This is a genomic window from Brevundimonas sp. GW821-FHT02A10 (assembly GCF_059422025.1).
In genome coordinates, this window is the sequence record NZ_JBWKWC010000009.1 from 1 (window position 1) to 87,173 (window position 87,173).

Genomic DNA, 87,173 nt, shown 5'->3' on the forward strand with positions numbered 1-87,173 from the left:
CCGGCCCCGGCCGCTCCGGTCGCCGCGGCTCCGGCGCCGACGCCCGCTCCGACCCCGGCCCCCGCGCCGCGTCCGGCCCCCCCGGCCCGTCCGGTGGTCAATTTCGGCCAGCGCGTGCCCAAGGCCCAGCCTGCCCGCGCCCCGATCGACCGTCCGGCCTTCGGCGCCCGCTCGGCGCGTGAAGAAGCCATGGGCGGCGGTGAGAAGTCTTATACGGACCGTCCGACCACGGCGCCCCGTCCCGGCGGCGCCCCGGCCAAGCCGGCCGAGCCCGTTCGCTATTCGGCCCTGAACCCGCGTCCGGCTCCCGGCGCCGCCCGTCCCGGCGGCCCGCGCACCGGCCCCGGCGGTCGTCCGGCCCCGAACCAGCCCCCGGCCCAGGCCGAGGTCGCCCGTCCCAGCCGCGCCCCGGGCGTCGGCTTCGGCCGTCCGGCCAAGCCCGAGGACGATCGCGACAAGCGTTTCTCGGACGCCGGCAAGGCCGTCAGCCGCACGCGCGGCGAGCCCAAGCGCCGCGAAGGCCGCCTGACCATCCAGTCGGTCGCCGGCGACGGAGACACCGCCGAGCGGATGCGTTCGCTGGCCTCCGTGCGCCGTGCTCGCGAACGCGAGAAGGAAAAGCGCAAGGGCGGCTCCACCGATGCGCCGAAGACCGCGCGTGAAGTGGTCATCCCTGACGTCATCACCGTGCAGGAACTGTCCAACCGGATGGCCGTGCGCGGCGTCGACATCATCAAATTCCTGATGCGTCAGGGCATGATGATGAAGATCAACGACGTCATCGACACCGACACGGCCGAACTGGTGGCCGACGAGTTCGGCATGACCGTCAAGCGGGTGTCGGAATCCGACGTCGAAACGGGCTTCCTGTCCGACGCCATCGACGACGAGGCGACCACGCCGCGCGCGCCGGTCGTGGCCATCATGGGCCACGTCGACCACGGCAAGACCTCGCTGCTCGACGCCCTCCGCACCACCGACGTGGCCGCGGGCGAGGCCGGCGGCATCACCCAGCACATCGGCGCCTATCAGGTGCGGACAGCGAGCGGCCAGGCGGTCACCTTCCTCGACACCCCGGGCCACGCGGCGTTCAGCGCCATGCGGACCCGCGGCGCCAATGTCACCGACATCGTGGTGCTGGTCGTGGCGGCCGACGACGGCGTCATGCCGCAAACGATCGAAAGCATCCAGCACGCCAAGGCGGCCGGCGCTCCGATCATCGTGGCGGTCAACAAGATCGACAAACCGGACGCCAATTCGCAGAAAGTCGTCAACGAGCTGCTGCAGTACGAAGTCATCTCGGAAGCCCTGGGCGGCGACACCCAGATCGTAGAGGTCTCGGCCAAGGCCAGGACCAACCTCGACGGCCTGATCGACGCCATCCTGCTGCAGGCCGAGGTCATGGACCTCAAGGCCGATCCGGAACGCTCGGCCGAAGGCGTGGTCATCGAGGCCAAGCTGGACAAGGGTCGCGGCCCGGTCGCGACCGTTCTGGTCAAGCGCGGCACCCTGAAGCGTGGCGACATCGTCGTCGCCGGCTCCGCCTGGGGCAAGGTTCGCGCCCTGCTCGACGAGCGCAACGCCCAGCTGACCGAGGCCGGCCCGTCCGTTCCGGTCGAGATCCTGGGTCTGGACGAGGCCCCGTCGCCCGGCGAACCGCTCGCCGTCGTGGACTCCGAAGCCCGCGCCCGCGAGCTGACCGAGTACCGCGCCCGCGTGAAGCGCGAGAAGGCGACCGGCGGCATCAACCAGGTCTCGCTGGCCGACATGATGTCCAAGCTGGGCTCCAAGAAGATCTCGGAGCTGCCGGTCCTCATCAAGTCTGACGTCCAGGGTTCGGGCGAAGCCATTCAGGGCTCGCTCGAGAAGATGGGCAACGACGAGGTTCGCGCCCGCGTGGTCTTCTCCGGCGCCGGCGGTATCACCGAAAGCGACGTCACCCTGGCCAAGTCGGCCGGGGCCCCGATCCTCGGCTTCAACGTCCGTGCCTCGAAACAGGCGCGCGACCTGGCTGATCGTGAGGGCGTCGAGATCCGCTACTACTCGATCATCTACGACCTGCTCGACGACATGAAGGGCGTGCTCTCGGGCATGCTGGCGCCGCTGCAACGGGAAACCTTCCTGGGCAACGCCGCCGTGCTTCAGGTCTTCGACATCTCCAAGACCGGCAAGATCGCCGGTTGCCGGGTGTCCGAAGGCGTGGTCCGCAAGGGCGCCAAGGTCCGGATCATCCGCGACGACGTCGTGGTTCTGGAACTGGGCACCCTGCAGACGCTCAAGCGCTTCAAGGACGAGGTCAACGAGGTCCCGTCGGGTCAGGAGTGCGGTATGCACTTCCAGGGCTTCCAGGACATCAAGGTCGGCGACTACATCGAGTGCTTCACCGTCGAAGAGATCAAGCGCACGCTCTAGTCAGGGCACTGCCGCTCGTCCCCGGGTCCGATCTGCGATCGGCCCGAGGACAGGCTCTGCGGACGCTCGCTGCCTGAGCGCGGCAAGCGTCCGGATTGACAACAATGGCCCGCCGTTCCGTAAGGGGCGGCGGGCTTTTGCCAAGCTTCCGCCGTATAGTCCCGGGATGAAGCCGTCATGTCTTCTCGTCTGACTGCATTGATCGCCTCCGTACTGGCTGTGTCCGCCCTCGCCACGCCGGCGGCGGCGGGGACCAGCTATCTGGCCTATAATCCGTCGGACCGGATCACCACGGCCCTGACGCGAGGCGTGACGCTGGAGGTTCATCGCGGCCTGTTCGGCGCGGTGGCCATTCGCCGGATCATCTCAACGACCTCGCGCGGTTCGGCCGATATCCGGCGCGGCGGCCCCGATCAGGCCCGGCGCGCCCTGCCTGACCATGCGGGCGAGACCACCGTCTACACCATCCCGTCCGACGGCGACGGCCGTCCCCTGGCCCGCGCCCTGTGCCCCGGCGCCGAGGAGACCTATCTGGTCGTCGGTCTGGTGCGCGCCGTTCGCCCCTTGAAGATGCATGCGGTCGGCCGATGGGCCGACGGCCAGTACCGTCACTGTGTCGAGCTGTCCTACGATTATCGTGGTGAATGGGCCCTTCCGCCGCGCAGCGGTTTTGGCGGCAGCGACAACCCGCTGCCCGAGCGGCCGTAACGCCATGGGGATCCGGGGGGCTCTTCTTGCAGGCATAGTCGGGGCGTTCGCCGCCCTGTGGACCTGGACCGCGCCGGGCGATCCGGCCCTGTGGCCGAAAGCGTCGGGTGACGAGGGTGTCCCGCTCTATCTGCTCGACAACGGCTTCCACACCGACATGGTCGCCCCGCGCGCGGCGCTGATGGCCCGGCCGGGCCCCCTGGCCGACGCCATCGCGACCCTCGGTCCCGGCGACTGGATCCTGATCGGCTGGGGCGATGCGAAATTCTATGTCGACCAGAGCCCGATCCAGTCGCGCCTGCCCGACGGCGCCCGCGCCTTCTTCCATCCGGGCAATCCGTCGGTCCTGATGCTGCGGCCCGAGACGGTCGCGCCCGAACAGGCCTTCCTGCCGGAGGGGCGCCGCCGTCTGGTCCTGTCGCAGGCCGGGTTCGAGGCCATGGACCGCCGTATCGAGGCCAGTCTCGACCTGTCGACCGGCAAGCCGCGCGTCGCCGCCACCCGGCCCGGCGACCCGGTCCGCTTCTTCGCCAGCCGCGAAACCTTCTCGGTCCTGCACCTGTGCAACCACTGGGCGGGCGAGGTCCTGAACGCCGCCGGCCTGCCGATCCGCCCGGTCCAGACCATCCTCTCGGCCGAGATCGGGCGCACGGCGGATCGGGCAAAACTGGACTTTGCGGCCTCGGGGGCCTAGACCGCCCGACTTCCCTTTTGAAGGGCGCTTTCAGGCCGGGTCCGATCCCCGGCGAGCGACGAGGATCCCGCGATGAGCAACCGCAAGCCCAAATTCCAGAACGCCGGTCCGACCCAGCGCCAGCTACGTGCGGGCGAGCTTGTCCGTCACGCCCTGGTCGAGATCCTGCGCGAGGAGGAGATCCACGACGAGGCGCTCAAGGACGTGTCGATCACCGTCACCGAGGTGCGGCTGTCGCCCGACCTGAAACACGCCACCTGTTTCGTCGAGCCCCTGGGCGCCGGTGTAGAGACGGCGCCGACCGCCGGCCATGAGAGCGAGATCATCAAGGCGTTGAACGCCCACGCCAAATTCCTGCGTGGCCAGCTGGGCCGCCATCTGGACATGAAGTTCACGCCCGACCTGCGCTTCCGCCACGACGAAAGCTTCGACGCCGCCAGCCGTATCGACCGCCTGTTCGACGACCCCCGCGTCCGCGCCGACCTGCAGGCGGGTCACGAGGACGAAGACGGCGAATGATCCGCGCGTCAGGCCGTCAGGCCGAACTCGCCGACCAGAAACGCGTACCAGTCGGGCAGGGCCGCCCTCAGCCGCTCGCGCGTGGACGGCGGCCGCGCCGCCCGGCCCCACAGGGCGACCGATCCGGTCATGGCGAAGAACTCGTTGATGTTCGACAGCATATAGGCCTGCGCCGGCCAGTCGCCGCTGCGCTTCGCCTGAGCGAAAGCGGCGACGAGGTGCGGGTTGTCCCGCGCGCCCGTCAGGCGTCGGGCCTGATAGACGTGCAGAAGTTCGTGCAGCAGGACCGGGTTCTCGGGCGGCGAGACCGCGTCGTTCAGGGTCAGGCCGTTGCGGTCGACGCGGCCCGGCATGTTCAGTGTCGGATCGACGGTCAGGCGTACGCTGCGGAACCAGACCTTGATGTCCTCGCGGATGTTCAGGCTTTCGACCAGATCGATCTGCTGACGGATGTACGCCCCCACCGTCGCGCGCTTTCCGGACGCCGCCGCGGTCATGTCGACGGTGAAGCCGCGGTAGGCGAAGACCGGGTCGTCTTCGGCCAGGGCGGGGGCCGCGACCACGGCCAGAAGGCCGGCGGCCACGATGCGGCGGGTCATCATCATTTCGGGCGCTCCGGCGTCTCAATCCATTCCTCTTACACGGAGATCGGCTGATGGGCCGTCGCAAGAAGGGCGAGGTCGTCAACGGCTGGGTCTGCCTGGATAAACCCTTCGAGATGGGCTCGACCGACGCCGTGTCGAAGATCCGCCGCCTGTTCAACGCCCAGAAGGCGGGACACGCCGGGACGCTGGACCCTCTGGCCTCGGGTATCCTGCCGATCGCGCTCGGCGAGGCGACCAAGACCGTGCCCTTCATGATGGAGGCGGAGAAGATCTATCGCTTCACCGTCCACTGGGGGATTTCGACCGACAGTATTGATCGCGAAGGCGAGATCATCGGCCGCTCCGACGTGCGGCCCTCGCTGGAGGCGGTCAAGGCGGCCCTGCCGGCCTTCGTCGGCGAGATCGACCAGACCCCGCCGCGCTTCTCCGCCATCAAGGTCGACGGCCAGCGCGCCTATGACCTGGCCCGCGACGGCGCCGAGTTCGAACTGGCCAGCCGCAAGGTCGTAATCCACGAGGCCGAGGTCACCGACATGCCCGACGCCGACCATACGGAGATCACCATCCGCACCGGCAAGGGCGTCTATGTCCGGTCGCTGGCGCGCGATCTGGCCCTGGCCCTGGGCGCCGAGGGGCATGTCTCGGCCCTGCGGCGCGAGAAGGTGGGGCCGTTTTCGGTCGATAACGCCGTCACACTGGATTTCCTGACCGATCTGGTGCATAGGGACGCCGCCTTTGAAGGCCTGCTGCCCGTAGCGACCGCCCTGGACGACATCCCGGAGCTGGCCATTACGGAACAGGACGCCTTCTCGCTTCGTCAGGGACGACCGATCGTTCTGCTCCCCCGACAGGTCGAAACGCTCAGGAGCCGCCTTCGGGACGGCGACAGAACCGTTTCAGCCTTTCACGGACAGACCCTCGTCGCTCTCGGTCAGTTGCGGGCCGGCCGGCTAGAACCCGACCGCGTTTTCAATCTTTCCTGACTCCGGTCAGGGGACTCCAACCTGGAGAATACGATGTCGATTACTGCTGAACGCAAGAACGAAGTCATCGCCGACAACGCCCGCTCCGCTGGCGACACCGGCTCGGCCGAGGTCCAGGTCGCGATCCTGTCGGAACGCATCGCCAACCTCACCGAACACTTCAAGACGCACAAGAAGGACAACCACTCGCGCCGCGGCCTGCTCAAGATGGTCTCGCAGCGTCGTCGCCTTCTTGACCACCTGACCAAGGTCGACAAGGAGCGTTACACCGCTCTGATCACCAAGCTGGGCCTGCGCCGCTAAGCGCTCCCGGCGACAACGGTTTCGAGGCGCGGGCCATGTCCGCGCCTCTTTCCGTAACTAGAGACCAGCCGCGCGCTGCGGTACCTACGGCGCAGGACCTGATCGGTTGAGGCTCTTGCCGAGGCCGTGAATCGGGTCCCGAGAAATGACGCGAGGGCTCGAGAATAGTCCTCAACACTCCCGGATCGACCGCGATGGCGTGGCGATCCATGGATCGAAGGACTGAACGCCCGACGCATCCAGCCCCACTGATGGGACCCCGGCCGGAATACGCCGCCCGGGACACGAAAGAAGAATAATGTTCGATATCAAACGCAAGACGATCGACTGGGCCGGCCGCCCGCTGACCCTGGAAACGGGCCGCATCGCCCGCCAGGCCGACGGCGCCGTTCTGGCCACCTACGGCGAGACCGTCGTCCTCGCCACCGTCGTCTACGGTCGCGCGCCCAAGCCGGGCCTGGACTTCTTCCCGCTGACCGTGAACTACCAGGAAAAGACCTTCGCCGCCGGCAAGATCCCGGGTGGCTACTTCAAGCGTGAAGGCCGTCCGACCGAGAAGGAGACCCTGGTCTCCCGCCTGATCGACCGCCCGATCCGCCCGCTGTTCGTCAAGGGCTTCAAGAACGAGACCCAGGTCGTCGTCACCGTCCTGCAGCACGATCTGGAAAACGATCCGGACGTCCTGGCCATGGTCGCCACCTCGGCCGCCCTGACCATCTCGGGCGTGCCCTTCATGGGCCCCATCGCGGCCGCCCGCGTCGGTTACATCGACGGTGAGCTGGTCCTGAACCCGACCATCGACCAACTGCCCGACTCGCAACTCGACCTCGTCGTCGCCGGCACCGCCGACGCCCTGATGATGGTGGAATCGGAAGCCAAGGAACTGTCGGAAGACACCTTCCTGGAAGCCCTGATGTTCGCCCAGCGCGGCATGCAGCCGGTCATCGAAGCGATCATCGAACTGGCCGAACACGCCGCCAAGGAGCCCTTCGACTTCCAGGCCGAGGACCACTCGGACGTCGTCACCGCGATCCAGTCGCTGGTCGGCGACGACATCAAGGCCGCCTACACTCACACCGCCAAGCATGACCGCCACAACGCCGTCGGCGCCGCCAAGAAGAAGGCCGCCGAGGCCCTGGTGAAGACCGAAGAGAAGCCGGACGGCGTCGAATCGGCCAAGTTCGCCACCGCCTTCAAGGAATGCGAAGCCCACGTCCTGCGTCGCGACATCATCGACAACGGTCACCGCGTCGACGGCCGCGCCCTCGACAAGGTCCGCTCGATCGTTTCGGAAGTCGGCGTCTTCCCGCGCACCCACGGTTCGGCCCTGTTCACCCGCGGTGAAACGCAAGCCATCGTCGTCGCCACCCTCGGCACCGGCGAAGACGAGCAGTACATCGACGCCCTGACCGGGACGTACAAAGAGAAGTTCCTGCTGCACTACAACTTCCCTCCCTACTCGGTCGGTGAAACCGGTCGTATGGGCGGCGCCGGTCGTCGTGAAATCGGTCACGGCAAGCTGGCCTGGCGGGCGATCCGTCCGATGCTGCCGTCGGCGGAAGACTTCCCCTACACCATCCGTCTGGTCTCCGAGATCACCGAGTCCAACGGCTCGTCCTCGATGGCCACGGTCTGCGGTTCGTCGCTGGCCCTGATGGACGCCGGCGTGCCCCTGAAGAAGCCCGTCTCGGGCATCGCCATGGGCCTGATCCTGGAGCCGTCGGGCGAGTTCGCCATCCTGTCGGATATCCTGGGTGATGAAGATCACCTCGGCGACATGGACTTCAAGGTCGCCGGCACCCGTGACGGCATCACCTCGCTGCAGATGGACATCAAGGTCGCTGGCATCACCGAAGAGATCATGAAGAAGGCCATCGCCCAGGCTTCGGCCGGCCGCCTTCACATCCTCGACGAGATGGACAAGGCCATCGACGGCGCCCGCACCGAGCTGGGTGAGTTCGCGCCCAAGATCGAGTCCATCAAGGTCCCGGTCGACAAGATCCGCGACATCATCGGCACTGGCGGCAAGATCATCCGCGAGATCGTCGAAAAGACCGGCGCCAAGGTCAACATCGAGGACGACGGCACCGTCAAGATCGCCGCTTCGGATCAGGAGAAGATCGACGCCGCCAAGAACTGGATCTCGTCGATCGTCTCCGAGCCCGAGCCCGGCATGATCTACTCCGGCAAGGTCGTGAAGGTCGTCGACTTCGGCGCCTTCGTGAACTTCTTCGGCGCCAAGGACGGTCTGGTCCACGTGTCGCAGATCGCCCTGGAACGCGTCGCTAACCCGGCTGACGTCCTGTCCGAGGGCCAGGAGGTCAAGGTCAAGTTCCTGGGCTTCGACGATCGCGGCAAGACCAAGCTGTCGATGAAGGTCGTCGATCAGGAAACCGGTGAGGACATCACCGACAAGATCAACGCCGAGCGCGCCGAGCGCGGTGAAGCCCCGCTGACCGAAGACACCGGCGGCGGCGGCAAGAAGCGTGAAGGCGGCGGCGAAGGCCGCGGCCGTCGCCCGCGTCGCGACTAGTCGCACGCAGCACCGCTGAACCGATCGAGGCCCCGCTGGAAACAGCGGGGCCTTTGTCGTTTTGACGGGCCAAACGTCCCGCCCATTACCGAAACATAATGTGGGCTTCCGCATCCACGGCGGAGGTCAGGCGCCTCTTTCCTTCAGGGCGCGAGTGTTGCGCCGGGAGGATCCATCATGTCTGCCATCGTTCTCGCACGGGGCTCGCGCCCCGGCCGCGTTTCGCTGTCCCGTGCCCGTCGCGCAGGTCTTCTCGGTGTCGCCGCGCTGCTGCTCTCGGCGGCGCCGGCCCTTACCCAGGATATCGCCCGTATGGACCAGATCATCCGCGCCTCCGTGGACGAGGGTGAGTTTTCGGGCTCGGTTCTGGTGACGCGAGGCAATCAGGTGCTGCTGGACCGAGGCTATGGTCTGGCCGACCGCGAATGGGGCGTCGCCAACGACGGCGATACCCGGTTCCGGCTGGCCTCAGTCAGCAAGCAGTTCACCTCCGTCGCCATCCTGCTGCTGGCGGAACAGGGCCTTGTCGATCTCGACGCCCCGGTGAAGACTTGGCTCCCGGATGCGCCGGCCGCCTGGGACGCGGTCACCGTCCGGCATCTCATGTCGCACACTTCAGGCATTCCCGACCTGACCCGCTTCGACGATTTCGAAGCACTCAAGACCCGGCCCACCACGGTCGCCGCCCTGATCGCCCGGTTCAGCGACCGCCCGCTCGAGTTCGCGCCGGGCGCCCGCTGGGCCTATTCCAACTCGGGCTACATCCTGCTGACCGCCGTGATTGAGAAAGCCAGCGGCCAGCCCTATGCGACCTTCATTTCCGAACGCCTGTTCCAGCCTCTCGGCATGACCGCCAGCGGCTATGACGAGGCGACGAAGATCCTGCCGCATCGCGCCTCCGGCTATGTCCGTACCGACGAGGGCTTCGCCAACGCCGACTATGTCGACATGACCGTCCCTCAGGGCGCGGGCGGCCTGTATTCGACCACCCATGATCTTCTGAAGTGGGAGCAGGGTCTGTTCAGCGGTCGGGTGCTGAAGCCGGCTTCGCTCGCCCTCCTGACCACCCCGGTCCGCAACGACTATGCGTTGGGACTGATCTCCAAAGAGCAGGATGGTCACCGGATCATCAGCCACAACGGCGCGATCGAAGGCTTCAACACCTGGATGGCCCGCGCTGACGACGGGATGACGGTCGTGGTGCTGGGCAATCTGAACGGACCGGGTCCGGACAAGCTGGGTCCGACCCTGATGACCCTCGCCCACGGCGGAGCGGTCACCCTTCAGACCGAACGGCAGGCGGTCTCCGTCACGCCGGACGTCCTCGCCGGCTACGCCGGTGTCTATGAAGCCTCCCCGGCCTTCGCCATCACCGTTTCGGTCGTCGATGGACGGCTCATGGCTCAAGCCACGGGTCAGCCCGCCTTCGAACTGTTCGCGGAGAAGACCGACGGCTTCTTCCTCAAGGTCGTCGACGCCCAGCTCAGTTTCGACCGTGACGCCTCGGGCGCGGTGACCGGGCTCGTTCTGCATCAGGGCGGTCACGACCTCCCCGCGCGCAAAACGAAGTAGTCGGCCTGATCGAGGCCCCGCTGGAAACCGCGGGGCCTTTGTCGTTTCGGGAGCGGGCGGCTATGGCTGGGCGATGGCCCCCAAAGCGATCCCCGCAGAAAAGCCCGACGAGGCCGACTACAGCCGCAGCATGGGCGGCAAGGCGCTGGGCGCGCGGCTGCGGCGGCTGTCGGAGCGGATCGACGGCGACGGCACGCGGATCTACGCCGCCCGGGGTCTGGTGTTCGAACAGCGCTGGTTCGGCGTCCTGAACCAGATGGTGCTCAAAGGTGCGACGACCGTGGGCGAGATCGCCGCCACCATGCGCATCACCCACGTCTCGGTCAGCCAGGCCTGCCGTTCGCTGGAGAGGGCGGGGATCATCGCCTCGGCCCCTGATCCTGCCGACGCCCGGCGCCGCATCCTGTCCCTGACGCCCGAGGGCTCGGCCCTGGTCGAGCGGATGTGGACCCTGTGGCAGGCCTTCAACGCCGCCGCCGCCGAGATCAATGAAGAGGCGGGCGACGTGGTCGCGGCGCTGGATCGGCTCGACGACGCCCTAGCCCGCAAGTCCCTCTTCGACCGGATCCTTGAGCGGATCGACGACCTCCCGCCCGGGACCGATTGACGAATTAGGTAGTTGCCTACATATCTGTGTCGACGCCACGCGTGGGAGACGGACCAATGACCTTCACGACCGACCGCCGGACCGTTCTCTCGGGCGCCGCCGCCCTCGCCTTCGCGCCCCGGTTCGCCGCGGCTCAAACCGCCCCGCAAACGCCTGACGACGCCATCGCTCGCCTCTACCGCTCGGCCGTGGTCATCAACGGCAATCTGGTCGGCCCGTTCGATGACGCGGCGCCGCTGGACGCCGCGACGGCGGCCCAGGTCCACGCCTCCGGCCTGACGGCGTTCAAGCTGTCGATCGGCGGCTCTTCCGGTGGCTATGCCGAGACCAGCGCCGACATCGCCGCCATCGACAAGGCCATCGGCCTCAGCCCCGACGTCTATATGAAGATCAACCGCCTCGAGGACTTTGCCGAGGCCAAACGGACAAACCGGGTCGGGGTTATCTTCTCGTTCGAGGCCGCCGACATGCTGGACGGCAAGGTCGACAATATTGACCATTTCAGCGGCCTGGGCGTCCGGGTCATGCAGCTCAGCTACAACACCGTCTCCCCCTTCGCCTCGGGCGTGATGGCGGCCCAGCCCTCGGCGGGCCTGACGCCTCTGGGCCGCGAGGCGGTGGCCCGGATGAATGCGACCGGCGTCACCCTCGACCTCAGCCATGCCGACGAGGCCTCGACCCTTTCGGCGATGGCCGCCTCGACCCGGCCTGTGGCCATCACTCATGCCGGCTGCGCCGCCGTTCATGCCCATCCCCGCAACAAGTCCGACGCCGTCCTGCGCGCGGTCGCCGACAAGGGCGGCGTGGTCGGAATCTATGAACTCAGCTACCTGTCGGAGGGGCCGGAGCAGCAATCGCTGGACGTCTATCTGGCCCATATGCTCCACGCGCTGGACGTCTGCGGCGAGGACCATGTCGGCATCGGCTCGGACGCCATCCTGACCCCCTTCGACACCTCGCCCGCGAGCATGGCCGAATGGGACGCCTCCATCGCCGCGCGCAAGGCCGCCGGTGTCGGCGCTCCGGGCGAGGGCCGTCCGCCCTTCGTCGAAGGACTGAACCGGCCCGACCGCGCCGAGGTCATCGCCCGCGCCCTGCTGGATCGCGGCCAGCCGGTGCGGGTGGTCGAGAAGATTCTCGGGACCAATTTCCAGCGGGTGTTCGCCGAGACTTGGCCGGTCTGAAAACACAGCAAGGTTTGCACTGGACAGGATGTCGCAGCCCTTCCATGCATCGGGCATGACCGATGTCGCGCCCCCCGCTCTGGAACCCCAGACCTTCAGTCCGCTGGAAAAGCGGGTGACCCTGATCGCCCTGATGATCGTCTTCCTGCTGTCGGCGCTGGACCAGACCATCGTCTCTACCGCCATGCCGAGGATCGTAGCCCAGCTGTCGGGGCTGGATCTCTATCCCTGGGTGACCACGGCCTATCTGCTGGCGTCGACGGTGATGGTGCCGATCTACGGCAAGCTGTCGGACATCTACGGGCGCAAGCCCATTCTGGTGATCGGCATCGTCCTGTTCATGATCGGGTCGATGCTGTGCGGCCTCGCGGGCGAGTTCGGATCCCTGCCGCTGCTGGGCGGCGGCATGACCCAGCTGATCGTCTTCCGCGCCATCCAGGGGCTGGGCGGCGCGGCCCTGATCACCTCGGCCTTCGCCGTCATCGCCGACCTCTATCCGCCCCGCGAGCGGGCCAAGCTGGGCGGCCTGTTCGGCTCGACCTTCGGTCTGGCCAGCGTCATCGGCCCCCTGATCGGCGGCTTCTTCACCGACCTGCCGACCGCCCATCTGCTGGGTTATGACATCGCCGGCTGGCGTTGGGTCTTCTACATCAACCTGCCTCTGGCGGGCCTGGCCCTGTTCATGATCCTGGTCGAGATGCCGCGACTGACCCATAGAACGGGCGGCAAGATCGACTTCGCCGGGGCCGCCCTGCTGCTGACCACCTTCGTGCCCCTGCTGCTGGCCCTGAGCTGGGGCGGGACGGCGGGCTGGAGCGCGCCACATATCCTCGGCCTGTTCGCCGTGGCGGCGGTGTCCCTGATCGCCTTCCTGATCGTCGAGAGCCGCGTTGCCAACCCGGTCATCTCTCTGGCCCTGTTCAGGAACCGCACCTTCGCCACGGCCAATCTGTCGGCCTTCCTGATGTTCATGGCCTTCATGGGCATGGTGTCCTTCCTGCCCCTCTATATGCAGCTGGGTCTGGGCCTGCCCGCGACGACCAGCGGTCTGGCCATGATGCCCCTGACGGTCGGACTGATCATGGCCGCCACGGCCTCGGGTTTCCTCGTCAACAAACTGGGGCGCTACAAGCTGGTGATGATCTTCGGCGCGGCCCTGACCTCGCTGGCGGCCTTCCTCCTGTCCCAGACCCCGTCCGACGCGACCCTGTTCGACCTGATGTGGCGGGTGACCCTGCTGGGCCTCGGGCTCGGTCCGGCGCAGAGCGTCTTCAACCTCGCCTCCCAGAACGCTGTGCCGCGCGACCAGCTGGGCGTCGCGACCAGCGCCGGCCAGTTCTTCCGTCAGGTGGGCTCGACCGTGGGCGTGGCGGTCTTCGGCGCGGTTCTGACCCACAATCTGGCGGCGCCGATGACCCATCGCTCGACTGCCGAGCCCTCGGCCCAGGTCCAGGCCCTGTCTCTGGCTGATCTGGAGAAGCTGGCCCTCGCTACCCGGGTTCAGGCCCAGCCGGGCGCCCCGACCGCCGCCGCCGTCGATCCGGCGGTGCGCGAGACGGTCACCGGGGCCATCCTCGGCGTCATCTTCGCCGGCTTCGTCGTCTGTCTTCTGGGGCTGATGGCGACCCTGCTCGTGCCTGACCTGCCGCTGCAGGCGCGCGGCAAGCCCGAGCCGCTGGATCGAGCGCTCGGCGAGGCGCCCGGAGAGCCCCCGGCCGACCCTGCTTAAGAGCGAGCCCCCGGCCGACCCGGCTTAACGGATCAGGCCGCGCACTCGGCGGGCTTCGTCTCACCCGGGCCGTACATGGCGCAGGAGCGGTCGATCTCCCCCTGGATGGCGGCGCATTCGTTCTGGGCGTTGCACGGCGGATGGGTCGCAGGGCTGACGGCGATGCAGCGCCGGACCAGTTTCGCGGAGGCGGCGGCCCCGATGTCCTCGGCGCAGCTCTTCACGGGCGTCGGGGGGACCGGATCGGTGATCGTGGCCTCGGCCTCTTCCTGGGGCGGGGCGTCCTCGGGCATCACCGGCGTCTGGGCCGGAGCCGAGGCGACCTCGGCCTTCTTTTCCGGAGCGGGCTCACCGCAGGCCGACAGCAGGGGCGTGGCCAGCAGCAGGGCCGCCGACATCATCGCCAGAGAAGTCAGTCCACGCATCGGCACGCCTCCACGGTCATTCAAAGATCAGGGAACGGCGCGGACGATGCCTCGATCCGCGCCGCTCGGCTAGCCCCTTCGGAAACCCGCGTTTCGGGTTCCGGAATCCCTCGCTGAATCAGGCCTTGAGGGCGGCCTCCAGCGCCGCCTTCTGCTTGATGAACAGCTCGGCGCAGCCGATTTCGGCCAGCTGGAACAGGCGGTCGAACTCGGCGCGGGAGAAGCCGCGCTTCTCGCCGGTGGCCTGGATCTCGACGATCGTGCCCGTGCCGGTCAGGACGAAGTTCGAGTCTGCCTCGGCGTTGGAGTCTTCCTCGTAGTCGAGGTCCAGCACCGGCTCGTTCTCGAACACGCCACACGAGACGGCCGCAACCTGATCGAGGATCGGATTGGTCTTGAGCACGCCTTCCGAAACCAGATGACCGAGCGCCGTGGCCATGGCCACCCAGGCCCCGGTGATGGAGGCGGTGCGGGTGCCGCCGTCGGCCTGGATGACGTCGCAGTCGATGACCACCTGACGCTCACCGAGCGCCTTCAGGTCGACGACGGCGCGCAGGGAGCGGCCGATCAGGCGCTGGATTTCCTGGGTGCGGCCGGACTGCTTGCCGGCGGCGGCTTCGCGGCGGCCGCGGGTGTGGGTGGCGCGCGGCAGCATGCCGTATTCGGCGGTGACCCAGCCCTGACCGGTATTGCGCATCCAGCCGGGGACCTTGTCCTCGACCGAGGCCAGGCACAGCACCTTGGTGTGGCCGAAGGTGACCAGGCAGGAGCCCTCGGCATAGCGGTTGACCCCGGTCTCCAGCGTCACGGCGCGGAGTTGCTCAGGGGTACGGTCGGAAGGGCGCATGGGAGGTCCTAGTCAGTGAAGGCTCGGCTGCTTATCCTGAAACCGTGAGCCTGTATGCCCCCCCATCATCGTACCCGAGCCGCCGCCTGATTCTGGGCGGTGCGATCGGCGTTGCGGCCGTCGGGATGGCGGGGTGCAGCGGCCCGCTGACCATCGAGGCCGGGACCGGCACGGCGGCGCGTCTGGCCTGGGCGGCGCAGAAGCAGCTCGGCGTCACCAAGGGCTATGACAAGGGCTACCACGCTCTCGCCTATCCGGGCGGGGATGTGCCGAGGAAGACCGGCGTCTGCTGCGATGTGGTCATTCGCGCTGCTCGCGATGGCCTCGATCTCGATCTGCAGAAGCTGGTCCACGAGGACATGGATGAGGCCTTCGACGCCTATCCCTCGAAGGCGCGCTGGGGACTGACGAAGCCGGACGCCAATATCGATCACCGCCGCGTGCCCAATCTGGAGGCCTTCTTCCGGCGGCAGAGCGCGGAGGTCTGGGCGCCGGAGGGCAGGCCGAAGGGGGCGCGCTTCCCCGAGCCGCTGCAGGTCGGCGACATCCTGACCTGGCGCAATCGCGACGGCGGGCCGCACATAGGCCTGGTCAGCCGGGCCGGGGATCACCCGTTGATCATCCACAATTTCGGCCTCGGCGTGATGCAACACGGCCTGTGGCTGATGGCGACCTCCCGCGCGGCGGGCCACTATCGCTGGCCGGTGGTCGCATGAGGTCTCCGCTGCTCACCTCCACGGCGCTGGAATCGCCCGGCCTCGGCCTGACCGGCCTCGACCAGCGCGCGCGCGACATCTTCCGCCGCATCGTCGAGACCTATCTGGAGAACGGCGAGCCGGTCGGGTCGCGGACCCTGTCGCAGCGCGGGGTCTCCCTGTCACCCGCCTCGATCCGCAACACCATGCAGGACCTGACCATGGCGGGGCTGCTGGCGGCGCCCCACACCTCGGCCGGACGGATCCCGACCCATGCGGGCCTGCGGTTGTTCGTCGACGGCTTCCTTGAGATCGGTGACATCGGTCAGGAGGAGCGGCGCGAGATCGACGCCCGGCTGGCCGGGAAGGGCAGGGGCTTTGACGAGGCGCTGGATGCGGCGTCATCGCTGCTGTCGGGTCTGGCGGGCGGGGCAGGGATCGTCGCCTCTCCGGTCTCGGACGCCGGGGTCAAGCACGTCGAGTTCGTCGCGCTGGGTCACGATCAGGCGCTGGCGGTGCTGGTCGGGGACGACGGCACGGTCGAGAACCGGCTGATGCCCCTGTCGGCGGGGGTGACGCCCTCCACGCTTCAGGAGGCGTCCAACTTCCTCAACGCCCGGCTCAAGGGCCGCCCCCTGGCCGAGGCGCGCACCGAGATGCGGGCCGAGCTGGACGCCGCGCGCCTTCAGCTGGACGCCACCGCCGCCCGTCTGGTCGAGGATGGTCTGGCGGCCTGGTCGGGCGGTCCGGACCGGGAGCGCTCCCTGATCGTGCGCGGCCGCGCCAACCTGCTGCAGAACCGCGAAACCGCCGCCGATCTTGAGATGGTGCGCGTCCTGTTCGACGATCTGGAGCAGAAGGAACAGCTGATCGGCCTGCTCGACGGGGTCAATGCGGCCCAGGGCGTGCGCATTTTCATCGGGGCGGAAACGCGGTTGTTTTCACTTTCGGGTTCCGCCGTGATCGCGGCGCCCTATATGAACGGCCGACAGCGGGTTCTGGGCGCCATTGGCGTGATCGGACCCGCGCGACTGAACTACGCCCGCATCATTCCGTTGGTGGATTACACCGCCCGGGTGCTGGGGCGAATGCTGGACGGACAGGACACGTGAGCGACACCCACCAAAACCCCACCCAGGAAGAACTCGACGCCATCGAGCGCGAAGAGGATGAAGGCGGTCCGGTCTCCGACGCCAACGAAAGCCTTGCGCCGCTGGATCAGGTTATCGCCGAGCGCGACGAGTGGAAGGACCGCGCCCTGCGCGCCGCCGCCGAACAGGACAATCTGCGCCGCCGCACCGAGAACCAGCTGAACGACGCGCGCGCCTTCGCCATCCAGCGCTTCGCCAAGGACCTGCTGGGCGTCGCCGACAATCTTTCGCGCGCGCTTCAGGCGGCTCCGAAGGACGCCGACGGCGCCGCCGCCGGTCTGGTCACGGGTCTGGAGCTGACCGAGAAGTCGCTGCTGGGCGCCTTTGAAGCCAATGGCCTGAAGCGGGTTGCGCCCTCGGCCGGCGAGGCCTTCGATCCGCACTTCCATCAGGCGATGATGGAGCAGCCCTCGGAAACCGTTCCCGGCGGCGCGGTCATCCAGACCATGCAGGCGGGCTATGAGCTGTTCGGCCGCACCGTGCGTCCGGCCATGGTCGTGGTCGCCGCCAAGGGCTCGGGCCCCAAGGCCGCCGCCTCCGGCGCCTATGGTGAGGCCCCCGCGGCCAACGGCGGCGCCTTCGACGGCAAGGCGTAAGACGCCCCGCTGACGAACGCGGTTACGCCTGTCGCTGAAATGGTTAAGGTCAGGGCATGTCCCTGACCGAGACCTCGACCGGCCGGCCGCGCGCCTTCTCTGATGTGATCGAGACGCTCGGGCGCCGCCCAGGCGAACGGCTCGCTCTGGGCGAGCTGGTCGACGCCTTCGGGGACCGGGCCTTCGGAGCGGTGATGCTGCTGTTCGGTGTCCTGAACCTGATGCCCTGGCCGCCCGGCGGCACCACGATCACCGGCGCGCCCCTGTTGTTCCTGTCGATGGAGCTGGCTTGGGGCCGCGAGGCCCTGTGGCTGCCCGGCTGGATGGAGCGGGCCACCGTCAGCCGCGCGACCTTCCGGAAGCTCAGCGACCGCTTCATGCGCTTGATCCGCTTCACCGAACACCTGTCGCGGCCGCGCCTGCGCTTCCTGACCTCGCGCTTCGGTCAGGGCCTGATCGGCCTGGCCTGCGTCTTCCTGTCGGCGGTGCTGGTCCTGCCGATCTTCGGGGGCAACCTGATCCCCGCCGTCGCCATCACCTTCTTCTCGCTGGGGGTGATGCAGCGCGACGGTCTGGCGGTGCTGCTGGGCTGGATCGTGACCGGGATCACGATCGTCGTCCTCTTCCTCGCCTGGAAGATCATCGTGGCCGGCTTCGGGCACGGCTGGGAGTGGGTGTCAGGGCTGTTCTGAACCCACTCGGCGTCGCTCCAGCCCACGGGCCCTCGCGCTCAAGCAGCGAGGCCCCGTGGGCCGAGCGATAGCGCTCTTCCCTAGGAAGCCAGAGCCGCTTCCGAGGCCACGATGCGGCTGGCGGCGTGGACGACGGCGGCGATGCGCAGGGCCGTCTGGATCTGGGCGGCAGGGACGGCGTGCTTCTTCAACTCGCCCTCGTGGGCGTCCAGGCAGGCGCCGCAGCCGTTGATGGCCGAGACGGCGGTCGACCACAGTTCGAAGTCGATCTTGTCCACGCCCGGATTGCCCAGGACGTTCATGCGCAGGCGAGCCGGGAGCGTCTGGTACTCGGGGTTATGCATCAGGTGCAGGGCCCGGTAGTAGATGTTGTTCATGCCCATGATGGCCGCGGCCGACTTGGCGGCGTTGATGGCCTCGGGCGACAGGTGTTCGGCGGCCGCGGCCTCGATGGCCTTCACAACCGGGGCGACGCCGATGGCGTGGGCCGAGGCGAGGAAGGCCCCCCACTTCTGCTGGTCGTTGAGCACGGTCTCGGAGGCGAGCGAGCCCAGGTTCAGGGAGATGTCCTTGGCGTAGGCGGGGATGAGGTCGCGGACGGTATCAATCGACATGGTCAGGTCTTTCAGAATTCGGGGAAGAAAAAAGGCGGCGGCGGTGATCCGCCGCCGCCCTTCTGTTTCGTCGCTCGTCGAGCCTTAGGCTGCGAGCGTTTCGCCGCCGGCGGGGCGGTTGCAGGCGCACAGTTCGTCGGTCTGCAGGGCGTCGACGACACGCAGGGTGTCGTCCGGCGCGCGGCCGACGTTCAGGTTGGTGACGTAGACGTGCTGGACGACGTTGTGCGGGTCGACGACGAAGGTCGCGCGCAGGGCCACGCCTTCTTCCTCGTTCAGGATGCCGAGCTCACGGGCGAACTTGCCGCCGTTGTCAGCGAACTGCCAGATCGGCAGCTTGTTCAGGTCGGCATGGTCGCGGCGCCAGGCCAGCTTGACGAATTCGTTGTCGGTCGAACCGCCGAGGACGATGGTGTCGCGGTCCTCGAAGTCCTTGCCCAGCTTGGCGAAGGCGGCGATTTCGGTCGGGCAGACGAAGGTGAAGTCCTTCGGATAGAAGAAGATGACCTTCCACTTGCCTTCGAAGGAGGTCTCGGTCAGCGGCTCGAACGCCGAGACGCCGTTTTCCTCGTGCGAGTTGAAGCCCGGCTTCACGCCGATGATCTTGAAGTTAGGCAGGGTTTCGCCGACGCCGAGCATGAGCAGTCTCCAGTGGTTTGAAATGGACCGTCGGAGGGGGAGGCCTCCGTCGCTGGAGCTCAAATGGTCTTTCGCAGCTGCGAAGTCAAATCGATCATTTCGCGTATGCGAATAAGAAAAACCTATGCCGACTGATGGCCGTGAGAGAAGCTGCTTTTATAGATTTCCCAACTACCAATCACAAAGTTTATCGATTTTCCCTGCCTTCAACAGGGGCATAGGGTCCCATCCTCACCGACGATGGAGGACGTCATGGACGGCGAAAAGACCCCGAGCCCCCTCAATGATCCGAAGAAGGAGCCGGCCGCCCTGCGTTCGCTTCTGGGCCGCACCAACCGCGACTGGTGGCCCAACCAGCTGACGATGGACATCCTGCATCAGCAGGGCAAGTCGGGCGACCCGATGGGCGACGACTTCGACTATGCGAAGGCCTTCAGGTCGCTGGACTATGCGGCGGTGAAGCGCGACCTGACCGCCCTGATGACCGACAGTCAGCCCTGGTGGCCGGCGGACTATGGCCACTACGGTCCCTTCTTCATCCGCATGGCCTGGCATTCGGCCGGCACCTATCGCACCGGCGATGGCCGCGGCGGCGCGGGCGCGGGCCAACAGCGCTTCGCCCCGCTCAACTCCTGGCCGGACAACGGCAATCTGGACAAGGCGCGCCGCCTGCTCTGGCCGATCAAGCAGAAATACGGCTCGAAGCTCAGCTGGGCCGACCTGATGATCCTGGCCGGCAATGTCGCCATCGAATCCATGGGTGGACCGGTCTTCGGTTTCGGCGGCGGCCGCGCCGACGTCTGGGAGCCCGAGAAGGACGTCTACTGGGGCACCGAAGAGAACTGGGTCGGTGACGAGGCCAACCAGACCCGCATCCGGCCCGATGACGGCGCCGCGCTCGAGGCGCCGCTGGCCGCCATCCAGATGGGCTTGATCTATGTGAACCCCGAAGGCCCGGGCGGCGTGCCCGAGGCCCTGCAGTCGGCCCGCGACATCCGCGAGACCTTTGCCCGAATGGGGATGAACGACGAGGAGACGGCGGCTCTGACCGCGGGCGGCCACACCTTCGGCAAGGCCCACGGCGCCGGCGACGCCTCCAAGGTCGGGGCCTCTCCGGAAGGCTCCGACATCGCCCAGCAGGGTATGGGCTGGCAGTCGGGCCATGAGAGCGGCGTGGGCGACCACACCATCACCTCGGGCATCGAGGGCGCCTGGACCCCCACGCCCATCACCTGGGACATGACCTATTTCGACATGCTGCTGGACCACGACTACGAGCTGGTCCGCTCGCCCGCAGGGGCCAAGCAGTGGCAGCCGGTCGGCAATCCGGAAGAGACCCTGGCCCCGGCCGCCCATACGCCGGGCAAGCGCGTTCCGACCATGATGACCACGGCCGACATGGCCTTCAAGATCGACCCGGCCTACCGCGTCATCATGGAGAAATTCCGGAGCGATCCCGCTTACTTCGGTGACGCCTTCGCCCGCGCCTGGTTCAAGCTCTGCCACCGGGACATGGGCCCCAAGGCCCGCTACCTCGGCCCGGAAGTGCCCGCCGAGGACCTGATCTGGCAGGACCCGATCCCCGCCGCGACCGGCCCGGCGCTGAGCGCGTCGGATGTCTCGACCCTGAAGGCGAAGATCGCCGCGTCGGGCCTCTCGGTCGCCGAACTCGTCTCCACCGCCTGGGCCTCGGCCGCGACCTATCGCGGTTCGGACCATCGCGGCGGCGCCAACGGCGGGCGTCTGCGCCTGTCGCCGCAGAAGGACTGGGCGGTCAACGAGCCCGCCAGGCTGGCCAGGGTCCTCAAGGTCTATGAGGACATCAAGGCGGCGTCTGGCAACGTCTCCATCGCCGACCTGATCGTGCTTGGCGGCTCCGTCGGCATCGAACAGGCGGCGAAGGCGGCCGGTCATGCGGTGGAGGTGCCCTTCACCCCGGGTCGCACCGACGCTTCGCAGGAGGAAACCGACGTCGAGGGCTTCGCCGTCCTCGAACCCCGCGCCGACGGCTTCCGCAACTATCTGCAGGTGCGGTTCAGCGTCCCGACCGAGGAGCTGCTCGTCGACCGGGCCCAGTTGCTGGGCCTGACGGCGCCGCAGATGACCGTCCTCGTCGGCGGTCTGCGCGTGCTCGGGGCCAATGTCGGCGGATCGAAGGACGGGGTCTTCACCGATCGCCCCGGCCAGCTGACCAACGACTTCTTCGTCAACCTGCTGGACATGAAGACCGGCTGGAAGAAGGTCGACGGCGAGGGCGACGAGACCTTCGTCGGCACCGACCGCATTACCGACGAGCAGCTCTGGACGGCGACGCGCACCGATCTGGTGTTCGGCTCCAACTCCCAGCTGCGCGCCGTGTCGGAGGTCTATGCGGCGTCCGATGCGGGCGAGAAGTTCGTGAAAGACTTCATCGCAGCCTGGGTCCAGGTGATGAACGCCGACCGCTTCGACCTGTGGCGCGCCGACCTGGATCGGGCGGCGTAAGGCAGGCTGGGAAAGCATCGGATGTCTCCGCCGTGGCGCAGGTCGCGGCGGAGATTTTTCGCGTCTCCGGAGATGTCTGCGGAAACCGTATTATCGGTTACGCCGATTGATTTTGTGCCCGCCATAGGAAGCGCCTATGTCGGCTCCATGCTCCCCACCCTGCGCCAGCTCCAGTATCTGAAACTTCTGGCCGAGCATGCCTCGTTCAGCCGCGCGGCCGAGGCGGCCCACGTCAGCCAGCCGGCCCTGTCGGCGGGGGTGCAGGAGCTCGAGAAGATTCTCGGCGCTCCGGTGGTCGAACGCACCCGGGGCAATGTCCAGCTGACCGCCGTCGGCGCCGAGGCCGTCAAGCGCGCCGAGGACGTCCTGGCCCGCACCGAGGATCTGGTCGAGGCCGCCCGCAGCGCCGGTCGACCCCTGTCCGGCCGTTTCCGCCTGGGCGTCATCCCGACCGTCGCCCCCTTCCTGTTGCCCGCGACCCTGCCGGGGCTGAAGGCGGCCTATCCGGCCCTGCGCCTGTTCATCCGCGAGGACCTGACGCCGCGCCTGATCGCGGGGTTGAAGGCGGGTCAGCTCGACGCCGCCGTCATCGCCCTGCCCTATGAGGCGCATGGCATCGAGCACGCCCGCATCGGCGACGACGAGATCCTCGCCGCCGCCCCCGCCGATCACGCCCTGGCCGCCCCCGGCGCCATCCAGTCGGGCTCGCTCAGGGGCGAGGACCTGATCCTGCTGGAAGATGGCCACTGCCTGCGCGATCAGGCCTTGGCCGCCTTCGACATCGAGGCGCCCAAGGGCGATGACGTCTTCGCGGCCACCAGCCTGCACACCTTGGTCCAGATGGTCGGGTCGGGTCTGGGGGTGTCCTTCCTGCCCCAGATGGCGGTCCGGGCAGGTCTCGCGGACACCCCATCGGTCGTCATCCGCCATATCCAGCCCCGGGCAGGCGCCCTTGCCCCGAGCCGCGAGATCGTCGTCGCCTGGCGCGCCGGCTCCAGCCGCGCCGCCGAGGCCCGCCTTCTGGCCGAGGCGATGCAGCAGGACTGAGGGGCGGGATAGAAATCCGCCCCTGAGCGTTGCCTGAGCCTCAGCCTCAGGGATTCAACCCATGCGCCTCGCCCGCTCCCTCTCCGCCGTCGCCTTGATCGGAGCCGCCGTCAGCGTTTCGGCCTGTGTCGGCATGTCCCGGTCCGCGCCCGTGACGGCTCTGGATCCGGCGGCGGCCGCGGGTATGCGGGTCTCGGAGATCCGCCTGACGACCGATGACAAGGTGACGGTGCGTCCCGAATTTGCGGGCATCTTCCGCGAGCGGGTGCAGACCAAGCTCGACGGCTGCGCCACCGGCGGCCGGCCCCTGCGTCTGGAAGCTTCGATCAGCCGGTTCGACCGCGCCAACCCGGCCCAGGTCCTGCTGATCGGCGGGGCCAACGTCCTGCGTGGCCATGCCCGTCTGGTCGATCCGGCGAACGGCCGGGTGGTCGCCGAATACGACATCGGCCGCACCATCGTGGGCGGTCGGCTGGGCGTGTTCCAGATGGCCGAGAGCGAGGAGCAACTGTCCGACGCCTTCGGGTCTGAGCTCTGCAACCAGGCCTTCAAGCCCGGCTGATCAGCGCAGGATCGAGCCGGGCAGGGCCAGGACCACGATGGCGCAGAACAGGCTGGTCATACCCAGCAGGAAGATGCGGTCGGCCCAGACCTCCAGCCGCTCGCCTTTCCGTCCGCCGCCCAGCGATAGATAGGACAGGAAGCAGGCGCCCAGGAAGCAGACCGCCCCGACCCAGGCGATCTCGTCGGCGAACGACTGCGCCGACCGGTCGGTCAGGTGCAGGCCCGCGATGATCAGCAGGGTGATGCCCAGCAGATTGGACGAGACGTTGAGGATGTGCGGCGAGCGGTTCATCGCGATCTTCACTGGATCCGGTTTGAGGCGGCGTCGGGGCCTGTTCGTTTCAGCCGGGAATGACGGCGGTCGTATAGGGCGACTGCGTTCGCCAGCCGAGGGTGCGGTACAGGGCCTGACCGTCCTCGGTCGCCACCAGCGCTCCTTTTCCGAGCGAGCCTGTCGCCGTCTCCAGCGCCCGCATGATCCGCCTACCCAGACCGCGCCTCTGATGGTCCGGCTCGACCAGGATCCGGTCATAGACCACCCGGTCGTCCACGATCACGGCGCGGCCCCGCCCGGCCTCGGCGCCCGAGGCGTCCCGGACCGTGCAGAAGATCACCGGCCCGCCCGGCCTGACATCAGGACCGATCTCGATCCGATAGCCGTCGTCGGGCGCCGCCCTCCCGGTCATTGCTCCCTCCAGCGTCATCAGGAAGCCCGGCGGACGCAGGGTCCAGCGGGCGGGCAGCAGGGGTCGCACGGTCGCCTCATCGGCGCAGACCTTCAGGAAGACATGCGGTTCCGTGATCGCCGCCGCACGCCGGACCAGGGCCTCGCTCGGCCCGGCGAAGACGTATCGTCGCAGTTGGTCCTCGGCCCCGACCTCGATCCGCCAGCCGCCGTCGTCCCAGACGGGCGGCTCGACACCCCGCGTCAGGGCCCAGCCACGGGTCCAGAGGGCGAGAAGGTCGGAATCGGCGCTCATGGGATCACCATCGCGGTTCGGGGCGAAGGCGGCAACGCTTCCGTCCGCGCGGCGTTCTTTGACCTCACAATCGCGGCCCCGTGATGAACGGGGCTTCATCGGGGGGCCGGAATATGGTCAGGCTTGGGTCATATCGACGTCCCCCGGCCTCGCCAGACTGGCGTCCATCGAAAACCATCCCGAACGGGAGGAAGATTTGACCATGACCGTCTCACGCCGCGCCTTTGCATTCGGAACCGCGGCCCTCGCGGGCCTCGCCGCCCTGCCGGCCGCCGCCCAGTCGAACCTGTCGCCCGAGGACCGCGCCACCCTCCAGACAGCCCAGTCCTATCTGCAGAACCTGACCTCGGCCCAGGGGACCTTCGTCGAGACCGGCCCCAACGGCCAGCAGCGCCGCGGCCGCTTCTATCTGCAGCGTCCGGGCAAGATGCGCTTCGAATACACCGACCCGGCAGGCCTGCTGGTCGTCTCCGACGGCTATAACGTCAAACGCTATGACCCGCGTCTGGAGGTCTTCCGTCAGGTGCCCCTCGGCGCCACCCCGCTCTCTACCTTCCTCGCGCGCAACGTCCGTCTGGATCAGGGCGTGCGTATCGATCGGGTGACCCGCATGGCCTCCGGCGCCTTCGCCATCACCGCCCGCGACGGCCAGCGGCCCAATGACGGCTCGGTGATCCTGGCCTTCGCCGGCAGCCCGCTCCGGTTGCAGGAATGGACCATCACTGACGCGCAAGGCAGCCGCACCCGCACCCAACTGACCACCCTGCAGCCGGCCTCGGGCCTCGCCGCCAGCCTGTTCCAGTTGCGCGACCCCACGCGCCGTCCCGGCCGCAACTGACACGCGAGCGTGACGGTTGAGGGGGAAGGCGGATGATTCGCTGATCGTGGTTCGTTCGCAACGGCAAAGCTTCATAGTTTAGTGTTTGACCTTTTTTACAGGGCGTGACACTTTGAGCACAGAGCGACGGCGGTCGCTCTTCCGCGTCGGACGTCATCCCCTCCCGATAGCGGCGTGTGAGAGAGAAAAACTTCAGCGCCCGGTACGCTCGTACCGGGCGTTTTTTCTTTGTTTGCAGGGCGCTAACGCTCGCGACGCGGGCGCTCGCTGCTTGAGCGCAAGCGACCTAAGCTTGCCGCCAGACCTTGAACGGGCGGAATAGCTTGAGTGTGCGCCGTCGCCCGCTAGAAGCGCCCCATGACCCTGCGTATCGCCACCTGGAACATCAACTCCGTCCGCCTCCGCATCGATCAGGTCGCGCGGTTCGTCGCCGAGAGCGGGACAGACGTCCTGTGCCTGCAGGAGATCAAATGCCTGGAGGACCAATTCCCCCGCAACGCCTTCGCCGAGATGGGCATGCCGCATCTGCGCATCGCGGGTCAGAAGGGCTGGCACGGTGTGGCCATCGCCAGCCGTCGCCCGATCACGGATGCGCCCCAGCTCGACATCTGCCGCAACAAGCACGCCCGCGTCGTCTCGGCGGTGGTCGAAGGCGTGGAGATCCAGAATTTCTACATCCCCGCCGGTGGCGACCTGCCGGACCGTGAGCTGAATGAGAAATTCGATCACAAGATGGACTATTACGAGCGGCTGACGGCCGAGATGGCCACGCGCGATCGCTCGAAGCCCCTGCTGCTGGCCGGCGATTTCAACATCGCGCCCAACGAGTTCGACGTCTGGAACCACCGCTATATGTCCAAGGTGGTCAGCCATACGCCGGGCGAGGTCGAGACCCTGTACCGGCTCCAGAACGCGGGCGGCTTCAACGACGTGGTCCGCGACGCCTTCCCCGAGCCGCAGAAGCTGGCCAGTTGGTGGAGCTACCGCGCCCAGGACTTCCGCAAGTCCAACCGCGGCCTGCGCCTCGACCATCTGTGGACCTCGCCGGGCCTGACCCCGAAGGTGATCCCGGGCAGTGCGAAGATCCACGACACTGTCCGCGAATGGGAGCAGCCCTCGGACCACTGCCCGATCACGGTCGATCTGGACGTCTAGTAGACGGGGTCGCTGACGGTCTCGCGGCGTCCGACCGGCTTCTGGCCTGTCAGCTTTCCGGCGGCGCGGGCCAGCCGCGCGACGGCGTCGTCCAACCGGTCCTCGGGCAGGGTGTAGGGCAGGCGCAGGCGGCGCTCGAAGGCCCCGTCCACGCCGAAGCGCGGCCCCGCGGCCAGCCGTAAGCCCTCCGCCGCCGCCGCGACGGTCAGGGCCGAACTGATCGGCGCGGGCAACTGAGCCCATACGGACAGGCCGCCGACCGGGCGCGGACAGACCCAGTCGGGCAGAGCCTCGCCGAGCCGTTTCAACAGATGATCGCGCCGCGCCCGCAGCAGGGGCCGTCTCAGTGACAGCGCCGCCCCGCCGTCGTTCAGCAGTTCGGCGGCCGCCAGTTGCTCCAGCACCGGCACGCCGAGGTCGAGGCTGGCGCGGCTCTGCGACAGGCGCTGGATGACCGCCCGGTCGGCGCGGATCCAGCCGATGCGCAAGCCGCCCCAGACGCTCTTGGACATCGAACCCAGCCGCACGATGCGCGGCGAATCCACCGTTGAGGCGCTGACTGCCGGGTCGCCGCTGAGCGTCAGTTCGACGAGGGTCTCGTCCAGCACCAGCAGGGTCTGGGTCCCTTTCAGCGCGGCCAGCAGCCGGGTCCGCTCCGCCGCCCGCATCAGCCGACCGGTCGGGTTGTGATGGTCGACCACCAGATAGGCCAGGGCCGCCCCGGACCGACAGGCCGAGGCCAGCCCCTCGATGTCCCAGCCCTCGCCTTCGTCCTCCGGCAGGGCGACGGGCAGGGGGCGGGCTCCGGAGGCGAGAATGGCGTCCAGCGCCTGCGGATAGGTCGGATGGTCGATGACCACCGCATCGCCGGGCCGGACCATCAGCCGCAGCAGATGCACCAGGCCGTTGTGGGCCCCGTGGGTGATCAGGATCTGGCCGGGCGACGTCGGCAGGCCGCGCCGCCCGTAATGGGCCGCCACCGCCTCGCGCAACTCCTCCAGTCCGGCGCTCTCATAGCCGTGGCCGGGCAGGCGGGCGGGCAGGCGCTCCAGCGCCCGGACATAGGCCGCATGGACATTGGCGTCGGCGGGCAGGACGGCCGAGGTCAGGTCGATGATGTCATCAGCCGGGTCGTGGTCGAGGGCCGGGCGCACCGGACGCGGCCCGGGCGCCGAGGGCAGGCCGGTGCGGGCCGCCGCTCCCTGTCCGCCGGTCAGAAAGCCCTCGTCGCGCAGGCTGCCATAGGCGGCAGAGACCGTGGTCCGGCTCAGGCCCAGCGCCTGGGCCAGTTCCCGTTCGCCCGGCAGCCGGGCTTCGAGCGGCAGGCGGCCGTCGAGGATCAGCAGTCGCAGCGCCCCGGCCAGCTGTCGCCAGGCCGGTCCCGCGCCCGGCGTGCGCCAGACTCCGAGGTGGCGGATCAGGGAAACGGGTCGGATCAGGCGTGGCGTCATCAGGCCAGACTGCCACAACTGGCTCTTTTTTCCATGGCCAGTTCGATGCAATTGGCCTGGCATGAACACCCACAATCGTCCCTTGGCGCGCCGCCTGATCCAGCTCTTTCTCGGCCTCGCCCTGTATGGCCTGTCCATCGCCCTGATCGTCCGCGCCGACCTGGGGCTGGACCCGTGGGACGTGCTTAACCAGGGCGTCTTCGAGCGGTTCGCCGGGCCGGCCGGGATCAGCTTCGGCCTGGTGGTGAATCTGATCGGGCTGGTCGTTCTGCTGCTGTGGATCCCGCTGCGCCAGATGCCCGGTTTCGGCACGGTGGCCAATGTCGTCGTCATCGGCACGGTCGCCAATGTCTTCCTCGGCTGGATTCCGGCGGACCTGCCGCTGGTCATCCGCGCAGGGCTGCTGGTCGCGGGCATCGTCCTCAACGGCGTCGCGAGTGGGGCCTACATCGGCGCCGGTCTCGGCCCGGGCCCGCGCGACGGCCTGATGACCGGCATCGTGCGTCGCACCGGCTGGCCGGTAAAATGGGTCCGCACCGCCATCGAGGTCGCCGTGGTCGCGGTCGGCTGGTTGCTGGGCGGCTCGGTTGGGGTCGGGACGGTTCTCTATGCGCTCAGCATCGGACCCCTGGTCCACCGCTTCCTGCCGATGTTCACGATCCCGAAGGCGGCTGGCGCAAAGGCATCACAGGCCAATCCGTCGCCGGTCTAGCTGTCGATTGACCCGAACCCGCAGACGGATTTGACGCGGGCCACAGATTCGTCGTCCCTGGCCATGATGAGATCGGCGGGATCATGGTCAGGCCGTGCGATGAAGTCGATCCGCGTTGTGGGCCTATTGGCGAAGCGCACAAAGCCGCACCGCCAGGCTGTCGGCGCGCCGCCCCTGAGCTCAAAGGCTGGCTCGCCGCTACCGGGATTCAGCGCCCTCAGGGCGGCCTCCACCCGAACCATATCTCTCCGCACCTGGGCGTCCCGGGCCGCGAAGGCGGCGGCCTCGTCGTCCGAAAGCCGTCGCGGCTGGCCGACCGGAACTATGCGGGCGCCTGCAACGGCCATGGGGACCGGGGGCGGCGGCGCGGAAGTGGCGCAACCGGCCAGAACCAGCGCTATGGCCGGAAGGATGAATTTCATGCGCGCCCCCTCGTGCGGTCAACTCCGGCCGCAGACGATATCTTATCGTCAGGGTAGGTGACGCGCGCGTGACTCTAGCGCAAGGGTTGCGAGATTACGGCTGCAGCCGGTATCCGCCTGCATCGGTCAGCAGCAGACGCGCAGCGCCGGGCTCAGGCTCGATCTTCTGGCGCAGGCGGTAGATGTGGGTTTCCAGCGTGTGGGTCGTGACCCCGGCGTTGTAGCCCCAGACCTCGGTCAGCAGCTCCTCGCGCGACACCGGCTTGGCCCCGGCGCGATAGAGGTACTTCAGGATGTTGGTCTCTTTTTCCGTCAGCCGGATCTTCTTGCCCTTGTCGTCGACCAGCATCTTGCCGGCGGGGCGGAAGGAATAGGGGCCGATGGCGAAGACGGCGTCTTCCGACTGTTCGTGGCTGCGCAGGTGGGCGCGGATGCGGGCCAGCAGCACGGCGAAGCGGAAGGGCTTGGTGACATAGTCATTGGCCCCGGCGTCGAGGCCCAGAACCGTGTCGGCGTCGGAATCCTGGGCCGTCAGCATGATCACCGGGGTGGCGACCCCGTCCTTGCGCAGCAGACGGCAGGCCTCGCGCCCGTCCATGTCGGGCAGGTCGACGTCCAGCAGGATCAGGTCGGCGCGCAGTTCGCGGCCCAGCCGGATGCCTTCCGTGGCGGTCGCGGCCTGAACCGTGCGGAACTCTTCATGGAGCGCCAGCTGCTCGGCCAGGGCCTCGCGCAGGTCGTCGTCGTCGTCGATGATCAGCAGGGTCTTGGGCGTGGGCATGTCGATAACAATGGCGAGGCTTGGGTGAATCGCCAAGGGCGACGGGGAAAATGAAGTCGATTCAGGCGATAGAGGGCGCTTCCACAGAGTTTCGTTCCCCGAAAAGCGCCGTTCCGACCCGCACATGGGTGGCGCCGAAGCGAATCGCGGTCTCGAAGTCGCCGCTCATTCCCATCGACAGAACGCTCAGGCCGTTGCGTTCGGCGATCTTCGCCAGCAGGGCGAAATGCAGGCCGGGCGCCGCGTCGGCGGGCGGAATGGCCATCAGCCCCTCGATCTTGAGTCCATAGGTTTCTCGCGCCAGGGCGATGAAGGCGTCAGCCTCCTGCGGCAGGATTCCGGCTTTCTGTGGCTCGGCCCCCGTATTGACCTGAACCAGCATCCGCGGGCTGCGGCCCTGACGCAGGATCTGCTCGGCCAGGGCCCGGGCCAGCTTCTCGCGGTCCAGGGTCTCGATGACGTCGAAGAAAGCGACAGCGTCGGCGGCCTTGTTCGACTGCAGGGGGCCGATCAGCCGGAGTTCGAGATCGGGCAGGGCGCGGCTACGGTCGGTCCAGCGGCTTTCAGCCTCCTGCACCCGGTTCTCGCCGAAGATCCGCTGGCCGGTGGCGAGGATGTCGTCGATGGCCTCGGGTGGCTGGGTCTTGGACACGGCGGTCAGAGTGACCGCGCCCGGGTCTCGTCCGACCGAGCGGGTGACCTCGGCGATCCGGCTACGCACCGCCGCGACCCGCTCCGCCACGGTGGACGCGGACTGCAAAGCGGGGGATGACGACGGCATGGACGGCTCCGGAACCCTGTCGAACGAGGCGCGCATCCTGTGGGATGCTGCCCGGGGTCTAGCCCGGGAGACGGCGTCTGTCAGCGCGCCCCTGCTCTTCTTCACCGATCCGGCGCGTACGCCCGAGCCCTGGCGGACGGCCGAACGACTCCCGACCGGAGCGGGCGTGGTCTATCGCCACTTCGGCGCGATGGACGCGGAGCCTGTTGCGCGGCGTTTGAAGGCCATCGCGACCGAACGCGGCCTGATCCTTTTGATCGGTCTGGACGCCGATCTGGCCGAGGCCGTCAGCGCCGAAGGCGTCCATCTGCCGCAGCGAGCTCTGGGTCAGGCGGTGGCCTTGCGGGCGCGTCGGCCCGACTGGCGGCTGACCGGGGCGGTCCATTCGGCGGACTCGGTGACCCCCGACGCGCTGGATGCGGTGGTGCTGTCACCGATCTTCCCGGCCGGCGGCGCCTCGGCTGTCAAACCGGCGCTGGGGGTCGAGGCGCTGCGAGCGGTGGCGTCGCGACGCCCGGTCTATGCGCTCGGCGGCATCAATGCGGCGACCGTCGGCGACCTGACAGGGTCAGGCGCGTGCGGAATCGCCGGCGTGGACGCGATCCAGGCCGCTTTCGCGCCCTAGAACTTGAAGATGGATTCCAGCCGGATGCGCGGCTGCGAGCGGCTGTCCGATTCCGGCGCGCGGGCGGGATCCTGCTCGGGACGGGCCACGCTGGCGGCGGCGCCGACGCTGAGGCGCGGGGTGACGCTGTAATAGGCGCCGGCCTCGACGTCGCCCCACTGGGTCTCGCGACCGACGGGCTGGTTGAGGTTGAAGTTCAGGCCCCAGCGGCCGGTGTCATACCAGCGCAGACCACGGCGCGGGGCGGGCGGCGTCGCGCGCTGGGAGGCCTGGGCAGCCTGGGCCTCGGCAATGGAGACGGCAGGAGCGTGCGAACGCGAACCGGCCGCCTGGGCCGATGCCGTTCCGGCCAGTCCCATCAGGGCCGCCGCGCTCAGAAGTCCTGCGAAGATCGCGCCGAACCGCATTTCCTACCCTTCAGACCCGGGTGAACCGGACCGTCAAACCCTGAACCGGCGTTTTCGCCGTGAACCCGACGATTAGACATCGTGGGTCCGCCCGGTCAACGCAACGTGGTCGCCTCATCCGGGTTCCGCAGACTCTATCCGGCTCCTGTGGCGCTAGCGTCACGGGAATGGGGCGGAAACCGGCGCGTCTGTTTCGCGATGGGACGGGAGGCGGAATGAGCGGCATCCGGCGCCCCCGCTTTCGATACTGCAAAGATCACCGTCGTCTTCGCCTTGTCATCGCCCCTTTTGAGCGTGTTATAGAGCGTCGCTGCGGCCTCGACCCCAATTCGAAGGGGGTCAGAGCTGTCGCGCCCGCACGACATCTGTTCGCCCGTGGGTCGACGTCCAATCTGAACGGAGAATTCCTCGATGGCCCCCAATAAAGCGATGGCCAAGTCCATGGCACGCGGCGCGGTGTTCGCCGCCATCGCGTCCGGCCTGCTGCTGTCCGCCTGTGGCGGCGTCAAGGTGCCTTTCACGGGCGGCTCCAAGCCCGCCAAGGCCAATGCCCAGACGGGGATCGGCGTGAACGCCTATCTGTGGCGCGCGACGCTCGACACCCTGAGCTTCATGCCGCTGCTGACCGCCGACCCGTGGGGCGGCGTGGTCAATTATGACTGGTACATCAACCCGCAGACCCCGAACGAGCGCTTCAAGGCCACGGTCTTCATCCTCGACACCCGTCTGCGCGCCGACGCCCTGAACGTGACCGTGACCAAGGAAGTCAAGGACGCCTCGGGCGGCTGGACCGCCGCGCCGGTCGCCGTCCAGACCGAGACCGACCTGGAAAACGCCATCCTCACCAAGGCGCGCCAGCTCAACCTCGCCAACGCAAACTAGGCGCTTCGCGCCTCGTTTGCTCTTTAGGAGCGCTACCGCTCACGATGCGGTCGCTCGCTGCTTGAGCGCATTGATGCGCTGACGCCCTTTGGCCGTTGTGGTCAGGGGGCGTCTCTATTTTCCTTGGGCGTCGCCGCCCTTCGGGCTAACTGAGCGCGAGGGGCGAAGGCCTCATCGCTGTCTCTCAGGATACCCGTGGCCCGTTACGAACCGAAAACCGCCGAACCCCGCCAGCAGCAGCGCTGGTCGGATGCGAACGCCTTCGTCACGAAGGATACCGGACGGCCCAAATACTATGTGCTCGAGATGTTCCCCTATCCGTCGGGCAACATCCACATGGGCCATGCGCGCAACTATGTGATGGGCGACGTGGTCGCACGTCACAAGCGGGCGCAGGGGTTCGACGTTCTGCACCCGATGGGCTGGGACGCCTTCGGCATGCCGGCCGAGAACGCCGCCATGGAGCGCGGCATCCACCCCAAGGGCTGGACCTATTCCAACATCGCCAACATGCGCGAGCAGCTGAAGCTGCTGGGCCTGTCGCTGGACTGGTCGCGCGAGTTCGCAACCTGCGACCCGGAATATTACGGCAAGCAGCAGGCCTGGTTCCTGGAACTGTTCAAGCGCGGCCTGGTCTATCGCAAGGATGCGGTGGTCAACTGGGATCCGGTCGACAACACTGTCCTGGCCAATGAACAGGTCATCGACGGCCGCGGCTGGCGCTCGGGCGCCCTGGTCGAGAAGCGCAAGCTGAACCAGTGGTTCCTGCGCATCACCGACTATGCCGACGACCTGATCGAAGGGCTCAAGACCCTGGACCGCTGGCCCGAGAAGGTCCGGCTGATGCAGGAGAACTGGATCGGCAAATCCAAGGGCGCGACCCTTTGGTGGCCGATCGTCGAAGCTCCCGCCTTCCTGCCTGCCTCGCCCGAGGGTGAGCCGAACCACGCCCGCGATCCGATCGAGGTCTATACGACCCGGCCCGACACCCTGTTCGGCGCCAGCTTCCTGGCCCTGTCGGCGGACCACCCGCTGACGAAGGCCATCGCCGAGCACCGTCCGGACGTCGCCGACTTCATCAAGGCCTGCGCCCAGACGGGCACCTCGGAAGCTGATATCGAAAAGGCCGAGAAACTGGGCGTGGATCTGGGCGTGCGCGTGCGCCACCCGTTCGACCCGGACAAGACCGTGCCGGTCTGGGCCGCCAATTTCGTCCTGTCGACCTATGGCTCTGGCGCCATCTTCGGCTGTCCGGCCCACGACCAGCGCGACCTGGACTTCGCCCGCAAATACGACCTGCCGGTCACCCCGGTGGTCAAGCCGGACGATGTCGAGACGATCGAGATCGGGACCGAGGCCTATGTCGGCCCGGGCCGTATCTTCAACTCGGACTTCCTGAACGGTCTGGACGTCGAGGCCGCCAAGGCCGCCGCCATCGCGAAGGTCGAAGCGCAGGGGCAGGGCCGGGCCGAGACCATCTACCGCCTGCGCGACTGGGGCGTCAGCCGCCAGCGCTACTGGGGCTGTCCGATCCCGGTCATCCACTGCCCGTCGTGCGGCGTCCAACCGGTCCCGGCCGACCAGCTGCCGGTGGTCCTGCCCGACGACGTGACCTTTGACGTCCCCGGCAACCCGCTGGCCCGCCACCCGACCTGGAAGCATGTGAAATGCCCGTCCTGCGATCAGGACGCGACGCGCGAAACGGACACCCTGGACACCTTCGTGGACTCCAGCTGGTATTTCGCCCGCTTCACCGATCCGACGGCGGCCGAGCCGATCAACACCGCCGCCGCCGACCGCTGGCTGGCCGTCGACCAGTATATCGGCGGGGTCGAGCACGCCGTGCTGCACCTGCTCTACGCCCGGTTCGTGACCCGCGCCCTGGCCGACGCCGGGATGCTGTCGGTCAAGGAGCCGTTCGCGGGCCTGTTTACCCAGGGGATGGTGGTCCACGAGACCTACCGCCGCGAAGACGGCCAGTGGGTCGAGCCCACCGACGTCGACCTGACCAATGACGCAGGCGTCCGCTCGGCGCGTCAGCTGTCGACCGGCGAGACCCTGATCATCGGCGACATCGAGAAGATGTCGAAGTCCAAGAAGAACGTGGTCGCCCCGGCCGAGATTCTGGAATCGCACGGCGTCGACGCCGGCCGCCTTTTCGTCCTGTCGGACTCGCCGCCCGAGCGCGATGTGCAGTGGACCCCGGGCGGGGTCGAGGGCGCCAGCCGCTTCGTCCAGCGCGTCTGGGCCGAGTTCGACGGCTATGACGCCTCCGTCGCGGGCGAAGAGGCTGCCAACGCCGCCCTGATCCGCGAAACCCACAAGGCCATCAAGGCGGTGTCCGAGGGTGTCGAGGGCTTCCGCTTCAACTCGGCCATCGCCAAGCTCTACGCCTTCTTGGCGACGGTGCGCGACGCCAGGGGCGCCGGCGGCGAGGCCAAACGTCAGGCCCTGTCGGCCCTGGCCCGTCTGATCGCGCCGTTCACGCCGCACGTGGCGGAAGAAGGCTGGTCGCGTCTGGGCGAGGACGGGATGGTGCTGGACGCCCCCTGGCCCGTCTATGACCCGGCCCTGGCCGCCGACGATGAAGTGGTGCTGCCGATCCAGATCTCGGGCAAGCGCCGCAGCGAGATCACCGCCCCCCGCGGCGCCGCCAGCGCCGACGTCGAGGCCGCCGCCCTCGCCAACCCCGCCATTCAGGCCTATCTCTCGGCCAACGGGGTTTCGGTGAAGAAGGTGATCGTGGTCCAGGATCGCATCGTCAATCTGGTGGTCGGCTGATGCGGGCCGTCCTCCTCGCCGTGATCGCGCTGGCCGGCGCCGCCCTGTCGGGGTGCGGCTTCACGCCGATGTACGCCTCGGGCGGTTCCTCGACGCTCAGCCGGATTTCGGTCGCGGCCGAGGACAACCGTCTGGGCTACCGGCTGCGCGAACAGCTGGAGGACGCCCTGGCCTGGGACCGCGGAACCCAGCCGCCTCTCTATCGCCTGACCACGGTGACCGAACAGTCCCGCCGTCCGCTCGGCCGCCGGATCGACGACACCGCCACCCGCTATGAGCTGACGGTCCGGGTCGCCTGGACCCTGACGCCGACGGCCGGAGGCACGCCCCTGATCGGGTCCGAGACCTCGACCTCGACCTATGCCGCCGCCGACCAGCCCTATGCCGCCATCGCCGCCCAGCAAGACGGCGAGGATCGGGCCGCCGCCGAGCTGGCCCGGCTGATCCGCATCGACATCCTGCGGGCCCTGTCGGGACAATAGCCGGCGATGATCCTCGCCAAACGCCCGGACATCGACCGCTTTCTGGCGAAGCCTGAGCCGGGCATCCGCGCGGTGGTCATCCACGGCAAGGACCGCTCGGGCGTCGCCGAACGCGCCCAGATCCTGTGCAAGGCCATCACGCCCGACCTGAACGATCCCTTCAACGTCACCGTCCTGACCGACAGCGACATCGACGGCGACGAGGCGCGTCTGGAGGAGGCCCTGACGGCGCTCAGCATGATCGGCGGGCGCCGCCTGATCCGCGTCAAGCTGGGCGGCGAAAAGGTCTCCGTCGACAAGATGCTGGCGGCGGCGCTCAAGACCCATTCCGACGGCGGCTATAATCCCGACGCCATGCTGGTCATCGAGGCCGGGGCGCTAGGCCGCGACTCCGCCCTGCGCAAGGCCGCCGAGACGGCCAGGGGCGCGGCGGGCATCACCTGCTACGAGGACGAAACCGGCGACGTGGCCCGGATGACGCGCGAGGCCCTGGCCGCCGACAAGGTCGGGCTGACCTCCGACGCCCTGGACCGGTTCGTCAGCCGCCTGCCGCGCGAACGCGGCCTGATGCGGCAGGAAATCGAGCGGCTGGCCCTCTACATCGGCCCCGGCTCGGGACGGACCATCGATGTCGACGAGCTGGAGGGGCATTTGGGGGTCGAGCCCGACGCTTCATTGCAGGACGCCGCGCTTCAGGCCTTCGGCGGCCGCCCGGCCCCGTCACAGGCGGGCCTCAGGCGCGCCCTGGCCGAGGGCGAAAGCGCCGTCATGGCCGTGCGTCAGGCCTCGATCCATCTCGGAAAGCTGCGCCGGATCAATGTGCTTCAGGGCGCGGGTGCCGGCGCCAAGGAGGCCGCCAAGGCCGCCGGCGTCTTCTGGAAACAGGAGGCCGAGATGCTGCGTCAGGCGCGCTCGTGGCGCCTGGAGGATCTCGATCAGGTTCAGGACAGCGTCAATGTCGCCGACGTCGCCACCAAGACCACGGGCATGCCCGAGGGCCTGATCGCCGAACGGCTGCTGCTCGAAATCGCCGCCCGTGCGAGGCGGCTGGGTCTTTAGGCCCTAGTCCAGCTGACGCGCTTCCTCGGTCAGCATGATCGGCACGCCGTCGCGGATCGGAAACGCCAGCTTCGCCCCCTTCGACACCAGCTCATTGGCCTCGCGGTCATAGGTCAGGGCCCCGCGTGTCACTGGGCACACCAGCACCTCCAGCAGGCGGGGATCGACCGAGGTCGGGGTGTTGAAGGCGTCGGACATGAGAGCGTCTCGGTAGTGGAGTTCGTGATCTAGGATGTTCGGGGCTCGCCGTCATCTCCGCAGCGGTGTGACGCCGCCGCTTATTTGTCTGGACGTCGAAAGGTAGACGCGAAACGTGGGTTCATTCACGTTCAAGTTCGGACAGGTCGGTCTTTGAAGTTGATTGCGGGAGCGCAGATGGCGTGGATACACAGGGCGACTGAAGCCGGGTCCACTCCAATATCGCGAGCAGCGGTATCAGCGATGGCCCTGCTTCTGGGTTCTGGCGTGACTGCGTGCACCACGGCGCAAACGGCCGTGCCGCTTGCGCCGGTCGTCACCGATCCGGCGTTGTTCGTCATTCCGGCCGACAGTCAGGTGCTTGCCGGCCAGGCCTGCGGCGTTTCGTCATTGCGGATCGAGGGCGGTGCGCCGGAGCTGTTGCCGGGTTCGGGCCTGACCATGGCGGAATATGTCTCGCGCCTTTTCCTGACGACGTGCGAGGCCGGCATCCTGCCGCGCTCGCAAAGCCCTCTTCTGATCGAGATCAAGGTCGCGGGCGATACGCCGGTATCGCTCTCGGTCGATGACGGCGGTGGGCCGCTCGTGTTCGTTAATCCTGAGACCGACCCGGAATATCTGCGATCGATCAGTGGCAGCCACCACCCTCAGCGCGCCTCGTTTCTGGTAAAATCCGTGCTGGCCTGGTTCGACCAAAGAGCGCCGGGCGTGCCTCATACCGCGAAGGGGCTCTTCGAGCTGTTCTGTGACGGCTCGCCGATGATGATTCCGGAGATGCCGGACCCCGCCCCGGGTCCGGGTCCGGTATTCATGCTGGTCGCCGCGGACAATATTCGCGGTTCGGCCTTCGACCGCTACAGTCGGATCGAGTGGGCCTATGCCGCTCCAGTATGGGCGAGTGACGGCGTCGGCTGGTCGAATACTCGCGGGGGCTCGACGGGACTGGTCCGGCCAAACGGAACCGGCGGCTATGCGGTGCAGCCGATCTTTCTGGTTCAGGATGCGTCGAGCGCTCCCGGAGAATGCCAGAACAGCTACGACCTGTCGGGTTCCGGGCTGAGTGAAGCCGATCAGGCCGGTTTGCGCACCCGTCTCGCGGTGAGCGATGCGGACATCGCCGCGTCGAATCCCGATCCCCGAACCAGTATCTGTTCCCGCTACACGACGATGCCTCACCCGACCCGCTTCGAGGGCTCGATCTCCGGCGGGCTTGGGGGCCTTGGCGACCACGCAAGCTTCTCCCTGTTGATGCAGGTTCGAAGCGGGGCAACGCCTGACGAACAGATTCAGATGACGACGAGCATGCTCTGGGGGCGGCGGGACGTGTCATGGAACACGTGCAATCGCGCGGTGAGACGTCCTCCCCGGGGATAGGCCGACGTCGAGGTCTGTGAATCTTCGCCCCTTTCACCCCTGCGTCCCCTCGGATATCGTCGTGGTTCGGGCCCATGCGGACGCCCGATCAGACGACTTTCCGTCCAAGCGCCGCTCCTTTCACCGCGCCACCGTTGCGCGGCATGGAGCCACGCAGTGACGACGATCGACGAACCGACCCCTCCCGACCTCAGCTATACGGCGCTGTTCCTGCGCTTCCTGCGTTTTGGCCTGCTCGCCTTCGGCGGCCCCGTCGCCCAGATCGCCATGATCCGGCGCGAGCTGGTGGAGCAGGAGGGCTGGATTTCCGGCGCCCGCTTCAACCGTCTTCTGGCCGTGCTTCAGGTTCTGCCGGGACCGGAGGCGCACGAACTCTGCGTCCATCTGGGGATGCGGGCCAGGGGCCGGATCGGCGGACTGCTGGCCGGGCTGGGCTTCATGACCCCGGGCCTGATCCTGATGCTCGGCATCGGCTGGGTCTATGTCTCGCTCGCGCCCTTCATGGCCCTGCTGGCCGGGGCCTTCCTGGGGATCCAGGCGGCCGTGGTCGCGATCATCGTGCGTGCGGTCCACAAGATCGGGTCGCACATCCTCGAGGACCGCTGGCTCTGGGCCGTGGCGGCGGCCGGCTTCGCCGCGACCCTTTGCGGGGTCGCTTTCTGGATTGTTCTGCTGGCTGGAGGCGCGGCCTACGCCCTGATCGCCGGCCGCCGGTTCGTCCTCGCCGTCGGGGTGGTCGCAGCCGCAGCCGCTCTCGCGATCTGGCTACATCCGGTCGTCCAGGGGTCGCCGCCGACCGCTGCGGCTGTAGCGGACGGGGCCGCGACGGGAGCCCTCGTCATGTTCTGGACCGGGCTGAAGGCGGGCCTTCTGACCTTCGGCGGGGCCTATACCGCCATTCCCTATGTCAGGGCCGATACGGTTGGGCGCGGCCTCATCGACGACGGGACCTTCCTCGATGGCGTCGCCTTCGCCGGGGTTATCCCGGCGCCGCTGGTGATCTTCTGCACCTTCGTGGGCTTCGTCGCGGGCGGCTGGCCGGGCGCCGTGGCCATGACCGCCGGGGTCTTCCTGCCCGCCTTCGCTTTCTCGATGATCTTCTACGAGCGGCTGGAAGCCGTCGTCGCCGATCCGCGCCTGCATCAGCTTCTGGCGGGCGTGGCCGCCGCCGTGGTCGGGATCATCGCCGCCACCAGCCTGCAGCTTGGCTGGGGGACACTGCAACGGGCGCCGTCCATCCCGGCAGTCGTGGCGATCTTCATCGCCGCCCTGGCCGCGGTCTGGTTCTGGAAGGGCCGCTATGCCGGGCTGGTCGTGCTGGTGGCGGCGGGGTTGGCGGGGTGGTTTCTGTTCCGCCTGGCCTGACGCGCGCCGGACCCTACTGCATTGACGTTGGCGTCTCACCGTCGCCCGGCTCGGCCGCGTCGATTTGCATCAGGGCGGTCAGGGTCAGGCAGCGGTCGTCCAGCGTCGGGGATTCCAGCAGGGCCTGTTTCTCGGCCGGCTCGAAGGGCAGGGCCATCGACAGGCTGTTGATCAGGGCCTCCTGCGGCGCGGCCTCGGCGGTGTCCCAGTCGATCTCCAGCTGACGGCGTTCCAGATAGGCCTTGAGCGCGTTCAGGAACCCGTCCCGGTCGAAGGGCTCGCCGGACGGGACGGTCAGGTCGCTCTCGAACGGGGCGAAGGCGGCGCGGATCTGGCGATAGGGGGTCTGGCTGGGCAGTTCGGCGGTGACGCGGAAGCGGCAGACCCCGGTCAGGGTGATCAGATAGCGGCCGTCCGAGGTCTCGGCGAAGCTGGTGATCCGTCCGGCGCAGCCGACGGCGGTCAGGCTGGGCAGGCTGGCGGGCCCGCCCGATGGCTGGATCAGGCCGATGACCCGGTCGCCCGCCATGGCGTCGTCGACCATGTTCAGATAGCGCGGCTCGAAGATGTTGAGCGGCAGCTGGCCGCGCGCCAGCAGGATCGCCCCGGGCAGGGGAAACACCGGGATGACCTGGGGCAGGTCCGCGGCCTTCACATAGCCCTGGGCCATCCGGAAAACTCCTTCGGCTTACGCGAACAGGATCGAGGACAGGCGGCGGCGGCCATCGCGGGCGACCTCGCTGGTCGCGCCGGCGGCCTCGAACACGGTCAGCAGCTGTTTGCGGGCGGCCTGTTCGTTCCACTCGCGGTCGGCGGCGACGATGGCCAGCAGGCTGTCTACGGCGCCCTTCAGATCACCGGACGCGGCCTCGGCCAGGGCCAGGTCGAAACGGGCCTGATGGTCGCCCGGGTCGGCGGCGACCGCGGCCTTGAGGGCGTCGGTCTCGCCGGCAGGCGCGCTGGAGGCAAGCGCCAGCTGGGCGCGAACGCCGACGACGGCGGGCTCGGTGGAGTTGGCCGGGGCCATGGCGATGGTCTGGGCGGCCTGTTCGGCGTCGCCCTCGCCCAGATACGCCCGCGCCATGCCGGCGATGGCCTTCTGGTTCTCGGGCTCGATGGTCAGGGCGTGGGCGAAGGCCTGGGCCGCGCCGCCGAAGTCCGACAGGGTCAGGGATTCCTCGCCAAGCGACAGCAGTTGTTCGACGTCGGCGTTGATGCCCTCGCCGCCCGTCAGCTTGTCGATGAAGGCCTTGATCTGGCTTTCGGGCACCGCGCCCTGGAAGCCGTCGACCGGCTGGCCGTTGACGAAGGCGTAGACGGTCGGGATCGACTGGACCCGCAGCTGGCCCGCATAGGCCGGGTTCGCATCAACGTCGATCTTGACCAGCTTCACGGCGCCGCCTGCCGCGCGCACGGCCTTTTCCAGCGCCGGCGTCAGGGTTCGGCACGGTCCGCACCAGGTGGCCCAGAAATCGACGATGACCGGGCGCGAACGCGAGGCCTCGATGACGTCCGTCATGAATCCGGCGTCGGAGCCTTCGACGATCACATCGCCGTGATCGTTGGTTTCTGAATTCGCTCTCGGGTCGGCGAAGGTCATCAAAAGCCTGCTTTATCTGGAGTCGGGAATAACGCCGGGAGGCGTCAAATGGTCCCCGGAGGCGACAAACTCAAGGATTTCTCCCGCCGGAGGGTGTCACTCTCCTGCAACGCGAAAAATATCCGTGGTTTTCCTCTTATTGGGTGCAAGCCAAACCGCTCTGCTTCATGCTTCATTAAGGTCTGGGTGACTGGGGAGACATCAATCGTGAAATCAGTTCTGATCCTGGCGCTGGGCGCCACCACTCTCGCGGCGGCCGGTTCGGCCTTTGCGGGTGACAAAGAAGCCGCTGGTTATGCCACGGCGTCGGCCAACACGTCCACGATCATCGAGGGCGAACGTTGGGGCGGCGGCGCGAACATGACCGCCGTCAATCCTAACTGCGAATGCTCGGTCCCGACCGTCAGCGTTCCCTTCTACACCGTGCGTCCGCCCGCACCGCCGATCCGCGTCCGCGCGCCCGGCCTGCGCATCTCGTCCGCTCCGGTGTTCGCGCCGTCGCCGGCGATCTACATCCAGGGCCCGCCGATCTACGTCGACGCCCCGCCGGTTCAGGTTGCGCCCGCCCAGGTTTACCTGGAAGCGCCCGACGTCCACGTCCGCCCGTCGGAAGTGTCCGTCGCTCCGCCGGAAATCCACTTCACGCCCGCTGGCCCGGATCATCCGGACGAGCACTGCTGCGACGTCGCTTCGCCGCCGTCGGCTTCGAACAACCTGCCGCCGCCCCCGATGGGCCCGGTGGACGGTGGCCCCGCCACCTATCCGGCCGCTCCGGCCCCGACCTCGGGCGGCTATGCCGCTCCGGCCGGTGGTTACCCCGCTCCTGCCGTCGGCAGCAGCTCGGGTTACTCGCAAGAGCCCGGCGAGCGCGGCTGATAAGACCTCGACCTTCGGGTCAGGTTATGAAAACTGGAGCGGTCCGTCGAAAGGCGGGCCGCTCTTTTCGTTTTGGGCGATCGTCCCGCTCATCCCCGCGAAGGCGGGGGCATCAGACATCAGATCAGCGCGATGCTTTCCGCGATCGCCAGAGCGGCCGCGCGCGGGTCGGCGGCGGCGCTGATCGGGCGGCCAACCACCAGATGGGTGGCGCCGTCGCGCAGGGCCCTGTCGGGTGTGGCGGCGCGGGCCTGATCGTCCATCGACGCCCCGAACGGGCGAACGCCGGGGGTGACGATCAGGAAGTCAGGGCGGCCGGCGGCAACGGCGATCTCGCGCACGCGAGCGGCCTCATGCGGGCTGGCCACGACCCCGGCGATGCCGCTGTCCAGCGCCTGACGCACCCGGTGCTCGACCAGCAGGGCGGGCGACAGGCTGTGGTCGTCGGCGATCAGGTCCTCGGCGTCCAGACTGGTCAGGACGGTGACGCCCAGCACCTTCAGATCCGATCCGGCGACACCGCGCGCCGCGGCGGCCATGACCTGCGGCCGGGCATGGACGGTCAGCAGGTCGCAACCGGCCCCCGCCAGCACCGCGGCGGCCTTTTCCACGGTCGCGCCGATGTCGTGCAGCTTCCAGTCCAGAAACACCTTGCGCCCCTCAGCCTTGAGCTCGCGCGCCAGCCCCATTCCGTCCGAGGCGAACAGCTGCAGCCCGATCTTGTAGAAGCCGACGGCGTCCTCGATCCGGTCGATCAGGGCGCGCGCCTCGGCCGTCGTCGGGGTGTCCAGGGCGCAGATGAGCCGCGGATCGGGCGCGCGGTTGGGATTCAGCGCGGTTTCCGGAGCGTTCGGGTCAAGCAGGGTCATCGACGGACTCGCGTTTCGCGGCTAGACCGGACGCAGAGGTGCGTCGGGCGGGGCCGGCGGCGGATTTGGGCTGAGAAACAGGCATGGACGCGCTTGATCTGGGGGTCAACCTGTTCGTGGCCCTGTTCGCCCTGGTCGATCCGATCGGCAACATCCCGATTTTCGCCGCGGCGACCGCCGGGGCCAACACCCGTCAGCGCCTGTCGGTCTCGGCCCTGATCTGCGTCTTCATCGCCCTGTTCCTCGCCTTCTTCTTCTTCACGGGCCTGGGGCTGCTGCAGTTCTTCGGCATCTCGCTGGCGGCCTTCCGCATCGCCGGCGGCATCCTGTTGCTGCTGCTGGGTCTGGACATGACCCGCGAGGACTTCCTGACCATGTTCGCCGACAAGGACGCCCTCAATGACGCCAAGGACGTGCGGGGCTATGCCCGGCGGCGGTTCCAGCGGCTGATCGTGCCCTTCGCCATGCCCCTGCTGATCGGCCCGGGCGCCATCTCGACCATCATCATCCAGGCCGGCGAGGCCCAGAAACTGGGCGCGGCCGGGACGGCGGCGGGTGTGGTCGCGATCGGCGCGGCGGCTCTGGCCACCTTCGTGACCTTCGCCCTGACGGGCCCTCTGAGCCGGATTCTCGGCGAGATCGGGATGGCGATCATTGTCCGGGTGCTGGGCCTGATCCTCTGCGCCCTGGCGATCCAGTTCATCCTGGCCGGGCTCGGCGAAGCCATTCCGGGCATGTTTGCGGGCTCTGTGACCTCGCCCTACCCCAGCGCACACTGACATTTTCGCCAGATTTGTCCGCAATCGGACCTTATAACCAAGGTCGTGCTGGATTGTGCGCCGCACATAGGCCTAGCGTATGCCTAGTACGCAAACACGCTTTTGGTTCCGGAAATGCTCGGCGAGGTCGTCACTTTTCTTCATCGCAATGCACGGTTCGTCATTCTGGCGATTCCGGTGGCGATGATCGCTGCGGGCGCCGCCTTGGCCGAGAGCCTGCACCGGGTTCACTGACGACGCGCCTTTGAAGCGCGGGCTCAGATCCGCTTCAACCGTTTCGCATGCCCGCCGATGATCTTCAGGGCGACACTGTCGGGCAGCAGCTTCGGGATCGCCGCCAGAAGATTGTTCCGCCAGCCCGGAACCACGCGCGGCCGATTGGCCTCCACCGCGGCGTAACCCACCCGGGCCACATGATCCGCCGTCTGCCACATCCAGGCCGGATAGGCTGAGGACACCTCCTCACGACTGCCGTTGACGTCGTGGAACTCGGTCAGCGTATAGCCGGGGCACAGGGCGGTGACGTGGACCCCGGTCCCGGCCAGTTCCAGATGCAGCCCCGCCGAGGCCTTGATCAGGAAGCTCTTGATCGGTCCGTACAGGGTGTCGCCGCCGGTCGCCGGCATCAGCCCCGCCAGCGAAGCCACATTCAGCACTCGCCCGAAGCCGCGCTCGACCATGCCGGGCAGCAGCAACCGGCTCAGGGCGATCGGCGCGGTCAGCATGACATCGATCATGGCCGCATGGTCATCCGGATCGGTGGCCAGAAAGCCCGTTGTGCGGCTGAAGCCGGCATTGTTGATCAAGGCGTCCACCGTCAGGCCGCGCTGCTCCAGCGTCCTCACCAGCCGGTGCGGGGCGTCCGGATCGGCCAGATCGGCGGTCAGGACGGTGGCGGTCGCGCCGTAGTCGACGGTCAGCTGGCGGGCCAGATCCTCTAGCGGCGTCGCGCGACGGGCGACCAGGATCAGGTCCCAGCCCTTTTCCGCATAGACCCGGGCCAGGGCCGCGCCGATGCCGGCCGAGGCGCCGGTGATCAGGGCGGTGCGTCTCACAGGGTCGTTCAGGCCGCGACGGGGCAGGAGGCGTGGGGCGCGAAGGCCGCGAGCGACTCGGGGCTTTCGGCCAGCAGATCGGCGATGGTGATCCGGCTCAGGGCGTCGTGGGCGGCGCTGTCGGCGGCGGTCAGGGCCTTGGCGACCTGACGCGGAATATGTTCGCTGACCGGACAGCCCTTGGCGCCCTGGGGCGTCGAGCCGAGATGGGCGCAGCCGTTGACCGCGCGCAGCACCTGATCCAGCCGGATGTCGTCGGGCCGGCGCAGCAGCCAGCTGCCGCCCGAGGCGCCGGGACGCGTCGCGATCAGCCCGGCCTTGGCCAGCAGGGCGGTCACGCGGCGGATCACCACCGGATTGGTCGGGATCGAGGCCGCCAGCACGGCGCTGGGCATGGCGCGCGCCGCATCATACGCGTCCTTGTGGGCCAGATAGGCCAGGGCGTGGGCGGCGACGGGAAAGCGTTGGCTGTCTGACATTTTTGCTCGGTTCCAGCCCCCAAGGTAAGCGTTCCGGGGCGGATTCACAAATCGGGGTCACGGATCGGGAGAACACGGTGCAACTGAAACCGGTGTCGCACGATTGAACCGGGCGCGGAATGAGCCTACAGGCGCTCCGCTTTGATGGGCGCGCCGATCGCGCAGCCCGGAGGATATTCATGGCTGGGGATGCTCCCCGAGGCGACGGCGCTCCCCCCGCTCCGCCCACCTCGAACACTGAAATGACCGGCGCGGCCGGTGCGGCCGCCGCTGCGCCCGCGGCCCACGGTCACGGCAATGCCGGCTTCTGGGGCCTGACCATCGGCGCCATCGGCGTGGTCTTCGGCGACATCGGCACCAGCCCCCTTTACGCCCTGCGCGAAGCCATCGCCCACGCCCAGTCGGGCGTCGGCGGCGACCTGGCCATCGTCGGCGTGGTCTCGCTGGCCTTCTGGGCCCTGATGATCGTGGTGACGTTCAAATACGTCATCTTCCTGATGCGCGCCGACAACAAGGGCGAGGGCGGCACCCTGGCTCTGATGGCCCTGGCCCAGCACGCCGTCGGACGGCGCAGCGCCTGGATTTTCATCCTTGGCGTCTGCGGCGCGGCCCTCTTCTACGGCGACGGCATCATTACGCCCGCCATCTCGGTGCTTTCGGCCATCGAGGGCGTCAAGGACGCGCCGGGCGTGGGCACCTCGCTCGACCCCTTCATCGTGCCGATCGCCGCCGCCATCCTCGTCGGCCTGTTCCTGGTCCAGTCGCGCGGCACCGCGGGTCTGGCCAAATTCTACGGCCCGATCACCGCCGTCTGGTTCCTGAGCCTCGGCGTCATCGGCCTGATCCACATCTTCGACGACCCCTCGATCCTGCGCGCCCTTTCGCCGCACTATGGAGTCATGCTGCTGCTGGATGACGGCTTCCTCGGCTTCATCATTCTGGGGTCGGTCTTCCTGGCCGTGACGGGGGCCGAGGCCCTCTATGCCGACATGGGTCACTTCGGTAAGTCGCCCATCCGCGCCGGCTGGCTTTGCTTCGTCCTGCCCTGCCTGACACTCAACTATCTGGGTCAGGGCGCGATGATCCTGTCGCACCCGGGCGCGGCCGATAACCCCTTCTGGGCCATGGTGCCCGAGCTGGCCTACTGGCCGATGCTGGGTCTGGCGACCGTCGCCACCGTCATCGCGTCCCAGGCCGTGATCACCGGCGCCTTCTCGGTGACCCAGCAGGCCGTCCAACTGGGCCTGCTGCCGCGCATCGATATCCGCTTCACCTCCGAGACCCAGGCCGGGCAGATCTTCGTGCCCGCCGTGAACACCTTCCTGATGGTCGGGGTCCTCACCCTGCTGGTGGTGTTCCAGAGCTCGCATAACCTGACCGCCGCTTACGGCGTCGCCGTCACCGGCGTCATGCTGATCAACACCCTGATGAGCTTCCCGGTCATCACCAAGAAATGGGGCTGGTCGATCTGGGCGACGCTGGCCTGCCTGATCCCGTTCGGCTTCATCGACACCGTCTTCCTGACCTCGAACCTGCTCAAGATCCCCGACGGCGCCTGGCTGCCGCTGGTGCTGGGTGCGGTCCTGATCCTGATCATGTGGACCTGGACGCGCGGCTCGCAGATCCTGACCGCCAAGGCCAAGAAGGACAGCCTGCCGCTGACAGACCTGATCGAGATGCTGCGCGCCCGCCCGCCGCACCGCGCGCCCGGCACGGCCATCTTCCTGACCTCGGACCCCGACGTCGCCCCCGTCGCCCTGATGCACAATCTCAAGCACAACAAGGTGCTGCACGAGAAGAACGTCATCCTGACGGTGCGCACCACCGACCGGCCGCGCGTGCCGGATTCGGAGCGGGTGCTGATGGAGCCCATCAACGAGGACTTCAAGAAGATCACCCTGAGCTACGGCTTCATGGAGAGCCCCGTCGTGCCGCGCGCCCTGGGTCTGTGCCGCAAACAGGGGCTGAAGTTCGACATCATGTCGACGAGCTTCTTCCTCGGCCGCCGCTCGGTCATCCCTTCGGCCAGCCAGGGCATGCCCCTGTGGCAGGACAAGCTGTATATCTTCCTGATGCGTAACGCCGCCAATCCGACCGACTTCTTCCACATCCCGCCCGGACGCGTGGTCGAACTCGGCACGCAGGTCTCGGTGTGAGCGGCGGGACGCCGAAAGGCAAAGACTCCGGCGCGCGCGGGCGTCGCCTCGCCGACAAGGCGCGCGGTCCGCGCCGCGAGCCGAAGCCTCAGGTCCAGACCGCCTCCGACGATTCCGTCGACATCGGGGTCGAGGCCCGCGTCGCCGCAGGCATCCTGCTCAACGCCGCCCTGATCCGCCGCGGCGGTCTGGACGAGGCCCTGGCCCTGCCCGCCGTCACCGCCCTGCCGGGACCGGACCGCGCCTTCGCCCGCGCCGTCGCCATGGCGGCGCTCCGCCGTCTGGGCGAGATCGACCAGATCCTCGACCGCAAGCTCCAGAAGCGTCCGCCCGAGGTGGTCCGCACCCTGCTGCGCATCTCCCTGGCCCAGACCCTCGTGCTGGAAACCCCGGCCTTCGCGGCGGTCTCGACGGCGGTCAAGCTGGCCGAGCGCGACCCCAAGACCCGGCCCTACAAGAACCTCGTCAACGCCGTCCTGCGCGGCATCGAGCGCGAAGGCCCCGGCCTGACCACGGCGGAATCGAACCTGCCCGAATGGATCGCCGCGCGCTGGAAACAGACCTATGGCGATCAGGCCCTGATCGGCCTGGCCCTCGCCGCCCGCGAAGAGCCGCCGACCGACCTCAGCCTCAAGCCCGGTCAGGACGCCGCCGCCCTGGCTGAAGCCGTCGAAGGTGAAGTCCTGCCCGGCGGCTCGGTCCGTACCGGCAAGCGCGGCGACGTCGCCGCCTGGCCCGGCTTCGAGGACGGAAACTGGTGGGTCCAGGACGCGGCCGCCGCCGTGCCCGTGCGCCTGCTGGCCCCCAAGGCCGGCGAGACCGCGCTCGACATGTGCGCCGCCCCGGGCGGCAAGACGTTGCAGATCGCCGCCGCCGGCGCGACCGTTCAGGCGCTGGACCGCTCCGAATCCCGCCTCAACCGCCTGCGCCAGAACCTCGCCCGCACGGGCCTCGAGGCCACCATCGCCGTCATGCCGGCGGAGGACTGGCTGGACAGCCGGACCTTCGACGCCGTCCTGCTGGATGCGCCCTGCACCGCCACCGGCACCTTCCGGCGCAATCCGGAAGTCCTGCGCGCCACCAAGCCGGCGGATGTGGGCAAGCTCGCCGACGTCCAGCACCGGCTGCTCGACGCCGCCGCCGAACGCGTCGCCCCGGGTGGCCGGATGGTCTATTGCGTCTGCTCGCTGGAGCGGGAGGAGGGCGAGACCCAGATCATCGCCTTCCTGCGTCGCAACCCGGCCTTCCGCACGGTGAAGGCCGACCCGGCCGCCGTCGGCGCCCCCGCCGAGGCCCTGACCCCCGAAGGCTGGCTGCGCATCCTGCCCTCCATGTGGGCCGAAAACGGCGGCCTCGACGGCTTCTTCGCCGCCAGGCTGGAGCGGGTCTAGGCACGGATCAGTGGGCGGGAGCCTTGCTCCCCGGCGCGACCCGCCGTATCCCGTGCGCATGACCGCGCCCCTGATCTGTCCGTCGATCCTCGCCAGCGATTTCGCCAGGCTGGGCTCTGAAGTCGCCGCCATCGAGGCGGCCGGCGCCGACTGGGTCCATGTCGACGTCATGGACGGCCATTTCGTGCCCAACATCACCATTGGTCCCGATGTGGTGAAGGCCCTGCGGCCCCACACGAAACTTCCGTTCGACGTCCACCTGATGGTCGCCCCGGTCGATCCGTGGCTTGAGGCCTACAGGAACGCCGGCGCCGACATCCTGACCGTCCATCCCGAAAGCGGGCCGCACCTGCACCGGACGCTGGGCCGCATCCGCCAGCTTGGCGCCAAGGCCGGCGTCGTCCTCAATCCGGGCACCTCCCTGAGCGTGCTCGAGGACGTCATCGAACTGGTCGATCTGGTCCTCATCATGTCGGTCAACCCGGGCTTCGGCGGCCAGTCCTTCATCGACAGCTCGCTCAGGAAGATCGAGCGCGCCCGGGCCCTGCTCGACGCGGCGGGGTCCAAGGCGCACCTGCAGGTCGATGGCGGGGTCACCGCCGCCAATGCCGGGGCCTGCGTCTCGGCCGGGGCCGACGCCCTGGTGGCGGGCACGGCCGTGTTCAAGGGCGGCCCCAACGCCTACGCCGCCAACATCGCTGCGCTGAAGGCCGCGTGAATCCCCTGGGCCCCTTCGCTCCCCGGTCCGCCGAGGCCGAGGGTCCCGCGCCCGGCGCCATTCCGGGGCTGAGGGGCGCGCCCGTTCGCACGCCCATCCGCTCCGGCGGCCCCCACACCGGTCCGACCATGTGGCCCGCCATCCTCGGCCGGCTGTTGACGCGCCAGATGTGGATCGAGCTCTATGGTCTGCCCGGCTACGGCCTGACCCTCGCCGGCGCCCTGACCGGGGGCAAGGCCACCGCGCTCGCCGCCACCCCGCGTGATTTCCGCCCCGCCGATGCGGCGCTCGGCAAGTCGGTGCTCGACGGCCGCTTCACCCTGGCCGGGGTCAGCCTCGAGGTCGCGGCGCCCGAGGATCCGTGGGACCGGCCCAGCCCTTCGCGCAGCTTCGCCGTGGACCTGCACGCCTTCGCCTGGATGCCGGCCCTGATGCTTCAGGGCGACCGCGGCGCGCGCGAGGCCCTGCGCCTGACCCTGTCCTGGGCCGATCACTTCACCCGCTGGTCGCCCTTCGCCTGGGACCCGGCCGTCCTCGCCCGGCGGGTGTTCAACCTGTCCTGCGCCGCCCGCCGCATGGGCGCCGTGGCCACCGAGGCCGAGCGACTGCGGCTGTGCGACATCCTCGCCCGTCAGGGGCGTCAGCTGCTGCGTCCGCCGGGCGGCCTCGCCGGCAAGGCCGAGCGGATGATCGCCGCGGCCCTGGCCGGCTGTGTCCTCGCCGGACCGCCCGGGGTCTCGCTCCGCAAGGCGGCGCTGGGCCGTCTGAACGGCGCCCTGCGCGTCACGGTCCAGGGCGACGGCGGCCATGCTTCACGCAATCCCGAGGCCGGCCTCACCCTGCTGCTCGACCTGCTGACGCTGGACGACGCCCTGTCCCAGCTGTCGGAGCCGCTGCCCGAGGCCGCGGCCGGCGCCATCCAGCGCCTGACCTCGGCCCTGCGCGTTCAGACCCTGCCGGACGGCCGCCTGACCAGCTTCCAGGGCGGAGGCCCGTCCAGGGCCGACCTCGTCGCCGCCGCCCGCGCCCATGACGACTGGACCCAGACCCCGGCGGCCCAGGCCCCGCTCGCCGGCCTCGTCGGCGGCCTGCGCCGCATCCACGGCTCGCTGCTGACCGTTATGGCCGACACCGGGACCCTGTCGCACGGCGCCTGGGGCGAGGCCGCCTGCGCCCAGCCTCTGGCCCTGGAGGTTTGCTGCGGCAAGGACCGTCTGATCACCGGCTGCGGCTGGACGCCCCGTGCGGGCGACCGTCAGGGCCTGCGCCTGACCCCGGCCCACACCACCCTGACGCTCGGCGAAATCTCGCTGGGTGATCCTCTGGGCGGCTGGAAGGGCGATCTTCTCGGTCCGCGCATGATCGGTCGCCCGATCCACGTCACCAACGAGCACCGCGAGGGCGACGGCGCCGTCTGGCTGGAACTGGAGCATGACGGCTGGGCCGTGCCCTTCGGCCTGCTGCACCAGCGCCGCCTCTATCTGGACCAGCGTCTGGATGAACTGCGCGCCGAGGAGCGCCTGCATCCGGCCCCGGGCCATGAGGAGGACGTCCGCGCCATCGCCGCCCCCTATGCCGTCCGCTTCCATCTGGAGCCCGGCGTTCAGGCCTCCCTGGCCCGTGACCGCCGCTCCATCCTGCTGCGCGGCCATTCGGGCCGCGGCTGGTGGTTCCGCACCGACGGCCCCGACGTCGCCATCGAACCCAGCGTCCACATCGACGACGGCCTGACCCGGCGCAGCCTCCAGATCGTCGTCCGCGGCTCGGCCCGCACCGACGCCGAGACCAAGATCCGCTGGAAGCTCAGCCCGGCGGGCGCGGCAGGCGACCCGGTCTAGCGCTCAAAGTCAGGCGTTCCGGGCGGTTTCTCCCCGTGGACGGGTGACGCCCCGGTTCATGAGTGTTAAGGGCGCGCGCAATCGCTCCCCGATTCTCCCGACCCGGACGAAACCCATGCCCGCAGCTCCCGATTTCCCGCCCGCTCCTGACCGGGTGAAGCCCGTCCGCGCCCTGATCTCCCTGTCGGACAAGGCGGGTCTGGAAGAGGCCGCGAAGGCCATGCACGACGCGGGTGTCGAATTGGTCTCCACCGGCGGCACCCGGGCGGCGATCGCGGGCTTCGGCCTGCCGGTCAAGGACGTCGCCGACCTGACGGGCTTCCCCGAGATGATGGACGGCCGGGTCAAGACCCTGCACCCCGTGGTCCACGGCGGCCTGCTGGGCGTGCGCGACGCGGTCGAGCACAAGGCGGCCATGGACGAACACGGCATCGGCCCGATCGATATCGTCTGGATCGACCTCTATCCGTTTGAATCCACCGTCGCCTCGGGCGCCGGCTTCGACGCCGTGATCGAGAACATCGACATCGGCGGTCCGGCCATGATCCGTTCGGGCTCCAAGAACCACGGCTATGTCGCCGTCGCCGTCGACGCCGAATCCATCGCCCTGATCGTCGAAGCCCTGAAGGCTGACGGTTCCACCGATCTGGCCCTGCGCAAGCGCCTCGCCGCCCGCGCCTTCGCCCGCACCGCCGCCTATGACGCCGCCGTCTCGGGCTGGTTCGCCGGCCAGCTGGACGACGCCGCCCCGGCCCGCAAGTCGATCGCCGGAACGCTCGCCCAGACCCTGCGCTACGGCGAGAACCCGCACCAGACGGGCGCCTTCTACCGCACCGGCGAGGCGCGTCCCGGCGTCGCCCACGCCACCCAGATCCAGGGCAAGGAACTGGGCTACAACAACATCGCCGACGCCGACGCCGCCTATGAGCTGGTCGCCGAGTTCGAACAGCCGGCCGTGGTCATCGTCAAACACGCCAACCCCTGCGGCGTCGCCGTCGGCAAGGACCTGTCCGAGGCCTATGCCCGCGCCCTGGAATGCGACGCCGTCTCGGCCTTCGGCGGCGTCATCGCCGTCAACCGCCCGCTGAACGGCGTCGACGCCCGTGCCATCACCGATATCTTCACCGAGGTCGTCATCGCCCCCGGCGCGGATGAGGAAGCGAAGGAAATCTTCGCGGCCAAGAAGAACCTGCGCCTGCTGATCACCGACGGCCTGCCGGACCCGCACGGCCCGGGCGAGGTGTTCCGCTCGGTCGCCGGCGGCTTCCTGGTCCAGAGCCGCGACCGCTCGCTGATCAAGCCGTCGGACCTCAAGATCGTGACCCGGCGCCAGCCGACCCCGACCGAGATCCAGGACATGCTGTTCGCCTTCACCGTGGCCAAACACGTCAAGTCCAACGCCATCGTCTATGCCAAGGACGGCCAGACGGCGGGCATCGGCGCCGGCCAGATGAACCGCCGCGACAGCGCCCGCATCGCCGCCATCCGCGCCCGTGAGGCCGGTGAGGCCAAGGGTCTGGCCCATTCGTTGGCCGAGGGTTCGGCCTGCGCTTCGGAAGCCTTCTTCCCCTTCGCCGACGGTCTGCTGGAAGCGGTCGCGGCGGGCGCCACGGCGGTCATCCAGCCCGGCGGCTCCATGCGCGACGCCGAGGTTATCGCCGCCGCTGACGAGAAAGGCATCGCCATGGCCTTCACCGGCGTGCGGGTGTTCAGGCATTAGGCGTCAGGGCGCTACCGCTCGCCGCGATTGCGGCTCGCTGCCTGAGCGCGAGTCGCAATCGCATTCAACGATGCGGGCAGTGAAGGCGTCCAGCCCCACACAGCAAAACGGCGGCCCGATCAGGCCGCCGTTTTTCGTTCTGACAGGAAGTCTGAGGCCTCAGCCCTGCGCGGGACGCAGTCCCTGGACATCGGCCTGCATGGTCGCCGGCTTGCGCTCGCCGCCCTGGGCAATGATGCGGTCGATGCGGGCCTTTTCGGCGCGGAAGGCGGCCAGATCGGCGCCGGCGAGGATGGTGCCCTCGGAGGTGCGGACCGAGGCCGGGTTGATCCGCTGGCCGCCGCGCCAGATTTCATAGTGCAGGTGCGGGCCGGTCGAGGCGCCGGTCGTGCCGACATAGGCGACGATCTGGCCCTGCGAGACGCGCTGGCCGGCGCGGATGCCCGAACCGTAGCGCGACAGGTGGCCATAGCCGGTTTCGAGGCCGTTCGAGTGACGGATGCGCAGCCAGTTGCCGTAGCCGCCCCAACGGCGGGCCTCGACGACGACGCCGTCGGCGGGGGCCACGACCGGGGTGCCGGTCACGGCGGCATAGTCCATGCCCTGGTGCATCTTGCGGAAGCCCGACAGCGGGTGAACCCGCACGCCGAAGCCCGAGGAGATGCGGCGGAAGGTGGCGAGCGGCGCGCGCATTGCCGTGGTTTTCAGGTTCTTGCCGCTGGCGTCGAAATAGGCGGCCTCGCGGGCGCCGGCGGGCTTGAAGCGGTAGAAGGCCTGGCCCTTGATCTCGGCGTACATCAGGTCGCCGGTCGAGACCGTGCGGCCCTGTTCGGTGACCGAGCGGTCGAAGACCAGGGTGAACTCGTCGGCGCCGCGCACGTCGCGACGGATGTCGAGCTTGCCCGAGAAGACCTGGGTGGCGCGGCGGATGATGGCCGAGGTGGCCCCGAAGGCGCCGGCCGAGGAGGCGAGCGACGAGTTCACCGCACCGTGGGCGACCACGATCTCATGGGTGACCTTCTCGTCGAGGGCGCGCAGGCGAAGCGCGCCGTCGAAGCTGCGCGACACGGTCAGCTGGCTGGCCGGGCCTGTGCGCATGGTCAGGCCGATCAGACGGGCCTCGCCCATGCCGCCGCGCGGCTTGGAGATGGCGGTCTCGAACTTCAGACCGGCACGCAGATCGGCCAGGTCGAAGGCGTTGGAAATGGTTTCGGCGACGGCGTGGGCGTCGGCCTCGCCGATGCCGGTGCGGCGCACGGCCTGTTCGAAGGTCTCGCCCTTGCGGATCTGGACGTTGACGGCTTCCGGGGCGGTAAGGCCTTCAGGCGCATTGGCCGAGGCGAAGGCGCGCGCCTCCAGATTGGCCACCTGTTGAGAGGTCAGTTCGGGAACTTCCGCCGCCAGAGCGGGTTGATAGACTCGACCGGCCAGCATGGCGACCGTCAGCGCAGCGGCGGCGGTCAGCAGATGCGGTGCAAAACGCGTCGGTTGGCGGCGTGGATCGAACTGAGCCATCGGTCCCCAGGAAATGACGACGCCAGACGGCGCCACGCAACAGTATGCAAGGATCGCGCCCGGTGTCCCCCGGTGTCGCGAGACAAGCCGTATAGCCTGCCGGTGTCACAATGGGAAGCAGTCCGTTACATTCGGTTAACGTAATGGCAAAGCCGCTGTATTCCCGTGGTGGCGGGCGTTTTCGCGGAACACGCGATCAGTCTATAACCAAAGACATTCAGCTGAGCCGTTTTGCGCAACTGACAGTAGTTCAGTTAGACTAAGGGTGTTTTCAAGGTCACAGCGCGTGGCCTCAAAGCAACTCTATTGCTTGCGAGGCGCTCGCAGAAATCATTCAAACAATTTTACGTTTACAGCTGGATTTCAGTCGGGGCCGCGCATTGCTGGCCCTGTGAGCGGGTTCGGGACTGTGCGAAGTTGAACCATGTCCCGCCCGCCCTCTCCATTCTGGCGCCTGCTCTGGTCTGTCGGTCTGGCCTGCGCCATCGCAGCGGTCTGCACCCTGGGCCTTGCGGGGTTATGGCGGCTGATCGGCGGCGGCGCCCTGTCGATCCACGGCTGGATCGCCATGGGGCTGGGCATCCTCGGCACGGTGGTGCTCAGCTGGACCCTGATGAGTCTGGCCTTCCGCTCGGACCGCGAGGGCTGGGACGATCGGGTCGACAACAGTCTGGATCCCGGCCGCGAGGAGAACCGGTCGAAGGACGACGACGATCTGATCTACTAGGCCGCGATCCGGCCACGCAGCCCCAGCGCCGGCGCCAGCAGTCCTTCGGCCAGGGCCCGCACCACCGGCACGGCCACCGCATCGCCCATCAGCTTGAGCGCCGCGCTCTCGCTGCCCGGCAGCCGGTAGCTTTCGGGCAACCCCATCAGCCGTGCGCATTCGCGCCCCGTCAGGCGTCGCGCCCGGATCGCACCGCCTTCACAGACCAGCACATACTGGCGCGACGATCCGCCCGACGGCGTGCGCAGACAGCCGGCCAGTCCGTCCAGCCGCAGCTCCAGCCGCTGGACCTTGATCCCGTTCTCGGTGCGCACCCGGCGGAAGGCCGCGGCGACCCGGCGCTCGCCCGAGGCCAGGGCTGCTTCCAGCCGCGCCCGATGCAGGGGGGCGGTCAAGGCCAGCAGATCCTTCGTCTGGGCCGCATCGAACCAGTCGACCGCCGAATCCGGCTCCAACACGGTGGCGAGGTCCAGATTACGGCGCGGCGGGGCGGGCAGGGACCACCAGGCCCAGTTCGCCTTCACCGTCTCAGGCAAACGGTCATGGGCCGCGATCAGGCGCGGCGAGTGGAAGACGCCCGGCCCTCCCGCCTCCGCGCCCGCGTCCTTCAGCCCGACGATGAACAGCCGCGGCCGCGACTGGGGCAGCCACAGTCCGGCGTCCATTTCCAGCGCCCCGACGCGATAGCCGCCCTCGGTCAGGGCGGCGCAGACGGCGGCGAAATCCTTGCCCCCGGCCGAGGTCAGCAGGCCGACCACATTCTCGATGACCACGGCGCGGGGCGCGCGGCCCTCGTCGGCCAGTCCCTGCATCAGCTTCCAGAAGCCCCAGAAGGCGCCCGACCGCCGCGCCTCCAGCCCGCCTCGCGCGCCGGCCAGGCTGACGTCCTGACAGGGCGACGAGGCCCAGCATAGATCCAGCGCGCCCGGCAGGTCGGCGGTCGTCAAATCCCAGATGTCGCCTTCACGCAGCCGAACATCGGGGTGGTTGGCGCGAAAGGCGCGGGCCTTGGCCGGGTCGATGTCATTGGCCATCAGGGTATGGAAGCCGGCGTCCGCCAGCCCGATCCCCGCCAGACCCCCGCCGGCGAAGAACTCCAGCACGCCGCCCGCTACCGACCTGTCCGCCCGAATCGTCATGGGCGAACTCTAGGCGCCCCGGGCGGGATTGGCGATGTCGCCGCCAGACGGGCTTGACCCGGCAGACGCTCTGGGGACCATAGCGCCGTCCTGACACACCTTCTGGAAGGCCTTCCCCCGATGCGCCCCATCCTGCTTGCCGCCCCGCTCGTTCTGCTCGTCGCCGCCTGCTCACAGGGCACGACCGAGAAGGCCGAAGCGCCCGCCGACGCCCCGACCCCGGTCAGCCTGGGCGGCGTCGATCTGGGCCAGCCGCTGCGTGCGCTCGGGACCGAGCCCTTCTGGAGCGTCGAGATCACGAAGGACGCCATGGTCTATACCGGCGTCGATCGCGAGGAGCAGCGCGCGGCCAATCCCCAGCCCGTCGTCCAGGGCACCACCGCCGTCTATACCGCCGCCACCGAGGACGGCGCCGAGATGGTCGTGACCCTGATCGCCACCGAATGTTCGGACGGGATGAGCGACCGCATCTATCCGCTAACGGCGCGGGTCGAAATGGGCGAGGTCAGCCTGAACGGCTGCGCGGCGTCCCAGGCCTTCCTCAACAGCCAGCCGCCCGCCTGATTTCCGAGGTCTAGCCGTCGCCCAGCAGGGCGCCGACGCCCGGCACGGTCCGCACGGCCTCGCCCATCCAGTCGCGACCGGTCGCTTCAGTCACCGCATCCCGGGCGGCGGGCAGCAGCCGCTTCAGCTCGTCCTTGCCGACCCCGATCCTTTTCAGCCGGTCCAGCAGGCCCATGGCGTCGCCGATGGCCGCGCCGGAGACCCCGCCCGCGCTCTTCATCAGCCCGCCCATCAGCCCGCCGCCGCGCGGCTTCGCCTCCGGTGATCGGGCCAGGGCCTCGGCGCCGGGCACGACGGCATAGAAGGCGTCACGCGCCCGGGCTTCGGCATGTTTCTCCAGAAGGCCCAGCGCCCCGACCAAGGCGGTGCGCGTCTGTTCGGCGTCCAGACCGGCCCTGATGGCGGCCTGCGACATCACGTCTTCAATCGATATCGTACGGTTCATGGCGCCCTTAACGGTTCTCAAAGCCCAATGATCCTATGGATCAGGCATGACCCAGATGCAGAATGCCGTCCCGGATCAAGAGTCTGCCGCCCATCTGGTGCAGGCGAACGGGGCTCCGACCGACCTGCGCTCGCTGACGGCGCTGCGCTTCATGGCCGCCATGTGGGTCGCCGTCTATGCCCTGTGGGACAATCTGGCGGTGACATTCAAGCCGGCGGTGATCGCCAAGGGCTATCTGGGCGTCGAACTCTTCTTCGTCCTGTCGGGCTTCATCCTCTGCCACGTCTATCTGGCGTCCGCGGGCGAGAAGCGCTTCAACTACCGTGAATTCCTCTGGGCCCGGATCGCGCGGGTCTATCCCCTGCATATCGCCACCTTGCTGGCCGTCATGGCGCTCGGCTTCGCCGCCCTGTTCGCCGGGATGAGCATCGACGGCAGCGTCATGAGCTGGGCGTCCCTGCCCGCCAACCTCTTCATGGTCCATGCCTGGGGTCTGGCGCCCGAGGCCGGCTGGAACCACCGTTCTTGGTCGATCTCGGCCGAATGGTTCGCCTATCTGGCCTTCCCGGTCTTCGCCTTTGTGGCCTGGAAGCTCCGCCGTCGCCCGATCATGGCCATCGCCGGGGCGCTGGCCTTGCTGGCCGGCCTCTACTTCGTCTTCCCGCGTCTGGCGGGCTTCCCCCTGACCGAGGCGACGATCGCCTGGGGGGCGCTGCGGATCGTGCCCTGCTTCGCCTATGGCTGCGCCCTCTACCTGGCCTTCCGCCGCGCGCCGCTCGCCATTCCGGGTCTCATCGCCGCGACCGCCGCCGCCCTGATGATCGCCGCCGCCGCCCTGCAGCTGTGGGACGGGATCATCGTCGCCCTCGCCGGCGCCCTGATCCTGGGTCTGGCCAGCCTGCCCAACGCCCGCGCCGGATGGCTGGCGTCGAAGCCCGCCGTCTACCTCGGGGAGATCAGCTATTCGGTCTATATGGTCGTGGTGCCCTGGCAGCTGCTGGCCGTTAACCTCGCGGCCAAGCTGACCAACGCCCCGGACAAGCATCTTCACGTTTTCGTGTGGCTGGCGATCGTTCTGGCCCTGCCGCTGGTCGCGGCCGTGTCCTATCACCTCGTGGAATTCCCCGCCCGGCGGGCATTGAAGGGGTTTGCCGCCCGTCGCCGCACTGCGGCAAAGCTATCCCGCAACGCACAATCACTCGCCTGAACGTCAGGGTTTCCCCTGAGAGGCTAATCGTCTAGGCAAGGTCCGGGCGTAACAATCGGACACATAGACGGCATGAAGAAACGGCTCGCCGCCGCTGTGGTTGCAGCGTCTCTCGGATTCTTCGCGGTTGGCGTGACGCCGTCCGCAGCCCGCGCCGACGATCCCTACTGGCAGTGCGTGACGTTCGCCCGGATGTTCTCCGGCATCCAGATCTTCGGCGACGCCTGGACCTGGTGGTCGCAGGCCGTGGACAAGTTCCGCACCGGCCGCGCGCCCGAGACCGGCTCGGTCCTGGTCTTCCGTCCCGAGGGCCGCATGAACAAGGGCCATGTCGCCGTCGTCTCCGACATCCTGACCGATCGCGTGATCCGCGTGACCCACGCCAACTGGGGCGGCAGCCGCGGCAAGGTCGAGGAAAACGTCACCGTCGTCGACGTTTCCAGCCAGAACGATTGGAGCGAGGTCAAGGTGTGGTACAGCCCGGTGCATGACCTCGGCACGACCGTCTATCCGACCTACGGATTCATCTATAACGGCGCACGCGACGCCTTCGACGGCGCCCGTCAGGTGGCTTCGGTCGATGCCCCTGCCGCTCCGGTCGGCGCCCGGAACTAACCCCTATATGGATGGCGCGGCATGATCCGCGTCTGTCATGCCGGCAGCGGCGTTTGCGAGGCGGTCCAGGGTTCGATCCTCGACTGGACCCTGCCGCCCGACGCCCTGTGGATCGACATGGTCGCTCCGACCCCGGACGAGGACCGGGCAGTCGAGAAGGCCCTGGGCCTGTCCGTTCCCACCCGCGATGAAATGGCCGAGCTGGAGGCCTCCAGCCGTCTCTACCGCGAGAACGGCGCCACCTATGTCACCTCGGACATCATTCACAACGGCGACGCCGACACCCCGACGATCGACCCGGTCACCTTCGTCCTGACCAAGGGGCCGCTGGTCACCATCCGCTATTTCGACCCCAAGCCCTTCACCATGCTGGTCGACAAGCTGGAGCGGGAGCCCAACCTGTGCTCGACCGGTGCGGACCTGTTCCTGAACCTGATGGAGGCCATCATCGACCGGGCCTCCGACATCCTGTCGGTCAACGCCAACAAGGTCGACGCCGTCGCCAACGCCGTCTTCGCCGAGGGCAAACAGGTCGGCTTCGAACACCTGATCACCAAACTGGGCCGCGCTCACATCGCCAACGCCCGGATCGAACAGTCCCTGGCCGGCCTGTCGCGCATCTTCGTCTATGTCGCCTCTGACGAGCGGATCGACCATGTCCCGGATTCGCGCGAACACCTGCGCTCGCTCAGCGGCGACGCCGCCAGCCTGATCGCCCACAACCAGGCGGTCGCCGCGGGCATCAATTTCCAGCTCTCGGCGGCGCTGGGGATGATCAACATCCAGCAGTCGTCGATCTTCAAGGTCTTCTCGCTGTTCACCGTGGCCTTCCTGCCCCCGACCCTGATCGGGGCGATCTACGGCATGAATTTCGAGCATATGCCCGAGCTGCACGAGACCTGGGGCTATCCGGCCGCCCTCGTCGCCATGGTCGTCGCCGCCGCCCTTCCCCTGCTGTGGTTCAAGCGGAAGGGCTGGCTGTAGGCCAGATGGCCTATCTTTCCGGCCGGATCGAGAACTGGAAGGCGACCAGCCCTTCGGACACTTCGCGGTCGATGCCGGTGCCGCTGTGGATGCCGTCGGCCTTGAGCTCGCGATAGACCACGCCGAACGAGGTCTGCATGTCGCCCCGGCGCATGGCCACCCCGACGGAGGCGTCGCCGAGGAACGACGAGCTGCGTTCCTGGCTCATGCCCGAGCGCAGATAGTCGCCGTCCCGGTTACGCGCGAAATTATAGCCGACCGCCCGGCCGGATCCCGCTGCATAGACATACCAGCGCGAGCGTTGGCCGAAGGCGCTGGAGCCGCGCGGCACCAGGCGTTCGATGTCGGAGCCGATCTTCAGCGTCGCGCCGGCCTCGGCCGAGCCGCCTTCGTCGCCGACGCCGACGCCGGCATGGGGCGTCAGGCTGACTTCCAGGCCCGAGGCCGTATAACCCCGCGCCACCGGCCAGCCGCGCGTATAGGTGACGTCATAGCCGTCGACCGCGAAGTCCGAATCGTCATGCAGGGTCGGGGGCAGGGGAGAGCCGTCGGCGCGCCTCAGGGCGCCGTGCGTCGTCACCCGAAGCCGGTCCGTATAGCCCTCGCCCTCACGCCAGAGGTCCGAACGGCTGGTGGCGGCGAAGGCCGAGGCGCGCGGACTCGTCGGGGCGAACCGGTCGGTCGGATAGTCGCTCTGGAAATCGATCGCGGGGCCGAAGCCGGCGCTCGCGGGGGCCGTCGACACGGCGTAGGACTGCTGGTTCAGCCGCGCTGTCTGCGACGGCGTTCCCGCGCGTCCGACAGGGGCGCCGCTGACCGGCCCGCTGGCGGGGACCAGAGGCGCGGCGGCCTGGATGATCGGGTGAGGCGCCGGCGAGGTCGGTTGCTGAAGCGCCTGGATTTCCTGTGCCCGGGCCCATTCGGGGGTCAGAGTCGACTGGGCGAACGCCGGGATCGCGGAGACCCCGAAGACTGCAAGCCCGACAATGACACTACCGAAACGCTTCAACGGTCCCCTCACAGCCGTTAACGTCCGCCACCCTGACTCGAAACAGGGCCGACGCCAAACGACTTTTTCACGACACAATCCTGACACCCGACCAACGCGGGTGTGGAGCGGTCGGTTCCCGGAGGGAGGGGTCCGGTTGATTGCCCAGGCGCCGGGGGGTTCTGTTCCCCACCCCCGGCTCAGGGCGTCATGCTCGCCTTACTGGCAGGCCAGGCACTCGTCATAGTCGGTGCGGGCGGCCGAGAAGAGGTCCGGCTGGTTCGGGTCGACCTCGGTTCCTTCGGCCTCGGCCTTGTCATCGGCGCCGGCGAAGGCGGCGCGCTGAACCGACTTGGACCGCAGGTAATACAGCGACTTCACGCCGGTCTCCCAGGCGCGCCAGTGCAGCATGTGCAGGTCCCACTTGTTGACGTCGCCCGGGATGAACAGGTTGATCGACTGGGCCTGGCAGATTTCCGGCGAACGGTCGGCTGACAGCTCCACGACCCAGCGCTGGTCCAGTTCGAAGGCGGTCTTGAAGATCCCCTTCTCGTCGTCGCTCAGGATGTCGAGGTGCTGGACCGAACCCTCATGTTCGAGGATCGAGGACCAGACGCCGGCGGTGTTCTGGCCCTTGGCCTCCAGAACCTCCTCCAGATAGGGGTTCTTGACCGCGAACGAGCCCGACAGGGTCTTGTGGGTATAGATGTTGGCCGGGATCGGCTCGATGCCGGCCGAGGTGCCGCCGCAGATGATCGAGATCGAGGCGGTCGGGGCGATGGCCAGCTTGTGCGAGAACCGCTCCATGACGCCACGCTCGGCGGCGTCTTCACAGGCGCCCTTTTCCTCGGCCAGCAGGCGGCTGGCCTTGTCGGCCTCGCGACGCAGGTGCTTGAACAGGCGCATGTTCCACGACTTGGCCATGGCGCTTTCGAAGGCCACGCCCTGCTGCTGCAGGAAGGAGTGGAAGCCCATCAGGCCCAGACCCACCGAACGCTCGCGCTTGGCCGAATAGACGGCGGCCTTCATTTCCGGCGGGGCGCGGCGGATGAAGTCTTCGAGGACATTGTCCAGGAAGCGCATGATGTCCTCGATGAAGCGGGGCTCCTCGCGCCACTCCAGGAATTTCTCGGCATTGACCGACGACAGGCAGCAGACCGCGGTGCGGTCGATGCCCAGGTGGTCGCGGCCCGTGTGCAGCATGATTTCCGAGCACAGGTTGGACTGTTTGACCTTCAGGCCCAGGTCCTTCTGGTGCTGCGGCATTTGCCGGTTCACCGTGTCGGAGAAGATCAGATAGGGCTCGCCGGTCTGCAGGCGGATCTCGAGGATCTTCTGCCACAGCGAGCGGGCGTCCACGACCTTGAGCACTTCGTCGTTCTTGGGCGAGCGCAGGCCGAACGAGCCGCCGGCCTTCACGGCCTCCATGAACTCGTCGGTGATGTTGATGCCGTGGTGCAGGTTCAGGGACTTGCGGTTGAAGTCGCCCGAGGGTTTGCGGATTTCGAGGAACTCCTCGATCTCGGGGTGGTGGACGTCCAGATAGACGGCGGCCGAGCCGCGGCGCAGCGAGCCCTGGCTGATCGCCAGCGTCAGCGAGTCCATCACGCGGATGAAGGGGATGATGCCCGAGGTCTGGCCCGCGCCCTTGACCTTCTCGCCGATCGAGCGGACGCCGCCCCAGTAGGTGCCGATGCCGCCGCCGTTCGAGGCCAGGGCGACGTTCTCGTTCCAGACCGACTGGATGCCGTCCAGCGAATCGCCGACCGCGTTCAGGAAGCAGGAGATGGGCAGGCCGCGGTCCGCGCCGCCGTTCGACAGCACCGGCGTCGAGGGCATGAACCACAGCTTGGACATATAGTCATAGACGCGCTGGGCGTGGTCGGCGTCGTCCGAGAAGGCGGTCGAGACCCGGGCGAACATGTCCTGATAGGACTCGCCCTTGAGCAGATAGCGATCTTCCAGGGTCTTCTTGCCGAAATCGGTCAGCAGGTCGTCGCGCGACCGGTCCAGTTCCAGCGACCGGACCACGGAAAGCTGCGGGCGCGTGGCGTCCGTTTCGCCGGAAAGCGTAGCGAATTCCGTGGTCTTGTAAGCCTCTAGGCCAGCCATGATCGTCAACGTCCTGAACAAATGCGCAAGTGAAGCCGCTCAGCGCCAGGACACATCATCTAGTGGCCGAAGCGCTCCCCGAGCCCACATATAGGGCGCAGATGCCTAACGACCCGTCAACGGCTTGACGCGCACTTCTCAGGCGAATCAGACGAAAGACAGGGGGCGACTCTGTGGAAAGCGTGCGCGAAGGCCGTGACGCAGGCGTGACGCCAAAATCGATGCCGGAATCACGAAGGCGTGAATCGTCGCACGTCGGAACGGTGACCCAGCTTTACCGTTCACGGACGATGCCGACACAGAATTTGATCCTCTTCGCGCGCCGCGCCCTTGCTCTTGCCCGGACCGAGATCGCGGCCCTCGCCGCCTTCGCTGTCATCGCCCTGTGCGCCGCGACCTTCGCCGATCTGGCGGAGGACTCGCGCGAGGCCGACAGTCAGGGGTTCGATCTGGCGGTCCTGCATGCGCTGCACCCCTATGCGGCCGATCCGGCGCGCCCGCTGGGGCCGCCCTGGGCCGGGATCGTGGCGGCCGACATTACCTCGCTGGGCAGTACGGCGCTTCTCGTCCTGTTCGCCCTGATGGCGGTCGGCCTTCTGCTGATGCTGCAGAAGCGGCTGTCGGCCCTGCTGCTGGTCGTCGGGCTGGCGGGCGGGCTGGCGCTGTCCGAAGGCCTGAAGGCGGTGTTCGAGCGGGCGCGACCACCCGTGGAGTTTCAGAGCGTCCACACCCTGAACGCCAGCTTCCCGTCGGGCCACGCCCTGCTGTCGGCCGTCTTCTATCTCACCCTCGGCGTCATGCTTACGCGCGCCTTTCCGCGCCGACGGCTCAAGGCCTACGTCATGGGGATGGCGATCGTGATGACCTTGCTGGTCGGTCTCAGCCGCATCTATCTCGGCGCGCACTGGGCCACGGACGTCTTCGCCGGCTGGAGCGTCGGCGCCGCCTGGGCCATGGCCCTGTGGCTGGTCTCCTATGCCGTCGCCCGCCGCCAGCAACGCCACCACGCCGCGCTTCAGGACAAGGCGACGCCGGCGGCCGAGGCGCCCGCCTGATCTGCTGGGTGTGATCTAAGGGAAAGAGGGGCTCCGCACGGCCTGACAGATCATCGTGCGGAGCCCATTCCGTCCGGGGTGGGGCCTCCAGGCGGTGATCCGAAGCTCCACCATCCCGCGCCGCCCGCCAATGGGGTCAGACGTACCACTCCGAATGGAGGGGGGCTAAAGGACCACTTACGCCAGAAGGCCGGCTTCTGCGCGGGTCACGCCTGCTGCCGGCGCCCGAGGTCGGCGAGCCGACGGCCTGGTTGGATCGGGCCTCCGGCGGCGAATCCCCGCCGCGAGGGCGTTCAGTCTAGCGGCTTGCGCCGCTGGTCACGGGGCACTGGCGTTCGACCCGGCGGATCGAGCGTGAATCATTGCTCTGTTTCGCCAGATCGCGAGCATCATCGCATCGGCCTTCGGCGATCAGGCGGCTGACGAGCTGGCGCTGTTGCTGGACCAGTTGCCAGCCCCCAACATTTTCTCCGCGCGCGCAAGAGGTGATGCATTGCGGGCCCAGGTTTTGGAAGGCCGGTCCCATCGGCCCGGACGGGCTGGGTTCCGGGCGGGCGTCCTGTGCAGGGGCGCCCGACAGGGCCACGGTCATGGCGGCAGCGAAAACGAGGCTCATCATGGGAGTGTCTCCTTGTGAGGTTCCACCCTAGATCGAAACCGGCGTTATTCGCAATTGTTTCGGTTGCGGCTTGGGGGCGCACCTCTACGGCGGGTGAATGCCTGCAAGAGGGCGCGGACGGTCATTATCCACGAACCGGAAACCGGCCCGTGGCGAGCGATTCCCAGCCGCCACCTGAAACTTGCGAGTCGCTATCGCTTGCCTTGGACCGGCGACCCGCCCTAAAGGCCGCCGCGTCATTGGGGAGTAGCCGCCCGCATCTCCAGCGGGGCTCGCGTCAACAGACTTCGGCTCGCCGCCCGGCGGGACGATGGCGCGGACAGGATTCTCTCGACCCTCAAGCAGCGAGGCGCCGCGCGCCGAGCGATAGGGTCACAAGAATCCCTGGCAAGACCTTTGGCTTTCGCATCGGCGAACCCTGGCGGGGTCGTGGGTGCGCGAGCCTTTTGTCTTGTCCGCTGCGACCCCGCCCGAGTGACGACCTATGGAACCCATCCTCATTTCGACCGGTCTCGTGGCGATTGCCGAGATCGGCGACAAGACCATGTTGCTGGCCATCGCCCTGGCGGCCACCTGGCGACGGCCCGTGCCCATCATCCTCGGCATTCTGGTGGCGACCCTGTTCAATCACGCGCTGGCCGCTCTCGCGGGTACGCTGGCGGCCCACTACCTGTCCGGGCCGTGGATGAAGTGGATCATCGGCTTCGCCTTCCTGGCCTTCGCCGGCTGGGCCCTGATCCCCGACAAGCTCGACGAGGACGAAGGGACGGTGAAGCCGCACCGCACGTCCCTGGCCATCTTCTGGGCCACGACCGTCGCCTTCTTCCTCGTGGAGATGGGCGACAAGACCCAGATCGCCACGGCGGGTCTGGCCGCGCGGTTCGAGAATCTGCCGCTGGTGGTCATCGGTTCGACACTGGGCATGATGCTGGTCAACGGCCCGGCGGTCTTCATGGGCGAGGCGGCTGCGAAGCGTCTGCCGCTGAAGTATATCCGTATGGCGGCCGCGGCCGGCTTCGCCCTGACGGGCCTGTGGATCCTGATCGCGGGGTAAGGTGAGCGAACCGCTTCTCTCCATTGACGACGTCACCGTGACCCGGGGCGATGCGGTCCTGCTGGACCGCGTCAGCCTCTCGGTCGCGGCCGGGGCCCATACCGCCATCCTCGGCCGCAACGGCTCGGGGAAGTCGACACTCGTGCGTCTGATCGCCCGCGATCTCTATCCGGCCGGGGGAGGAGAGGGCGTCCGCATCTTCGGCGAGAGCCGCTGGGACGTGTTCGAACTGCGCAAACGTCTGGGCATCGTCTCGCCCGCCCTCCACGCCGATCTCGCGGGCGAGGAGTCTCTTGAGGTCATGGACGCCGTCCTCTCCGGCTTCTTCGCCGCCCGCGGCCTGTGGCGACATCACAAGGTCTCGCCGGAGATGCGCGCCGCCGCCGCCGAGGCGCTGGAGCGGATGGGCGCCTCCAGTCTGGTCGGACGACGGATGGCGACCCTGTCGACCGGCGAGGCGCGCCGCGTCCTCATCGCCCGCGCCCTCGTTCACCGTCCCGAGGCCCTGTTGCTGGATGAGCCCTGCGCCGGTCTCGACCCGGCCACGCGCCGGCGCTTTCTCGACGCCCTGCGCGGTGTGGCCGCGTCCGGAACGACCCTGATCATGGTCACCCACCACGTGGAGGAGATCCTGCCCGAGATCGACCGGCTGGTCCTGCTGCGCGACGGCAAGGTGCTGGCGGCGGGCGCCAAGGCGGATTGGCTCACCGGCCCGGTCCTCACCGACCTGTTCGGCATGGCCACGACAGTCGAACGCCGCGGCGACTGGTATCGCGCCGATCTGGATTAGGCCGACCCGCTGACTCCACGCGGCCCATCCTCCGCCCCCCAGGTCCGCCAGCGCAGCATCCAGTCCTCGCCCTGTCTCAGATACTGTTCGCGCGCCGTCAGGCTCTCTTCACGGATGGCGCGTTCGAAACAGCGGCGGGCGCGTTCGCGGCATTGGGCGGCGGTCAGGGGCGATTCGTTCATGGCGGTCGACGGGCGGGACGACCCTCTCTACGCGGTCCGCCGGAAAGCGCGGATCATCTTCACAACCCGACCCGGACGCGCGGGTTCCACCTGAGCGGGATCCCGGGGTGGTAAACAGCTGTCATCACTCGCGGCTATCGGGCGCCTCTATGGAAACGGTGACGGTTCCCCTCCCGGCCGTTTCCGGGCTAGGAACGGCCCGCACGCAGAACCGGACTTTCTCGATGACGACCTTCGCCCCCTTCTCCGACTGGCTGGCCGGCCAGGACGCGCCCGAGGCCCTGAAGACGGTGGTCGCGGCGGTGGCGGAAGAGTGTGTGGCCATCTCCCGCGTCGTGTCGCTGGGCGCCCTGGCCGGGGCCCTCGGCGTCGCCGGCAGCGTCAACGTCCAGGACGAGGAGCAGAAGAAGCTCGACGTCATGACCAACGACATGCTGACAGACCGGCTCAAGGCCTGCGCCCCGGTCGCCGCCGTCGGCTCCGAGGAGATGGACCTGATCGAGCCCACCGGGCGTCAGGGCGGCTATCTGGTCACCTTCGATCCGCTGGACGGCTCGTCCAACATCGACATCAACGCCCCCGTCGGCACCATCTTCTCCATCCTGCCGGCGCCGGAGGGCCGCGCCCCCGCCGAGGCCGACTTCCTGATCGGCGGCCGTCATCAGGTGAGCGCCGGCTATGCCGTCTACGGCGCCCAGACCATGCTGGTCCTGACGATCAACCAAGGCGTCACCGGCTTCACCCTCGACGATCAGGGCCAGTGGCGCCTGACCCATCCCGACATCCGCGTTCCGGCGGATACGAAGGAGTTCGCGATCAATATGTCGAACCGCCGACACTGGGCCGAGCCGGTGCGCCGCTATATCGACGCCGCCCTGGCCGGCAAGACGGGCCCGCGCGGCAAGGACTTCAACATGCGCTGGGTCGCGGCCATGGTCGCCGACGTCCACCGCATCCTGATGCGCGGCGGCGTCTTCCTCTATCCGTGGGACCAGCGCGAGCCCGACCGCCCCGGCAAGCTGCGCCTCCTCTATGAAGGCGCCCCCATGGCCCTGCTGATCGAGCGTGCGGGCGGCAAGGCCACCACCGACGGGACCCAACCCATCCTCGACGTCGTCCCGACGAAGCTCCACGACCGCGTCGCGGTCGCTCTGGGCTCGGCCAATGAAGTCGACGCCATCGCGGCGGCCTGATTCATCCGTGCAGCGTCATGTTTCACAATTGGAACAATGACACCGTTGGCATCTGAAATTTAACTTCTGCGTGCGATCAGTGTCTTAGGTTCGCAGTTGGGAGGGACCGGATGCACGGTCGCTGGCGACTGTTCAGACATGACGCGGGGCAGGCCTCGGGGCCGCCGCCCTGGGCCTATGTGGCGATGTTCGCCGCCTGTCTGCTGGTCGGCATCTGGAGCGCCCGCACCTATAATGCGGTGGTCATCTGGCCCGCCAACGGCGTCATGCTGGCCGCCGCCCTGCAGTTGCACAAGCGTCAGGCCATCCGCGTCCTCGCCGCCTGTTTCGCCCTCAACATCCTTGGCAACCTGATCCGTCAGGACCCCATGCCCTTCTGGTGGCTGAACGCCGTGCTCAATCTCGGCGAGGCCTGTCTGGCCGCCCTGATCGCCCGCCGGGTCTGCGGCGCCGCCCTCGACCTGCGCCGGCCCAAACGCCTGGCCAATTTCGCCCTGATGGCGGTGGTTCCGGCGGTTCTGATGTCGGCCTTCGCCATTCTCAGCGTCGTCGCCCCGATGCGCGACTACACCCTGCCGGTCTTCCTGTTCACCCTGCACCGCTTCTTCGACATGGAGACCCTGGGCCTGCTGCTGGTCGCCCCGGCCCTGCTGCTGATCGCCAAATCGCACCGCTTCCGCTCCACGGCTCCGGCCGGCCGGCTCGAGACGGCGGGTCTTGTAGCCCTGCTGCTGGCCGTCACCGCCGCCTGCTTCTTCCAGAACACGGCGCCGTCCGCCTTCCTGATCTTCCCCTTCCTGCTGCTGGTCTCGTTCCGCACCGCCCCGGCCTGGGTCGCCGTCTCGATGATCGGGGTCGCGATCATCGCCGCCGCCGCCACCGTCACCGGCCACGGCCCGGTCCTGATGACCCGCCTGCCGCACATCGCCGGGCTGGAGCATGTCCCGCCCCTGCTGCGCCAGCTGACCGTCTACTACATGTTCCTGCTGGGGGTGATCGTCACCGCCCTGCCGGTCTCGACCGCCATGTCCGAGCGCCGCCGCCTGATCCAGCGTCTGGAGCGCCGCAGCGAGATCGCCCAGCAGGCCCGCCGCCGCGCCGAAGAGGCCGACGCCGCCAAGTCGCGCTTCCTGGCCCTGATGAGCCACGAGATGCGTACGCCCCTGAACAGCGTCACCGGCTATGCCGAGGTGCTGATCCGCCGTCCCGATCTCGACCCCGTCGCCGTCGACCAGCTGGGCCATATCCAGCGTTCGGGCGACGCCCTGCTGATGCTGGTCGAGGATGTGCTGGAGATTTCGCGCGGCGACGACGCCCTGTCGCTGGCCCCGCTCTGCCTGTCCGACGTCATCGGCGTCGCCGCCGCCCCCAGCCGTATCCTCGCCGAGGACAAGGGGCTGAAACTGACCGTCGACATCCGCCCGGACGCCGCCGTCATGCTGACCGGCGACCGCCGCCGTCTGCGTCAGGCCCTGCACCACCTGATCTCCAATGCGGTCAAATTCACCGAGCGCGGGACCGTCTCCATCCTGGCTGACAGGATCGACGGCGAGGTCCTGATCGCCGTGACCGACAGCGGCTGCGGTCTCGACACCGCCGGCGCTGACCGCCTGTTCGAGGCCTTCGTCCAGGGCGACGATTCCATCAGCCGCACCCATATCGGCGCCGGCATCGGCCTCAGCCTGGTCCAGCGCCACGCGGCCCTGATGGGCGGTTCGGTCGTGGTCGACAGCCGCCCCGGCGATGGCGCCACCTTCACCCTGCGCCTGCCGCTGGAACCGGCGCCCGTCGAGGCCCGGACCCAGACCCGGTCTGCGCCCACGCCCACGCCCGTCGAGATCGACGAAGACCTCGAGCCCGCCGCCCCGCGCATCCTCGTCGTCGACGACCACCCGGCCAACCGCGAGGTCGCCCGTCTGATGCTGGCCGCCGTCGGCTGCGAGACGGCCGAGGCCTGCGACGGTGACGAGGCCATCGCCATGGCCGCGACCCAGGATTTCGACCTGATCCTGATGGATGTGCGCATGCCGCGCGTCGATGGTCTGGCGGCCACCCGCGCCATCCGCGCCGCCGGCAACACCGTGCCGATCCTGGCCGTCACCGCCGACGCCATGCCCGAGGACGCCGCCCGCTGCCTCGCCGCCGGCATGGACGACCACCTGCCCAAGCCCATCTCCCACCACGCCCTCTATGCGGCGATGGAGCGACTGCTGTCGGCCGAACGCGCCGAGGTTGCGACCGCCGAAGAAGCCGAAGCGGCCTGATCAGGTCCCGGACGGGTCCTTTTCCATCGCCTGCAGCCGCGCCTTGATCCAGGCGACGTCGTCCAGCAGCCGCTTCTGCTCCTCATCGGTGAATTGGTGATGGTCCTCGATCATCGCGCCGATGACCCGCCCGATCAGCAGCGGCAGGATGAACAGCAGGGTCGCGTGCATCAGGATCACCGCCACCACCCGTCCGCCCATGGTCGTGGCATACATGTCGCCATAGCCGGTGGTCGTCGCCGTCACGACGGCCCACCACAGGGCGTCGCCGAAACTCTTGTGCTCCAGCACGCCATAGGCCGCCGCACAGATCCCGAGGATGGCGACATAGACCAGCAGCAGTTCGCCGATGCTGTTGGTGGCGCGGATCAGCAGTTTCACGGGCGACGGTCCTTGGGCGATTCACGGGATGGCGATCAGCCTGGCCGGATCGACCGTCGGTTGTCCACTATCGCGCTTCGCCCTCCGCGAACGGCCATCGCCCGTCCCAGAAATCCCGCAGCTCCGGCAGGTCGTCCACCCGCCTCGCCACCTCCGCCATCCTCGGCGCGACCTCGGCGAAGCGTTTGCGGCGCGGCGTCCAGCGGCTGGCCGTGGTGACATAGAGGTCGAGCACGCTGACCGTCGGCCCCGTCAGAAACCCGCCCGGTTCGATCGTCGGCCCGATCTGGCTTTCCATCACCGCCCAGCAATCGGCGATCCGCTCCGCCGTCCGCTCCAGCAGCACGGCCTGCGCCGCCTCATCCTCGCCCACCAGCCGCGAGGGGACGTCGCGGACCCAGTACATCGAATAGATGGCCGCCGGGATGAAGCTCATCCAGCGCAGGAACTGCCCCCGCCGGGCGTCGCCGGGCGTCGGCGCCAGCCCCGCCTCCGGATGGCGTTCGGTCAGGAGCAACAGGATGGCCGCGCTCTCGGTGATCGTCTGCCCCTCAGGCGTGATCAGGGCCGGGATTTGCCGCATCGGATTGACGACCGCGACCTTGTCCCGTTCGTCATCCCCCTCCCAGGTCACCGCCTCCACCACCCGGAACGGCTGGCCCATCAGCGTCAGGGTCGCCTCGACCGGCATGGAGCCCGACCCGGCCGCGCCATAGACGGTGTAGCCCTCAGCCATCTTCGCCTCCCTGTTTGCGCCCAATCTAACGCCGTTTTGGCCTTTCGGGCGCCGGGCCGGACGCCTCAGTCCTCATAATTCGCCGGACCAATCCCTTTGCAGGTCCGGGTTTGCGGCTTTCCCCGCCGCATGAACCCGCCTCGGTCGGCGGCGGGTTCAAAATCCGTGCATGACCGATCATCAGACCCCACTCGCCTCTGAGCCCCGCCCCCGCACCGAAGTCTGGGCCGCCATTCGCGCCGACTACCTCGCCGGCGACAGCGCAGCCGTCGTCGCCGAACGCCACGGCCTGTCCGAACGCAGCGTCCATCGCCGCGCGGCGGCCGAGGGCTGGCGGCGGATGGATCTGCCGCCTCTCGGTCCGTCTCCGGTCTGGAGCCGCCCCATTCCGAAAGAAGCCCTGATCGCCAATCACCCCGAACTGGGCGACATCGACGCGGCCCACGCCCAGGAGACGTTCGAACTGCTGTTCGATCCCGATCCGCGCAAGCTGCGTCGCTTCGCCTTCAACAAGGCGGCGGAACAGGCGGCTATGAATGCGCCACAGCAGGCGCTTGTCTGGCTGCGTCTGACCCATATACTTGATCGCTGCGGGGACCGGATCAGTCGCGACGAGGAGGTCTTCCAGCCTGTCGATCATCTGCGCGCCGCCTTCCTGCGCCGTCTCGAGGAAGACTACCCGGACTCTGACCCTTCGCCGCAAGGCGACCAGCCCGGTTGAAATGGCAGGATCTGGCAGTCTGTCAGTATGTTTTCGACTGCCAAACGGCTCAGCCTGGGCTTCGGGCCGTCCTCAAACCATCCCCAGCCCATCGTCTTAACCTTTGGATAAACACGCTAGATATAGCGTCTCGTACGAAAGTGATCGCAACATAGCCGCTTTGGGTCTTGGCGCCGTTTCGATCAGCCCGCATGGTGAATGCCAGTCCACGGAATCGTTCGAAAGCTTCTCCCCGATGAACGCCCACGCCATCATCAAGCCGGGTACCCCCGGCCTCCTGACGCCCTCGGCCGCCTACAAGCCGTTCCGCTATCCGTGGGCGTTCGACATGTGGAAGAAGCAGCAGCAGGTCCACTGGATGCCCGAGGAAGTGCCCCTCGGCGAGGACATGAAGGACTGGGCCGTCAACCTGAACGACAAGGAGCGCAACCTGCTGACGCAGATCTTCCGCTTCTTCACCCAGTCGGACATCGAGGTCGCGGACAACTACATGGAAAAATACGGTCGGGTGTTCAAACCGACCGAGGTCAAGATGATGCTCTCCTCGTTCGCGAACATGGAGACCATTCACATCGCGGCCTACGCCCTGCTGCTCGAAACCATCGGCATGCCCGAGAGCGAGTTCGGCGCCTTCATGGAATATGAGGCCATGCGGGACAAGCACGACTACATGGGCCGTTTCGGGGTGGACACCGACGCGGACATCGCCCGGACGCTCGCCATGTTCGGCGGCTTCACCGAGGGGCTTCAACTATTCGCGTCCTTCGCGATGCTGATGAATTTCCCGCGCCAGAACAAGATGAAGGGCATGGGCCAGATCGTCTCCTGGTCGGTGCGCGACGAAAGCCTGCACTGCGACGGCATCATCAAGCTCTACCACGCCTTCAACAAGGAAACGGGCTGCGTCACCCCGGCCGTGGCCGACGACATCGTCCAGTGCTGCGAGACGGTGGTCGGTCTGGAAGACAAGTTCATCGACCTGGCCTTCGAGGCCGGCGACGTGAACGGCATGACGCCCGACGACATCAAGCAATACATCCGCTTCATCGCCGACTGGCGCCTGCGCCAGCTCAAGCTGCCCGAGCTCTACGGCATCAAGGAAAACCCCCTGCCCTGGCTGCAGTCCCTGCTGTCGGGCGTTGAACACGCCAACTTCTTCGAAGCCCGCGCCACCGAATACTCCAAGGCCGCGACGCAAGGCAGCTGGCACGGCGCCGAAGGCGTCTGGGGCGAGTTCGACAAGATGATGGCCCGCCGCGACATGAGCCACGTCCCGGGCTAAGCGCCTTGATTCCGCTCATCCCCGCGAAGGCGGGGACCCAGCGCTTTGGGCGATCAGCTTTGACGGCGTCACTCTGACGCTGATCCGAGGCGTTCCGCCTCACGACAGAACTGGGTCCCCGCCTTCGCGGGGATGAGCGGTAATTGAATGACCCAACCCCTCAACACCGCCCTCATCGGCTACGGCTTCGCCGGCAAGACCTTCCACGCCCCGCTGATCTCGGCCTGCCCGGACCTGCGCCTCCACACCGTCGTCTCGACCCGGCCCGAGGCCGTCCACGCTGACTGGCCCGAGGCCCGCGTGGTCCCCGACCTCGCTTCGGCCCTCGCCGATCCCGAGATCGACCTCGTCGTCATCGCCACCCCCGACGCTCTGCACGCCGAACAGGCCGAAGCCGCGCTCGAGGCCGGCAAGGCGGTGGTGGTCGACAAGCCCTTCGCCCTCAGCCTCGACGACGCCCGCCGCGTCGTCGATCTCGCGGAAAGCAAAGGCCTGTTTCTCTCCGTCTTCCAGAACCGCCGCTGGGACGCCGACTTCCTCGCCCTCAAGGCGGAAATCGCCTCGGGCCGCCTCGGCCGGATCGTGACTTACCAGAGCCATTTCGATCGCTACCGCCCTGTGGTCCGCGACCGCTGGCGCGAGGCGCCCGGCGCCGGCGTCTGGCAGGATCTGGGACCCCATCTGATCGACCAGGCCCTGCATCTGTTCGGCCGTCCTCTCGGCATCACCTGCGACCTCGCCATCCAGCGCGACGGCGGCCTGTCGCCCGACCGGGCCCATGCGACGCTGCGCTATGACGGCGGCCTTCGGGTCGTGCTTAACGCCGCCATGCTGATCGCCGCCCCCGACGTCCGCTTCGCCGTCCATGGGACCAAGGCCAGCTTCCTCACCTCGGGCCTAGACCCGCAGGAGGACCAGCTGAAAGCCGGCATGGCCCCCGGCGCGCCCGGCTGGGGCGTCGATCCCTCTCCCCCGACGATCGTCGAGGGCGAGACCGGCGAACGCTCATCGATCTCCGGCCCCGCTGGCGACTATCCGGCCTACTACGCCGCCGTGGCGAAGGCCGTGCGCGGTGAAGGCCCCAACCCGGTCCCGCCGTCGGAAGCCCTGATGGTGATGGAGGTGCTGGAGGCCGGAATGATCAGCAGCCGCGAAGGCCGGGAGGTCGCCCTCTAGATTCCCGCGTACCATTCATAGCCGCGGTCGGGCCAGTAACCGCCCTTGCCGCCCTCGATCTGGTCGAAGCTTTCGACCGCTTCGATCCGCTTGATGTATTTCGCGTGTTTGTAGCCCAGCTGCCGCTCGACCCTCAGCCTCAGGGGCGCGCCGTGCGGAACGCCCAGAACCTCGCCGTTCATGTCGTAGGCGAGGATGGTCTGGGGGTGGCGGGCGTCGATCAGGTCGATGCTTTCGTAATATCGGGGCCCGTCCTCGGTCTGGGTCAGGGCGTCGAAACAGTGGAAGACGATGTATTTCGCCTCGGGCCTCAGCCCGGCCTCGTCCAGCAGGGCCGAGAGCTTCGCCCCCGACCACTGGCCGATCGCGGTCCAGCCCTCGACGCAGTCGTGTTTGGTGATCTGGGTGCGGGCAGGTCGGGTGCGCAGCTCGGCCAGCGACAGGCTCAGCGGCCGCTCGACAAGCCCGCCGATCTCCAGCCGGTAGTCGGCGAAGCCATTGGCCTTGAGCGCCAGATAGTCGGCCGCCGCAGGATCGATGGAGCCGTTGGGACGGAAGTCGCGTGAGATCTGGCTGACTTCATATTCCGGGGCCAGGGCGTCGCGGGGCAGGATCAGTCGTTGGGCGGCCTTGGTCAGGCTCTCGGCCGAGACCAGCAGCCGGGTCCCCAGCTGCGACCCGCGCTCGCAGGCCGACAGGGCCATGACCCCGGCGGTGGCCAGGGCCCGCGCCAGCCAGCTTCGGCGGCTGAGACCACTCACGACGGGTCCTCCTCGCTTGAGGGCTCAATGACGAACCAGCCGGTGATCATGGCCCGCATGTTGTTGAACAGGCCCGTCCAGATCACCAGCCCCACATGGACCAGAAGGAAGAGGAGGATCAGGCTCGCCGAGAGGAAATGCAGGGTCCGCGCCGACTGCCGCCCGCCCATGAGGTCCAGCAGGATCCCGCCGATGGCGTTGAATCCTGGAGACATCGACAGGCCCGTGATCAGCATCATCGGCAGGACCACCAGCACCATCGCCGCATAGGTCAGCTTCTGGATGACATTATAGGCCCGGGCCTCGTCATCCTTGGGGAAGTGAAGCCGGGCATGCTCCTTCACCGAGGGCCAGAAACCCCTGAGGTCCCGACCCGTCGGCCAGAGGCGCGTCTGGAACCGCCGAGTGATGAAGCTGAAGGCCAGCCAGACCAGACCGTTGATCACGAACAACCAGGCGAAGAAGAAATGCCAGCGACGGGCCGTCGCCAGGTCCCGCCCCTGAGGAAGGAGCAGCCAGTCGGGGAAGGTCGGAATGTTCAGCCAGGGCTCGGCGAAGGTCGACTTCAGCCCCCAGTAGAGATGCGGATGGGCCAGCAGGATATTGGCCCCGCTCATCAGCAACACGATCACCGCCGTGGCGTTGATCCAGTGCCCGATGCGGACCCAGACCGGATGCCGGAAGGTGTCGGTGCGCCCGCCCGGCAGGGGGCGGTCATCGTGGGAGGCAGGAGCTGGAGAGGTGGTCTCGGCGGGAGCGTCGTCGACAGTCTGATCCGTCATCGAGGCCTCCTGCCTGTGCGTCTTCCAAGGCTACGCCCGGAAAGGACGGAAGGTTACCCCTATTCGTCCTCGCCGAAGCGGGTCGCTACCAGTTCGTTCAGGGCCTCGATGGCCTCGGCGGCGTCGGCGCCCTCGGCCGAGATGTCGATGGTGCAGCCGTTGCCGGCGCCGAGCATCAAAAGGCCCATGATAGAGCGGGCGTCCACCGTGGTGCCGTCGCGCGTGACCTGGATCTCGGATTCGAAGCTGGAGGCCAGCTTGACGAACTTGGCCGAGGCCCGGGCGTGCAGTCCCCGGGTGTTGCAGATGTTCGCGGTGGCCGAGGATGTGGGCATGCGGTGGTCCCTATTTCTCGCCCGCCAGAACCCAGGAGGCGACCGAGATATACTTGCGTCCGGCGTCCTGGGCGTGAGCGACGCAGGCTTCCAGCGTCTCGCGCCCGCGCACGCTGGCCAGTTTGATCAGCATCGGCAGGTTCAGGCCGGCGATGACCTCGGCATGGGTCTGTTCCATCACCGAGATGGCCAGGTTCGAGGGCGTGCCGCCGAACATATCGGTCAGCAGGATGACGCCCGAGCCGTCATCGACGGCGGCGGCGGCGTCGACGATGTCGCGCCGGCGGCGCTCCATGTCGTCCTCGGGGCCGATGCAGATGGCCGCGACGCCCCGCTGGGGCCCCACGACATGCTCCATGGCCGCCAGGAATTCGGAGGCCAGGCCCCCGTGAGTGACGATCACCAGCCCGATCATGAAGGCTTCACCAAACTACGCCCCCCGGCCGCAAGTCTCGCGTCTGTCCGCCGGGAAGGGAGCCCCGACCGGACCGCAAGCGGGCCTAGATAGAGGAAACCTGCGCCGGTTTAAAGCGGTGCGACATCAAGCCCCGCGAGTGTGGCCTTCAGGGCCGCCTCGACGGTGTTCGCGGCGGACACCGGGCGGGTGTCCAGAACGAGGCGGGGGAGGGTCAGGCCGCACACGGTCGTGGTCTCGGGAAGAGGCAGGCGCTCGACCGGCTCGGGTCCGCAGCGGACCACCAGGGCGATCCGGGCGAGCGGGCGTGCGGACGACGGGACGATGCCCAGCCCCCGGGCCTCGATCAGACCGGCGATGCGCTCGGGGGCCTTGGCCCAGACCGCGCCGCCCGAGGCCCAGACCTCGCAATAGTCGTCGGCGACCAGCCGCCAGCCCAGGCCGATCAGCCGCAGGGCCAGGTCGCTCTTGCCCGACCCCGACGGACCGGTCAGCAGAACCCCGCTCCAGCCCTTCGGACCGAAACGAGCGACGGCGGTAGCGTGGACGGGGCGGGTCATGGGAAGACCTTAGCCGCGCCGGATGACAGCCAGATGGGTGGTGGGCAGATCAACGCGGAAGCGGGCGCCGGTGACCGAGCCGTCCGGGCTCACCCGATTCTCGGCGATGACCAGGCCGCCGTGGGCCTCGACGATCTGGCGCACGATCGACAGTCCGAGGCCGGAGTTGGCCCCGAACACCGTGCCCTTGGGCCGGGAGGTGTAGAAGCGTTCGAACACCGTCTCGAGGTTGTCGGGCGGGATGCCGGGACCGTCGTCCTCGACCGTGACGCTGAGCGCCCGGGCCGGATCGGCCTCGTTCCTGTGCAGTTCGACGCGGACCTGACCACCGGCGGGGCTGAACGAGCGGGCGTTGTCGATCAGGTTGCGGAACACCTGCCCCAGCGGGCCGTCGCGGCCCAGCACGCGGGTGTCGCCGGTCCCCGGGGTCAGGACGACGCTCGCCTCGCCCGGCTTGGCGGTGGTCTCATAGATGCCGACGATGTCCCCGATCAGGACGTTGAGGTCGATCGGCCGCGGACGGTCGCGCGACAGCTCGGCGTCCAGGCGCGAGGCGTTGGAGATGTCGGTGATCAGCCGGTCCAGCCGTTTGACGTCGGCCTGCAGGAGGGCGGTGAGCCGGTCGCGCTGGCTCTGGTCCTTGACCAGATCCAGGGTCTCCAGCGCCGAGCGGATCGAGGTCAGGGGGTTCTTGATCTCGTGCGAGACGTCGGCGGCGAAAGCCTCGATGGCGTCCATCCGGTCCGACAGGGTCTCGGTCATGCTCTCCAGCGAGCGGGCCAGATCGCCGATCTCGTCCTTGCGGCCTTCGAGGTCGGGCAGGGAAATGGCGCGGGCGCGGCCCTGTTTGACCTCGTCGGCGGCGGCCGAGAGCCGCATCACCGGACGGGCCACGAACAGATGCAGCAGCAGGGACGCCAGAAGGTTCACCGCGAGGGCCACCAGGGCGAAGGGCGTCAGGGCCCGGCGCTGGGCCCCCAGGATTTCGTCGACGTCGCCCGCCTCCAGCGTCAGGACGCCGAGGATCTTCTGCACATGGCGAACCGGGATGGAGACGGAGACCACGCGATCCCCGGTCTCCGACAGCCGCACCTCGGCCTGGGGCTCGCCCTGCAGGGCGCGCTCGACCTCGGCGGTCAGGGCGGCTTCAGCCTTGCGGACCGTGGCGGCGTTGCGCTCGTCGGTCTTGTGCGTGTCCGGCGCGCGGGACCCCGCCGGCCGGGCCGGGGGCAGGGGCGCGCCGGGGATGGTCTCGGTCACCGTATAGCTGTCGAGGAACAGCAGGCCGTCGGCGTCATAGAGGCGCGCCCTCTGGCCCTCGGGGATGAAGATGTCCCGCAGCAGGCCCGGGGTCTTCTCGATATTGAACTGGGGGATCGGCTCGCCGACCGTATATTCCTTGTCCGCCAGCACATTGGCCAGAAGCTCGGCTTGGGCGATCAGGGTCTCCTCGCGCGCCTCGACGAGGCCGCGCCGCCACTCGTTGAGCAGCAGGGCGCCGCCGAACAGGATCAGCAGGCTGAGCAGGTTCAGGACGAGAATCAGCCCGCCCAGCCGCGACCCGCCGAAGCGTTTCAGGCGGCGGGGCGTGGCTTCATCGGTGTCCCGGCCAGTGTCCCGAGCGGGATCAGCTCTCGCGGTATCGATATCCGACGCCATACAGGGTCTCGATGGCGTCGAACTCATTGTCGACCACGCGGAACTTCTTGCGCATCCGCTTGACGTGGCTGTCGATGGTGCGGTCGTCGACATAGACCTGATCGTCGTAGGCCGCGTCCATCAGGTTGTCGCGGCTCTTCACGAAGCCGGGGCGCTGGGCCAGGGCCTGAAGCAGCAGGAACTCGGTGACGGTCAGCTTGACCGGCTTGCCGTCCCAGGTGCTCTCGTGACGGGCCGGGTCCATGACCAGCTTGCCGCGGCGGATGGCCTTGCCGGAAATCTCGGCGGAAGGCTCGGGCTCGCCGCCGTCGGCGCCGGTGCGGCGCAGCAGGGCCTTGACCCGCTCGATCAGCAGACGCTGGCTGAACGGCTTGTGGATGTAGTCGTCGGCGCCGAGGTTGAAGCCGAGGATCTCGTCGATCTCCTCATCCTTGGACGTCAGCATGATGACCGGGATCTGCGAGGTCTGGCGCAGGCGGCGCAGGACTTCCATCCCGTCCATACGCGGCATCTTCACATCGAGGATGGCGAGATCGGGCGGGGTGTTTTCCAGAGCCTCAAGGCCGGTGGCCCCGTCGTGATAGGCCGTGATCTTGTGGCCATGGCTTTCAAGCGCCAGGGACACGGAGGCGACGATGTTCTCGTCGTCATCGACCAGGGTGATATTGGCCAAGCGGGGCCTCCTCAAATCGTGGGCGGTCAATCGGTTCGACCCGATCAACGCACGTCAAGCGTAACCGTTCGACTGTAATCGCGGTGACATTACGGCCACAGCCCATCGGAACCAAGCGTTTAGGGGCTCAACCTCGCCTTAAAGCCTCCTGTGCGAGGCTGTCCCAATGGCCGGACCTGTCCACTACGAGATCTATATCCGCAAGACGGCGCCCTCGCCCTGGACCCTGTCCATGGCGACAGAGGACCGCAAGAACGCGATCGACACCGCCGAGGACCTGATGCGGGACCGTCAGGCCGTGGCGGTTCGGGTCACCAAGGAGACCCTCGATCCGGATACGATGGAGTTCAATACCGTCATCCTGATGACCCGGGGCGCGGCCGAGCCTCCCAGGAAGAAGGTCGCCGAGATCGACACCGGACCGGCCTGCAAACAGCCGGGCGACCTCTATACGCCGCACGCCCGCGACCTTCTGGGGCGGGTGCTGGAAGACTGGCTGACGCGCAACGGGGCCACGCCCTATGAGCTGCTGCACCGGCCGGATCTGGTGGAAAAGCTGGAAGCCTCGGGTGTCGAGGTCCAGCACGCCCTGCAGAAGATCGCCATTCCCGAGGCCCAGGCCAACGGCATGGCCACGCACGACCTGATCCGCCACTACCAGAAGCTCACCGGTCAGGCGATGGAGCGGGTCATCACGGCCGGCCGCCGCAATCTGTTCTCCAACCTGACCGACCATTCCCTGGCCGATATCGCGCACCGGATTTCGGGCGCGCCGGACCGGGCCTTCATCATCGGCGGCGTGATCTGCGGCGCCCTGGTCGGGGTCAAGGGTGCGCGGGCGCGGCTCGGCGCCCTGATGGACCTGGCCGATCGGGCTCCGCCGTCGGGCCCACCGCGCGCCCTGGTTCTGGTCAGCCTCGAACAAATTCTGTGCGAGCTGTTCGCCAGCCGGGCCAATCTGGCCGAAATCCTCGGTCCGTCGCTGGATCAGGGCGGCAGCATGGCCGCCATCGTCCGCATGGTGGCTCCGCGCGAGATCGACGCCCTGGTCCGGGCCGATGCGCGCCTGTCCCTGCTGATGCCCGTCGTCGACGGTCCGGCGGCCCGGCTGGGCGAGCATCTGGCCGGCGGCGAATTCCCGATCCTGGCCGCCTCCCTGGCGCGGATGGTGCTGCGCGAGTTGATGGGGCCGCGTCGCCTGCGTCCCACCGACCCGGTCGGCGAGATCGACATCCTGCGCACCCTCGCCATGTCGCTGACGGCGACGGCCGGGCGTCTGCTGACGATGGAGGAGGTTCAGAACGCCTTCGTCGAACGTTCAAAGAGCCTGGTCACCGCCGATTTCGTCGGCGCCTATGTCAGCCTGTGCGAGACCGTACTGTGCGAGGCCGAGACCCTGACGCGGCTGTGCGAGAACGTCATGGGAGTGGCGAACAAGCGGTCGGCGGCGCGTTGGCTGGTGGCCTGCGTGACCTCGCTGCGCTTCGAGACCGAGATGCGCACCTCGACGGTGCGCCCGACCCAGAAGCTGCACGTCCTGGCCGGACTGCAGCGGTCGGTGCGGGCCAGCGCCCTGGCCGAACATGACGAGACCCAGATCTGCACCGCCATCGGCGACGTCGGCGGCGTGGTCGAGGGCGAGGCCAAGCTGACGGCCCAGCTGGCCCGCGCCGCGGCGCCCGCACCGCAGAAGCTGGCGGCCCTGCTGCGGCTCGCGGCCGGTGAGACGGCGCCCTTCGGCCCTGCCGCCGACCGGGCCAAGGCCGAGGCCATCCGCCTGTTCCGGGCGCCCGACACCCGCGTCGCCCTGGGAGCCGCGCCGGAAGCGCTCGGCGAGCTCAAGGGGCTGATGAAGTCGGCGGGGCTGGCGGCCTAGGTTTCTGGCCGCCTAGGGCCTGACTTCAGTCGAAGATGTCGAAGATGCTGTCGCGCTTCTTCTTTTTGTAGTGGTCGCGATCGTCATGGCGATAGCGGTCGTCGCGCCGGTGATCGTCCCGATAGGCCGCTCCGCCGCCCCAGGGTTGCTGAGGGGGCTGTTGAGGCGGCGGGACATAGGCGGGTTGGGCCGGGGCCGAGGCGCGACCATCGGCGGTCGCGGCCTCCATCAGCTTTTCCAGCTCTCCGCGATCCAGCCAGACGCCCCGGCAGCTGGGGCACATGTCGAACTGGACGCCGGAGCGCTCCATGGTCTGCATGGCGGAGGAATCGTTGGGGCACATCAGCAAGGGCATGGTCGGTCCTCTTGTGAACGGGGTTCGGGACGCCCGGCGAAAGACACCGTCATGGGGGACAAGCTGTTCGCCGGGCGCGCCCGATGCGGTCCGACATCACGCGTCTTCCGGCCTCTCGCGACGCACTGGGGGGACAGCCGTGGCGGATCGATCCGGAAGACGGCGCCAGAGGGGCCCGTCCCGCGTCTGAAAGCTAGGAAGCGAAGGTTCGCCCGCCAATCCGGCGAGAGGTCGCGCGGCGGGACGTCGCAGGCAGGGGATTCAGCAGTTCTGGCCCGCGACCCAGCCTGACGACCAGGCCCACTGGAAATTATAGCCGCCGAGCCAGCCGGTGATGTCCACCGCCTCGCCGATGAAGAACAGGCCGGGGACGGTGGTCGCGGCCATGGTCTGCTGGTCCAGGGCCGCCGTGTCGATCCCGCCCAGGGTGACCTCGGCGGTGCGATAGCCTTCGGACCCCACCGGCTTGACGGTCCAGCCGTTCACGGCGGCGCCCAAGGCCTGAAGTTTCGCATTGCCCAGCTCGGCCAGCTTGCCTTCCCGGCCCGGGGTCTGGAGGCCTTCGCGCTGCAGGATCGAATCCGCCAGACGGCGCGGGATGATGTGGCCGAGCGCGGTCGCCAGCGCCTGTTTGCCATTGGCCTCCTTCGCCGCCTTCAGCGCTTCGAACACCTTGACCCCCGGGGCCATGTCCACCCGAATGGCCTCGCCCTCACGCCAGTAGGAGCTGATCTGCAGGATGGCCGGGCCGCTGAGACCCCGGTGGGTGAACAGCATGGCTTCCGCGAATTCCGGCGCATCCTTGCGCTCCGCCGCGACCACGGCGTCGACCGCGACCCCCGCCAGCGGCAGCAGCTGTTCCAATAGTCCGGTCTCGAAGGTCAGGGGTACGAGGGCGGGGCGGGTCTCGGTGACCCGCAGGCCGAACTGGCGCGCCACATCATAGGCCCAGCCGGTCGCGCCCATCTTGGGGATCGACTTGCCGCCGGTCGCCACGACCAGAGAGGCCGCGCGGACGACGGAGCCGTCAGACAGCCGGGCCTCGAAGCCGTCGCCGGACCGCGTGACCGCGTCGACGCCGGTATTGAGCTTCAGCGTCGCCCCCGCCGCCCGCAGATCGTCGACCAGCATGCGGATGATCTGTTTGGCGCTGTCGTCGCAGAACAGCTGGCCCAGTGTCTTCTCGTGCCAAGCGATGCCGGCCTGATCGACGCGCTTGATGAAGTCGTGCTGGCTGTAGCGTTTCAGGGCCGAGGCGGCGAAACGCGGGTTCTCGCCGAGAAAGTTGGCGACCGTTGTCCCCGTATTGGTGAAGTTGCAGCGGCCGCCGCCCGAGATGCGGATCTTCTCGCCCGCCGCCCGGGCGTGATCGACGACCAGGACCCGGCGTCCCCGCCGCCCGGCCTCGATGGCGCACATCATCCCTGCCGCCCCCGCCCCAACGATCAGGACGTCGACGGTCTCAGCCATTTGTGGCCTTGGCCGCGATGGCCTCGCGGATCAGGGCCAGGCATTCGGCGGCGATGGCCTCGGGCGACTTCATGCCGTCGGCGTCGGCGACCTCGACGATGGCCCAGGGGCCGTTCACCTGACGCGTGGCGATGCTGGAATAGGCGTCCGAGACCCGCTGCTGGTAGGTGTCATCGGCCTCGAAGGCGTCGCGCGTCGCCGAGGTGTAGGAACGCGCCGCCTTCTTCGCCACCCACTGGGCCGCGATCCCGGGATCGATCCGCATCAGGATGTTCAGGTCCGGCTTCGGCACGCCGAGGCGGTTGTACTCATAGTCGAACAGCCAGGTCAGGAAGGCGTCGCGCTCGGCCTCGGGCAGGCGCACCATCTGGAAGGCGGCGTTGGACAGGACGTAGCGGTCGAACACCACCACATCGACCTCTGGCATCGCCGAGGTCAGGAAGGTCTCGGCCCGGTCGAGCGAGAACAGGCTGGCGAGATAATAGGCCGAATCGACCTTCACCTCGCCGTTCAGCACCGCCTGCACCGCATGGGCGGCGGCAGTCTTGCCGTAGTTGGGGAAGCTCTGGGTCGCGACCGTCAGGCCTGCCTCTTCCAGAAGCGCGCAGACAGCCCGCGTCGCGGTTCCCTTGCCGGAACCGTCAATGCCTTCGATCGCAACCATAATCATGCCCGGACGGTTAGCCGCCGGGGCGCGAGACGGCAACCGCTCCAAGCGTCGCCGCAGCAGACACCATGGGGATATCGCCTGGCGAGTGACGGCGACCCTCAATCGTCGCTCAAGCAGCGAGCGACCGCGTCGCGAGCGTTAGCGACCTCGCTTAATGCACCGAAACCGGCGCCAGCTCATGGGCCACGGCGGCGGCGAAAGCGGTCTCGCGGTCCAGCATCACGGCCAGGCGTTCGCCGTCGGCGCTGTGCACCGCATAGAGGGTCTGTTCCGGATCGATCTCGAGGCCGCGCGCGTCCTCGATCTTCGCATCGCCCATCACGTCGGCGGCGCTGATCTCGCGCACATAGACGAGGTCCGGGGCGCCCAGACCGGCGAAAGCTTCCTTGGTCATAATCATCGTCGGCGTCATGTGACCGCCTCCTTCAAATCTGTAACGCCCGGGGGAGCGGACGGTTCGGCGCTGTTTTCACGCCGGAAAATGCGCGGCTGGACTCAGCCCGCGCGGATCGGACCATGGGTCCGGCGTTCAGCCGGCCCGAATGGGAATGCGTTGCACCACCTTGGCGTCGTCGGGACGGACCAGATCGACGTGCAGCAGGCCGTGCTCCAGAGAGGCGTCCTCGACCTCCAGCCCGTCGGCCAGGACGAAGCTGCGGATGAAGCCGCGCGCCGCGATGCCGCGATGCAGGAAGGCCTGATCCACCTTGGCCCCATCCTCGCGCTTGCCGGCGATGGTCAGCTGGCGGCCTTCGAGTGTGATGGTCAGGTCGTCGGGGGTGAAGCCGGCCACCGCCAGGGTGATCCGCACCTCGTTGTCGCCGCGCTGCTCCACATTATAGGGCGGATAGCTTTCGGCCGCGGCCTTGGCGGCGCGGTCGATCAGGGCGCGGGTCTGGTCGAAGCCCAGAAGAAAGGGGCTGTCGAACAGGATGGTACGCGTCGTCATCGGTCAGTCCTCGAACAAGCGACTGTGGAACCGGACCCTCCCGTGAGCGGCGAGGACCGGCGGTTCTCCCGATATGGCGCCGTTTTCGTCCGTATCAAGCGTGAGACGCATCGACCGGGCCGCGTTGACGGTCCGGGACCCGCGCCCCACAACCGGCCGAGGGCTCCTTGAGAGACGTCCCGGAGAGGAAGCGATGACCGACAGCCCCGCGCCCGCGTCGAAGGCCGGCCCCCTCTCGGGAGTGCGCATCCTGGAGTTCGACGCCATCGGTCCCGTGCCGCTGGCCTGTATGATCCTGGCCGACATGGGCGCCGAGGTGGTGCGGCTGGCGCGGCGCTCTGGCGCTGCCTGGGCGGAGGTCGGCGGGGCGGTGATGAACCGGGGGCGGCCTCATGTCAGCGTCGATCTCAAGTCCCCCGGGGACATCGAACAGGTCCTGCAACTGGTCGACCGCGCCAATGCGGTGATCGAAGGCTTTCGCCCCGGGGTGATGGAGCGGCTGGGTCTGGGGCCCGAGGTCTGCCGGGCCCGCAATCCGCGTCTGGTCTATGCGCGGATGACCGGCTGGGGCCAGACCGGACCCCTGGCCGACCGGGCGGGTCACGACATCAACTATATCGCCCTGACCGGTGCGCTTCACGCCATGGGCGCCGCCGATGCGCCGCCGCCCGTCCCACTGAATCTGGTGGGCGACTATGGCGGCGGGGCGATGTTCGCCGTCGCCGGACTGCTGGCCGCCATCATAGGCGCCCGCACGACCGGTCAGGGTCAGGTCGTCGATGTGGCCATGACCGACGGGGTCGCGACCCTGACCGCCATGTTCCATGGTCTGGCCGCACAGGGGATGTGGAGCGAGACGCGCGGCGCCAACCTGCTGGATGGCTCCAAACCCTTCTATCGCTGCTACGCCTGCGCCGACGGACAGTATGTGGCGGTCGGGGCCCTGGAGCCGCAGTTCTTCGCGGCCCTCCTGGCCGGGCTCGGTATCCCGGCGGACCGGTTCAGCCAGTATGATCCGTCCGGCTGGGCGGAGATGGAGGGCGTCTTCGCCGCAGCCTTCGCGGCCCGGAGCCGGGACGACTGGGAGGCGGAGTTCGCCGGAACCGACGCCTGCGTCTCGCCGGTGCTGAGCTTCACCGAGGCGGCGGCCCATCCGCACAACGCCGCGCGGGCGACCTTCGTGGATGTCGGCGGCGTGATGCAGCCCGCGCCGGCGCCGCGATTCTCGAATGCTTCGGCCGAAATCCGCTCCGAAGAGGCCGGCGAACGGGCTTTCGACGAATTGCTGTCGCGCTGGAAAGCCTGAGTCTGCGGGCTTGGAGTGGTCTGTCCACAGACCTGCGCACAGGCGATCGGCGGAAAGGCCGAAGATTGCGGTTGACCCCTTCCGGGGGTTTCCCTAGATAGCCCATCCCGCCCAGCGAACGGCCCCCGACGCCGTTCCCGAGCAAGTCTCGGGACCGGTCGACAGGCTGTTGTTTGAGGGGCGGGACTGAGGAACGAAAGTTTTTCAAGAAAAAGCTTGCAAGGCTGATCTTGAAG

89 protein-coding genes and 1 riboswitch are annotated in these 87,173 nt (G+C 68.2%); of the genes, 50 read left to right on the plus strand and 39 right to left on the minus strand.

Going from position 1 to position 87,173, the window contains the following annotated elements:
- From infB to rbfA, 4 genes are all read left to right on the plus strand, one after another.
- On the plus strand, nucleotides 1-2,412 hold a 2,412-nt coding region (gene infB / locus AC07U0_RS17845; RefSeq protein ID WP_494721320.1), incomplete at its 5' end, for a translation initiation factor IF-2.
- 177 nt (nucleotides 2,413-2,589) lie between these two features.
- The gene (locus tag AC07U0_RS17850) at nucleotides 2,590-3,120 is read left to right on the plus strand and encodes a hypothetical protein (protein WP_494721321.1); all 531 of its coding nucleotides are present in this window, start codon (nucleotides 2,590-2,592) and stop codon (nucleotides 3,118-3,120) included.
- A gap of 4 nt (nucleotides 3,121-3,124) precedes the next feature.
- A complete protein-coding gene (locus tag AC07U0_RS17855; protein ID WP_494721322.1) occupies nucleotides 3,125-3,814 on the plus strand; it encodes a DUF2459 domain-containing protein in 690 nt (229 codons plus the stop codon).
- A gap of 72 nt (nucleotides 3,815-3,886) precedes the next feature.
- Nucleotides 3,887-4,333 carry a 30S ribosome-binding factor RbfA gene (gene rbfA, locus AC07U0_RS17860; protein WP_494721323.1) on the plus strand — a complete coding sequence of 149 codons (447 nt, stop codon included), beginning with the start codon at nucleotides 3,887-3,889 and terminating at the stop codon, nucleotides 4,331-4,333.
- Nucleotides 4,334-4,341: 8 nt separating this feature from the next.
- Here the strand turns inward: rbfA and AC07U0_RS17865 are convergent, their stop codons facing one another.
- Complete coding sequence (locus tag AC07U0_RS17865) at nucleotides 4,342-4,938, minus strand: hypothetical protein (RefSeq protein WP_494721324.1); 597 nt, start codon at nucleotides 4,936-4,938, stop codon at nucleotides 4,342-4,344.
- Between the two features lie 50 nt (nucleotides 4,939-4,988).
- Here AC07U0_RS17865 and truB point away from each other — a divergent pair, with 50 nt between their 5' ends.
- The 7 genes from truB to AC07U0_RS17900 all read left to right on the plus strand — a co-directional run bounded on the left by truB (nucleotide 4,989) and on the right by AC07U0_RS17900 (nucleotide 13,849).
- Nucleotides 4,989-5,921, plus strand: coding sequence for a tRNA pseudouridine(55) synthase TruB (gene truB, locus AC07U0_RS17870; protein WP_494721325.1), 933 nt, complete (start codon nucleotides 4,989-4,991; stop codon nucleotides 5,919-5,921).
- A gap of 33 nt (nucleotides 5,922-5,954) precedes the next feature.
- Entirely contained in the window at nucleotides 5,955-6,224 is a 270-nt protein-coding gene (gene rpsO / locus AC07U0_RS17875; protein ID WP_207869956.1) for a 30S ribosomal protein S15, read from the plus strand.
- 298 nt (nucleotides 6,225-6,522) lie between these two features.
- Entirely contained in the window at nucleotides 6,523-8,757 is a 2,235-nt protein-coding gene (gene pnp / locus AC07U0_RS17880; protein WP_494721326.1) for a polyribonucleotide nucleotidyltransferase, read from the plus strand.
- 177 nt (nucleotides 8,758-8,934) lie between these two features.
- On the plus strand, nucleotides 8,935-10,329 hold the full coding sequence (locus AC07U0_RS17885) for a serine hydrolase (RefSeq protein WP_494721327.1): 1,395 nt from the start codon (nucleotides 8,935-8,937) through the stop codon (nucleotides 10,327-10,329).
- A gap of 73 nt (nucleotides 10,330-10,402) precedes the next feature.
- Entirely contained in the window at nucleotides 10,403-10,936 is a 534-nt protein-coding gene (locus AC07U0_RS17890; RefSeq protein WP_494721328.1) for a MarR family winged helix-turn-helix transcriptional regulator, read from the plus strand.
- A 56-nt stretch (nucleotides 10,937-10,992) separates the two neighbouring features.
- Nucleotides 10,993-12,120 carry a dipeptidase gene (locus tag AC07U0_RS17895; RefSeq protein WP_494721329.1) on the plus strand — a complete coding sequence of 376 codons (1,128 nt, stop codon included), beginning with the start codon at nucleotides 10,993-10,995 and terminating at the stop codon, nucleotides 12,118-12,120.
- A 55-nt stretch (nucleotides 12,121-12,175) separates the two neighbouring features.
- Nucleotides 12,176-13,849, plus strand: a complete 1,674-nt coding sequence (locus AC07U0_RS17900; protein ID WP_494721330.1) for an MDR family MFS transporter — start codon at nucleotides 12,176-12,178, stop codon at nucleotides 13,847-13,849.
- Between the two features lie 32 nt (nucleotides 13,850-13,881).
- On the opposite strand, the gene AC07U0_RS17905 is transcribed toward AC07U0_RS17900, so the two are convergent.
- Nucleotides 13,882-14,274, minus strand: coding sequence for a hypothetical protein (locus tag AC07U0_RS17905; RefSeq protein ID WP_494721331.1), 393 nt, complete (start codon nucleotides 14,272-14,274; stop codon nucleotides 13,882-13,884).
- Nucleotides 14,275-14,392: 118 nt separating this feature from the next.
- Complete coding sequence (rph, locus tag AC07U0_RS17910) at nucleotides 14,393-15,121, minus strand: ribonuclease PH (protein ID WP_494721332.1); 729 nt, start codon at nucleotides 15,119-15,121, stop codon at nucleotides 14,393-14,395.
- A gap of 125 nt (nucleotides 15,122-15,246) precedes the next feature.
- Here rph and AC07U0_RS17915 point away from each other — a divergent pair, with 125 nt between their 5' ends.
- The 4 genes from AC07U0_RS17915 to AC07U0_RS17930 are packed head-to-tail and all read left to right on the plus strand — an operon-like array spanning nucleotide 15,247 to nucleotide 18,255.
- Nucleotides 15,247-15,837 (plus strand): DUF1287 domain-containing protein, encoded by a 591-nt coding sequence (locus tag AC07U0_RS17915; protein WP_494721333.1) that lies wholly within the window; start codon nucleotides 15,247-15,249, stop codon nucleotides 15,835-15,837.
- Nucleotides 15,834-16,928: a heat-inducible transcriptional repressor HrcA gene (hrcA, locus tag AC07U0_RS17920; protein WP_494721334.1), complete on the plus strand. Its 1,095-nt coding sequence runs from the start codon at nucleotides 15,834-15,836 to the stop codon at nucleotides 16,926-16,928. The genes AC07U0_RS17915 and hrcA overlap by 4 nt, the downstream gene beginning before the upstream one ends.
- Complete coding sequence (gene grpE / locus AC07U0_RS17925; RefSeq protein WP_494721335.1) at nucleotides 16,925-17,563, plus strand: nucleotide exchange factor GrpE; 639 nt, start codon at nucleotides 16,925-16,927, stop codon at nucleotides 17,561-17,563. The genes hrcA and grpE overlap by 4 nt, the downstream gene beginning before the upstream one ends.
- 56 nt (nucleotides 17,564-17,619) lie before the next feature.
- The gene (locus AC07U0_RS17930) at nucleotides 17,620-18,255 is read left to right on the plus strand and encodes an exopolysaccharide biosynthesis protein (RefSeq protein WP_494721336.1); all 636 of its coding nucleotides are present in this window, start codon (nucleotides 17,620-17,622) and stop codon (nucleotides 18,253-18,255) included.
- An 80-nt stretch (nucleotides 18,256-18,335) separates the two neighbouring features.
- Here AC07U0_RS17930 and ahpD read toward each other — a convergent pair whose 3' ends face one another.
- Both ahpD and AC07U0_RS17940 read right to left on the minus strand, forming a co-directional pair.
- On the minus strand, nucleotides 18,336-18,869 hold the full coding sequence (gene ahpD / locus AC07U0_RS17935; protein ID WP_494721337.1) for an alkylhydroperoxidase, AhpD family: 534 nt from the start codon (nucleotides 18,867-18,869) through the stop codon (nucleotides 18,336-18,338).
- Nucleotides 18,870-18,953: 84 nt separating this feature from the next.
- Nucleotides 18,954-19,508 (minus strand): peroxiredoxin, encoded by a 555-nt coding sequence (locus AC07U0_RS17940; RefSeq protein ID WP_492034378.1) that lies wholly within the window; start codon nucleotides 19,506-19,508, stop codon nucleotides 18,954-18,956.
- A 252-nt stretch (nucleotides 19,509-19,760) separates the two neighbouring features.
- Between AC07U0_RS17940 and katG the strand changes: the two genes are divergently transcribed.
- The 3 genes from katG (at nucleotide 19,761) to AC07U0_RS17955 (ending at nucleotide 23,601) form a co-directional block, all read left to right on the plus strand.
- Nucleotides 19,761-21,992: a catalase/peroxidase HPI gene (gene katG / locus AC07U0_RS17945; protein ID WP_494721338.1), complete on the plus strand. Its 2,232-nt coding sequence runs from the start codon at nucleotides 19,761-19,763 to the stop codon at nucleotides 21,990-21,992.
- Nucleotides 21,993-22,139: 147 nt separating this feature from the next.
- Nucleotides 22,140-23,039: a hydrogen peroxide-inducible genes activator gene (locus AC07U0_RS17950; protein WP_494721399.1), complete on the plus strand. Its 900-nt coding sequence runs from the start codon at nucleotides 22,140-22,142 to the stop codon at nucleotides 23,037-23,039.
- A 61-nt stretch (nucleotides 23,040-23,100) separates the two neighbouring features.
- Nucleotides 23,101-23,601 carry a hypothetical protein gene (locus AC07U0_RS17955; protein ID WP_494721339.1) on the plus strand — a complete coding sequence of 167 codons (501 nt, stop codon included), beginning with the start codon at nucleotides 23,101-23,103 and terminating at the stop codon, nucleotides 23,599-23,601.
- Here AC07U0_RS17955 and AC07U0_RS17960 read toward each other — a convergent pair whose 3' ends face one another.
- Nucleotides 23,602-23,895 carry a hypothetical protein gene (locus tag AC07U0_RS17960; protein ID WP_494721340.1) on the minus strand — a complete coding sequence of 98 codons (294 nt, stop codon included), beginning with the start codon at nucleotides 23,893-23,895 and terminating at the stop codon, nucleotides 23,602-23,604. It lies immediately after the preceding gene.
- Between the two features lie 49 nt (nucleotides 23,896-23,944).
- Nucleotides 23,945-24,583, minus strand: a complete 639-nt coding sequence (locus AC07U0_RS17965) for a GNAT family N-acetyltransferase (RefSeq protein WP_494721341.1) — start codon at nucleotides 24,581-24,583, stop codon at nucleotides 23,945-23,947.
- Between the two features lie 202 nt (nucleotides 24,584-24,785).
- On the opposite strand from AC07U0_RS17965, the gene AC07U0_RS17970 reads away from it, so the two are divergent.
- Together AC07U0_RS17970 and xth are read left to right on the plus strand one after the other, a co-directional pair.
- The gene (locus tag AC07U0_RS17970) at nucleotides 24,786-25,421 is read left to right on the plus strand and encodes a LolA family protein (RefSeq protein WP_494721342.1); all 636 of its coding nucleotides are present in this window, start codon (nucleotides 24,786-24,788) and stop codon (nucleotides 25,419-25,421) included.
- Nucleotides 25,422-25,778: 357 nt separating this feature from the next.
- Entirely contained in the window at nucleotides 25,779-26,576 is a 798-nt protein-coding gene (gene xth, locus AC07U0_RS17975) for an exodeoxyribonuclease III (RefSeq protein ID WP_494721343.1), read from the plus strand.
- On the opposite strand, the gene yczR is transcribed toward xth, so the two are convergent.
- The gene (yczR, locus tag AC07U0_RS17980) at nucleotides 26,573-28,027 is read right to left on the minus strand and encodes a MocR-like transcription factor YczR (RefSeq protein WP_494721344.1); all 1,455 of its coding nucleotides are present in this window, start codon (nucleotides 28,025-28,027) and stop codon (nucleotides 26,573-26,575) included. The genes xth and yczR overlap by 4 nt on opposite strands.
- 61 nt (nucleotides 28,028-28,088) lie before the next feature.
- Between yczR and yczE the strand changes: the two genes are divergently transcribed.
- A complete protein-coding gene (yczE, locus tag AC07U0_RS17985; protein WP_494721345.1) occupies nucleotides 28,089-28,739 on the plus strand; it encodes a membrane protein YczE in 651 nt (216 codons plus the stop codon).
- Here the strand turns inward: yczE and AC07U0_RS17990 are convergent.
- The 3 genes from AC07U0_RS17990 to AC07U0_RS18000 all read right to left on the minus strand — a co-directional run bounded on the left by AC07U0_RS17990 (nucleotide 28,736) and on the right by AC07U0_RS18000 (nucleotide 30,723).
- Nucleotides 28,736-29,161 carry a hypothetical protein gene (locus AC07U0_RS17990; RefSeq protein WP_494721346.1) on the minus strand — a complete coding sequence of 142 codons (426 nt, stop codon included), beginning with the start codon at nucleotides 29,159-29,161 and terminating at the stop codon, nucleotides 28,736-28,738. The two genes, yczE and AC07U0_RS17990, sit on opposite strands and share 4 nt — an antisense overlap.
- Before the next feature lie 94 nt (nucleotides 29,162-29,255).
- Complete coding sequence (locus tag AC07U0_RS17995; RefSeq protein WP_207869995.1) at nucleotides 29,256-29,942, minus strand: response regulator transcription factor; 687 nt, start codon at nucleotides 29,940-29,942, stop codon at nucleotides 29,256-29,258.
- A gap of 61 nt (nucleotides 29,943-30,003) precedes the next feature.
- Nucleotides 30,004-30,723 (minus strand): YggS family pyridoxal phosphate-dependent enzyme, encoded by a 720-nt coding sequence (locus AC07U0_RS18000; RefSeq protein ID WP_494721347.1) that lies wholly within the window; start codon nucleotides 30,721-30,723, stop codon nucleotides 30,004-30,006.
- On the opposite strand from AC07U0_RS18000, the gene AC07U0_RS18005 reads away from it, so the two are divergent.
- Nucleotides 30,722-31,348, plus strand: coding sequence for a thiamine phosphate synthase (locus AC07U0_RS18005; protein WP_494721348.1), 627 nt, complete (start codon nucleotides 30,722-30,724; stop codon nucleotides 31,346-31,348). The two genes, AC07U0_RS18000 and AC07U0_RS18005, sit on opposite strands and share 2 nt — an antisense overlap.
- Here the strand turns inward: AC07U0_RS18005 and AC07U0_RS18010 are convergent.
- Nucleotides 31,345-31,755 (minus strand): NtrZ family periplasmic regulatory protein, encoded by a 411-nt coding sequence (locus AC07U0_RS18010; protein ID WP_494721349.1) that lies wholly within the window; start codon nucleotides 31,753-31,755, stop codon nucleotides 31,345-31,347. The genes AC07U0_RS18005 and AC07U0_RS18010 overlap by 4 nt on opposite strands.
- Before the next feature lie 411 nt (nucleotides 31,756-32,166).
- On the opposite strand from AC07U0_RS18010, the gene AC07U0_RS18015 reads away from it, so the two are divergent.
- The 4 genes from AC07U0_RS18015 (at nucleotide 32,167) to holA (ending at nucleotide 36,959) form a co-directional block, all read left to right on the plus strand.
- Complete coding sequence (locus AC07U0_RS18015; RefSeq protein ID WP_494721350.1) at nucleotides 32,167-32,637, plus strand: DUF3576 domain-containing protein; 471 nt, start codon at nucleotides 32,167-32,169, stop codon at nucleotides 32,635-32,637.
- Nucleotides 32,638-32,832: 195 nt separating this feature from the next.
- Complete coding sequence (gene leuS, locus AC07U0_RS18020; RefSeq protein WP_494721351.1) at nucleotides 32,833-35,418, plus strand: leucine--tRNA ligase; 2,586 nt, start codon at nucleotides 32,833-32,835, stop codon at nucleotides 35,416-35,418.
- On the plus strand, nucleotides 35,418-35,900 hold the full coding sequence (gene lptE / locus AC07U0_RS18025) for an LPS assembly lipoprotein LptE (protein WP_494721352.1): 483 nt from the start codon (nucleotides 35,418-35,420) through the stop codon (nucleotides 35,898-35,900). The genes leuS and lptE overlap by 1 nt, the downstream gene beginning before the upstream one ends.
- 6 nt (nucleotides 35,901-35,906) lie before the next feature.
- The gene (gene holA, locus AC07U0_RS18030) at nucleotides 35,907-36,959 is read left to right on the plus strand and encodes a DNA polymerase III subunit delta (protein ID WP_494721353.1); all 1,053 of its coding nucleotides are present in this window, start codon (nucleotides 35,907-35,909) and stop codon (nucleotides 36,957-36,959) included.
- Nucleotides 36,960-36,962: 3 nt separating this feature from the next.
- Here the strand turns inward: holA and AC07U0_RS18035 are convergent, their stop codons facing one another.
- Nucleotides 36,963-37,157 carry a Trm112 family protein gene (locus tag AC07U0_RS18035; protein ID WP_494721354.1) on the minus strand — a complete coding sequence of 65 codons (195 nt, stop codon included), beginning with the start codon at nucleotides 37,155-37,157 and terminating at the stop codon, nucleotides 36,963-36,965.
- A 243-nt stretch (nucleotides 37,158-37,400) separates the two neighbouring features.
- Here AC07U0_RS18035 and AC07U0_RS18040 point away from each other — a divergent pair, with 243 nt between their 5' ends.
- Nucleotides 37,401-38,531, plus strand: coding sequence for a hypothetical protein (locus AC07U0_RS18040; RefSeq protein ID WP_494721355.1), 1,131 nt, complete (start codon nucleotides 37,401-37,403; stop codon nucleotides 38,529-38,531).
- Nucleotides 38,532-38,687: 156 nt separating this feature from the next.
- Nucleotides 38,688-39,896: a chromate efflux transporter gene (gene chrA, locus AC07U0_RS18045; protein ID WP_494721356.1), complete on the plus strand. Its 1,209-nt coding sequence runs from the start codon at nucleotides 38,688-38,690 to the stop codon at nucleotides 39,894-39,896.
- Between the two features lie 13 nt (nucleotides 39,897-39,909).
- On the opposite strand, the gene AC07U0_RS18050 is transcribed toward chrA, so the two are convergent.
- Nucleotides 39,910-40,566, minus strand: coding sequence for an LON peptidase substrate-binding domain-containing protein (locus AC07U0_RS18050; RefSeq protein ID WP_494721357.1), 657 nt, complete (start codon nucleotides 40,564-40,566; stop codon nucleotides 39,910-39,912).
- An 18-nt stretch (nucleotides 40,567-40,584) separates the two neighbouring features.
- Nucleotides 40,585-41,496 (minus strand): tetratricopeptide repeat protein, encoded by a 912-nt coding sequence (locus AC07U0_RS18055; protein WP_494721358.1) that lies wholly within the window; start codon nucleotides 41,494-41,496, stop codon nucleotides 40,585-40,587.
- Between the two features lie 207 nt (nucleotides 41,497-41,703).
- On the opposite strand from AC07U0_RS18055, the gene AC07U0_RS18060 reads away from it, so the two are divergent.
- Nucleotides 41,704-42,372 (plus strand): hypothetical protein, encoded by a 669-nt coding sequence (locus AC07U0_RS18060; RefSeq protein ID WP_494721359.1) that lies wholly within the window; start codon nucleotides 41,704-41,706, stop codon nucleotides 42,370-42,372.
- A 119-nt stretch (nucleotides 42,373-42,491) separates the two neighbouring features.
- Here AC07U0_RS18060 and pyrF read toward each other — a convergent pair whose 3' ends face one another.
- Nucleotides 42,492-43,241 carry an orotidine-5'-phosphate decarboxylase gene (pyrF, locus tag AC07U0_RS18065; protein WP_494721360.1) on the minus strand — a complete coding sequence of 250 codons (750 nt, stop codon included), beginning with the start codon at nucleotides 43,239-43,241 and terminating at the stop codon, nucleotides 42,492-42,494.
- Nucleotides 43,242-43,324: 83 nt separating this feature from the next.
- On the opposite strand from pyrF, the gene AC07U0_RS18070 reads away from it, so the two are divergent.
- Nucleotides 43,325-44,020 carry a MarC family protein gene (locus AC07U0_RS18070; protein ID WP_494721361.1) on the plus strand — a complete coding sequence of 232 codons (696 nt, stop codon included), beginning with the start codon at nucleotides 43,325-43,327 and terminating at the stop codon, nucleotides 44,018-44,020.
- A gap of 257 nt (nucleotides 44,021-44,277) precedes the next feature.
- Here the strand turns inward: AC07U0_RS18070 and AC07U0_RS18075 are convergent, their stop codons facing one another.
- The gene (locus AC07U0_RS18075; protein WP_494721362.1) at nucleotides 44,278-45,075 is read right to left on the minus strand and encodes an SDR family NAD(P)-dependent oxidoreductase; all 798 of its coding nucleotides are present in this window, start codon (nucleotides 45,073-45,075) and stop codon (nucleotides 44,278-44,280) included.
- Nucleotides 45,076-45,083: 8 nt separating this feature from the next.
- Nucleotides 45,084-45,554, minus strand: coding sequence for an Rrf2 family transcriptional regulator (locus AC07U0_RS18080; RefSeq protein ID WP_494721363.1), 471 nt, complete (start codon nucleotides 45,552-45,554; stop codon nucleotides 45,084-45,086).
- A 179-nt stretch (nucleotides 45,555-45,733) separates the two neighbouring features.
- Here AC07U0_RS18080 and AC07U0_RS18085 point away from each other — a divergent pair, with 179 nt between their 5' ends.
- From AC07U0_RS18085 to purH, 5 genes are all read left to right on the plus strand, one after another.
- Nucleotides 45,734-47,710 carry a potassium transporter Kup gene (locus AC07U0_RS18085; RefSeq protein WP_494721364.1) on the plus strand — a complete coding sequence of 659 codons (1,977 nt, stop codon included), beginning with the start codon at nucleotides 45,734-45,736 and terminating at the stop codon, nucleotides 47,708-47,710.
- Entirely contained in the window at nucleotides 47,707-49,101 is a 1,395-nt protein-coding gene (locus AC07U0_RS18090) for an RsmB/NOP family class I SAM-dependent RNA methyltransferase (RefSeq protein ID WP_494721365.1), read from the plus strand. Before AC07U0_RS18085 ends, AC07U0_RS18090 begins: the two co-directional genes overlap by 4 nt.
- Nucleotides 49,102-49,159: 58 nt before the next feature.
- The gene (gene rpe, locus AC07U0_RS18095; protein ID WP_494721366.1) at nucleotides 49,160-49,819 is read left to right on the plus strand and encodes a ribulose-phosphate 3-epimerase; all 660 of its coding nucleotides are present in this window, start codon (nucleotides 49,160-49,162) and stop codon (nucleotides 49,817-49,819) included.
- Nucleotides 49,816-51,657, plus strand: a complete 1,842-nt coding sequence (locus AC07U0_RS18100; RefSeq protein ID WP_494721367.1) for a heparinase II/III family protein — start codon at nucleotides 49,816-49,818, stop codon at nucleotides 51,655-51,657. The genes rpe and AC07U0_RS18100 overlap by 4 nt, the downstream gene beginning before the upstream one ends.
- A gap of 115 nt (nucleotides 51,658-51,772) precedes the next feature.
- Nucleotides 51,773-53,377 (plus strand): bifunctional phosphoribosylaminoimidazolecarboxamide formyltransferase/IMP cyclohydrolase, encoded by a 1,605-nt coding sequence (purH, locus tag AC07U0_RS18105; protein ID WP_494721368.1) that lies wholly within the window; start codon nucleotides 51,773-51,775, stop codon nucleotides 53,375-53,377.
- Nucleotides 53,378-53,536: 159 nt separating this feature from the next.
- Here the strand turns inward: purH and AC07U0_RS18110 are convergent, their stop codons facing one another.
- A complete protein-coding gene (locus tag AC07U0_RS18110; RefSeq protein ID WP_494721369.1) occupies nucleotides 53,537-54,892 on the minus strand; it encodes a peptidoglycan DD-metalloendopeptidase family protein in 1,356 nt (451 codons plus the stop codon).
- 424 nt (nucleotides 54,893-55,316) lie between these two features.
- Between AC07U0_RS18110 and AC07U0_RS18115 the strand changes: the two genes are divergently transcribed.
- Entirely contained in the window at nucleotides 55,317-55,619 is a 303-nt protein-coding gene (locus AC07U0_RS18115; protein WP_494721370.1) for a hypothetical protein, read from the plus strand.
- Here the strand turns inward: AC07U0_RS18115 and AC07U0_RS18120 are convergent.
- Entirely contained in the window at nucleotides 55,616-56,758 is a 1,143-nt protein-coding gene (locus AC07U0_RS18120; RefSeq protein ID WP_494721371.1) for a DNA cytosine methyltransferase, read from the minus strand. The two genes, AC07U0_RS18115 and AC07U0_RS18120, sit on opposite strands and share 4 nt — an antisense overlap.
- Before the next feature lie 120 nt (nucleotides 56,759-56,878).
- On the opposite strand from AC07U0_RS18120, the gene AC07U0_RS18125 reads away from it, so the two are divergent.
- The gene (locus AC07U0_RS18125; protein WP_494721372.1) at nucleotides 56,879-57,322 is read left to right on the plus strand and encodes a COG3650 family protein; all 444 of its coding nucleotides are present in this window, start codon (nucleotides 56,879-56,881) and stop codon (nucleotides 57,320-57,322) included.
- A gap of 10 nt (nucleotides 57,323-57,332) precedes the next feature.
- On the opposite strand, the gene AC07U0_RS18130 is transcribed toward AC07U0_RS18125, so the two are convergent.
- Nucleotides 57,333-57,767 carry a hypothetical protein gene (locus tag AC07U0_RS18130; protein ID WP_494721373.1) on the minus strand — a complete coding sequence of 145 codons (435 nt, stop codon included), beginning with the start codon at nucleotides 57,765-57,767 and terminating at the stop codon, nucleotides 57,333-57,335.
- Nucleotides 57,768-57,822: 55 nt separating this feature from the next.
- Between AC07U0_RS18130 and AC07U0_RS18135 the strand changes: the two genes are divergently transcribed.
- From AC07U0_RS18135 to AC07U0_RS18145, 3 genes are all read left to right on the plus strand, one after another.
- On the plus strand, nucleotides 57,823-58,974 hold the full coding sequence (locus AC07U0_RS18135; RefSeq protein WP_494721400.1) for an acyltransferase family protein: 1,152 nt from the start codon (nucleotides 57,823-57,825) through the stop codon (nucleotides 58,972-58,974).
- A 72-nt stretch (nucleotides 58,975-59,046) separates the two neighbouring features.
- Nucleotides 59,047-59,589 (plus strand): CHAP domain-containing protein, encoded by a 543-nt coding sequence (locus AC07U0_RS18140; RefSeq protein WP_494721374.1) that lies wholly within the window; start codon nucleotides 59,047-59,049, stop codon nucleotides 59,587-59,589.
- Between the two features lie 21 nt (nucleotides 59,590-59,610).
- A complete protein-coding gene (locus tag AC07U0_RS18145; RefSeq protein ID WP_494721375.1) occupies nucleotides 59,611-60,573 on the plus strand; it encodes a magnesium transporter CorA family protein in 963 nt (320 codons plus the stop codon).
- A gap of 10 nt (nucleotides 60,574-60,583) precedes the next feature.
- Here the strand turns inward: AC07U0_RS18145 and AC07U0_RS18150 are convergent, their stop codons facing one another.
- Both AC07U0_RS18150 and AC07U0_RS18155 read right to left on the minus strand, forming a co-directional pair.
- Nucleotides 60,584-61,582: a lipid A-modifier LpxR family protein gene (locus AC07U0_RS18150; RefSeq protein ID WP_494721376.1), complete on the minus strand. Its 999-nt coding sequence runs from the start codon at nucleotides 61,580-61,582 to the stop codon at nucleotides 60,584-60,586.
- Nucleotides 61,583-61,780: 198 nt separating this feature from the next.
- Nucleotides 61,781-63,673 (minus strand): ribonucleoside-diphosphate reductase subunit alpha, encoded by a 1,893-nt coding sequence (locus AC07U0_RS18155; RefSeq protein WP_492949706.1) that lies wholly within the window; start codon nucleotides 63,671-63,673, stop codon nucleotides 61,781-61,783.
- A 305-nt stretch (nucleotides 63,674-63,978) separates the two neighbouring features.
- Here AC07U0_RS18155 and AC07U0_RS18160 point away from each other — a divergent pair, with 305 nt between their 5' ends.
- Complete coding sequence (locus tag AC07U0_RS18160) at nucleotides 63,979-64,728, plus strand: phosphatase PAP2 family protein (protein WP_494721377.1); 750 nt, start codon at nucleotides 63,979-63,981, stop codon at nucleotides 64,726-64,728.
- Between the two features lie 298 nt (nucleotides 64,729-65,026).
- On the opposite strand, the gene AC07U0_RS18165 is transcribed toward AC07U0_RS18160, so the two are convergent.
- On the minus strand, nucleotides 65,027-65,347 hold the full coding sequence (locus tag AC07U0_RS18165; RefSeq protein ID WP_494721378.1) for a hypothetical protein: 321 nt from the start codon (nucleotides 65,345-65,347) through the stop codon (nucleotides 65,027-65,029).
- A gap of 229 nt (nucleotides 65,348-65,576) precedes the next feature.
- Nucleotides 65,577-65,733: riboswitch (yybP-ykoY riboswitch) on the plus strand.
- Nucleotides 65,734-65,831: 98 nt separating this feature from the next.
- Here AC07U0_RS18165 and AC07U0_RS18170 point away from each other — a divergent pair.
- Nucleotides 65,832-66,401 carry a TMEM165/GDT1 family protein gene (locus AC07U0_RS18170; protein ID WP_492949704.1) on the plus strand — a complete coding sequence of 190 codons (570 nt, stop codon included), beginning with the start codon at nucleotides 65,832-65,834 and terminating at the stop codon, nucleotides 66,399-66,401.
- 1 nt (nucleotide 66,402) lies between these two features.
- The gene (locus AC07U0_RS18175; protein ID WP_494721379.1) at nucleotides 66,403-67,191 is read left to right on the plus strand and encodes an ABC transporter ATP-binding protein; all 789 of its coding nucleotides are present in this window, start codon (nucleotides 66,403-66,405) and stop codon (nucleotides 67,189-67,191) included.
- On the opposite strand, the gene AC07U0_RS18180 is transcribed toward AC07U0_RS18175, so the two are convergent.
- Entirely contained in the window at nucleotides 67,188-67,373 is a 186-nt protein-coding gene (locus AC07U0_RS18180) for a hypothetical protein (protein ID WP_494721380.1), read from the minus strand. The two genes, AC07U0_RS18175 and AC07U0_RS18180, sit on opposite strands and share 4 nt — an antisense overlap.
- 224 nt (nucleotides 67,374-67,597) lie before the next feature.
- On the opposite strand from AC07U0_RS18180, the gene AC07U0_RS18185 reads away from it, so the two are divergent.
- Together AC07U0_RS18185 and AC07U0_RS18190 are read left to right on the plus strand one after the other, a co-directional pair.
- Entirely contained in the window at nucleotides 67,598-68,566 is a 969-nt protein-coding gene (locus AC07U0_RS18185; protein WP_494721381.1) for a class 1 fructose-bisphosphatase, read from the plus strand.
- A 110-nt stretch (nucleotides 68,567-68,676) separates the two neighbouring features.
- Nucleotides 68,677-70,830 (plus strand): response regulator, encoded by a 2,154-nt coding sequence (locus AC07U0_RS18190; RefSeq protein WP_494721382.1) that lies wholly within the window; start codon nucleotides 68,677-68,679, stop codon nucleotides 70,828-70,830.
- Here the strand turns inward: AC07U0_RS18190 and AC07U0_RS18195 are convergent, their stop codons facing one another.
- On the minus strand, nucleotides 70,831-71,211 hold the full coding sequence (locus AC07U0_RS18195) for a potassium channel family protein (RefSeq protein ID WP_494721383.1): 381 nt from the start codon (nucleotides 71,209-71,211) through the stop codon (nucleotides 70,831-70,833).
- A gap of 67 nt (nucleotides 71,212-71,278) precedes the next feature.
- On the minus strand, nucleotides 71,279-71,947 hold the full coding sequence (locus tag AC07U0_RS18200) for a glutathione S-transferase family protein (protein ID WP_494721384.1): 669 nt from the start codon (nucleotides 71,945-71,947) through the stop codon (nucleotides 71,279-71,281).
- A gap of 169 nt (nucleotides 71,948-72,116) precedes the next feature.
- Here AC07U0_RS18200 and AC07U0_RS18205 point away from each other — a divergent pair, with 169 nt between their 5' ends.
- The 3 genes from AC07U0_RS18205 (at nucleotide 72,117) to AC07U0_RS18215 (ending at nucleotide 75,126) form a co-directional block, all read left to right on the plus strand.
- Nucleotides 72,117-72,668: a hypothetical protein gene (locus AC07U0_RS18205; protein WP_494721385.1), complete on the plus strand. Its 552-nt coding sequence runs from the start codon at nucleotides 72,117-72,119 to the stop codon at nucleotides 72,666-72,668.
- Between the two features lie 235 nt (nucleotides 72,669-72,903).
- Entirely contained in the window at nucleotides 72,904-73,950 is a 1,047-nt protein-coding gene (locus AC07U0_RS18210) for a ribonucleotide-diphosphate reductase subunit beta (RefSeq protein WP_494721386.1), read from the plus strand.
- 147 nt (nucleotides 73,951-74,097) lie between these two features.
- Entirely contained in the window at nucleotides 74,098-75,126 is a 1,029-nt protein-coding gene (locus AC07U0_RS18215) for an oxidoreductase (RefSeq protein ID WP_494721387.1), read from the plus strand.
- Here AC07U0_RS18215 and AC07U0_RS18220 read toward each other — a convergent pair.
- The 7 genes from AC07U0_RS18220 to chvI form a co-directional block, all read right to left on the minus strand.
- Nucleotides 75,123-75,887, minus strand: coding sequence for a molybdopterin-dependent oxidoreductase (locus AC07U0_RS18220; protein ID WP_494721388.1), 765 nt, complete (start codon nucleotides 75,885-75,887; stop codon nucleotides 75,123-75,125). The two genes, AC07U0_RS18215 and AC07U0_RS18220, sit on opposite strands and share 4 nt — an antisense overlap.
- A complete protein-coding gene (locus tag AC07U0_RS18225) occupies nucleotides 75,884-76,669 on the minus strand; it encodes a cytochrome b/b6 domain-containing protein (RefSeq protein ID WP_494721389.1) in 786 nt (261 codons plus the stop codon). The genes AC07U0_RS18220 and AC07U0_RS18225 overlap by 4 nt, the downstream gene beginning before the upstream one ends.
- A gap of 59 nt (nucleotides 76,670-76,728) precedes the next feature.
- Nucleotides 76,729-77,004, minus strand: a complete 276-nt coding sequence (locus AC07U0_RS18230) for an HPr family phosphocarrier protein (RefSeq protein WP_492949692.1) — start codon at nucleotides 77,002-77,004, stop codon at nucleotides 76,729-76,731.
- 10 nt (nucleotides 77,005-77,014) lie between these two features.
- Nucleotides 77,015-77,419 (minus strand): PTS sugar transporter subunit IIA, encoded by a 405-nt coding sequence (locus tag AC07U0_RS18235; protein ID WP_207870070.1) that lies wholly within the window; start codon nucleotides 77,417-77,419, stop codon nucleotides 77,015-77,017.
- A 110-nt stretch (nucleotides 77,420-77,529) separates the two neighbouring features.
- Nucleotides 77,530-77,979 carry an HPr kinase/phosphorylase gene (locus tag AC07U0_RS18240; protein WP_494721390.1) on the minus strand — a complete coding sequence of 150 codons (450 nt, stop codon included), beginning with the start codon at nucleotides 77,977-77,979 and terminating at the stop codon, nucleotides 77,530-77,532.
- A gap of 9 nt (nucleotides 77,980-77,988) precedes the next feature.
- Nucleotides 77,989-79,638 (minus strand): two-component sensor histidine kinase ChvG, encoded by a 1,650-nt coding sequence (chvG, locus tag AC07U0_RS18245; protein ID WP_494721391.1) that lies wholly within the window; start codon nucleotides 79,636-79,638, stop codon nucleotides 77,989-77,991.
- Nucleotides 79,607-80,311 (minus strand): two-component response regulator ChvI, encoded by a 705-nt coding sequence (gene chvI, locus AC07U0_RS18250; protein WP_492949689.1) that lies wholly within the window; start codon nucleotides 80,309-80,311, stop codon nucleotides 79,607-79,609. Before chvI ends, chvG begins: the two co-directional genes overlap by 32 nt.
- A gap of 166 nt (nucleotides 80,312-80,477) precedes the next feature.
- On the opposite strand from chvI, the gene AC07U0_RS18255 reads away from it, so the two are divergent.
- Entirely contained in the window at nucleotides 80,478-82,187 is a 1,710-nt protein-coding gene (locus tag AC07U0_RS18255) for a hypothetical protein (RefSeq protein ID WP_494721392.1), read from the plus strand.
- Between the two features lie 25 nt (nucleotides 82,188-82,212).
- Here AC07U0_RS18255 and AC07U0_RS18260 read toward each other — a convergent pair whose 3' ends face one another.
- The 5 genes from AC07U0_RS18260 to AC07U0_RS18280 all read right to left on the minus strand — a co-directional run bounded on the left by AC07U0_RS18260 (nucleotide 82,213) and on the right by AC07U0_RS18280 (nucleotide 85,631).
- Nucleotides 82,213-82,542: a TFIIB-type zinc ribbon-containing protein gene (locus AC07U0_RS18260; RefSeq protein WP_494721393.1), complete on the minus strand. Its 330-nt coding sequence runs from the start codon at nucleotides 82,540-82,542 to the stop codon at nucleotides 82,213-82,215.
- A gap of 261 nt (nucleotides 82,543-82,803) precedes the next feature.
- A complete protein-coding gene (locus AC07U0_RS18265; RefSeq protein WP_494721394.1) occupies nucleotides 82,804-84,012 on the minus strand; it encodes a BaiN/RdsA family NAD(P)/FAD-dependent oxidoreductase in 1,209 nt (402 codons plus the stop codon).
- Nucleotides 84,005-84,682 carry a nucleoside/nucleotide kinase family protein gene (locus tag AC07U0_RS18270; RefSeq protein ID WP_494721395.1) on the minus strand — a complete coding sequence of 226 codons (678 nt, stop codon included), beginning with the start codon at nucleotides 84,680-84,682 and terminating at the stop codon, nucleotides 84,005-84,007. Before AC07U0_RS18270 ends, AC07U0_RS18265 begins: the two co-directional genes overlap by 8 nt.
- A 151-nt stretch (nucleotides 84,683-84,833) precedes the next feature.
- A complete protein-coding gene (locus tag AC07U0_RS18275; RefSeq protein ID WP_494721396.1) occupies nucleotides 84,834-85,094 on the minus strand; it encodes a DUF1150 family protein in 261 nt (86 codons plus the stop codon).
- 117 nt (nucleotides 85,095-85,211) lie between these two features.
- Nucleotides 85,212-85,631: an Hsp20 family protein gene (locus AC07U0_RS18280; protein ID WP_494721397.1), complete on the minus strand. Its 420-nt coding sequence runs from the start codon at nucleotides 85,629-85,631 to the stop codon at nucleotides 85,212-85,214.
- Between the two features lie 193 nt (nucleotides 85,632-85,824).
- Between AC07U0_RS18280 and AC07U0_RS18285 the strand changes: the two genes are divergently transcribed.
- Nucleotides 85,825-86,937, plus strand: coding sequence for a CaiB/BaiF CoA transferase family protein (locus tag AC07U0_RS18285; protein WP_494721398.1), 1,113 nt, complete (start codon nucleotides 85,825-85,827; stop codon nucleotides 86,935-86,937).
- Nucleotides 86,938-87,173: the final 236 nt, after the last annotated feature.

Coding starts and splice junctions, on each gene's coding strand:
- AC07U0_RS17850 (WP_494721321.1), top strand. CDS start 2,590: ATGTCTTCTCGTCTGACTGCATTGATCGCCTCCGTACTGGCTGTGTCC.
- AC07U0_RS17855 (WP_494721322.1), top strand. CDS start 3,125: ATGGGGATCCGGGGGGCTCTTCTTGCAGGCATAGTCGGGGCGTTCGCC.
- rbfA (WP_494721323.1), top strand. CDS start 3,887: ATGAGCAACCGCAAGCCCAAATTCCAGAACGCCGGTCCGACCCAGCGC.
- AC07U0_RS17865 (WP_494721324.1), bottom strand. CDS start 4,938: ATGATGATGACCCGCCGCATCGTGGCCGCCGGCCTTCTGGCCGTGGTC.
- truB (WP_494721325.1), top strand. CDS start 4,989: ATGGGCCGTCGCAAGAAGGGCGAGGTCGTCAACGGCTGGGTCTGCCTG.
- rpsO (WP_207869956.1), top strand. CDS start 5,955: ATGTCGATTACTGCTGAACGCAAGAACGAAGTCATCGCCGACAACGCC.
- pnp (WP_494721326.1), top strand. CDS start 6,523: ATGTTCGATATCAAACGCAAGACGATCGACTGGGCCGGCCGCCCGCTG.
- AC07U0_RS17885 (WP_494721327.1), top strand. CDS start 8,935: ATGTCTGCCATCGTTCTCGCACGGGGCTCGCGCCCCGGCCGCGTTTCG.
- AC07U0_RS17890 (WP_494721328.1), top strand. CDS start 10,403: ATGGCCCCCAAAGCGATCCCCGCAGAAAAGCCCGACGAGGCCGACTAC.
- AC07U0_RS17895 (WP_494721329.1), top strand. CDS start 10,993: ATGACCTTCACGACCGACCGCCGGACCGTTCTCTCGGGCGCCGCCGCC.
- AC07U0_RS17900 (WP_494721330.1), top strand. CDS start 12,176: ATGACCGATGTCGCGCCCCCCGCTCTGGAACCCCAGACCTTCAGTCCG.
- AC07U0_RS17905 (WP_494721331.1), bottom strand. CDS start 14,274: ATGCGTGGACTGACTTCTCTGGCGATGATGTCGGCGGCCCTGCTGCTG.
- rph (WP_494721332.1), bottom strand. CDS start 15,121: ATGCGCCCTTCCGACCGTACCCCTGAGCAACTCCGCGCCGTGACGCTG.
- AC07U0_RS17915 (WP_494721333.1), top strand. CDS start 15,247: ATGGCGGGGTGCAGCGGCCCGCTGACCATCGAGGCCGGGACCGGCACG.
- hrcA (WP_494721334.1), top strand. CDS start 15,834: ATGAGGTCTCCGCTGCTCACCTCCACGGCGCTGGAATCGCCCGGCCTC.
- AC07U0_RS17930 (WP_494721336.1), top strand. CDS start 17,620: ATGTCCCTGACCGAGACCTCGACCGGCCGGCCGCGCGCCTTCTCTGAT.
- ahpD (WP_494721337.1), bottom strand. CDS start 18,869: ATGTCGATTGATACCGTCCGCGACCTCATCCCCGCCTACGCCAAGGAC.
- AC07U0_RS17940 (WP_492034378.1), bottom strand. CDS start 19,508: ATGCTCGGCGTCGGCGAAACCCTGCCTAACTTCAAGATCATCGGCGTG.
- katG (WP_494721338.1), top strand. CDS start 19,761: ATGGACGGCGAAAAGACCCCGAGCCCCCTCAATGATCCGAAGAAGGAG.
- AC07U0_RS17950 (WP_494721399.1), top strand. CDS start 22,140: ATGCTCCCCACCCTGCGCCAGCTCCAGTATCTGAAACTTCTGGCCGAG.
- AC07U0_RS17955 (WP_494721339.1), top strand. CDS start 23,101: ATGCGCCTCGCCCGCTCCCTCTCCGCCGTCGCCTTGATCGGAGCCGCC.
- AC07U0_RS17960 (WP_494721340.1), bottom strand. CDS start 23,895: ATGAACCGCTCGCCGCACATCCTCAACGTCTCGTCCAATCTGCTGGGC.
- AC07U0_RS17965 (WP_494721341.1), bottom strand. CDS start 24,583: ATGAGCGCCGATTCCGACCTTCTCGCCCTCTGGACCCGTGGCTGGGCC.
- AC07U0_RS17970 (WP_494721342.1), top strand. CDS start 24,786: ATGACCGTCTCACGCCGCGCCTTTGCATTCGGAACCGCGGCCCTCGCG.
- xth (WP_494721343.1), top strand. CDS start 25,779: ATGACCCTGCGTATCGCCACCTGGAACATCAACTCCGTCCGCCTCCGC.
- yczR (WP_494721344.1), bottom strand. CDS start 28,027: ATGACGCCACGCCTGATCCGACCCGTTTCCCTGATCCGCCACCTCGGA.
- yczE (WP_494721345.1), top strand. CDS start 28,089: ATGAACACCCACAATCGTCCCTTGGCGCGCCGCCTGATCCAGCTCTTT.
- AC07U0_RS17990 (WP_494721346.1), bottom strand. CDS start 29,161: ATGAAATTCATCCTTCCGGCCATAGCGCTGGTTCTGGCCGGTTGCGCC.
- AC07U0_RS17995 (WP_207869995.1), bottom strand. CDS start 29,942: ATGCCCACGCCCAAGACCCTGCTGATCATCGACGACGACGACGACCTG.
- AC07U0_RS18005 (WP_494721348.1), top strand. CDS start 30,722: ATGGACGGCTCCGGAACCCTGTCGAACGAGGCGCGCATCCTGTGGGAT.
- AC07U0_RS18000 (WP_494721347.1), bottom strand. CDS start 30,723: ATGCCGTCGTCATCCCCCGCTTTGCAGTCCGCGTCCACCGTGGCGGAG.
- AC07U0_RS18010 (WP_494721349.1), bottom strand. CDS start 31,755: ATGCGGTTCGGCGCGATCTTCGCAGGACTTCTGAGCGCGGCGGCCCTG.
- AC07U0_RS18015 (WP_494721350.1), top strand. CDS start 32,167: ATGGCCCCCAATAAAGCGATGGCCAAGTCCATGGCACGCGGCGCGGTG.
- lptE (WP_494721352.1), top strand. CDS start 35,418: ATGCGGGCCGTCCTCCTCGCCGTGATCGCGCTGGCCGGCGCCGCCCTG.
- holA (WP_494721353.1), top strand. CDS start 35,907: ATGATCCTCGCCAAACGCCCGGACATCGACCGCTTTCTGGCGAAGCCT.
- AC07U0_RS18035 (WP_494721354.1), bottom strand. CDS start 37,157: ATGTCCGACGCCTTCAACACCCCGACCTCGGTCGATCCCCGCCTGCTG.
- AC07U0_RS18040 (WP_494721355.1), top strand. CDS start 37,401: ATGGCCCTGCTTCTGGGTTCTGGCGTGACTGCGTGCACCACGGCGCAA.
- AC07U0_RS18050 (WP_494721357.1), bottom strand. CDS start 40,566: ATGGCCCAGGGCTATGTGAAGGCCGCGGACCTGCCCCAGGTCATCCCG.
- AC07U0_RS18055 (WP_494721358.1), bottom strand. CDS start 41,496: ATGACCTTCGCCGACCCGAGAGCGAATTCAGAAACCAACGATCACGGC.
- pyrF (WP_494721360.1), bottom strand. CDS start 43,241: ATGACCCTGCTTGACCCGAACGCTCCGGAAACCGCGCTGAATCCCAAC.
- AC07U0_RS18070 (WP_494721361.1), top strand. CDS start 43,325: ATGGACGCGCTTGATCTGGGGGTCAACCTGTTCGTGGCCCTGTTCGCC.
- AC07U0_RS18080 (WP_494721363.1), bottom strand. CDS start 45,554: ATGTCAGACAGCCAACGCTTTCCCGTCGCCGCCCACGCCCTGGCCTAT.
- AC07U0_RS18085 (WP_494721364.1), top strand. CDS start 45,734: ATGGCTGGGGATGCTCCCCGAGGCGACGGCGCTCCCCCCGCTCCGCCC.
- rpe (WP_494721366.1), top strand. CDS start 49,160: ATGACCGCGCCCCTGATCTGTCCGTCGATCCTCGCCAGCGATTTCGCC.
- purH (WP_494721368.1), top strand. CDS start 51,773: ATGCCCGCAGCTCCCGATTTCCCGCCCGCTCCTGACCGGGTGAAGCCC.
- AC07U0_RS18110 (WP_494721369.1), bottom strand. CDS start 54,892: ATGGCTCAGTTCGATCCACGCCGCCAACCGACGCGTTTTGCACCGCAT.
- AC07U0_RS18115 (WP_494721370.1), top strand. CDS start 55,317: ATGTCCCGCCCGCCCTCTCCATTCTGGCGCCTGCTCTGGTCTGTCGGT.
- AC07U0_RS18120 (WP_494721371.1), bottom strand. CDS start 56,758: ATGACGATTCGGGCGGACAGGTCGGTAGCGGGCGGCGTGCTGGAGTTC.
- AC07U0_RS18125 (WP_494721372.1), top strand. CDS start 56,879: ATGCGCCCCATCCTGCTTGCCGCCCCGCTCGTTCTGCTCGTCGCCGCC.
- AC07U0_RS18130 (WP_494721373.1), bottom strand. CDS start 57,767: ATGAACCGTACGATATCGATTGAAGACGTGATGTCGCAGGCCGCCATC.
- AC07U0_RS18135 (WP_494721400.1), top strand. CDS start 57,823: ATGCAGAATGCCGTCCCGGATCAAGAGTCTGCCGCCCATCTGGTGCAG.
- AC07U0_RS18140 (WP_494721374.1), top strand. CDS start 59,047: ATGAAGAAACGGCTCGCCGCCGCTGTGGTTGCAGCGTCTCTCGGATTC.
- AC07U0_RS18145 (WP_494721375.1), top strand. CDS start 59,611: ATGATCCGCGTCTGTCATGCCGGCAGCGGCGTTTGCGAGGCGGTCCAG.
- AC07U0_RS18155 (WP_492949706.1), bottom strand. CDS start 63,673: ATGGCTGGCCTAGAGGCTTACAAGACCACGGAATTCGCTACGCTTTCC.
- AC07U0_RS18165 (WP_494721378.1), bottom strand. CDS start 65,347: ATGATGAGCCTCGTTTTCGCTGCCGCCATGACCGTGGCCCTGTCGGGC.
- AC07U0_RS18170 (WP_492949704.1), top strand. CDS start 65,832: ATGGAACCCATCCTCATTTCGACCGGTCTCGTGGCGATTGCCGAGATC.
- AC07U0_RS18180 (WP_494721380.1), bottom strand. CDS start 67,373: ATGAACGAATCGCCCCTGACCGCCGCCCAATGCCGCGAACGCGCCCGC.
- AC07U0_RS18185 (WP_494721381.1), top strand. CDS start 67,598: ATGACGACCTTCGCCCCCTTCTCCGACTGGCTGGCCGGCCAGGACGCG.
- AC07U0_RS18190 (WP_494721382.1), top strand. CDS start 68,677: ATGCACGGTCGCTGGCGACTGTTCAGACATGACGCGGGGCAGGCCTCG.
- AC07U0_RS18200 (WP_494721384.1), bottom strand. CDS start 71,947: ATGGCTGAGGGCTACACCGTCTATGGCGCGGCCGGGTCGGGCTCCATG.
- AC07U0_RS18205 (WP_494721385.1), top strand. CDS start 72,117: ATGACCGATCATCAGACCCCACTCGCCTCTGAGCCCCGCCCCCGCACC.
- AC07U0_RS18210 (WP_494721386.1), top strand. CDS start 72,904: ATGAACGCCCACGCCATCATCAAGCCGGGTACCCCCGGCCTCCTGACG.
- AC07U0_RS18215 (WP_494721387.1), top strand. CDS start 74,098: ATGACCCAACCCCTCAACACCGCCCTCATCGGCTACGGCTTCGCCGGC.
- AC07U0_RS18225 (WP_494721389.1), bottom strand. CDS start 76,669: ATGACGGATCAGACTGTCGACGACGCTCCCGCCGAGACCACCTCTCCA.
- AC07U0_RS18230 (WP_492949692.1), bottom strand. CDS start 77,004: ATGCCCACATCCTCGGCCACCGCGAACATCTGCAACACCCGGGGACTG.
- AC07U0_RS18235 (WP_207870070.1), bottom strand. CDS start 77,419: ATGATCGGGCTGGTGATCGTCACTCACGGGGGCCTGGCCTCCGAATTC.
- AC07U0_RS18240 (WP_494721390.1), bottom strand. CDS start 77,979: ATGACCCGCCCCGTCCACGCTACCGCCGTCGCTCGTTTCGGTCCGAAG.
- chvG (WP_494721391.1), bottom strand. CDS start 79,638: ATGGCGTCGGATATCGATACCGCGAGAGCTGATCCCGCTCGGGACACT.
- AC07U0_RS18255 (WP_494721392.1), top strand. CDS start 80,478: ATGGCCGGACCTGTCCACTACGAGATCTATATCCGCAAGACGGCGCCC.
- AC07U0_RS18260 (WP_494721393.1), bottom strand. CDS start 82,542: ATGCCCTTGCTGATGTGCCCCAACGATTCCTCCGCCATGCAGACCATG.
- AC07U0_RS18265 (WP_494721394.1), bottom strand. CDS start 84,012: ATGGCTGAGACCGTCGACGTCCTGATCGTTGGGGCGGGGGCGGCAGGG.
- AC07U0_RS18270 (WP_494721395.1), bottom strand. CDS start 84,682: ATGATTATGGTTGCGATCGAAGGCATTGACGGTTCCGGCAAGGGAACC.
- AC07U0_RS18275 (WP_494721396.1), bottom strand. CDS start 85,094: ATGACGCCGACGATGATTATGACCAAGGAAGCTTTCGCCGGTCTGGGC.
- AC07U0_RS18280 (WP_494721397.1), bottom strand. CDS start 85,631: ATGACGACGCGTACCATCCTGTTCGACAGCCCCTTTCTTCTGGGCTTC.
- AC07U0_RS18285 (WP_494721398.1), top strand. CDS start 85,825: ATGACCGACAGCCCCGCGCCCGCGTCGAAGGCCGGCCCCCTCTCGGGA.